Below are 94134 nucleotides of genomic sequence, written 5' to 3'. Positions count from 1 at the left end.
GAAAAGGAATACCCTGATCTTATTCACTGACCGCAGCCTCGCATAATAAGCATTCATCTGTGAAAGTCATTTTGCTGGATACCTTTCGCCCAGAGACGCAACATCTGTGTTAGCGGTATTTGATGAATAAGGCAGGCGTCAAGCTTTATAAGCAATAACCAAAAGGTTTCGCAAGGAGGATAAGACGTTACCTTTGCTAAATTCTCTTACAAATATTTTAGCATCAAGGGGTTCCTTTACGTGTTGAAAAAATAAAATAAGTTTTGTAAACAACGGCGGATTGTTGCTTACAAAACTTATTATACGAGGAGGATAAATAATAAAAAAAATGAGATTGGAATGGGGTGGTTCGATTACAGCAGCTAATAAACGGTGAACCACAATTATATATATAGTCAGTTACTAGAATACAAAAGAGTGCAACTCATGTTGTACTGGGAACAGAGCAGCGCTATATTGTTCTTCCCATTATGATGTAAACGTAACGGCAATAATAAAGAGGAAGCTTGTTGCTTCCTCTTTTTCATTTATACTTTAAGATTTTTTTCTCGTTTAATAATCGCATCCAGGGCTGCCGCTGCTTTTGCAATTACGTATCTACATTTGATATCTTCCCTGCGATAGCGATCTTTTAAAGGATTGCAGTCAATATCACCCATTTGTTTTTGGTAGGTGTCAAATAGTTCTTGTGTTAAAACTTTAATTTTGTTACTTTCGTGTGCCCTATCTTTAACAAATAGGATGCCTAATACCATTATAGCTGCTGTCAGGGTTCCACAGACACTGCCAATGGCCATCCCTCCGCCAAATCCTGATGCCAGTCGCAAGGCCTCAGGAGTCAAACCTAATTGATACACTTCATTAGCACCATATAGTATTTTCTCAGCACAGTTAAGATCTTCTGATTCTCCGTAACCTTGTTCAATCAAAGTACTCAACATACTCATTTCCCTCCAGTGATGTGATTTTAAATAAGATTGAGTGATACGGGATGGGGTATTCCATCCCAGCCATGTTTTTAGATGGCTAAGAATTTCAGTAAAGTATACTTATATTATAAAGAGTATCCTTCCAAAGAGCCAAGATATTTCTTTTTATGTTTGCAGCTTTATAAAAAACAATAAATGTGAGTAGGTATTACAGCAAGGTCAATTTTTCTAATCGCTATTCCTTTTATTTATGTTATAATAATCAAATACTTATCATGTAATATAAGACAATATGATTCGATATGTATCTTGAAAAAAAACAATTAGACTTGTGCAGAAGAAATATGAACATTATTTCTTAATGAAGGGCAGCTTACCACAAAATGTATTGGAGGAAGAGAAATGGATACAAGCAGAGAAAAGGCATGGAGTATTTTAACGCAGCATGTACAAGAAAAAACTTTATTAAATCATTGTTTAGCAGTGGAAGCTGCTATGCGTGCTTATGCTGCTAAATATGGTGAAGACGTAGAGTATTGGGGAGCTGTAGGATTGCTCCATGACGTTGATTTTGAAAAATATCCCGAAGAACATCCAGGAAATGCAGGAAATATGCTAAAGCCTCATGGCTACACAGATGAATTTATCATTGATATAGAATCTCATGCTAGGGACTGGGAACCAGAACGGAGTTTATTGCAAAAGGTGCTGCTTGGAGTAGATGAACTTACCGGTTTTATAATTGCGTGTGCTTTGGTTCGTCCTGATAAAAGTATCGCAAATTTGCAAGTAAAATCCGTTATGAAGAAAATGAAGGATAAAGCTTTTGCTAGAGCAGTTAATCGTGAGACCATTATACAAGGTGCACAAATGCTGGAAGTTGAACTTCAGGAGCACATTGAGTTTGTCGCAGCAGCATTAGCAAAAGATTTGTCCATGGCATAGTAATTAAAGGTTTACCTATTTAAGAAAAGAAGAGGTAAACCTTTAATTACTATAAATGATTAGCAACTACATTTTTATATTTTTGATAATAAGAGAAAGTCGATACAATCCTTCTTTTATTTCAGCTAATGAGGCATAGGAATAGGAGAGACGAAGATGACGGTTAGACAAATAATCGTATATATTTCCAGGATGAATTAAGAGACCTTCATTTAAGGCAAGGTTAAAAAGCTTTTGCATAGAAAGAGGATGGGTTAAGGTTAGCCAGATGTAAAAGCCACCTGTTGGAATTTGCCAAGTTGCTATATCGGTAAAATGAGTTTCCAAGCTCTTATAAGCTGTCTCGCGGCGAATACGCAGCTCCTTTCGGACTTCTTCAAGATGGTATTGGTACATTCCGCTGGCAAACCATTCAGCAGCAGCCCATTGGGATAAGGAACTAGATCCATAATCATTTTGCATTTTCATATCCGCTAACCGCTCAATAACTGGCTCAGGTCCCACAATCCAACCAATTCGTAATCCTGGGCTAAGGGACTTTGAAAGACTGCCAATGTAGAGTACAAGCCCATCTCTTTCAAGGGCCTTTAGCGGCAGAGGTGGTGGAGAATCGAGCCAAAGTTCTCTATAGACATCGTCCTCAATAACGGGCAGCTGCTCTTGCTGGCATAACTGAATAAGGTCTTTACGCCGTTGCTTTGTCATTACGATACCCGTAGGGTTGTGAAAACAAGGAATGGTATATAATAAATTTGCATTTTTATGTTGTTTGTGAAATAGAATGGGATCTAGCTCAATCCCTTGATTATCAAGAGGAATACCAGAAAATTGCATATTCATGGATTGGAACAATTTAAGGGAAAAAAGATAGGAGGGCTTTTCAAGTAAAATAGTAGAGTCTTTTGGCAGTAAGCTTGAACATATGAGCTGCAGAGCTTGCAATGCTCCTGATACAATCATAATAGATGAGGTAGAGGTATTGATTCCAAAAGAACGTAAATAAAGACAGATTTGCTGTCTGAGAAAAAACAATCCTTTTGGTTCTTCATAGCCTAATGAACTAATACGTTCTGTTAAATTTCGCAATACAGATCTCATCATGTCCTTTGGATAAAATTCTGGAGATAATTCGCCAGTACCCAAACGGATCATATTTGGTTTGAACTCTGCCTGATTAATTTCTTGAATGATTTGCAGATTGGGAAGATAAAGTCCCTTATCTAGGTAAGAATTCCAATTCACAGTTGGAGTAGATGCTAATATTGACCAGGTATTATTGGCTACCCATGTGCCGCTTCCTGCTCTCGTTGCTAAGAGTCCGTCGGCAATTAATTCATCTAATGCGATGGTCAGGGTACTGCGATTTACTTGTAGAATATGAGCAAGTCTGCGTTGAGGAGGCAATTTACTATGGACAGGCCATTCGCCAAGAGTGATTTTATTTTTTATATACTCTATGATTTGTCGATATAAGGGCATAGAATCTTTAGGGTTAGGCGCCCAGTCAATCGTTAACATAATGTTCTCCTTAGAGGTTGTTTTTTTGATTATAGCAATTGGTTGGGGTAAAAACAAGCCAATTGGTTGAAGACATCTTAGTATTATTTCTCTATACTGAAGAAAAAGGGTATAGGGAGCGAGATGAATGCAAGCTTTTCTTCATGGAATGATTCTAGCTATGGGGCTCATATTGCCTCTAGGAGTTCAAAATTTATTTGTCTTTACACAAGGAGCAACCCAGTTAACTTTTTTACGCGCACTGCCTGTGGTCATTACTGCTTCCTTATGTGATACGTTATTAATTGTATTGGCGGTTCAGGGTGTTTCGTTATTTATTGCAAGTTTTGCCTGGATTAAGATTCTTTTGCTAATGATTGGGGTTGGCTTTTTGGCATACATGGGCTGGTTGACATGGAATAGTGCAATGGCGGGAAATGATGCTGGTACAGGAAAGGAGCTAGGCGTCAAACAGCAGATTGTCTTTGCTGTTACAGTGTCGTTGCTTAATCCTCATGCTGTGCTTGATACCATTGGGGTTATTGGAACAAGTGCGATTCATTATGCAGGAAATGAAAAAATAGTATTTACTATGGCTTGTATTCTTGTATCTTGGTGTTGGTTTTTTTTTCTGGCTGTTATTGGATGGACTGTGGGAAAGAGAAAGAGCTTCATCCAGCTATTTGGATATATTAATAAGGTATCGGCAATTTTTATGTGGTTATCTGCAGTGTATATGATGTACTATAATGTTTTGTAAAAAAGGATAATCGAAAAGACGAAGAGAAATAAAAAGAAAGAGTAAAATCAGCGTTCATCCCAATAATAGAAAGGTGACAGTACGATGAGATTAATTGCCACAGATTTAGATGGAACATTACTAAACGAGGAACATGAAGTAAGTGAAGAAAATATAAAAGCGATCCGACGTGCGCAAGAGCAGGGGATTGAAGTGATTGTTGCAACAGGCAGGACCTATTTTGATGCAGTTTCAATTTGTAAGAAATTTGGATTGAATACCTATTTGATATCCTATAATGGAGCAGCAATACATGATAAAAGTGGTCAAGAAATATTATCCTTAACAATGGAGCGGGATGATGTGCGATATATGGTAAACTGGTTAGAGGAAAGAGATTGTTATTATGAAGTTTCCACCAATAAGAAAATTTACATTTCTTCTCGTGCGAAAGAAATATTGCATAAAGAAGCGGAGCAGCTAAGAGGTACAGCTTTTGAAGTAGATTCCATTTATTTTGAAGAAATAGTGGAGCAGATCTTTAGTCAAAGCGGAATGACTCCTGTGAAAAACTATGAGGAGGCTATGGATGCCGAGGAAGCACTGTATAAGGTTTTTTGCTTTTCTTTTGATGATAAAAAAAGGAAAATTGCAATTGACAACTTTGCTAGAATGAAACAGTTTTTAATGACGTCATCCATGACGAATAATTTTGAACTGGGGAATAAGGATGCCTCTAAAGGGAATGCATTAAAAAGAGTGGCAAATCGTTTAGGCGTTTCCTTGGATAACGCGATGGCAATTGGGGATAATTACAATGATGTTTCTATGATGGAGATTGTTGGATTTAGTGTAGCTATGGGAACAGCAAAAGAGGATATTAAAAAATTATGCAGTTTTGTGACCTATGGCAATGATAAACACGGTGTTGCCCATGCAATCGAAAAATTTATGTCCATATAAAAGGTGAAATCGTTTTATTTTAGTGGCTTCTGGGAGGTCTTGGTAAGACGGCAAAGGTTGAGTATAACTAACCGTCATTGCTTTGCTGAACGCATGATTATAGCTAATCCTTTGAATGCTTATGTTGTGTATGGTTGTTTTGAGAGTACATTTTTAATCATAGGAGGTTGATTGAATATGAAAAAAGCTCCCGTATTATTTTTAGGTCACGGTTCACCCATGAATATCGTCCTTGAGAATGAGTATACAGCCAGTTTAGCGCAGTTAGGACAGTCTCTTTCTAGACCAAAAGCCATTTTAGTCGTATCAGCTCACTGGCTTACAAAAGGTACCTATATTACAACCAATAAACAACCAGAAACAATTTATGATTTTTATGGTTTTCCTCAAGAATTGTACGATATTCGTTATGCATGTCCAGGGATTACGGAACAGTTGGACGAAGTAGCATCTATATTTGAGAATGCCTCTATTCAATATGATGAACAACGTGGGTTGGATCATGCGGCATGGTCTGTTTTAAAGCATATGTATCCTAAAGCGGATATACCTGTAATGGCAATGAGTCTCGATCAGCAAAAGACACCTCAGGAGCATTATGAATTGGCAAAAAAACTAGCCCCTTTACGAGAGCATGGCATTCTTATCATTGGTAGTGGCAATATCGTACACAATTTACGTTTGATTGATTGGGAGATGGATGCAAAAGCGTTTGACTGGGCTGTATCTTTTGATAATATAGTTAGAGAACATTTAATAGCTGGCAATCATCAGCCGTTGATCGAATATAAAAAGCTGGGTAATGAAGCCATATTGTCCGTACCTACTAATGACCATTATTTACCTTTCTTATATGCTGCAGCATTACAAGAAAGAGACGACAAGCTAGCTTTTTCCTATGAAGGATTTCAGAATGCTTCCATGTCTATGCGCTGCCTTTCGTTTGGAATGTAATCAGAATATAAGAAAGTACTTGTTGAACTGCTCAACAAGTACTTTCTTATATTCACTGCAATTAAAAGATCCATTATAAATCGTTTATATCCAGCTGATAAAGTTGATGGTGTTGGCGGATCAATTTTTCTTGTTCTAAGAACATTTTGTAGTGCTTTTTTGGTGAGAGGCCAAAGGCTTTTTTGAAGGATCTTACAAAGTTGGAATAATCACCAAAGCCGCATTCAATACATGTTGTGGTAATAGACTTGCCTCTTTTAATCAAAGCATTTGCTGCAATTAGTCTTTTCTGTAAAATATAATTATGAATAGTGTAACCTGTTTGTTGTTTAAATTTACGCATTAAATAATATTTGCTTAGAAAAAAAATAGATGCTAGATTGTCCATGGATAAATCTTCTTTCAGATTCGTATTAATATATTCTAATATGCGTCCTATGGTTTCGTCGTATTCAATGTCTAAATACTCAGTATCGACATCAATACCTAAATAGAGTCTGTTTAGATGAACAATATACTGCAGAAATAATGAATTCTTTAATACCTTACTTCCAAAATCGTGACTTTTACAAGAATCTTCTAATTGAGATAGTATCCCTTTTATCCCAATTAGTAGATCAGGAGCTAACCGTAATAAATTTAATTTTTTTTCAGCAGCTAGTTCAAAGCATTTTTGCAAATTGCATTCATTATCACTATGTTGCAATAAAAAGGCAGAATTTACCCAAATGACAATACGTTCATAAGTCTCTTCTTGATCAATCATTGGTTTATGAATTTCATTGTTATTTACTAAGAGAATATCCCAAGGTTTTAATTTGTATGTTTTACCTTCAATTAAGTAGGTTACTTTGCCAGATATAAAAATAATAATTTTGTTGAAATCATGATAATGAAATTCGAACTGGATATTCTTATTATCTTTCAAATGAAAAAATTGAAAATCTTTATCCAAATAACCTCTTTTATAATGTATTTCCTTATTCTCCATATCCATAAAGGGCATCCTTCTTTCTGTATATAGCACTGTGATACTATTGTACAGCATTTTTTACAATATTATGAGCATTTTTAGCAATCATTATAGTAAAAAATATTACTATACTAATAAAAAAGAATAGTTAGGAGCTGAAAAAATGAGAAAGATTAGTGTAGCTTTACTGTTTGGGGGTAAATCAACAGAACATGAAGTTTCTTTGCAGTCCGCCCAAAATGTTATAAATGCAATTGATAAGGAAAAATATGAACTTACTTTAATCGGAATTGATAAGAAGGGGCAATGGTTCTTATGCGATCAAGAGGATTTCTTGATCAATAAGGATAGTCCTAAAGACATTTTATTAAAACACAATGGCGTAGCTGTTGCTTTTCAAATGGGCAAGGAATCAGAACAACTTATCTGTTTTGCAGAAAAAACATTTACGAAAAGTATTGATGTAGTCTTTCCCATTCTACATGGGACATATGGAGAGGATGGCACTGTGCAAGGATTGCTAACTCTAGCCAATATACCTTTTGTAGGACCAAGTCCTTTAGGATCAGGAGTTGGAATGGATAAAGATGTTACCAAACGTCTTCTTAGAGATGCTGGCATTCCTGTGGCAAAGAGTTTAACCTATCAGCAGTGGGAGCAGCCTGAAATAAGCTTTGAAGCTGTGGTGGAGCAGCTAGGAATGCCCGTTTTCGTAAAACCCGCTAGTCTTGGTTCATCAGTGGGAATTAGCAAAGTGAAGCAGCAAAAAGAATTTTTTACTGCAATAAATGAAGCCTTTGCTTTTGATCATAAGATTATAATAGAAGAGTGTATTGAAGGCCAAGAAATCGAATGTGCCATATTGGGCAATGAAAACCCAATTGCATCTGCAGTAGGCGCTATTATTCCCCAACAAGAATTTTATTCTTATGCTGCAAAATATATTGATGATCAAGGAGCCGCGATTCAAATTCCTGCAGATATTCCCAAAGAAGTAGCTGTATTGATTCAAGAATTAGCAATCAAAGCTTTTAGGGTATTGTGCTGTGAAGGGATGGCTCGTGTTGATTTTTTCTTAACAAAAGAAAATAAGGTCTTGATCAATGAAATTAATACGATTCCAGGATTTACGAAAATAAGTATGTATCCTAAATTGTGGGCAATTGGCGGTATTGCATATAATGATCTGATTGATCGTTTAATTCAATTGGCTTTGGATAGAAATGAACAAGATAAAAGGATCAGAAAATCGTATTAATTATATTTTATACTAAAAGCAGTTAGGATAAATAAATCATCCTAACTGCTTTTAGTATAAAGAAGAGTATATTATTTGATGATCATGACTGGCACAGTAGAAGATTGCGATACATTATTACTAATGCTCCCCAGAAAAAACTCGCTAATGCCGCTTAAGCCTCTGGAGCCAATTACAATCAAATCATATGCATTGTTGGATGCTAAAGATAATATGCGTTCAGCTGGATGACCAAATTCTAAACTGGTTTCGAAAGTAGGGTAGCCGCCAATTCGTTCTTTTGCTAATTCGATGATTTTATATCCGGTTGCTTCTACCTCTTGAATGTTAAGTGAAATAAAAGGGATTTCTCCATTGATACCAACTGTTGGTAATGTATAATGAGCTTGAACAACATGAACAATAGTGATGGTACTATTAAACTTTTCTCCTAAAGCAGTGGCGTATTCTAAGGCACGCCAAGCGGCTTCAGAGCCATCAACTGGAACTAAAATTTTATTAAACATCACTACACCCCCATTTATTGTTAAGATAAAAGTGATTCTTAGCTTACCTATAGTGTAGCATAAAGAAGGGAAAAGTGATATGGAAAAGTCCGATAATTTAGTTAAAAGGTAAAATAGAAGATAACAGGGAATATTATAAATTTAGAACATTGAATGAAAGGGTGTGGCCTGTGGAATATGCAGGGCTGATCATTAGTATACTGTCCGTTCTATTAATTCTAACAGGGGTTGTCATGACAATAATAGGGCTGCCTGGTAATGTCTTGATTCTATTAACAGGTCTGGCTTATGGCTATTATGATCAATTTGATAGGGTGGATTATGCTATTTTGGTAGTTGTATTTGGTATTTTTATTATTGGAGAAGTTATTGAATTTGCGGCAGGAATGATTGGTGCAAAAAAAGAAAAAGCATCCAAAAGGGCAATGCTTGCTCCTTTTATCGGTACGATTGTAGGAGGAATATGGGGAACGGCTTTATTGCCGATTATCGGTTCTTTGTTAGGAGCTCTGGTTGGTGCATTTATTGTTACTATACTAGCTGAATATAGTAAGACCAAAGATCTGACACAAGCGAAAAAAGTGGCTAAAAGTATGGCAAAGGGGCAAGTTCTTGGTATAATTATTAAGTCTGCCACTGCTATCAGCATGGCGATTTTATTAATCTATCAGCTGAAATGGCAGTAATTGAATAGGGATCAGTTACTCTTGATGGCTGCCTTTTGCGCTTATAAAAAATTGTCCTTTTGAGTCAATGACTCCGTACATGACATGAGAGGCACTTTTAATATTTCGAGTCGATAATTGTTCTTCTAACCAGGTGTGAGTAAGATTTTGTTTCTTTAAATTTTCTTCGATAATCTCGCCGTCCATAATTAACTCTACGGGAAGTGTAGGGTCCGTGAGATGGATATTCATATCACTTTTAGTTAACGGTTGAAAACCTGATTTTTTGATAATACTCATTTCTCCTGTAGTTTCCAGTATGGCATATTGTACTTCGCTTATATCGACAATATCCTTGCCGCGCAGCAAGGCGTTCAGCTCGTCCAGATCAAAGCGCAACGATTTCATATTTTCTTTGATGATACGGCCATTTTCAATTATAATACTGGGAGAACCTTCAAGCAATGTTCGGAATGAGCGACTCTTCATGGTACAGACTGACACTATGTAAGTAAGAGCCGCAAAAAGTAGTAAATCATAATAATCACTCCATACTTTGTCAGGTTCCGATGAAGCAATAGTAGCAGCTAGCGATCCTATAGTAATACCGCTAACATATTCATAAAGGGTTAGCTGTCCTACTTGGGTCTTGTCGAGCAGGCGGGTAAGAATCAATAAAGTAACAAAAATTAAAGTTGTTTGCCAAGTATCTCGTAAAAGAACATCCCAGTTCATTCGTGTTATCTCCTCTTATTCACCAATTTATGTATTAAGAGATCTATCTGATGATCAAGCCGTTCTAAACTTTCATCTTTTACAAATGGAAGTAAGTTCCTACGGATTAGAAATTTCACCAGAATTAGGTCTTTACTATAGAGTAGACCAATTGTGTTAAATATATTAATTTTTTTAGGAGTGATCATGTTGTTTTCCATTGTTTCCAAATTTCCCAAAGCCTTGTGGATTGTTGCGATTGCTCATGGTGTTACTGATTTATCCTCAGGTGCTTTGCTAGTGGCATTGCCTTTTTTAAAAGCAAAATTTTCTTTAACTTATGCTCAAGTAAGTGCGATTGCCCTTATGCAGAATTTAACATCCTCTGCTAGTCAGCCTTTATTTGGATATTTTAGTGATCGAAATCCCCGTCCTTGGCTTATGCCTGCCGGCTGTTTGCTTTCAGGAGTAGCGATGTTGGCCTCTTTGTGGGCTCCCTACTATTATCTTACATTAGTATTTACGGCAATTGCAGGACTTGGCATGGCAGCATTTCATCCAGAGGCAGCTAAGACTGCCAGTCAATTAAGTGGAAAGGCGAAGGGCAAGGGAGTCAGTTTATTTGCTGTAGGAGGCAATGCAGGATTTGCCGTAGGCTCGTTGCTATTAGCGACACTTTTGTACGGTGGATTTAGTATAAAGGTGCTTCTTTATATTTTGCCTTATGCGTTACTGGGAATTCCTTTGATACAAATGACTCGAAAGTTGATTAGGCCAGAAGGGAAAAAGCCTGGGAGTCTGAAAAGCTTTAGGTCGTCTATCAATTGGCCTTTGTTATCACTACTGGGGATGGTACTGTCAAGATCAACAGTAGCAGCGGGTATTAGCACTTTTGTGCCATTGTATTATGTATCATACTTACATGGCAGTGAGATCTATGCAAGTTCTTTACTAACCGTTTATTTAGCAACAAGCGCGTTTGGCACGTTAATGGGCGGAGCGATGAGTGATCGTTACGGTAGTAAACGCGTAATGATCTATTCGATTTTGCCTATTTCTCTTTTACTCTATTTGTTCCCTATTGCTGGTGATATTGGAGCATTTGTTGTGCTGTCTCTTGCTAGTATATTATTATCTGCTACCTTCACTAGCAGCTTGATCTTAGCCCAAAGAATGATGCCTAATAATGTGGGGATGGCTTCGGGATTAACAATTGGTTTGAGTGTAGGATTAGGTGCAATGGGAGTACTTGCGTTGGGGAAAGTGGCTGATGTTTGGGGAATGCCTTTAATTTTTACAGTATTAGCCTGCTTGCCGATTATTGGCTTTGTATTAACTTTATTTGTGAAAGAACCAGAGGAGGTAGCACCAGGGTTAACCGTTCAGATTAGTAAATAAAATAAACATAATAAATATGAAAGGGGCAAAAGATAATGCCACAATTTCTTATTAAAGGTATGAAAGTTAAAGAGGTACAAAATATCAGCACACAGTTAGTAAATGAACTGGAAGAAATTATTGGTTGCCCACGTGATTATTTTCGAATTGAATGTGTGGATTCTACTGTGATTAAAGATGGCAATATAGTCTCAGGATGTCCTATGGTACAGGTCAATTGGTTTGATAGAGGACAGGAGATTCAAGATAAAGTAGCAGTTTGTATAACGGATAATATTAAGCGAGCTGGGTATGAGCAAGTAGAAATATTTTTTATTCTATTGGAACGAAATAAGTATTATGAAGATGGTCTGCATCTTTGAGATAGATGCGGCTTAAATCCATCTTGCATATCCATATCTCTTTTGTTACTATTAAACTATTCAGACAATTGTAAAAGGCTTTATTATGCAACCTAGTGAAGTTGTAGAATATAATTCAGTAATTAAGGAGGATATAGCATGTATGATATATGCATTATTGGTGCTGGGGTTATAGGGGCTAATATCGCGAGAGAATTAGCAAAATATCAGATACGCATATGTCTTGTAGAAAAAGAAGAAGACGTGAGCTGCGGTGCTTCAAAAGCAAATAGCGGGATTGTCCATGGAGGATATTCTGATGAGCCGGGTACTCTAAAAGCAGAGTTATGCGTAAAAGGAAACCGGATGTATGAAAAGTTAAATCAAGAATTAAATTTTGGTTATCGAGAGACAGGTTCCTTAGTATTGGCTTTCCGCAACGAAGATGTGAAAACATTAGAAAAACTATACCAATATGGCATAAAAAATGGCGTTGGCGGGCTTGCGATTATTGATGGGCAAAAGGTAAGAGAGCTAGAACCTTATGTGAGTAAGGAGGTAAAAGCCGCCCTTTATTGTGGGAATGCAGGTGTAACTTCACCGTACGAATTTGTTATTGCCTTGGCAGAAAATGCGATAACAAACGGGGTTGATTTAAAATTAAACACTGCTGTCGTTGGTATTGAAAAAGTAAATAATTATTTTAACGTAACTACGAATAAAGGTGAAATACAATCCCGATATGTTATTAATGCTGCTGGGATATATTGTGATAAAATTTCCAGTTTAATCGGTATTGATGATTTTCATATCATTCCTCGCAGAGGGCAATATGTCTTATTAGATAAGGAACAGAATTATTTAGCTAATTCTGTAATCTTTCAAGTACCTACTGAGCTGGGAAAAGGAATTTTAGTAACGACGACATATCACGGTAACCTGTTAGTAGGCCCTAATGCAGAAGAGATCAGTGACAAAGACGATGTAGGTACAACGGAAGAAGTACTGGCCAATATAGTGCAAACAGCTAGAATGTCTGTACCTGATTTTGACATGAGACAAGCAATTACATCCTTTGCAGGGAATCGACCTATTTCCGGTAAAAAAGATTGGATTATTGAAGAGAGTCGTATAGCAGGGTTTATTAACTTGATTGGTATTGACTCCCCAGGGCTTACTGCTTCCCCGGCTATTGCGTTAAAAGTCATTGAAATTCTAAAAAACGCTGGATTAGAGCTGAAAGGAAAGAGTGACTTTATAGCATATCGTAAGCCGATTGTTCAAGTAAAAGATAAAAATTTTAAGGGTGATATAAACTCCACAAATCCTGATGAACATATCATCTGTAGATGTGAGCAGGTAACTGAAACTGAGATTGTTGATGCTCTGCATCGTTGCATTAACATTAGATCCATTGATGCGATTAAAAGACGTACAAGAGCAGGCATGGGAAAATGCCAAAGTGGATTCTGCCGTGCGCGGGTAAAGGATATTATTGCTCGTGAACTGCATATTCCCCTTGAAGAAGTGACGCAGCGAGGTAAAGATTCACCTGGTCTTCCAGAAAGAGCGAAACGAGGGCAATATATAAAATTGTAATATGTAGGTCCTCAAGGAAAATGTATAATGTGCTTGGTTATTCTTAAGCACAAAAGTAATGGGTGCAGAAAATGCAGGTTGAGAGGGGGAGTTTTACTCCTTCAGCCTGCACTTTTTGCATCCTTTATTTTAAAATTTATAGGTTTTCTTTATAGCTTTCGCATCTTTGTACTTTTTAAAGATATATAGTATTTTAGCGTATAAAGAATTTTGTTTATAGCAGCAGGATTTATAGGTAAATATAGCTAAATTTAAAAGTCATGCATTTTTTTAAAAAAAAGGAGAAAAATATGAAGATTAATATCACTAAAAAAGAATATCAGCTGCTTTTGGATTTGGTATACCTAAGTGATTGGGTATTACATGCTCATTCAGAGGAAAAAATGGAGGAAAAAAAGCCATATGAAGAATTGGAGCAAAAGATATTAGCATTAGCAAATGAATTTGGCATGGAAAAAATGGTGGAAAAAAACGAAAAATCGGGAGCGTATATTCTTAATAAAAAAATTATGACAAAGAGTCAGATTGTTAAGCATATTGAAAATTTTGAAAATGCAACATTTTGGGAAGAATTAATTGAAAGACTTGCTAGGAGGGATTTCATCAAAAAATATGGTGAAGAAGCCATTTTACAAATGTCTATTAGTGAACGATTTGAAAAAGAAATGTCTTTTCATCAAGAATACCACCAAGAGTTTGATGATTATGGTTTAGATAATTTACAAATTCACAATTTAAAGAAAGAATAAGTGAATAATAGAACTTATAATTTATCAGAAAATTTAGCGAATGTCAATAAAGTTTGCAAAAAAAAATATTTTTTTTTGCATTTATATAGGAATTTTGATTTCAATGTCGAATGATAACTGAGTAGAAAATTGTGGTGAAGTAATTTTTGTATGGAATCATGAATAAAAAATATGAATATTGTATACAAGATTACTTGTCGCATTTAGTAACATAAAGAGAAAGAAGGAGATACTTATGAGAAAAATGAAGACAATGGACGGGAACACTGCTGCAGCTTATATTTCTTATGCCTTTACAGATGTGGCAGCGATTTTTCCAATTACCCCATCTTCACCTATGGCAGAAGCTGTTGATGAATGGTCGGCTCAGGGAAAGAAAAATATTTTTGGACAAACCGTAAAAGTTATGGAAATGCAGTCAGAGGCTGGTGCTGCTGGTGCAGTGCATGGTTCTTTACAAGCAGGTGCTTTGACTACGACTTATACTGCATCTCAAGGTCTCTTGCTAATGATTCCTAACATGTATAAAGTAGCTGGAGAGTTATTGCCGGCTGTTTTCCATGTTAGTGCTAGAGCATTGGCTACCAATGCGCTTAATATATTTGGCGATCATCAGGACGTTATGGCTGCTAGACAAACTGGCTGTGCTTTGCTTGCTGAAAGCAGCGTACAAGAAGTTATGGATTTGGGTGCTGTAGCTCATTTGGCAGCTATAAAAGGTAAAGTTCCTTTCATCAATTTCTTTGATGGATTTAGAACATCTCACGAAATACAAAAAATTGAAACCATTGAGTATGATGAACTCGCAAAATTACTAGACACGGATGCTGTAGATGTTTTCAGAAGAAATGCATTGAATCCTGATCATCCAGTGCTTCGCGGTACAGCGCAAAATCCTGATATTTATTTCCAGGAGAGAGAAGTTTCTAATAAATATTATGATGCGTTACCAGAAATCGTAGAAAATTACATGGCTGAGATTAATAAAATTACTGGCAGAGATTATCATCTCTTCAATTACTATGGCGCACCAGATGCAGATCGAATGATTATTGCTATGGGTTCAGCTTGTGAAGCGATTGAAGAAACCGTAGACTATTTGAATGCAAATGGTGAAAAAGTTGGTTTATTGAATGTTCATTTATACAGACCATTTTCTATTGAACATTTCTTTAAGTATATCCCTGAAACAGTAAAAAAGATTGCTGTTCTTGATAGAACCAAAGAACCTGGTTCTTTGGCTGAGCCTTTATATCTTGACGTAAAGACTGCCTTCTACAATCGTGGAACTCACCCTGTAATTGTAGGCGGAAGATATGGACTTGGCTCAAAAGATGTAGTACCTGCTCATATTGTTGCTGTTTATGAAAATTTGAAAGCTGATGCACCTAAAGATGGATTTACCATCGGTATTGTTGATGATGTAACCTTCAAATCTTTGCCAACTGCTGCAGACGTTGATACAACTCCTGAAGGAACAAAAGCTTGTAAGTTCTGGGGCCTTGGTTCAGATGGTACAGTTGGTGCTAATAAGAGTGCAATCAAAATTATCGGCGATAAAACGGATATGTACGCACAAGCTTATTTTGCATATGATTCTAAAAAATCTGGCGGTATTACAGTTTCCCATCTTAGATTTGGTAAAAAGCCAATTAAATCTCCATATTTAATTAACAAAGCTGATTTTGTAGCTTGTCATAATCAATCTTATGTAGATAAATATGATGTATTAGTTGGACTTAAACCAAATGGCAGCTTCTTGTTAAATTGTATTTGGAATCAAGAAGAATTAGAAACTAAATTGCCAGGCTTTATGAAACGTTATATTGCACAAAATAATATTAACTTCTATACTTTGAACGCTGTAAAAATTGCGCAAGAAATTGGATTAGGCGGCAGAATTAATATGATCATGCAGTCTGCATTCTTTAAAATTGCTCATATTATTCCAGTTGAAGATGCGGTTAAATACTTAAAAGATGCAGTTGTTGGCTCTTATGGTAATAAAGGTCAAAAAGTAATTGACATGAATAATGCTGCTATCGACAAAGGCGTAGAATCTATTGTTAAAGTCACAATTCCAGAAAGCTGGAAAACTGCTGGTGACAGCACAAAAGATGAAGCTCATTTTGCTTGTGCTTGCAGCAATGCAAATCAAAAACAAGTACCTGAATTTATTGAAAAAATCCTTGTACCAATGAATAGACAAGAAGGCGATTCATTACCAGTAAGTGCTTTTACCGGCAGCATGGAAGATGGTACATTCCCTCTAGGGACATCTGCCTTTGAAAAACGTGGTATTGCAATTAATGTTCCTGAATGGCAAATGGATAAATGTATCCAATGTAATCAGTGCGCATTTGTATGTCCGCATGCTGTAATCAGACCTGTCTTAGTGAATGAAGAAGAGATGAAGAACGCACCAGAAGGCTTTACTGCAAAAGCAGCCGTTGGTATAAAAGATTTACAGTTCAGACTTGCTATATCTCCTCTTGATTGTACTGGTTGCGGTAACTGCGCGCAGGTATGTCCTGCAAAAGAAAAAGCATTGATTATGAAACCGTTGGAAACACAATTACATGAAGTGAAATTATGGGATCACCTTGCTAATATTTCACCAAAAGAAAATCCTATGAAAAAGAATACTGTAAAAGGCAGCCAATTTGAACAGCCGTTATTAGAGTTCTCTGGCGCTTGTGCAGGTTGTGGCGAAACTCCTTATGTCAAACTAGTTACTCAATTGTTTGGTGATCGCATGATGGTTGCGAATGCTACAGGTTGTACGTCCATCTGGGGTGGCAGTGCTCCATCAATACCTTACACAACCAATCATGAAGGACATGGTCCGGCATGGGCGAATTCTCTATTCGAAGATAATGCTGAATTCGGTCTTGGCATGCATTTAGGTGTAAAAGCAATAAGAGAAAAATTAGCTGCAACAATTAAAGAAGCTACAGAACTGAATATTAGTGCTGAGTTAAAAGCTGCTTTAGTAGATTGGCAGGAACATAAAGATAGTGGTGAAGCAAGTCGTTCTAGAGCAGATCTTGTGGCTAGCCTTGTAGCTGCAGAAAAAGGCGACAATGCTATATTGAATGAAATTGATAAGAATAAAGATTTCTTGGTGAAAAGATCACAATGGATCTTTGGTGGAGATGGCTGGGCTTATGATATTGGCTACGGCGGTTTGGATCATGTATTGGCATCTGGTGAAGATGTGAATGTTTTAGTACTTGATACTGAAATTTATTCTAATACCGGCGGACAGGCATCCAAATCTACTCCGGCAGCAGCAATTGCTCAATTTGCTGCTAGCGGTAAGACCACGAAGAAGAAAGATCTTGGTATGATGGCCATGAGTTATGGTTATGTATATGTTGCACAAATTGCTATGGGTGCTGATAAAAATCAGACATTAAAAGCAATTGCTGAAGCAGAAGCATATCCAGGCCCATCTCTTATCATAGCGTATGCTCCTTGCATAAGTCATGGTCTGAGAAAAGGCATGGGCTTTAGCCAGCTTGAAATTAAAAATGCTGTAGAATGCGGATATTGGGGAATGTATCGATATAACCCAGTACTGAAAGAAGAAAATAAGAACCCATTCATTCTAGACTCTAAGGAGCCAACAGCTGACTTCCAAGAATTCTTAATGGGTGAAGTACGTTTTGCATCTCTTAAGAAACAATATCCAGAATTAGCTGATGCCTTATTTGCAAAAACTGAAAAAGATGCTAAAGAAAGATTAGCAACTTATAAAAGACTTGCACAATCGTAAGTTGTAAGATCTTAAAAGAGGCATTTGACGGCTCAGTAGTGAGCCGTCAAATGCCTCTTTCTTGTAGTATCAAAATAGTGTATAATAATATCCAATAAATATTGGATATAGGCTTCTTTATTAAGGTTATATAGAAGTATGATACTATTTTAGATTGGGGATATATGCGAATATGGAAATTTTGTACCGCGCAGGAAAGATGGAAGATAGTATGAAAATTGCTGAGGGAATTGATCGTGCTTCTGGTGGAATTATGGAATTTCTCTTTCATGGTCTATTAGGGCAATATTCAAGAACCGAGGTGATGGCAAAATCAATAGAAGAAAAACAAGGTACTGATTCGTATGAAAATGCTATTATTGCAGAGCATCAAGGTAATATCATAGGGATTGTCTATTCCTATTCATCGGATTTTCATGGAATTACTGAAAGCACTAGAAGCTTTTTTCCGAGTGATCGACTTGCAGTTTTAAAAGAGTTTTATAATTCAAAAGTGGAAAATAGCTGGTTCTTAGATTCAATTTATGTAGATGAAGAGTTTCGAGGAACGGGTATTGGCAGTAAACTAATTGCATTAACAAAGCAAAGAGCGAGGGAGAATGGATGTAGCCAATTGAGCCTAATGGTTATGGCTGATAATACTGTTGCTAGAAGAGCTTATGAACGCAATGGCTTTAGAATCGTAAAGCATATTGATATACAGGAAACTCCTTTAATCCCCCATAAAGGCGGAGTATATTTATTAGTTAGTGATATAAATGAAGAGTTATCATTTTAGCATAAGTTTCAGGAAGTTAAATAGATAAAGATTTTGAGGAGAAAAATGTAATGGGTATGAGAAGAAAAGATCGAGAGATGGAGCAGGGAGAAGCTTATGATCTTCTATTTCAAGGTAGCTATGGAATTTTAGCGACTGCAGATTCAGATGGGCAGCCTTATGCGGTACCGCTCAATTATGTAATTAGCAATGGTAATATTTATTTTCATTGTGCCCTTGATGGACATAAGCTAGATAATATTACTTTAAATGCTAAAGTATGTTTTACTGTGGTGGGAAGAACTAGTGTTGTATCAGAGCAGTTTTCTACAGATTACGAAAGCGTGGTTGTATATGGAACTGCCGCTAAAGTAGAAGAACAAGAGGAAAAGAGAAATGTCTTGAGAACTTTTGTACAGAAATATAGTATTAACTTTGTGTCCGAAGGTGACGCGTATATTGAAAAAGCTAAAGATCTAACTGTTGTGTATAAAATAAGAATGGACTATTATACGGGTAAAAAAAGAGGTTACAAAGTGTAAACTTTGGAAAGATAAGCGGCCATTGCAGGCAATACGACTCTAACTATATTTTTGTCACATGCAAAAGGCAATTCCGCACCATGCTTGCGTGGTACGGAATTGCCTTTGAGGGTCTGTCCTACTTAATATAACGGCGTGAGCCGATATAATGTTCAGTGTAGTAAGTCTCATCTAAAGAGCTGATCGTTACTTGTTTTGCTGCTGAACTTGCATGAATAAATTGTTGATTTCCCATATAGAAGCCTACGTGTGATGCTCCTGGCTTATAGGTAGTGAAAAATACTAAATCACCGATTTCTAAATTTTCCTTATCTATTGGGGTACCTTGACTATATTGTTCAGCTGCTGTTCGAGGAAGAGTAATTCCATTTTTCTTCATAACAAGCTGTGTAAAACTGGAACAGTCAAGTCCTGAAGTAGGGGATTCCCCTCCAAAAACATATGGAACGCCCATATAGGTTTTTGCGGTAGCAATAATTGCATCTCCTTTTGCAGAAGCACTGGTTGCGGATTTGCTATCCGTTTCTTGAAGTGGTACGGGCTTGATGTTAACGTTAGGATTTTCAGATATATTGTTTTTTCCTAATAAATTTCCTAATAACATTCCAATTAGAACGTTAAGAAGATTAAAAGAAGAACTACTATTCTTTGGATTTGCAGAGGATGTTTGTGTGAGTGTATTCAAAGGCGAAGCCGCCATAGCAACTGTTGCAGGCATAATCAGTGTGAAGGAAAAAGTGAAAAGGATAAGAAGTATGATAGGCATACGATATTTCTTCATATAAAGACCTCCTAGTCCAATTTCGATTTGTTAGAGCCGTATTTAGAGATTTAATACTCTAAGTTATTAATCAGCTGGTAATGTTACTAACTAGAATAATGATACTAGACAATAAGTGTTATGTAAACAGGAAATATCTACTATTGATTAGGACGGAGAGGTTTTAGAGGTTTACGGATTGTTGGAGGAGATTATTTATAAAATTTAGTTATCAGATAATTCTTGGTAGACTTTGTACTGACGAATGCATTACAATAATAAGATATGAATCCTATTATACATAGTGATTGGGCAAGGAGGAGGAATCAGATTGCGAAAATTTATCCTTGTATATAATCCAATATCAGGTGATGCCAGCTTTAAATTTAAGTTGGATAATGTAATTGAGGCTTTTCAAAAAAAAGATTGTATTATAATTCCTCTTAGAGTTAGTAATGAACAAGAGAGTGATACTTTTATCATGCTGGTGAAAGAGATTGTTGTAGATGGCATTATTGTTTCTGGCGGCGATGGCACTATTCATAGTGTAATTAATAATATGCTCAGACACGAAGTAGATCTTCCTCTAGGTATTATTCCAAGTGGTACATCTAATGATTTTGCAGCATATTTGCAGTTAGATAAAAATATTGATACTTGTGTAGAGACAATTACAAAAGGACAGCGGAAAAGAATTGATGTAGGTCGAGTCAATGATGAATACTTTTTTAATGTTGCCAGTGCCGGATTAATGACATCGGTAGCTCATAATGCAGATAGCATGTTAAAAAACACTCTGGGAAAAATTGCATATTATTTAAAGGGACTTGGAGAATTGCCTAATTTTAAGGCATTAAAAATGCGAATTATTACAGAACAGCAGATTCTTGAAGAAGATATTTTTTTATTTTTGATCATGAATAGTGGTACTGTTGGCGGATTTCCTAATTTGGTACCTCATGCTAAAATTGATGATGGTAAACTGGATGTACTTATTGTAAAAAAATGCAACTTGCCTGAGTTAATGAGTTTATTTATTAGCTTTTTAAAAGGTATTCACTGTAATAGTAGATATGTTACTTGCCTGCAAGCAGAAACGATTTATATAGAATGTGCAGAAGAAGTAGAAAGCGACTTAGATGGAGAATTAGGACCTAAATTGCCTCTTAGTGTTACGATTCTTCCTAGAAAGATTTCCGTGTTCTGTTCCTAGTTGAAAAAAACTAGAGACCTTTTTTCTTCGTTCATCTATGTTCAATTCATTTAAAAGATCCTATTTGCTAAGTTAATTAACAAAAGTATGAATGAAATCGTAAAAAAAGTTCAAAAATGTTAACGGAATATTGACCATTTAGAATATCATATGATATAATCATACAAATGAATAAACTCTTATCGAGAGTGGTCGAGGGACTGGCCCGATGACACCCAGCAACCGGCAGAAATGCAGTGGTGCTAATTCCAGCAGGATGCGAATCCTGACAGATAAGAGGAAGATGGTTGTTCGAAAAAACCTCTTTCCTCGGAAAGAGGTTTTTTAATTTTAAAAATAAAGATTTAGGAGGCATTTATGAGACTAGATTCAAAAATTGTACACATTGGTGTCTGTACAGATGAAAAAACGGGTGCTATAAGCACTCCTGTATATCAATCAGCAACATTTCGCCATCCAGCTCTTGGTGAAAGCACTGGGTTTGATTATACTCGCAGCCAGAACCCTACAAGAAAAGTATTGGAAGAAGGTATTGCTGCATTGGAAAATGGTGCAGTTGGTTTAGCGTTTGCTTCAGGGATGGCTGCAGTTACTGCTATATTAATGTTGTATAAGACAGGAGATCACTTGGTGGTTGTAGAAGACTGCTACGGTGGTACATATCGGGTCATTGATAAAATATTTAGTAATTTTGGTTTAACAGTAAGTTTTGTAGATGGAAGTAATATAGAAGAAGTAGCACAGAGTATCACATCTGCTACTAAAGCAATATTGGTAGAAACACCGACCAATCCGCTAATGAAGATTGTCGATATTCGTGCTATTGTAAAATTAGCTAAAGGAAATGATATTCATGTTATTGTTGATAATACCTTTTTAACACCATATTTCCAACGTCCTTTAGAGTTGGGAGCTGATGTGGTCATTCATAGTGGTAGTAAATATTTAGCGGGCCATAATGACCTGGTCTGCGGACTAGTCGTTGCACGGGATGCTGAATTAGGTGCCTCGATACGTTATATCCAAAATTCAACTGGGGCAATTTTGGGACCTAATGATAGTTGGCTATTGATTCGCAGTATGAAAACCTTGGCATTACGGATGGAAAAGCATAATCAAAATTCGCAAATTATTGCGCAGTGGTTGACTCGCCATTCAAAAGTTGTTAAAGTATATTACCCGGGATTAGCGGATCATCAAGGCAAAGATATACATGATAGTCAAGCATCTGGTTATGGCGGTATGCTGTCTTTCGCGGTTGATAATCCAGAAAGAGTTAAGAAAGTACTGCGTAAAGTACAAATGATTCGTTTTGCCGAAAGCCTTGGTGGGGTAGAATCTCTGATTACGTTACCAGCGGTACAAACTCATGCTGATGTGCCGATTGAGGTTCGAGAACGTTTGGGAATATCTGATTGTTTATTGCGTTTATCCATTGGTATTGAAGACGCCAGTGATATCATTAATGACTTAGAACAAGCATTAGCAGATTAAAACTATGTTATAGAAAAAGTACTAGTCATAGAATCGTTAAGAGATGAATAAGGTGAAAGAAAGAGCATTTGTACCAACTTTTGCATGTCCGAGTAGAAGATGCAAAGGATCTTTTGGCAGATTTAACATTAGCAATGGAGGAGTAAGAGCATGCAAGAAAAAATCTCATTTCCTGCAAAAGCATTGGCCGTAATTGATCAGAGTATACAAAATATTAGTTTTGGTGAGATTGTATTAATCGTTCAGGATGGGCATATCATTCAAATTGAACGTACAGAAAAAATTATTATTTCTAGCCAGAAGAACTTTCGGCAGGAAAAAAAGAATACAGAAGAAATCAACCTTCTTCGCAAGAAAATCTTAGGAGAATTATCCCATTTACAATATGGTCAGTTAGTTGTGAAGATAAAAGATGGTAAAGCTGTCCAAATTGAAAAAACTGAAAAACGACGTTTTCCAGAGGTGGAAGGTGTCTATGGTGATGGTATATAAAAGCAAGTGATATAGGTAACTTTTCACAGGGCAGGGCTTGTGATTCAACGCAATTTTATTATTAAAAATTAAATATTAACTTGACAAATCAGAGTATTTATGATTAAATATAGACATAATATATTGGTTAGCCGATCAGAAAACTGAAGGCTAAGGAATTGTTCTTTTGTGGGACTTCCTTAGCCTTTTTCTTTTCTATCAAAAAAATAAAAAATGGAGGTCGTTTAACATGGCTAAAATTGCAAAACAGTTGACTGAACTTATTGGCAATACGCCGCTGCTGGAACTTACTAAATATAATGGTGAAAAAGGTTTAGCTGCAAAGGTAATTGCGAAATTAGAGTATTTTAATCCGCTCAGCAGTGTAAAGGATCGTATTGGTTATGCTATGATTGCGGATGCAGAAAAACAAGGACTAATTAATAAAGATACAATAATAATTGAACCTACCAGTGGCAACACAGGTATTGCTTTAGCCTTTGTAGCTGCAGCGCGAGGCTATAAATTAGTATTGTGTATGCCTGATACAATGAGTATTGAAAGACGGAATCTGTTAAAAGCTTTAGGTGCTGAATTGGTATTAACTCCGGGAGCAGAAGGGATGAAAGGGGCTATAAGTAAGGCTGAGCAATTGGCTGCTGAAAATAGCAACTCCATTATTTTACAACAGTTTAAAAATCCATCAAATCCGGAAATACATAGACAGACTACTGCCGAAGAAATCTGGAGAGATACAGATGGAGAAGTTGATATTTTCATTTCAGGTGTAGGTACTGGTGGTACAGTAACTGGTGTAGCTGAAGTGCTAAAGAAAAAGAAACCAAGCGTTAAGGTTATTGCAGTTGAACCTTTTGATTCACCTGTTTTATCAGGTGGTAAACCAGGTCCACACAAAATTCAAGGCATTGGTGCTGGATTTGTTCCGGCTGTAATTAACCTTGGTGTTGTTGATGAAATTTTTGGTGTCCATAATGAAGATGCTTTTGCAACTTCCAGAGAACTTGCAAAAACCGAAGGCTTGTTAGTAGGGATTTCAAGTGGTGCAGCCGTTTATGCCGCTGTTCAAATTGCATCACGTCCTGAGAATAAAGGAAAAAATATTGTTGTCTTATTGCCTGATTCAGGAGAGCGTTATTTATCTACAGCGCTTTTTCAGCAAGAGTCCTAAAATAACGCTATTTAGTTTCTAGTTTATTAATGAAAAAATAGTGAATGCCACATTTATTTTAAGTATCCCCAATCTTCTTATAGCTGCTTATTGGGGTACCTTGAAATGAATTGTGGCATTTTATATTAGGTGGAACATAGAATCCAAGAAAAAAATATATGATAGAATTTTCAGTAAAATAAATAGATATAATTTATCGTCATTGTCAGGTATCATTTGTAATGGTATAATTAATTTGAATTAAAAGCAGCTCTGCCTTTTGTCAGCAGAGCTTTGTTTAAGTTAGTGCTTGACCATCATTTCCGTATAGGCAGGAAAGGTGAGTGTACTATGCAAATAATTGATTTACATTGCGATACAATAATGCACTTAATGGATCAACCACATTTAAATTTATATCATAATAACCTAAGCGTAGATATAGAGAAATTGCAATCTGGTAATGCTTTAGCACAATTTTTTGCATTGTATATTGATTTAGCAAAGCAGCAAAATCCGTTGCAATATTGCTTAAGTATGCTTGATGTTTTTCATCGAGAGATGAAGAGTCAACATTCATATATTGCTATAGCACAGAATTATCAAGATTTGCTTTTAAATCAGCAAGCTGGAAAAATTTCGGCCTTTCTTACAATTGAAGAAGGAGGAGCTTTACAAGGACGCTTGGAGAATCTGCGGAATTTCTATCGATTGGGTGTGAGACTTCTCACGTTAACTTGGAATTATCCAAATGAAATTGGTTATCCCAATGTTGATGAGCGGTATGGGAAGCTGGGATTAACGGATTTCGGCAAACAAGTAATTGGTCAAATGAATCAATTAGGTATGATAATTGATGTTTCTCATCTTTCAGATCAAGGTTTTTACGATGTCGCTGCTTTGTCCAATCAACCTTTTGTTGCTTCTCATTCTAATGCGCGTGCAATTAGAGAGCATCGGCGTAATTTGACGGATGATATGATTACTCTGCTGGCGGAAAAAGGGGGAATCATGGGAATCAATTTTTCAGGGAACTTTTTGGCGGGATCAAATTGGAGTAGAGCGGATGATATGGTACGCCATATTAAACATATTGTGAAGATTGGCGGTATTGATGTCGTGGCTTTAGGAACAGATTTTGACGGTATTGAATACCAATTGGAAATTTCCCATCTTGGTAACATTAATAAATTAGTGGATGCACTTATTTCCAATGGATTTACTACAGATGATATCGAAAAGATTTGTTATAAGAATGCAATTAGAATTATTAAAGAATGTTTATGAATTTCGTACTTTGGAGGCAGAAATGAAGCATATTCGTGAAAATATTGGTTTCCATGATTCTCAAAATAAACGACAGCAGATACTTGAGGCAGCTTATGCTGTATTTTCCAGTAAAGGTTATCATAGGGCTACAGTAGATGAAATTATTGCTTTAGCCGATACTGGTAAAGGCACTGTATACAATTATTTTGTCAATAAAGAACAACTTTTTTATACCTTAATTAAAGAATGTAGTATGCCTTTTCAAATCATAATTGAAGGTATTGTTAATTCTTCTGAGCCTCCTTTAGAGAAGGTGGAAACCATAATTAAAGCTTTTTTGGAGTTTTACGTAAAGCATGCCAACTTATGGAGAGTTATGATGCATGAAGTGCGTGGATTTGGTGCAAACGGATCATCAAACTTTACTCAAGAGCAGCTGGAGAAATATCAAACCTGTTTCTGTGAGACGATTGGCATGATTGAGAAGGTTTTATTAGAAGCTCAAAGCAAGGGCTTTATCCGTGAAAGTTGTGATGCAACACGTGCTGCTCATGGTTTGTTTAGTGTTATTGTAACCTTTGTATTTCGCGATTTTGTGGATAAAAATATTGGTGATACGGCACATACTATTGCTGAACTTTTTTTGTACGGTGCTGCTGATAGATAAAAAATAGAAAATATGATTTACGGTTTGATTAAAGAGATTAATGCAATTATAATATAGTAAAAAAGGACTTGACCTAATGGGCCAAGTCCCTTTTATATAGGTTTATACTACTAGCTTTAAGCTTTAATTAAGTTGTTTGGTTATAAAAAAAACAACGGCTAATAAAGGGAAAATAACCAACAGCAACCGATTTCCGCTTTGGACTAAGAGAAATAATAAGCTAATAGCTAATAAAGGAATAACTATCCATATACAGAAGGCGGAAAAGAGATCGCTGATTCTTTCTCTGGCCATAGTGAAAACCTCCTGTTGTGGTATTATCCGTATAATGCCTCAATGCGAAAGCACATTGATTGATGTTATATATATGAAGTTAAGGATTCCACTATCTTGTACATTAGATACATCTCCCTAGCATCTAAGGTTTGCAGATCTTCTTCAGTGCTCAATGGAATCACCCCCATACCTAGTATCATACAATTGCTTAAAAAGTAATTGCTATTTTTGCCTTTAGTATATTACAAAGACAAACATTCTTCAATAGTTTCAAATGTATACTTGAAAAATATGTTGATAGTTTAAATAAATACAACAGACTACAATATTGTTTATTTCTATAGAAAAAGAAGAGTATATAGTAAAAGATCTAAAAGCAGGATTTTCTTTATTTTTGTATAAAATAAGTATAGAAGATAGATGATACAAAAACCTTGGAGGTAAAAATGTTATTTGATAGCCATATGCATACCTGTTTTTCTACCGATTCAAAAATGAAGATGGCTGATGCTGTAGTAAAGGCAGAGGAATTAAATATAGGAATTATTATTACGGAACATATGGATATTGCGTATCCAGAACCGAAGGCTTTTATCTTTGATGTAGAAAAATATTTTTCCCAGTATGCTCAATATCGTAATGAAAAAGTTCTTCTAGGCATAGAAATCGGTATGCGATCAGATTGTTTAGAAGAAAATTGTCGATTAGTAGAGAAGTATCCTTTTGATTATGTTATTGGATCTGTACATGTAATTGATAATATTGACCTATATACTCCAGAATTTTATCAAGGAAGAACTAAACAAGAAGCATATGAACATTATTTTAAAGCGATGAAGCAATGTGTAACTTGTTATGATGGTATCCATAGTTTAGGGCATATTGATTATATTGCCAGATATGCACGCTTTCAAGATCCAGAAGTCTACTATCATGAATTTAGCGATTATATTGATGAGATTTTAACGATTTTAGCCCAGAAAGAAAAGGCTCTAGAGATTAATACTAGGCGTTTGGGGAACAAAGCGGCAGTAGAGACAATAATACCGATCTACAAGCGCTTTTATGAGTTGGGAGGACGTATTGTAACAATTGGATCCGATGCTCATAATGTCAAAGATGTTGGTAGAGAGCTGCTGGCAGGACTAGAGATTGCGGAACGTTCTAACTTGAATGTTGTACATTTCAAAGAAGGAAAACTTCAATTCCATAAATAAGATAGCATCTCCGCAGATCGGAGATGAAAGAATATCCCCTCCATGGTTATGGAGGGGATATTCTTTACCAAGCAGCGACTACAGTACCTTGAAAATGTTCATTTAAAAAATTTTTAATTTCCTGTGTTTGATAAGCTGCAATGATTTTTCCTAGATCTTTATGATTGACATCGTTAGTGCCAGCTACTAAAAGATTTACATAAGGTGAATGTACATCTTCCAATACAAGTGCATCTTTAGTTGGCACCAAGCCAATTTCGGCTGCATAATTGGCATTGATAAGAGTAATATCTACCTTGTCAATAGCAGAAGTGATCTGTGTGGCATCCATTTGTATAAAACTAAGATTCTTAGGATTATCTATAATGTCATCAGGGGTTCTTAAAGAATCCTTTGTTTTTCTGCAAACAATTAGGCCTGTTTTCTCCAATAACAACAAGGCTCGGCTGCCATTCCATAAATCCTTTGGAATGGCAACTTGACTGCCTTCAGGTAACTCGCTAAGATTTTTTATTTTCTTCGTATAGATTCCCATTGGAAATAGAACCGTTTTAGCAATCGGAGTAATTTCGTAGTTGTGATCATCCAGTACTTTATCAAGATAAGGCTGATGCTGAAAGCTATTAAGACTAATTTCTCTGCGGTGTAAAGACTCATTGAGCTTGCCATAATCAGAAAATACAACAATCTGCAGATCAATACCGTCTTTTGCGACGATCGTTTTAACTTGGTTCATAATTACAAAATGGGGACCGGCCGAAACGCCTACTTTTATTGGCCTATATACATAACTCATATGCAACGAACTATGCCATGACAGCAGTGCCGCGATACTTGCCAGTATAAAAAAAGTAGTGACGATTTGCAACCGCTTCCCCATAAAGGATCCCTCCAAGATGATTAGAATGCTGGTATTACAGCACCTTGATATTTTTCGTTAATGAATTTTTTTACTTCGTCAGATGTAAGGGCTTTGGTTAATTTTTGAATTTCAGGGCGATTTTCGTCGCCTTTACGTACGGTCAAAATATTAGCATAAGGAGAATCTTTTGGTTCAAGGAATAGAGCATCCTTAGTTGGTACCAATTTCGCTTCCAATGCATAGTTGGTATTGATGACAGCAATAGTTACATCTTCAAGTACACGAGGAAGTTGAGGAGCTTCTAATTCACTAATTTGAATATTTTTAGAATTTGTTACAATATCACTTACAGTAGCGCTGACGCCTACGCCGTCTTTTAATTTAATAAGTCCTGCTTTTTCTAAGATAGCTAAAGCACGACCGCCATTTGTAGGATCATTAGGGATAGCTACTTTAGCGCCAGATGCCAATTCATTCAAATTCTTAATTTTCTTTGAATAAATTCCCATTGGCTCAATGTGAATGGCAGCAGTGTAGGTTAATGCCAAATTACGTTCTGTTGAGAATTTATTTAAGTAAGGAATATGCTGAAAGAAGTTTGCATCCAATTCTTTTTCGGCTACTGCAATATTTGGTTTTACATAATCGGTAAACTCAACAATTTGTAAGTCAATTCCCTCTTTAGCTAAAATTGGTTTTACTATATTTAAAATTTCCGCATGTGGAACAGGAGTAGCACCAACTTTTAATACAGTAGTTTTTGCAGCAGGAGCAGGCGCTTCTTTTTGACCACAACCACTTACTAATAGTCCTAGAGTAAGAATTCCAAGAAGAACAAGATATAGCTTTTTCATAATGATAACCCTCCTAAGTTTATGTGATGTTTTTATAGATAGCCAATTAGGAAATTAGCTGCTTCTATTTCTTGTTGAGGCGATTCGATATATAGTCACCAGTAGACTGAACAATTTGTACTTGAGCAATTAAAATAACCACTGTAATTAACATGATATCAGCACGAAAACGTTGGTAGCCATAACGAATTGCTAAATCACCTAAACCGCCGCCGCCAATTGCTCCTGCCATTGCTGAGTAGCCAATCAGACTGATAATAGTGAGGGTGAGTCCTAAAACAATCGCAGGTAAGGATTCAGGAATGAGAACTTTTGTAATAATTTCTCTTGGGGAAGCTCCCATCGCTTGGGCTGCTTCGATTACCCCGTAGTCCACTTCTTTAAGAGCTGATTCTACGATACGCGCTACAAAAGGAATGGCAGCAATACTTAATGGTACTATAGCAGCATTTGTTCCAATAGACGTACCTACTAATAATCTGGTAACTGGAATAATTGCTACCATTAAAATTATGAAAGGTGTAGAGCGGGTAGCGTTTACAATTGCACCTAAAATTTGATTGAGAGGAGTATTTTCTAAAATATGACCCCTGTTAGTGGTAACCAATATAATACCTAGGGGTATTCCTATCAATGCAGAAATTAAACTCGAAACAGCAACCATATATGTGGTTTCCCATAGGGACTTAGCCAACAGCACGAGCATTTCTTGCGACATAACCAATCACCTCAATTCCTAATTCACGTGTTTTTAAGTAACTAAGAGCTTGCTGCAAAGAGGCTTGCTCACCTGATAATTCTACAATTAATGTACCGAAAGGTATGGTTTGAATATGATCAATATTTCCGTATAAAATACTCGCATCAATCGAAAAGCGGCGAATCATACTGGAAATAACAGGTTCCTCAGTAGAATGTCCAATAAAAGATAAACGCAATATTAAATTACTATCAGCAGATGGATCCGATGCCAGACTAATCTCTTTGAAAAAGTCAGGAAGGTTATGATTAATGATAGAACTAATAAATTCTTTTGTAGTACTGCATTGAGGTTGGGTGAAAATATCAATTACCCTGCCTTGTTCAATGATCTTACCACCTTCAATAACTGCCACTCGGTTGCAAATTTCTTTAATAACCTGCATTTCATGAGTAATGAGAACAATGGTAAGTTGGAACTTACGATTAATATCCTTTAATAACTCTAAAATTGATTTTGTGGTTTGAGGGTCAAGAGCTGAGGTCGCTTCATCGCACAATAATACTTTAGGGTGATTAGCTAAAGCCCTTGCAATGCCCACACGCTGTTTTTGTCCGCCACTTAATTGCGCTGGATATTGATCCTTTTTATCACTTAACCCTACTAATTCTAGTAAGTGTAATACCTCTTTATCAATTTCTTCTTTACTGCATTTTGCCAATTCTAAGGGAAAAGCTATATTTTGATATACAGTGCGTGACGATAATAAATTGAAATGTTGAAAGATCATACCAATTTTTTTACGCTGTTCTCGGAGTTCTTGCTCATTTAGTGAGGTCAATTCTTGACCATCCACTGTAACAGTACCCTTAGTAGGACTTTCTAACATATTGATACAGCGAACTAACGTGCTTTTACCAGCACCGCTAGTTCCAATAATGCCGAAAATTTCTCCTTGTTCAACTGATAAATTGACGCCTCGTAAGGCATGAATTGTGCCGTTATCACTTTGATATATTTTCTCTATATCTTGCAGGTTAATCAATGGAATATCTCCCTTCCTACTATTGCTGAAATAACAAAAAAACCGCTTCATAAATGAAGCGTGTTATCAAACTGAATTGCGCTTCATCTGCCAGGAATCAATCCTGTGGAGTTGGCACCGTTTCACAAGTGAATGGTTGCCGCAGCTTCATTGGGCCAATCCCTCAACTGCTCTTGATGAAAGATATTAACTTACTAAAATATATATTAGCAGTTCTATAAAATAGTGTCAAGAAAAAAATGACTTTGCAAATAGGAAATCATAATGTTATAATTTCACTAAGTAAAGCTTAAAAGTAATAAAGGATTTAATAGAATGGGGGAAGGAAAAATGCCTACAAATCCCAAATTGAAAGATGATCTGACGGATCAGTTATTTCGTTCTATTTTGTTGTTAGAAAATCAAGAAGAATGCTATCAATTTTTTGAAGATATTTGTACTGTAAGTGAATTAAAATCTCTTGCTCAACGTATGGAAGTTGCTCGTATGCTAAGAGCTGGTCATACGTATGATGACATTGTAGATAAAACAGGAGCTAGTACAGCAACAATCAGCAGGGTAAAGCGTTGTTTGCATTATGGGGCTGATGGATACAAGTTTATGTTAGAAAGGCTAGATGATCAAAAAGATCAGAAGTAAACAGTATGCGAAGTACCGATGTGAAAGTTTAATTTATGCAAGGAGTGTTCTATTTATGAAGCAACATGAATTTGTTCCTCAGGTTCCATATGGAACAAGAGATTTCTTACCGAGAGAAGCTAGTAAAAAACGTGCTGTGGAAGGGGAGCTGGCTCAGCTATTTGCAAATTGGGGATATGATGAAGTTGTTACTCCCACAATTGAATATCTGGAAACGATGACTGTTGGCGTAGGAAATGATATCGATCAGCATATGTTTAAGTTTTTTGATAAAAGTAATCGCATATTGGCACTTCGGCCAGATATGACGACTCCTATGGCTCGTGTGGCGGCTACTCGATTTAAAGATAGCCCAAGTCCAATGAAACTGTTTTATATAACAAATGTATTTCGCTATGAACAAGCTCAGGCTGGTAGACAATGTGAGTTTTATCAGGCGGGAGTGGAAATTATGGGGGCATCAGAGCCGGCTGCTGATGCTGAAGTCATTGCTTTGGCTGTGGAGTCAATGTTAAAATCTGGTTTAAAGAAGTTTCAAATTGGCTTGGGGCAAGTTGATTTTATTAATGGAATCATGGAGCAAAGCGAATTTTCGCTCATACAAAGGCAGCAGATTAAACATGCGATGGTGACTCGGGATTTAGTAGGATTAGGTGAAATACTTGTTAAGAGTAGTCTTAGCCAAAGGGAGCAGACCTTACTAAAACACATTCCATTACTTCATGGCAGAGAAGAAATGCTCAAACAAGCTTATAGTATGGTGGAAAATGATAAAAGTCGTAATGCTTTAGATAACCTAGCAACTATTTATCAACTATTAGAAAACTACGGTGTTTCTCAATATGTGGATTTTGACTTAGGAATCATTCGTGATTTTGAATATTATACGGGGATGGTCTTTGAGGGTTATACGCCAGGGCTTGGATTTCCAATCTGTGGTGGTGGACGATACGATACGATGCTAAATTCATTTGGAATGAATTGTGGAGCTACTGGCTTTGCCTTGGGTATTGAGAGAGTATTATTAGCATTAGAACGCCAAGGAATTGAGAGCACTCAAAGTTGCAAAGATATTTATATTGGATGGAATAAAGAAAATTTAGTAGAAGCAATAAAGCAGGCAGATACTTTGCGTCAGTCAGGTTACAGTGTAGAATTAGCTATCATTCCAGAATCTTGTGCACAAGCAGAAGAAAGTCGAAAGAGTAAAGGCTATGCAAAGTTGGTATATATGGAATAATAGGCGGATGAATCGATGATATTACATAGAATAAAACAAGTGATTGCTGCTCTCAATGCTTCAATTACGCAAAAAGACAAAGTGTTTATTGAACGGTATTTAAGCTCGAGAGCCCAAAGTTTATTTTGGGCAATGAATGTGCCAGATCAGCGTCACGTTTTGAATGTGGCATATACATCTTTGCGTTTAGCAGAGTATCGCAAAGATGTAAATATTGAGCTTCTAATCAAATGTGCTTTGCTTCATGATGTGGGAAAAGTAAAAGGCCATATCAGTACGGCTGATAAAATTATAACTGTAATTGGAGATTATTTCTGCTCCAGTCGATTAAAAAAATGGAGCAGGCAGGGACGAGGGAACAAGTTAGCAAATCTTCGACATGCTTTTTATGTTTATTTTCATCATGCTGCTATCAGTGCCGCTATGTTGAAAGAAATAGGTGAAAGTCCTAAGGTAATTGAAATAATCGCTAAACATCATAAAACTCCAGCGGATGATGATCCACTGGAGTTAACGTTGCTTAGAGAGTCTGACAGCAAGCATTGAAAAACCGTTAATAGCCTTTTATCTTATCAATAATATTTAGCATTTCTTTATTTTGCTGAAACCTGGACAGGTTATCAGCAAAGAGTTTGACAGCCCTGTCCAAGTAGCTTGGTGATAAAGCGGCCACATGGGGAGTAATAATTACATTTGGCATATCCCATAAAGGTGAAGTATCCGAAAGTGGTTCTTCATCAAACACGTCCAAACAAGCACCTTTTATCAATCCTTGATCCAAGGCAGCTATCAAATCGTCTTGTTTAATGATACCACCGCGAGCAATGTTGATAAAATATGCAGATGGTTTCATTACGGAAAATTCGTTAATCGTAAATAAATGCTTTGTTTCTTCTATTAAAGGCAAAGCTGTGACTATAAAATCCGCAAGAGAAAGCAGCTCATGGAGCTTTTCAGGTGGGTATAGCTCATCCACAAATAGCTCCTTGGTCATGGTTTGCTTGCTGGCAATCACTTTCATTCCCATACCCTTTGCTTTTTTAGCAATTTCTCGTCCGATGCTGCCAAGACCTATGATTCCAATCGTCTTGTCGTGAATTTCATCAACGGTTGCTCGTTTCCAATGGTGTTTTGCTTGTTGACGAATAAATACATCTAGACCTCTCGTAAAGGCCAGCATCATAGCAAAAACATGTTCTGAAACCGGAATTCCATGAATTCCTTTTGAATTCGTGATAATCGTGTTGGTATTTTGAATTTCAGGAAAGATCAGACCTTCAACTCCTGCGCTTAAACTATGTATCCATGTTAATTTAGGAGCAGCAAGATAAAGGGGGCGAATGTCCATAGACCCCCAAGGAACTAAAATGTCAATGTCTCGAATATATTCTGCCGCTTCTTCATATTTACATGTCAGAACATTGCTGTTAGGAGCACTACTTTGAATTATTTTCATATGACGGTCTGCTAAGTTATTGATTACAAGAATATTTAAGTTGGGCATAATGTGACACCCCTTTAGGTATATTTTAAAAATGAATCACAGGACCTACAATGTTTCTATTCAAAGGTTAATTTTAGATTCTTATGAGAGAAGATTCTACATACGTATCTAAAATTCCTACATTTATATTGACGAATATTTTCACAAGTGATAATATAGCACTATATTAATGCTTTAAATAACTAAAGTGATTTAGGGGGATCTTCATGACATTGAGTGATATGGAGTATCTTACGATTGCTTTGCCAAAAGGCAAACTATTTTCGCCTTCGGCAGAAATGCTAGCAAAAGTAGGATGTTCAGCAGAAGACCTGAGTGAAAACTCACGTAAATTAGTAATCACGAATGAAAAAGAGAAGTTGCGTTTTATCATTACCAAAACGGCAGATTTGCCAACGTATATTGAATATGGTGCAGCGGATATTGGAATTATCGGCAAGGATGTATTATTGGAAGAAGAAAAGGATTTGTATGAATTATTAGATTTGAAATTTGGCTTATGCCGAATGATGGTGGCAGTACCAGAAGCACTAAAACGAGAAAAATTAAGTGATTATGCACATATGCGAGTAGCTACTAAATACCCTCGCATAGCAGAAAGCTTTTTTCATAGTATGGGCATTCAGATGGAATTTATTAAATTAAATGGTTCTATTGAATTAGCACCTATAGTAGGTTTAGCAGAGATAATTGTCGATTTAGTAGAAACAGGACGTACTTTAAAGGCAAATAACTTACTGGAGGTCGCTACCATTCAACCCGTTACAGCTCGTTTTATTGCTAATAGGGTAAGTTTTAAACTAAAGTTTGACCGTATTAATAGAATTACAGAAGAATTAAGAGCTCTGCTGGAAGGCGTGGTGGCTCCATGAAAATTGTATATGCAGAAGATAGTACGCTAATAGAATTAAACAAACTATTAATAAAGCCGCCTTTTGATCAAGTGATATTAGGAGAAGGTGCGAAGAGTCATATTAAAAAGGTATTCGGCAGTGAACTAACAGCTTCTCAAGTAGTGGACAAAATTATTCATGATGTACGCCAACAAGGAGATGAAGCAGTGCTTCAATATACTCAGGCAATTGATGGTGTCACTTTAAGTGAAGATACATTAGAGGTTACAGAATTAGAGTTTCAAGAGGCTTTGACAAAGGTTGATGAGCAAATACTGGCTGCTATACGACAGGCCATTGAAAATGTTAGATCTTTTCATAGCGAGCAGCTTCCTAAAACATGGCTTACCTATAGGGAATACGGAGCGATGCTGGGACAAAGTTGCATCCCTTTAGAAAGAGTTGGAATGTACGTACCTGGCGGTACTGCTATTTATCCATCATCGGTCATTATGAATGCAGTTCCTGCCGCTGTTGCAGGTGTAAAAGAAATTATAATGGTAGTGCCGCCAAGTAAGGACGGCAGCATTAATCCTAGTATCTTAGTGGCAGCTCGGGAATCGGGTGTGACTAGAGTATTTAAAGTAGGTGGAGCGCAGGCTATTGCTGCCTTAGCCTTTGGTACAGCACAGATTCCTAAAGTTGATAAAATAACTGGACCTGGAAATATCTTTGTTACTTTGGCTAAAAAAGCGGTGTATGGGCATTGTGATATTGATATGCTAGCGGGACCGAGTGAGATTTTAATTGTTGCGGATGAGACAGCAGATCCTTCGTATATTGCGGCTGACATGCTTAGCCAGGCAGAGCACGATGTTTTAGCATCAAGCATTTTAATTACGGACAGCAGTAAGCTTGCGAGTAAAGTAGAGCTAGAACTTCAGCTTCAATTGGGTAAGCTGCCTCGCAAGGAAATTGCTGAGGCATCGCTTGAGAAAAATGGGTTGATAATTATAACGAAAGATAGTATGCAAGCGATCGAATTGGCCAATATTTCAGCACCGGAACATCTAGAGATCATAACAGAGCAGCCTTTCGCCTTGTTGCCTTTTGTAAAAAATGCAGGCGCGGTATTCTTGGGACCTTATTCGCCAGAACCGTTAGGGGATTACTTGGCTGGGCCCAATCATGTATTGCCAACTGGAGGAACAGCTCGTTTTTATTCTGTATTAAATGTAGAAACCTTTATGAAAAGGACTAGTATTATTGCATATAGCAAAAACGCGTTACAGGCAGTGGCGAATCAAGTAATTACATTAGCAGAGGCAGAAGGATTACAGGCTCATGCCAATGCGATCAAAGTGAGGGGAAAAAGTGATGTTTGATTATAGACCAGGATTAGAAACTATAAAATCCTACTCAGTAGAAGAAAAGGAATGGGACAGTAAGCTTGATGCTAATGAAAGTCCTAATAATTTACCTCCTTTAGTGCATGAAAGAGTCATGAACCAGATCGAATATATGGCATTTAACCGTTACCCTGATATCGGAATGTTAGACTTACGAGCATTGATTGCAGAAGCTTTTGCGACCACGATTCAAAATATCGTAATTGGTAATGGATCAAGCGAGATTTTATTGGCTCTATGCCAAACTTTCGGAGGACCAGGCAGGAGCATTGTTTTTCCGGTCCCTTCGTTTTCCATGTATGGTATTTATGCTCAATTAACGGATAGCCAAGCTGTTCCAGTAACATTAAAGGAAGATTTTTCACTATCACCAGAAAAAGTTGTGGAAGCAGCTGAGCAGTCTCAGGCTAAGTTGATTATTTTATGTAATCCCAATAATCCTACTGGTACAATTATTCCACAAGAGGATATTGAATATATTTTAAGAAAAGTGCAATGTCCTGTTGTTGTTGATGAAGCTTATTACGAATTCTATGGTAAATCAGCAATTGGTTTTATGAAAAAGTACGACCATTTAATTGTAGCAAGGACCTTATCAAAAGCCTATGGCTTAGCGGCAATTCGTGTAGGATATATGTTGTCTAATGTCGAGATTGCATCTATGGTAAATAAAGTTATGATGCCTTACCATATAAATACCTTGTCCCTGATTACTGCCCAAGTAGTATATCAAATGCGGGATGAGTTCATGCCAATCATTGGGCAGATAATCGGAGAACGCAAACGCTTAGCAGATTCCCTAGCCGCAATAGCAGGTATTACAGTCTATCCTTCAGAGACTAATTTTATTTTAATAAAGACAGATAAAGCACAACGGTTGAGTGCTTACTTATCTGAAAAAAATATTGGTATTAGAGATTTTAGTACTGCCCCTCTTCTTACCAATTGCATTAGAATTACAGTCGGAACGCCCTTAGAGAATGATAATGTATATAAGACTATTAAAACGTTTATGAATGAGTAATATAAGATATTTTTAAATAATTGGAAAGAGGAGGCCAAATGATGCGTACTGCGACAATGAGGCGGCAAACCGCTGAAACAAATATCTCAACTACATTAAATATTGACGGAACTGGTAAAAGTGAAATCGCAACAGGGATCGGTTTTTTTGACCATATGTTACTGCTGCTTACCAAACATGGCTTTATGGATTTGCAGCTCATTGCGCAAGGAGATTTACAGGTAGATGGACATCATACTGTGGAAGATACAGGAATTGTCTTAGGCCAGGCTCTGACAAAAGCGTTAGGTGATAAAAATGGTATTAAACGATATGGTACTGCTTTTGTACCTATGGATGAAGCCTTAGCAATGGTATCTTTAGATATTAGTGGTCGTCCCTTTCTTGTTTTTGATGTAGCGATACCTTCGGAAAGAATCGGTGATTTTGATAGTGAATTAACAGAAGAATTTTTAAGGGCCTTAACTGTACATGCGGGGCTAACTTTACATGTGCGCCTACTATCAGGTAAAAACTCTCACCACATCGTAGAAGCGATATTTAAGGCGTTGGGCAGGGCTCTTGATGAAGCTGCGTCTATCGATGAGAGAATTGTTGGAGTGATGTCGAGTAAAGGGATGCTATAGGAGGGGTAACTATGATTGCTATTATTGATTATGGTATGGGTAATTTATATAGTGTAGAAAAGGCGCTTGCTAAATTAGGGGCAAAGGCTCAAGTTACCAGCGAGCCGGAGATTGTTACAGCAGCTGATAAAGTAGTATTGCCAGGCGTCGGTGCCTTTGGCGATTGCATGGAGAATCTTAAAGCCTATCACATGATTGATGCTATTCATGAGGTAGTTGCGAAGGGGACTCCTTTTCTTTCTATCTGCCTGGGATTACAAGTTTTGTTTGAAGGCAGTGAAGAAGATCCTGAAGTAAAAGGGTTGGGACTTTTTCCTGGTATGGTACGTAAAATACAGGCTCCTGCGTTAAAAATTCCTCATATGGGGTGGAATAGTATATCTTTTGCTGGTAAGAGTCCATTGTTTGAGAATATACCTCAAGAATCCTATGTATATTTCGTTCACAGCTTTCATGCGGTACCTGAAGATGCAAGTTTGATTACGGCAGTTGCTGATTATGGTGGTTCTGTAACAGCTGCTGTTGGGCGGGACAATATACAGGCAGTACAATTCCATCCAGAAAAATCAGGTAGTATTGGTTTGGCGATGCTGGCTAACTTTAAGGAGATGAAATTATGATTGTTTTTCCAGCAATTGATATTCGAAATGGAAAATGTGTTCGGTTGACAGAGGGACGTTTCGATAAAGAAACTATATTTGCCGATAATCCCTTGGATATGGCGGTTCAATGGGTAAATCAAGGTGCGGAATATCTACATTTGGTTGATTTGGATGGTGCTTTAGCGGGTAGGCCTGTAAATTTAGATGTGATTGCGAATATAATAAAAAATGTAAGGATTCCTGTTCAATTAGGTGGCGGTATACGAAATTTAGACACGATTGCGCAATTTTTGGAAGTTGGGGTAGCACGAGTTATTTTAGGATCAGTCGCCGTTAAACAGCCTGATTTAGTCGCAGCAGCATGTGAGAAGTATGGTGACCGCATCGTCGTGGGAATTGATGCTCGTGGCGGTATGGTTGCTGTAGAAGGTTGGGGCATTACTGGTGGAATTGAAGCGGAACAATTAGCTAGGAAAATGGCCCAAGTCGGTGTAGCAAGAATTATCTATACCGATATCTCTCGGGATGGTACTTTATCAGGTGTGAACATTCCTGGAACGGCAGCTTTAGCAAAATCATCTGGGATTCCAGTCATTGCTTCAGGAGGGGTTCGTGATTTATCAGATATTGAAGAGATAAAGAAAGCAGCAAGTGATGGCATCGAAGGAGTGATTGTCGGTAAGGCCATTTATACAGGAAGTCTAAAACTTGCTGATGCTTTGCGTCTGCTGCGGGGAGAGTGAAATCATGTATACAAAAAGGATAATTCCTTGTCTGGATGTGAAGGATGGGAGAGTCGTTAAAGGTACAAATTTTGTAGGACTCAGGGATGCTGGCGATCCAGTGGAATTGGCGTCTATCTATGATAAAGAACTTGCAGATGAATTAATATTTTTAGATATTACAGCTTCTTATGAGGAAAGAAAGACAATGGTGCAAATGGTAGAGCAAACTGCATCTCAGGTCTTTATTCCATTTACGGTAGGAGGCGGAATTCGAACAGTTGAAGACATTCGTAAAATGCTAAAAGCTGGTGCGGATAAGGTATCTCTCAATACAGCTGCTATCAAGAATCCAGAGTTAATTGCCGAAGGGGCAAAGCGCTTTGGCTGCCAATGCATTGTTCTGGCTGTTGATGCCAGACAAAGAGGCGAAGATGCATGGGAAGTATATATAAATGGAGGACGTACTCCCACCGGACTCGACGTATTAGATTGGGTGAAGCAGGCAACAGCGATGGGAGCAGGAGAAATTCTTTTAACCAGTATGGATAAGGATGGAACGAAAGATGGTTATGATATTAAATTGACAAGAGCTGTTTCGGAAGCAGTTGGCGTACCTGTTATTGCATCAGGGGGGGCAGGAGATATGGTACATTTTTATGATGTACTTACGGCAGGTAAGGCTGACGCCGTATTAGCAGCTTCTGTTTTTCACTTTGGGCAATTTACTGTTGGACAGGTAAAACAATATCTGAAATCAAAAGGTGTGGAGGTACGGTTATGAATACTATAGATCAAATTAAATTTGATAATAATGGTTTAGTTCCGGCGATTATCCAACAGGAACAGACCGGAATTGTTCTTATGCTAGCCTATATGAATAGAGAGTCATTATTAAAAACTGTAGAAACAGGAGTTACTTGGTTTTTTAGTAGGAGTCGCCAAAGTTTATGGCAAAAGGGAGAAACCTCTGGACATGTGCAAAAGGTGCAAGAGATGTATTATGATTGTGACGGGGATACTCTGTTGATCAAAGTAGAGCAAGTCGGGGTTGCATGTCATGAAGGAACATTATCTTGTTTCAGGCGTACAATTGTTCCGCAGAAAGTGGAAGGCGAAACAGCGGTAACGATACCGCCTGTTTACGGACAATCCGTGTCCACTATTTTACACGATTTGTACCATGTAGTGAATGACCGTAAGCGAAATCCACAAGCTGGTTCTTATACCACTTATCTCTTTGATAAAGGCCAGGATAAAATACTAAAGAAAGTAGGAGAAGAGGCAGCTGAAACCATTATTGCTTCAAAAAATAATAGTAAGGAAGAAGTATTATATGAAATGGCAGACCTCTGGTACCATTGTTTAGTGCTTTTAGTGTATCATAATATAAATATCAGTGAACTATTGGAAGAACTGCAAAAAAGAAGAAAATAGAGGTTAGTTTGTAATGGAATAAAACTGTCAGTCCCAATGATTGGCAGTTTTTTATTTTACAAAATAGCAGCTGGAAGGATTTTTTTTAAGGGGTGGTGAAGAATAGAGATAGTATACTTAGAATAATCCATTCATATAAAAGTTAGAGGTGTGATCATGATAAAGCCCATCGGAAATGAATTTATGGTGCAAACTCGCTATAAGAATATGGAGCAGAAAGACTCTGAAAGGATGGTAGCTCAGCCATCATTGCAAAGCGCGTATGATGAAAAAAATAAGATCATTGATTTACCAATGCCAGAAGAAATACCACCGATTACAATCGATTTTATGGCTCTAATCGAACTTAGATCCAGTATCCGTGATTACCAAGATGAACCAATCAGTTTATTGGAACTATCTTATCTATTGTGGTGTACTCAGGGCGTAAAGCAAATATTAGGGAATCAGGCTACTTTGCGAACAGTTCCATCGGCAGGTGCGCGGCATGCTTTTGAGACATATCTACTCATTCATAACGTAGAAGGCATTAAACCAGGTTTATATCGTTTTTTAGCTATTGAGCATAAGTTAATAGAAGTAAATTTGGCAGAGCATGTTTCCGCGGAAATAACAAAAGCATGTTTGGGTCAGAATTTTATTGCTAAAAGTGCAGTAACTTTTCTTTGGGGGGCGCAAGCAAGTCGTATGAAATGGCGCTATGGAGAAAGGGGATATCGTTACTTGCATTTGGATGCAGGACATGTTTGTCAGAACTTATATTTATCGGCACAAGTTGTTGGCTGTGGAGTATGTGCTGTTGCGGCATTTGATGATGAGCAGCTAAATGCTGTTGTTGGACTCGATGGCGAGGAACAATTTATTATCTATATAGCTGCTTTAGGAAAAAGATAGCAGATCTTAGTTAGGTAAAATAAGTAGTAAAAAATATCCAGTGAGAAACAAGGTTTTCTCTCTGGATATTTTAAAATGAGTTTGTTCTTCTTGTTTTTTGCCCGTTAGATTTTTATAATAGAGATATCTTTTAGAAAGTAAGGCGGTGTGTTTTTGTTCTTACATAGGAACTTAAAATTGCAAACTAAGATTATGTTGCTAACATTCGCGGTTGTAGCCATAGCATTGTTAATTACGAATATATTAGTGTCTCAGAATATTGAATTTGATGCACAAAAGGCGACAGCCAGGAAAGCTGCAAGTGTTGCTCACCTTATTGTAAAATCACCTCTTGTAGTTGAAGGTTTAGTAGAAGAAAAGAATATAGAGGCTATGCAGAAATATGCTAATGAGAGTGGCGTTGCAGCTGAAGTTGAATATATAGTGATTTTGGATATGAAGGGAATTCGTAAATCGCATCCTAATTTTGAAAAAATTGGTCAAAAATTTGTTGGTGGAGATGAAGCGGAAGCATTAGCAGGTAAAGAGTATGTTTCAGTGGCTAAAGGAACGTTAGGAGATGCATTAAGGGCATTTGTGCCTGTGTTTACTCCTGAAGGTGAGCAAATAGGAGTAGTAGTGGTTGGTGTCTTAATGGATAATATAAAAATTTTAGAAAAGGAGACACAAAAAGCACTATTTTTAGCAATTGTTATTGGTATGATCATTGGCATTATCGGTGCTTACTTTCTGTCAAAAAATGTTAAAAATATTTTATTCGGTCTTGAACCAGAGGCGATTGCTAATCGACTGGAGGAACGTAATGCTATGCTCCAATCGGTATATGAGGGAATTCTTGCTGTCGATAGTCGAGGAATAATTACATTGGTAAATGCTGAAGCCATACGCATATTAGGCTTGACAGGTAAAGATGATAGCCCGGTAGGGAAATCCATTACAAGCTATGTACAAAATACGAATTTACTAGATGTTATTGACTCTGGTGTAGCGCAAGTAGATCAAGAGCAAGAGTTCCATGGTTCACCTGTTATTGCCAACTGCCTCCCCATGATTGTAAATGGAAAAGTAGTGGGAGCTATATCTACATTTCGGGACAAGACAGAAGTAAAAGATCTTGCAGAGCAGCTTACGGGTGTTCAGGATTATGTAGATGCTCTTAGAGCGAGGGCTCATGAATTTATGAATCAGCTGCATGTTATATTAGGACTAGTCAAATTGAAAAGTTACTCGCAATTAGCAAGTTACATTAATAAAATTGCTTCTGAGCATGAAGAAGAAATTAGTTTTGTTACCAAACGTATTAGAGAACCTCTTCTAGCGGGGTTTATTCTAAGTAAGTTAAGTTTATCAAGGGAAAAAAATGTAATTATGAATTTAGCTGAGGAAACTTATGTGCCTAAGCCTTGGAATAATGAAGTGATTCATGAAATGGTAACGATTATTGGTAATTTAATAGAAAATGCTTTTGATGCAGTGAGTAGTAGTCCTTATAAAGAGATCGAGCTGCATATGTATTATGATAAAGAAACATTATCAATTCACGTAAGTGATACGGGAGAAGGAATATTGCCAGAAGTAAGCAATACTTTGTTTGAAAAAGGCATATCTAGTAAGGATGGAAACCGAGGCTTTGGTCTCCATCTAGTGCAACGCAGTTTAGAACGCCTTAAAGGAACTATTGAATTTGAAAGTAGGCCAGGAGAAGGTACGATATTTATGGTAACTATTCCTTATGCAGTGAAGGAGAAAGAACCCCCATAAATTTGAAAAGATCATTCGAGTTTATCGATATGAGTCTACTTATTTAAGTTAGTTATTGTTTATTAAATATTTATAATGTACAATTATTTGTTTCATTCCATTACAATACACTTATTGGTTTTAAAGTAATTAATGTTTATATATAATCGCATACAAATTAAATTAGTGGAGGTGTATAAATATGCCAAATGAAGCGGTGGTAAAGAAGCCGCATGTTGTAATTATTGGCGCTGGTTTTGGAGGAATTCGCACAGCAAGAGCATTAGCAAAACAAGATGTTAAAATTACTCTGATTGATAAGTATAACTATCATTTATTTCAGCCCTTATTATATCAAGTGGCAACGGCTGGTTTGTCAGTGGATGATATAGCCTACCCTGTCCGAGCCATCTTTAGAGAGCAAAAGAATGTGGACTTTCGCTTAGCGGAGGTATCAGATGTGGATTTTGATAATAAAGTAGTGACTATGAACACCGGCAGCATTGCTTATGATTATCTTATTGTGGCAGTAGGTGGAATGACAAATTATTTTGGAATGAAATCCATGGAGGCCAATGGCTTTGGCATGAAAAACTTAGATGAATCAGTAACAATTCGTAATCATGTACTACGTATGTTTGAACTGGCTGCTCATGAAAAAGATGCGGATAAGCGCCGAGCGCTACTGACCTTTGTGATTGTAGGTGGCGGTCCTACTGGGGTAGAATCAGCTGGTGCTTTATCTGAACTTATTTATCATGTAATGATTCGAGAATATCATCATTTGAATTTTAAAGAAGTACGCATTATGCTGGTTGAAGCTTCTGACAAATTGTTAGCTACTATGCCAGAAGAACTGCGGGAGGTCACTGTAGAAACCCTAATCCGCAAACATGTAGAAGTGCGTATGTGTGTTCAGGTTACCGATTATGATGGAGAAAAAATGAGTCTAAAAGGTGGCGAAGTCATTCCAACCTATACTGTTGTTTGGGCAGCGGGAGTAAAAGCGAATGCTTTGCTGGATACCTTAGACATTGAACAGGCTAGTATGAGACGAGCTATTGTAAATGATTTCTTGCAATTACCAAATCGTCCTGAAGTGTTTGTGATTGGTGATGCAGCTCATTATGTACAAGGAGAACGGCCTTTGCCTATGATAGCACCTGTGGCGATACAACAAGCCGATATTACAGCAAAAAATATACGAAACTTAATTCGTGGCAAAGAGCTTAAGAAGTTCTTGTACAAAGATGTAGGCAATATGGCAACGATTGGTCGCAATGCAGCCGTGGTGCATATGGGGGCATTTAAAACCCATGGATTCATTGCTTGGTCTATATGGTCGTTAGTGCATATTTTACGTCTTATTGATTTCCGCAATCGGGCAGTTGTCTTTGTAAAATGGATGTGGGATTATCTCGTTTATGAAAGAGTAGTACGTATCATCACTCGGCAATAGCAAGCATTCAGAAAATTGCAAGTATACAAATAGAATAGAGTGTATTATAATAAATACACTGTAAGTTATAAGACTTGAACTTTTGCTTAGGGATTGAGGTAAGCATAGGACAAGTCTTTCTGTTTGGATAAGGTCAAATTATATTTTTGTAAAGTAAAAAATGTAATAAGTATTTTCAAAAATGTGATTATGATATTTGAGTTCATGAGAAGATAAGTGTAAATGATAACGTGAGACGTTGTAAAGGGGAATCAGCATGATAAAGGTCTTAATTGTAGAAGATGATCCTATGGTTGCGGAATTGAATCGGCGTTATGTTGAACGGGTAGAAGGCTTTTTATTTTATGGGATCGTAAAAAATGGAGAGGAAGCCTTGGCAGCTCTTAAGGCAAAGAATATTGACTTGGTGTTATTGGATATTTTTATGCCGAACATGAATGGATTAGAGTTATTATCTGCGGTTCGTCAGCAAGAATATAATGTGGATGTTATTGTAGTCTCTGCTGCAAGAGATAATCAAAGTATCCAAATGGCTCTTAGGCATGGCGCAGTTGATTATTTAATAAAACCTTTTGAATTTGACCGAATGCAGGCGGCATTAATTAATTTTAAAAAACGTTTACAGTTCATGCAGGAGGCCTCTAATTTATCGCAAAATCATTTAGATCAGCAGATATTTGCAAGACATTCTCAAATTGAAGGCGAACTGCCTAAAGGATTAGATCGTAATACCATTAAGCGAGTGTGGGAACATATCCTCGAACAAAAGGATGAATTTACGGCTGAAGAGATGGCAAATCATGTAGGGTTGTCACCTGTTTCAATTCGTAAATATCTTAAGTATTTTCAAAGTGTGGAGTTATTGCATGTGGAAATTAGCTACGGTGCTGTAGGAAGGCCTGTATATCGATATCGTTGTAATCGTAACTAATAATGGAAATGGATGTATTGAGAAGGGAGATTTATATATGGCAAAAGTCAAGGATAGAAGAAGCATTTGGCTGGTAATCATTGTTGCTTTAATAATGGTGTCTTTATATGTAACGTTTTTCCATGGTTCTAATCAACAAGATCCTGCCAAACACAATCTTGAAAAGACTGGTGCTGGTGCAGTAGTTGATTTTACAGATGCCACAAAAAAAATACATATTGCTGTTGACTCTGTACTGGCGAAGAAGGGATTTTCTGCAGGAGAGATAAAAGAGCTCACTAAAGAAGTTCCGCGAAAAAATATTGAAGGAAGCATTCGCTGGCATACAAGACAATTATTGATAACAGTCCCGGCAGAAGTATCGGTTGAATCAATAAAAGAGAGTTTTCAATTGGCAGTACATAATGCGGATGGACAAATCTTTTCTTCCCAGCCGGATACTTATCAAGGAGTGGCTGTGGTTCGAATTGACATTGGTTTAAAAGATCAATTAGCAAAAGAAGATGTTACTATCATTAGTGATAGAGTTTATTTGACTCAAGGGAAGCCACTGAATCCAAAAGCTTCAAATAAAATAGATGCAAAATATGATGGAAGCATCAAAGGGAAAATGGCGATTATCATTGATGACTTTGGCTATAATAAGGAATCTATTTCTGCATTTGCTGCGTTGAATCGTCCTATCACATTTGCTGTAATACCATATCGTCCTTTTAGTAATGAGGCTGCAGCTAAAGGGTTAAGTTCAGGTAACCAAGTTATTTTGCATTTGCCGATGGAGCCATTATCGCAAAGTGCACAGTCGGAAGAGCTGACAGTTTCCGTTAATATGAGTGATGAAGAAATTCAAAGCATGGTGAAACAAGCAATTCAATCTGTGCCTGGAATCATTGGGGTTAATAACCATCAAGGTTCAAGAGCTACCGCTGATCGACGAGTGATGAAAGATGTACTTGCTGTCTTGAAGGCAAATCATTTATTTTTTGTTGATAGTCGTACTAATAGCCAATCAATAGCAGCTGAGACTGCCAAGCAAATGGGAATTCAGACGGGCGAAAATCAACTATTCCTTGATAATACAGATGAGGTAAGTGCTGTTAAGGCGAAATTACGAACTGCTTTAGATATGGCAAGCCAGCATGGTACTGTAACTGTTATCGGACATGCTCGGATGAATACTGCGATAGCTGTGAAAGAAATGATCCCGGAAATTGAATCTCAAGGGATACAATTAGTTTTTGTTTCTCAACTTTTGCAGTGAAAATTTCCTGTCAAAAAAACTTGCTAATTTAGAATGATTATGTTATTATTTAGTCAAGCACCATCCTTACAAGTGACTTAGGTAATGCAAAGAGTATTGGAATCCAGGTTCCCAGTCTTGGCAGTCAATTAGTCGGTTTGAGGTAGAGTGTTTTTTGTTTTTAAATTTTTGAAAATGTTCGATGAGATTTTTAAGAGTTACTTTTGGTAGTAAGTTTAATAAAAGAAGTAGTTCGTTCTGAAAGGTTGATATTGCGATTTGTTTTTAAGTGAGACCCAATGTAAGGATGGTTGCTTTTTGAGAGAAGGTTTTTGACCTTCTCTCTTTATTTTTTTTACTGCGCTAAAATAAACCCTTACTAACGAGTATCGCTGAGCTGCACCTTATATATTAAACAAAAAACAGTTTCAATTCACATGAAATTAATGGTACAAAAACAATATGAATGCTTGACAGTTACACCTGATTTCAGGTAATATATATGCAAGCACGATAATGATAATTGGTATCATTTCTTGGAAAGGAGAGTACAATATGAGCAAGGTTCTAAGCGAGTTATTACCGGGAGAAAAAGGAACCGTTAAAAAAGTAACAGGCAATAGTATGATTAAAAGACGTATTATTGATATGGGTGTTGTTGCTGGTGCTGTAATTGAAGTGCAGAAATATGCACCTTTAGGAGATCCGATGGAAGTCAAGGTAAAAGGCTTTAATCTTTCTTTACGAAAAAAAGAAGCGGAAATGATAGAGATGGAAACGGCTTAAGCAAAGGGAGATGTTTAGAATGCCATTGGTATTTGCTCGAATAGGACAAAAATGTATAATTAAAGATTTTTCTTGTTCTTGTGAAATACGTATGCGCATGGTAAACATGGGGCTTTTCCCTGGATGTCCTATAGAAATATTAAATTCTATAAATGGAACCTTATTGCTAAAAGTAGGTAGTGCTAGGGTGATGTTAGAAAAATATTTAGCTCATCAAATTCACGTGAGCTAATATACATATTATAAGTGATAATGAGAATTAATTCTTAATAGTTTAGTGTTTGAAGTGTTGGATTGGAAGGGGCATGAGGATGACAAGAAAAAAAATAACGGCTGCGTTAGTTGGTAATCCGAATTCAGGTAAAACGACGATCTTCAATAATGTAACAGGAGGACGTCAACATGTAGGGAATTATCCTGGTGTTACAGTTGAGAAAAAAGAGGGTTATAAAAACTTAGGTGATAAAGAATTTGCAATTATAGATTTACCAGGAACGTATAGTTTAACCGCATATTCACAAGAAGAGGTTGTAACACGAAATTTTATCGTAAATGATAAACCCGATGTGGTAATTGATATTTTAGATGCATCTAATCTGGAAAGAAATTTGTATTTAACCGTACAACTTTTAGAACTAGAGCATCCTTTATTATTGGCATTAAATATGGTAGATGTAGCTGAAGATTTAGGTGTGAAAATTAATGACTCCAAACTTTCTCAGTGCCTGAATGGTACCCCTGTTGTGCGTACAATCGGTGTGCGCAATGAAGGAACCGATGCAATGCTGCTGGCTGCTGCGGAAGCAAGCGGCAATAAACAAAGCAATGGTTTTAAGCTTGACTATGGAAATGATGTTGAAGAGGCAATTAAAAAATTAGAACCTTTATTAATAACATTACATAATGAAATCAAATTTCCTGTGCGTTGGTTAGCATTGAAATTGTTAGAAAATGATGCGAATATAAAAAAATCGCTTATTAAATTATCAAGTTCTGATTCTGTTGTTAATGAATGTGATAAAATTAGGATTGATTTAAGTCATAAATTAGGTGAAGATGTCGAATTATTTGTTGCCGGTCAGCGTTATCAATTTGTAGGAAAAGTATATCAGCAGATTGCAGATGTTAGAGATGCGCATGCAATAACGACTTCAGATAAAATTGATAAAGTTTTAACAAATCGATTATTTGGGTTACCAATATTTTTTGGTTTAATGTGGGTTGTATTTAATTTAGTATTTACCATTGGTGATATTCCCTCTGGATGGATTGAAGATGCATTTGGCAAGCTGGGCGAACTTATCGGAAGTGTTATGTCGGATGGTCCTTTGAAATCCCTAGTTGTTGATGGTATCATCGGGGGTGTAGGCGGAGTTCTTACCTTTGTACCTGGCATTATATTACTGTTTTTAGCAATATCCATATTAGAAGATACGGGATATATGGCTAGAGCAGCTTTCATTATGGATAGAATGATGCGTAAGTTTGGTTTGCATGGTAAATCCTTTATTCCATTATTGTTGGGATTTGGTTGTAGTGTACCGGCAATTATGGGCTCTAGGATGCTGGAGAACCCTAGAGATCGAATGATTACCATATTAGTTTCTCCTCTTATGAGCTGTAGCGCAAAGTTACCGGTGTATACCGTTTTAATAGCGGCTTTTTTTGATCCAAGTGTAGCTGGTAATGTATTGTTTTCAATTTATATTTTGGGAATCGTATTGCTGATGATTATGGCGAGTATTTATCGCAAAACGTTATTTAAAGGCGAAAGCGAACCGTTCGTTATGGAATTACCGCCATATCGTATACCTACAATTAAAAGTATAGTTCTTCATATGTGGGAACGTAGTTCTTTATATTTGAAAAAAGCTGGGACCATTATTTTAGCAGCTTCTATATTAATGTGGTTTTTGACGAATTATCCTAGTGAGGTAGAGTATAGTAAAGATTATGATGCTTTAACAGTACAAGCTGAAGAAACTTATACGCAGCAAGTTAGGGAAGATGTATTAGCACCGCTAAATATTGAAGATGTTGAGCAAAATGAGCAACTTACAGCTTTGGTTAGTGAAATTCAAGATGTTAATACAGAATTTGACGAAGCTACAGCAGAATTAGAAGAAGATAGTGCAGAGTATGCAGAACTTGATGCTGCGAAAACAGAAAAATTACAATTAATTGAAACAGAAAATCCAGAGTTATATGCCAGTGCAGCAAAGTATGTTGAACTTACTAGTGGTTTAGAAGAAGAAAAGACCCATTTGGAAAATGAAAAAACGGGAGAAAAGCTTGAACGAAGTTATTCCGGACAATTGGGTAAATTTGTTGAACCTGCCATACGGCCTCTTGGTTTTGACTGGCGAGTTGGTGTGAGCCTCGTTGCTGGAGTCACAGCCAAAGAAGTAGTCTTGAGTACAATGGGAACCATTTATAGTCTAGGAGAGACAGATGAAAATTCTAAATCATTAAAACATGCACTAGCACAAGATCCTAATTTAAACCCGCTAGTTGCTTATAGTCTAATGGTGTTTGTTTTAATATATTCCCCGTGTTTAGCTGCTCTTGCAGTAATGAAAAGAGAAACTAATTCATGGAAATGGCCAGCATTCAGCTTGCTCTATGGGACAGCTTTGGCTTGGGTGGTAACATTTATCGTATACCAAGGTGGTAAATTACTAGGTTTTGGTAGTTAGGTTAATAATTTGTATTGGTTTGTTGGTTTGCACTAGCCCTATTAGTGCAAACCCAAACCTTATCAATATTAGTTTTAGCAATGCTAAAAGGGAGGGGTTGAAATGGAAAATCTGATACTATATACTATTGGTGCAGCGGCTTTAGGTTATTTTGCCTTAACAGTGTGGAAAAAAGTGACTGGAAAAGGAGGATCATGTTGTAGTTCAGAGAATTGTAATGAGTGTGGATGTACTGATAAGAAAGATGATGATAAATAAGTAAATGGATGAAGATAGCTTTTGGCTAACTTTATTTTTTAAATAATTAATGAGAATGATAATCAATAACAAATAGCGAATAATAAAAAAATGGAGAGGGGATTTTAATATGTCTATTGTTGTAATTGGAGCAGATTACTTGGGGATTATTGAAAAAAATCTGTATTCGTTAGGAGTCACTAAATTGACGCATATCGATGGAAGGCGAGTATCAAATCAAAATAAAATCAGCATCCCTAAGAAAACCCAGTTTGTATTAGTTTTAACTGATTATGTGAATCACAATACTGCGAAAATGGTAAAAGCGGTTGCAAAAGCACAAGATGTACCACTAGTATTTGCCAAACGTTCTTGGGGATCCGTTGAAGAAAAGCTAGTTTCTGCAGGTGTCATGAATTAATCAGCATTATTATTTTTACAAGGTGGTATAGATATGTGTTGGAAAGAATTTTTGCAAGTTCAAGGTAGTAAGAATGATGCTGATTTTTTCTTTAAGTGGTTAGCGGTGGAATTAGCCCCGACAATTTACGGTGAAAAACCAAGTACATTGCTTAATCTAATAGATTCCTCCAAAATGTTTATGAAGACAATATGGCTTCAATATGGTGAAGCATTATTAGCAAATGGTAATGTGAAGTGGCTGGTACTTAAAGATGAGCCCCATAGCATGAAAATACTTTTTTATCGTGTAGATTTATTAAACAGCTATGTTAATGATGAAGAAAATCGACGCTTTTTAGAAGGATTCGGTTATCATACAAGCATGAGTTTAGAAGATCTTCTGCTATATTTTAAAGGACGTTTTCAATTGATGTGCCCTCATGAAATGGGAATTTTATTGGGAATACCTTTAAAAGATGTTATGGGGTTTATGGGCATGGGAAAAGAAGACCATACCTGCCAGGGGATGTGGAAAGTGTATGGTGATCCTGAAACTTCACTGGGTATCATGCAGCGGATGGAAGAGATGAAAAGCCAAGTTGCTGGCTGGATGATGCAAGGTTACAATGTGATGGATGTATTGTGTGGTCCTTGTTCTCAAACTGCTTAAATCTCTTTCTCATTTTCTGACTTAATATAATATGTATAGTAAGGGGAGTTTTGCTATAAAAATTTTTATCTTTACATTATAGTAAGAATAAAGTTATAATCTGTAAGTCGATATTAGAACTTTATTCTTACTATAATTGAGGTTTATACGGAATAATGATGATGCTATGTGAAAAGAAATCAGCCATGAAAGCTGGTTTTTTATTAGTTTTAGTCTTTTTAGGTTTATTATTTGCACATGTTGTAGGAGTCAGCCGGCTGACTCCTGAATCGATCCGTAATCTAATAGTGTCTTTTGGCTGGTGGGGGCCTATCATCTATATTTTTATGTATAGTATCAGACCACTGTTGTTGTTTCCTGCCATAATTCTAACATTAGCTGGTGGCTTGGCTTTTGGTCCTTGGTGGGGGACTTTTTATGTTGTAGTAGGTGGAGTGATGGGGGCAAGTTTGTGCTTTCTGCTAGCTCGCTTATTAGGGCGTGAAAAAATGCAAAAATACCTAAGTAAATTTTCTCATTTACAAATGTTTGAAGATAAAATGGCAGCTAGTGGTTTTCGTACTATGCTATTTATGCGAATCGTACCTATTTTTCCTTATGATCCCGTCAGTTACTTAGCTGGTTTATCCAAAATTTGCTTTCGCGACTATGTCTTGGCAACTACTCTTGGGATGATTCCAGGAGCTTTTGCTTACAATGTTTTAGGTTATTCACTTTTGGATATATTTTCTACCACTTTTTTATTTGGAATTGTTTTAGTGGCATTTGTTTTTCTTACACCGCTGGCCTATCATTTATTTAATAAAAATAGAAGGATTTGACTACTCGGCAAACCCTTCTATTTTTTATTTAGTAACTTGCTATTCAATTATCAATAAATAGGGTAAAATATAAGGTGGAAAAATTGTAGCAATATAAGAAATAGCACTGGAGGACTAATCATGACAGAACTTTCTAAACCGACTTATGTTGTAGGGCATCGCAATCCTGACACCGATTCCATATGCTCGGCAATTGGCTATGCTTATTTTCAGCAAGTTAGAGGAGTCAATGCTGTAGCAGCCAGAGTTGGAAAAATAAATAGCGAAACAAAGTATGTTTTGGAAACGCTAGGCTTTGCTCCACCGGAATTGATTACGGATTTATATCCAAGGGTCAAAGATATTATGCAATCTGAAGTTGTAACGGCGGGACCTAAAGATACATTGCGTGATTTAGGGCGTATTATGAGACAGTTAAAGGTCAAATCAGTGCCTGTCGTTGATGAAAAACGTTTTATGATGGGCGTTGTAACCGTAGGTGATTTAGCGAACTTATATTTTGATGAATTACAAATGCAGGATTTAAGCCAAGCAGGTGTAGATTTTACCGGTGTACTAAAGGCGTTAGAAGGTACATTAATTTGCGGAGATAACTTAGAACGCAAAGTTGCAGGTAGAGTACATATTGCAGCGGGAAGTCACAGTTTAATACAAAAATTTGTTAGTGCCAATGATATTGTATTAGTAGGGGATCGTAAAAATGCACAATTAACCTGCTTAGATTGTAGTATCTCTTGTCTGGTGGTTACAGGAAATGTTAAAGTCGATGAGGAAGTAATTCAAAAAGCAACTGGACTAGGTATTATGGTTATTGCATCGGCTCATGATACCTATACTTGCGCTCGTTTAATCAACCAAAGTATTCCCTTAGAAATGGTTATGCGTAAAGAAGTAATTTCCTTTAAACCTACAGACTTAGTTACTGATATCAAGAAAATAGTTGCTGATACAAATTATCGGGTGTATCCAGTTGTAGAAAATGGAAAGTTAGTCGGAGCAATTCATCGTGACAAATTGATTGTGCAGGAGCGTACTAAGGTAATTCTTGTAGATCATAATGAAAGCGGACAGGCCGTTGAAGGAATCGAGGAAGCACAAATCATTGAAATCATTGACCATCATCGTTTAGGAGGCTTACAAACGAGTGAACCAATCTTTATTCGGCATGAGCCTGTTGGCTGCACAGCTACGATTGTTGCGAATATGTTCTGGCATCGTAATATAACCATACCGTCCAATTTTGCAGGCTTATTACTAGCGGCTATTTTATCTGATACGGTTCTATTTAAATCACCAACATGTACTGAGAAGGATCAGCGAACTGCTAAGCAATTAGCTGCGCTTGCGCAATTAGATGTTCACGAATTTGGAATGAGCATATTAAAAGCAGGAGCTAGCATCAAAGGTATGTCAACTGCTGATATTATTGCCAATGATATCAAGGAATTTCAAATTGGCGATTATCGTATGACGATTGGACAAATATCTGTTATGGATGCGGAGGAAGTTCTATCCATAAAAAAAGAACTGCAACAAAGTATGGAAGTACTGCGGCAGAAGGAAAACTATGATATGGTTTTATTAATGGTCACAGATATATTGAGTGAAGGTACTCATTTGGTGTATAGCGGGCAGCCAGTTGGTTTACTAAAGCAAGCATTTGGCAGTGAGGGTAAAGATCAAGTTCTGTATCTTCCAGGTGTTATGTCGCGAAAGAAGCAGATTATTCCCCCTATGTCTGAAGCAGCAAGAATATAGATCAATGGTTTGGTTATAAATAGATTATAAAAGAGCTTAAAATGTTCTTTATAATCTATTTTTTTTGGATTAACAGGAACTATTGTACTTTTGCCGAATTAATTAAGGTTATTAGAATCTTAAAAGTTGTGTTATTACGGAGGAAACTATGCAAAAAATTATCGCTGGCTTAAATCCCATGCAAAGGGAAGCAGTTTTACATACCAATGGACCACTACTCATTATGGCGGGTGCAGGATCTGGTAAAACCAAAGTATTAACTTGTCGTATTGCCTATCTTTTGGAACAAGGTGTAGCACCTTATAATATTTTAGCTATTACCTTTACAAATAAAGCTGCTGCAGAAATGAAAGAGCGCGTGCATATGATGGTTGGTGCTCAATCTAAAGATATTTGGCTTAGTACATTTCATGCGTTTTGTGCAAAATTTTTACGTATAGAAATTGGCGGCATGGCTGGTTATAAAAGCAACTTTGTAATTTATGACACATCCGATACCCAGTCTCTCGTTAAGAGCTGCTTAAAACAATTAAATCTGGATGATAAGCAATTTCAGCCAAGCAGCGTTCTAGCTGCCATATCCAATGCTAAAAATGCTTTGCAAGATGAACAGCAGTTTGCATCCTTATCCAGTAATTTTCACGAACAAAAAATAGCAGAGATTTATCAGTTATATCAACAGAAATTACGTGCTAACAATGCATTGGATTTTGATGATCTGCTTATGCTGTCGGTGAGACTTTTACAGAATAATGAAGAGGTTTTAGCAAAATACCAACGTAAATTTCACTATATTATGATTGATGAATATCAAGATACAAACAGAGCCCAATATCTGTTGGCAGGTATGCTGGCGGATAAGCATCGTAATCTTTGTGTTGTAGGTGATGCAGATCAGAGTATCTATGGCTGGCGGGGAGCGGATATTCGAAATATTTTAGATTTTGAAAAAGATTATCCAGAAGCCAAGATGATTACCTTAGAGCAAAATTATCGTTCAACACAAGTGATTTTAGATGCTGCTAATGCTGTAATTGAGCACAATAGTTCTCGTAAGCCGAAGGAATTATGGACGCAAAATCCTCAAGGTGAGTTGATTACTCACTATCTAGCTCACCATGAAAAGGATGAAGCGCAATTCATTGGGGATACTATTACTAAGTTGAATACAGTGTATCGTACATCTTATGGTGACGTAGCAATACTATATCGTACCAACACTCAATCTAGAGCGATTGAAGAAGCTTTCATGCAGGCTGGTATTCCTTATGTGATTGTAGGCGGCTTAAAATTCTATGACCGTAAGGAAATCAAAGATATCTTAGCTTATTTGCGTGTTATTTTTAATCCGGCAGATAGTGTCAGTCTTTTGCGAATTATCAACGTACCCAGAAGGGGATTAGGAGATACTACGATTAGCCGCTTAACTGCTTATGCGGCAGAGAATAATATGACTTTATTTGATGTAGTGAGTAACCCTGAATTGGTACCAGGTCTTACGGCAAGAGCAAAAGCTCCGTTAGAGTTTTTAGCAGAATTGATTTTTAACTTAATGTCTCAAGTACATTCTTTGTCTGTTGTAGAATTAGTTAATAAAGTAATGCATGACTCTGGTTATGTTGATGAATTGCAAAAGAGTACAGATCTGCAAGATGAAAATCGCCTAGACAACTTAAAAGAGTTTTTAAGTGTTGCGAAGGAATTTGCCAAGGGTGACGGGGAAGAAACCTTAGAACGGTTCTTAGAGCAGGTTGCTTTGGTTGCTGACATTGATAACGCAGAAATATCAGAAGCCCGTGTTACACTTATGACGCTGCATTCTGCAAAAGGATTGGAATTTCCAGTTGTTTTTATGGCTGGCATGGAAGAAGGGCTTTTCCCTCATTCACGCACATTAATGAACGAAGAAGAAATTGAAGAAGAACGGCGCATTTGCTATGTTGGTATTACAAGAGCCCGCCGCAAATTATACATGACTAATGCCCGCATGCGCACTATTTATGGCAGGACGCAAATGTTTCCTTTATCCCGGTTCTTGAGTGAAATTCCGAGTGCCATGGTGGAAAAATATTCAGGCAGGCAAAACCATTATGGTTTTGCTAGTAATGGAAGTAAGGCGACCATCAATCCGCCTGCTTCGACCTCTTCCGTTGTGCAAAGTCCCCTGCGAGCTCCTATTATAAAAGCTCATCCTCAAAAAGAGCAAAGCAGTGGTGCTTGGAAAGTCGCTGACAAGGCTCAGCATACAAAGTGGGGAGTTGGTACTGTAATTGAGGTGAAGGGGAGCGGAGACAGCCAGGAACTTAAAATTGCGTTTCCTGGTCTTGGCATCAAACTTGTCGTTGCGAATATGGCACCGATTACCAAAGTGTAATAGAAAAAATGATAAGCAGTAGGCTGTTTGTTAAAGCAATTATACTTTAAGACAATACAAGAAAGCTGCAGTTTATGCTGCAGTTTATGCTGCAGCTTTCCTGATTCTAATTTGGGAGTGATCAAAGCCGTGGAAAAAAAGCTAGATGATCTACAGGAAATTCAAAACAAAATCATCCAGTTGCGTGAACAACTCCATTATCATAACTATCGTTACTATGTTCTTGATGATCCTGAAATGGAGGACCTGAAATTTGATTTGTTAATGCGCAGTTTAATTGAGCTGGAATCATCCTGTCCCCAGTTGATCACGGCGGATTCTCCTACCCAGCGAGTGGGTGGCATGGTTGCAGGTGGTTTTAAACGTGTAAATCACGCTACCCCCATGCGCAGTTTAGGAAACTGCTTTTCTGCAGATGAATTACTAGCTTTTCATAATCGAGTGCAAAGTGGTCTGGGAGAAGAGCAGGATATTGAATATGTAGTAGAACTAAAGATTGATGGATTAGCAATTAATCTAACCTATGAAAATGGTCATTTAGTGAGTGGTGTTACCCGGGGTGATGGTGCCCAGGGAGAAGATGTGACTACGAATATACGAACCATTAAATCAATACCCTTAATTCTGCGTGGTGATCATGGAGAGATTCCTTCTTTTCTAGAAGTACGTGGTGAAATATATATGCCTAGTAAGGAGTTTGGACGATTAAATCAGGAAAGGGAAGAAGCAGGAGAAGCATTACTAGCCAATCCGCGTAATGCTGCTGCAGGATCCTTGCGCCAGCTTGACCCTAAGGTGACAGCAAATCGAGCCTTAGACGTCTTTGTCTACGGCATTGGTACTTATACAGGGATTGAATTAACTACACATGGACAAGTGCTAGGATATCTCAATCAATTAGGACTAAAAACCAACCCTCATTATAAGATCTTTCATCAGATTGAAGATGTGATTGCCTACTGTACGGGTTTTGCTGAAAAGCGTCATAAACTTCCTTACGAGATCGACGGGATGGTCATAAAGGTAAATGATTTAAGCAGTCAACAAATCTTAGGTTATACAGCGAAAGATCCGAGATGGGCAATTGCTTATAAATTTCCTGCGGAACAAGCGATTACTGTGGTAGAAGATATTTTTGTTGGGCTTGGCCGGACGGGGGTTTTGACGCCAACAGCAATTCTTCGCCCTGTAAGAGTAGCCGGTTCCACCGTTAGCCGAGCGACCTTACATAATCAGGATTATATAGAAGAAAAAGATATTCGTATTGGAGATACGGTAATTATTCATAAGGCAGGAGAAGTCATTCCGAAAGTTGTTGCAGTAGTAATGGAAAAACGCACTGGAGGGGAGATCCCTTTTGTTATGCCAGAGGAATGTCCTGAATGCAAAGGCAAAGTAATAAGGCAAGAGGGGGAGTCTGCTCACAAGTGTACAAACCCCCACTGTCCTGCACTTTTTCGCGAAGGCTTGATTCATTTTGTATCTCGTGATGCAATGAATATTGATGGCTTGGGCCCAGCAGTATTAAATGCCTTAGTGGATACTGGCCTTGTTAAAGATGTGGCAGATTTGTATCAATTAGAAATGGAACAAGTCCTTACAGTACCCCGAATGGGTAAAAAGTCAGCAGAAAATCTGCTGACTGCGATTGAAAATAGCAAACAGGCAGGATTGTCCAGGTTATTATTTGCTTTAGGCATTCGTCACGTTGGTGTAAAAGCTGCCGGGATCGTAGCACAGCATTATGGTAATATGGAGGATATAAAGCAAGCCTCAGTAGAAGAGCTGCTGGAACTGGATGAAGTCGGCAATAAAATTGCAGAAAGCATCGTTGCATATTTTGCTGCTGAAGAGAATTTGGAACTGGTTGCTAGGCTTGAAACTGCTGGCTTAAACATGATTGAAGAAAAACAAACAATTACGGAAAATCAGCTTTTTTCAGGGAAAACGTTTGTATTAACAGGAACCTTAGAAAAAATGAGTCGCAATCAGGCAGCTGAGATGATTCAAAAATTAGGTGGTAAAGTATCCGGCTCAGTTAGTAAAAAAACGAACTATGTGGTTGCTGGTGCAGATGCAGGCAGTAAGCTTGATAAGGCTCAGCAATTAGGGGTAGAAGTGCTAGAGGAAGAAGATTTTCTAAGAATGGTTGGGAATGTTGAATAATTTAAAAATAGTGAAAAGGAATATTAGGACTTATTGGAGAATTGCATTAGAATAAAAGTACGTAAATTGTTCTAATGATTTTTCAAGTGAAAAGGAGTCAAAGAATATGCCTATAAAAATCCCCAATAATTTGCCAGCTGTAAATATTCTTGAGAAAGAAAATATTTTTACAATGGATGAAGATCGTGCCTATGCGCAAGATATACGTCCACTTCGAATATTACTATTAAATTTGATGCCGACGAAAATTGTTACAGAGACACAATTACTCCGGTTATTGGGGAATTCACCCCTGCAGGTAGAATTTGATTTCATCTACACAGCAACCTATGAACCTAAAAATACACCTCATGAACATCTCGTTAAATTCTATGAAACTTTTGCTGACGTAAAAGATCGTAAGTATGATGGCATGATCATCACTGGCGCGCCAGTGGAAAAAATGCCTTATGAGGAAGTTGTCTATTGGAGTGAGTTGTGTGAAATTATGGATTGGAGTAGAAAGAATGTCTACTCTACCTTACATATTTGCTGGGGCGCTCAAGCTGCTTTGTATCATTATTATGGTATTCCTAAACATGACTTACCTCAAAAATTATTTGGTGTGTTTCCTCACACAGTAAATATGAAAGAAAAAATGTTATTTCGGGGCTTTGATGAAGTGTTTTATGTTCCTCATTCCAGGCATACCGACATCAAAAGAGAAGATGTGGAGAAAGTGCCCCAATTATCTATCCTGTCTGAGTCAGAAGAGGCGGGGGTTTATGCAATCATCGATAAAACTTACCGACATTTATTTATTACGGGTCATGCTGAATATGATGCATTAACTCTTAAAACAGAATATGATCGTGATGTTGCAGAAGGGTTGCCGATTAACATTCCAGCCAATTATTATCCCAATGATGATCCTGAAAAAACACCAATTGTGCGTTGGCGCAGTGCAGCCAATTTACTGTTTTCCAATTGGCTTAATTATTATGTGTATCAAGGAACTCCTTTTGACCTGAATCGCTTAAGTGAAGATGAATTGCGTGGTATTGATGGGGATGGTATTTAACTAAATCTTTTCTACATATTTAAAAAACTAGAGGCTAAATTCCATTCATAATGGAATTTAGCCTCTAGTTTTTAGTATGAGTTATTTAAGGTATGACTACTATCGTATTATTATTTAATAATCGTTATTGTACCTTCTTTGCGCGGGGCAGGAGTTGGTATCTCGCCAGCATTGTAGCCAAATGCTCCGGAAGCAACGATTGTATAGCCCTCAGGAATACCTAATTCTTTATTTAAGGATCGTCCTTCCTCAATATCAAACAAAGAGCGTAGAGAGTGAATCCAAACAGATCCGATATCCAAAGCATGGGCAGTGAGAAATAAATTTCCTAATGCAAGACTGCCGTTATGTTGTGGAGCAATGGCTTTTTCATCACCAGAAACAATAATTAATGTTGGTGCATGGTAAAAGGGACTAAAATTTTCAGCTTTGGCTCGTTCTGCAAAATCTGGGTTTCCTGAATTTAAAAAGATTGTCCGAATGACTTCGTTGATTTTGCCTAACAAAGCCTTGTTTTGTATTACAGTAAAATGCCAGGATTGTTCATTTCGGGCACTGGGAGCAAATTGGCCTGCTTCGAGAATTACCGCTAATTCACTGTCCTTAATCTGCTCTTGTTTGAAGCTTCTAATGCTCCTGCGCTGCAAGATTACCTTTACAATTTCACTCATGTTGTTGTCCTCCTACTGTTTTTATATTAACAAGTTACATAGCAAATCTCTTTAAGATATGCAGCTTGTTTAATATGAATTTTTGTTGCGGAACTCCAATTCCATTTATCCTGGCTAGGATGAAGATAGATACAGGCAAGTACTTAAGGGCGTCGAGTCGTAAAGATTCGAAAAACGTTAATACTTCAGGACGCAGAGAACCATAAAAAACACCAAGAAACTTATAGATTTTAGCAAAAAGCAGAAGGCTAAGTATATTGTTGAAACAATATACTTAGCCTTCTGCTTTTTGCGATCAGCTATGTAAAATAGGATATTTCTCTATTTGAAAAAGTAATTGAGCTAATACTACTACAGACAAATTCTGCTGTCAAGATCCATTAAGAAAATGCAATGATATAATTGTATTGCCATTGACAACGTAATTTATACGTGCTAATATCATGTTAAATAAAGATAAATGTATCTTATAGCGTGATTAAAGCAAGCTGATTAGCAAAAAGCTGAAGGCCTGGCAGAGTTATTTCTGTGCAGGCTTTTTATTATTTCCATGCAAGGTTGCCAAAATGGCAGTATGTAAATAGTATATAGTGACCGATCAGTAGGAAACTGAAGGCAAGAATTGATTCTAGATGTGTAGAATCAGTTTTTGCCTTTTTGTTTTTAGTATGTCAGGTAAAAGATGAAATGAGGTGCGAGAAATGGCTATTTTGAGTCTTCGTGATGAAATGACACCGAAGGAACGTTTGGAAGCAGTATTGAATGGAAGACCCTATGATCGGGTGCCTTGTGGAGTAGTGATTCATAATCAGGCGGGGAAAGTGGCAGGAATTCCTCATTGGGAATGCTATTTTTCAAGCGAGAAAACAGCGCAGACTCAAATTGCCGCTCACAATATATTGGGTGCTGAAGCAGTGGCAGCTGGGCCAGGTTTGCCGGGAATTGCTGAGGCAGTAGGCAGTATCGTGTATTATCCGAAAGAGGAGAACAGTCCTTATATTATGGAAGTGGCGGTGAAGCAGCCAGCAGATTTGGATCAACTGAAAATCCCCAATCCGTGGCTCGATGGGAGGCTGCCCATACATTTAGGGGCTTTACAAATTCTGGTTGACCGTCTGGGTGATTTTGTTCCGGTGACTAGTAATGTAGCCGGCCCCTTTACTACAGCAGCTAATATAAGAGGAACAGAGGATTTTTTGCGGGAGCTATATCGGAATCCAGAATTTGCCCATCGGCTATTGCAGTTTTCGTTAGAGAGTACAATTGCCTATGTGAAAGAGGTTGCTAAGCTGGGAGCTAAAGTAAGTATCGCTGACCCCACGGCTTCACCGACACTAATCAGTCCAAAACAATTTCGTGAGTTTGCTTTTCCCTATTTACGAGAGCTTGTAGCGATGATTAGACAATTAACTGGCAGTGCTCCTTCTCTGCATATTTGCGGCAATACTACGAAGATCTGGCAAGATATGGTCGCCACTGGTGCCGGTATATTGAGCTTGGACGATACGATTGATTTGGCTGCTGCCAAAAAGGCAGTTGGTGAAGAGGTTACCCTGTTTGGTAATGTCAAACCGACAGCAACCATGTATCTGGGAACTCCAAAAGATGTACGGCAGGATGCTAAAGAGTGTTTGGCTAAAGGTTACGATAATCCCAAAGGTTATATATTGTCTTTAGGGTGCGGGTTGCCGATGGGGGCTCCAGTGGAAAATATACAGGCTCTATTTCAGGCAGCCCGGGAATTTGGCAGATACCCTCTACGATTAAGCAATTTTAGCTGAAAAATATAAATAGAATGTGTAAGCAAAGGAGAAGGATAGTATGGCAAATAATAAAGAAGAATTACTCAAACAGTTAGCTGATGCTGTGGTAGACATGGATGAAGAAAAAGCAGTAGAGTTAGCCCAAATTATCGTAGCGGAAGGTATTGATGCCTATGAAGCGATTGAAAAAGGGCTTTCTGCTGGTATGGAAGTGGCAGGACGGCTGTTTGAAGAGGAAGAATATTTTATTCCTGAATTGCTAATGTGTTCGGATGCTATGTATGCCGGACTTGGAGTTCTAAAACCTCATCTTAAAGCGAAAGAAGGAGCTGCAGAGGAAAAAGTTAAAGTTGTTATTGGCGTTATTGAAGGTGATACTCACGATATTGGTAAAAATCTGGTGAAAATTTTATTAGAAACCTCCGGTTATGAGATCATTGATCTCGGGCGGGATATTTCACCACAGAAATTTATTGATGCAGCGAAAGAACAGGATGCTAAAATTATTGCTATTTCCACGCTAATGACAACAACGATGGATGGGCTGGCGGAAGTAATCCGCTTACTGCGCCAACAAGATATTAGGGAGCAGTTTAAAGTCATGGTCGGTGGTGCGCCTGTCTCACAAGCTTTTGCTGATAAAATCGGTGCAGATAGTTACGCCGTGAATGCAGCAACAGCCGTACGTTTGGCCCGGCAGCTGACGGACGGTGTGGCCTGATGGTGACAGAGCAAGAAGAGGGTGATTTGAATGAGCAATTTTACACCAAAGGAACGTTTATTGAAAGTATTGCATAAAGAAAAGACAGATAGACCGCCGATCATTTGCCCTGGTGGCATGATGAATGCGGCTATTGTGGACGTTATGAACCGAGGCGGCCATGTTCTGCCTATCGCTCATAGTGATGATAAATTAATGGCTGAATTGGCTGTCGATGTTTTTACTAACACTGGTTTTGAAAATTTAGGTATTCCCTTTTGTATGACTGTTGAGCCTGAGGTACTGGGCAGCGATGTTGATTATGGCAGCATGAAGTGTGAGCCTAAAATTACGCAAGAAGTTTTTTCATCGTCATCGGCTGTAGATTTCCACGAATTTGCTGTTATGCTCCAAACAGGACGGGTTAATACGGTAATGCAGGCGACCTATAATGTGGCGAGGCGATTTCCTGATATTCCGGTCATTGGCAATCTGACCGGACCGGTCAGTACAGCGGCTTCTATTGTTGATCCCATGATTTTTTTGAAGGATTTACGCCGCAATCAGCTAGCTGCCCATAAAGTAATGGAATATGTAAGTGACTTTTTAATTGCTTATGCTGCATTAATGATTGACAATGGTGCGGATGTTATCTCCATTGCTGATCCGACAGCTACTGGAGAAATCTTAGGACCTCGCATGTTCTGTGAATATCCTCTGGTATATATCAACAAGATTGTTGAGGCGATTCATTCTCAAGGCGTACCTGTCATTGTACATATTTGCGGAAATATAAATGCGGTAAAACATGCTTTACCAGAATTGAAGGCTGATGCCATTAGTACGGACGCCATGGTGAATTTGCGGAAGCTCAAAGAGGAGTTTCCCAAGTTGATTACCATGGGGAATGTTAGCACCTATTTGCTAGAGATGGCGACTCCGGAGAAAGTAGTCAATAACACTAGGCATTTACTGCGAGAAGGCATTGATATTATTGCACCAGCTTGCGGTTTGAGCACCTCAACCCCTTTGGATAATATAAAAGCGATGTCTGGTGCTGTGAAGGAGAAATGAAGTATGCCGGTAGTGCATTTTAAGAGCAATGATAAAGAAGTAGACGTAATAGCTGGGACAACAGTACTGGCAGCGGCACGTATGGCGGGGGTTATGATTGATTCACCTTGCAACGGGAATGGAACCTGCGGTAAATGCAAGGTGAAAATAACTGGCGATTTTGCCAATAAAATCGCAGTAAAAGGGAATTGCGGACTTTCTGATATAGAAAATTCTCAGGGAATTGTCTTGGCTTGCTGTACAGATGTGCAGGATGATGTAGAAGTAGAACCCCTAGAGCGGCTTGACAATGAAAGCCTGCAAATTGTAAGTAATGGACAGAACCTTGTGGTGGAATTAGCAAGCCCTATCCACAAAGAATATGACAATCAAACCGATAAGACAAAAGTAATGGCAGGCAAGATTCTATTAGGGACAGAGGAGGGAAATACGGCTAAAGAAAATTATGGAGCAGTGGTGGATATTGGAACAACTACGGTGGTGCTCGCTTTGTTTGATATTCACTCCGGTCAGGAGCTTGCTACAGTATCCGCTTTGAATCCTCAGAGCCGTTATGCCCAGGATGTTCTTTCCCGCATAAAATATGCATCCACTCCCGAGGGACTGGATACGATGTATTTTGCTTTGATCAATGAATTAAATCACCTGCTGATTGAAGCTGCGGATCGGGCAGGAATTAATCGTCACCATGTCTATGAAATCGTGTTTAGCGGCAATACCTGCATGCTGCATCTGGCGACTCGAGTGAACCCCGCCAGCCTAGGGAAGTACCCTTATTTGCCAGCGTTATATGGACATGAGCAGGTTCATGCTGCTGACCATGGTCTGCAAGCTTCTCCTTTGGCTGGCATTTATCTGCCGCCTATTATTTCAGCCTATGTAGGACCAGATATTACTTCCGGTATTTTGGCAGCCCAACTTACGGAGCTTGCTGGCATCAGCCTTTTTATTGATATTGGTACCAATGGTGAAATGGTACTGAGTAAAGACGGTAGTCTGTCTGTTACATCTACGGCGGCTGGTCCGGCTTTTGAGGGAATGAATATTGCCTGTGGTATGCGGGCAGCGGCTGGTGCGATTGAAGCTTTTACCATTACTGATGAAGGACTGAAAATGAACACAATTGGTGATGGGGAGGCAATTGGAATATGCGGCAGCGGTCTTATTGATATTGTAGGTGAACTCGTTGCCCATGACATAATTGGTAAGAATGGCAAGCTTAAGGATGGTAATCTACCAGAGCACTTGGCGGAGCATTTGGTCAAACGCGAGGAGAAAACCGTATTTTCATTAGGCGAAAATGTCTATCTTTTGCAAAAGGATATTCGGCAGGTTCAACTGGCCAAAGGGGCTATTCGAGCTGGTATTGAAGCTTTGTTAACGAGTCAGGGTGTGGCAGGACAAGAGGTTGATCGTGTATTTATTGCTGGTTCTTTTGGTTATCATCTCAATCCTGATAGTTTGATTCATATCGGGCTTTTGCCTCAAAGTTTCCGCAATAAAATTCAATTTTTAGGCAATACTTCGAAATCTGGTGGGCAGGCGTTTTTATTGAATCAATTCGTCAGAGGCAAGATGGCCGAAGCGGTGAAAGAGATTCATGTGATTGAGCTGGCAACAGTGGATCACTTCGATCGCTTATTTGCTAAATGTTTGGAATTTAGTTCGGTATAACTCAATTGTATAGAATGAGTTTGCTTTCTTATAAAATGAATTAGTATAAGGAGCGCAGCATGGAGTTGATCGTATGACGATAAAAATTATTGCCTGTGAAGTTATGAAAGAAGAATTAGTAAGAGCAGCATCAGGTTGTGATATTGATTTCGAGTTTATTTCCATGGGATTGCATCTGCATCCAGAAAAACTAGGTGAAGAGCTGCAACATCTTCTTAATGGTTTATCAGGGTATTCTAGAGTGATCCTAGCCTTTGGATTATGCGGTGGAGCAGCTAGGAATTTGAAAGCTGCTGGCTTTCAGTTGACAATACCCAAAGTGCATGATTGTATTCCCCTGCTTTTAGGTTCCACAGCATCTTATGAAACATTTCGTTCAGAAGAGAAAGGCACTTTGTATTTGTCAGGCGGCTGGATGAATGGTGAACGAGCCATATTATCAGAATATGATCGCATTTATCAAAAATATGGCGAAAGAAAAGCGATCGCTGTTTTTAGCAGAATGTATAGCAGCTATCGACGGGTACTATTTATCCGAACAGGCAGTGAGAGAGAAACATTTTTTTTGCAAAGATCACATCAGATAGCAGAGTTGCTGGGATTAACCCATCAGATCATAGAGGGGGAGATCTCTTTTATTGAAAAGATTGTAAAAGGACCTTGGGATACGAAGGATTTTATTACGGTTCCTTCTGGGGAATCCATCGATGAGTGGGCATTTTATGAAGGGAAATTGGAAATGTGAATGAGTTCAACGATATCCATAATAAGAATATCTCCCTATGATGAAATCGCAGCTAACATTGTTTGAAAGCAGCATATTAGTGATAGCAAACACCTGAAACCTTGTTACAGAAGGAGTTAGGTGCTTTTTGTTGACCTTTTTCATGATTATACAATAATAATCAGTAGGTAAGAGGTTAAAGAACCCTTATGCTAAATAATTCTATAGTAATAATGTTTGCAAGGAATTGCATATCTATAATATAGATTTCATCTATTCGAAAGCCTCTAAGAAATTGTTTCTAAATATCTTTTACTACTGCAGGATAGTCTCTCGGAAAGTGCCATTTAAGACGGAAAGATGAGCACATAACTAAGGCTTCAACCTGCTACTTAACCCACACTTTATGCTCATTTGCTAGTTTACGGCTATATATGGTTTTTCTCCGAGAGTACGCTTGTAAATTAAGGGGAGGGGCAATTTTATGAAAAGTTTTGACTTTGCAAGTCTTATACAACAAGACCGGGAAGCAAAGACGCATCGACAGTTTGATGGTGTGCTTCTTGATTATCTGGCAATCATTAAGGAAAATCCTAAGGTCGTCATGCTGTCGCATCAACGCATGTATGATTTGCTGATTGCTGCTGGCGTAGAAATAGTAAAAACGGAAGAGCATCCTCGTTTAAAACGAATTTATGGCAATGATTTATTAAAGCGCTACACATATTTTAAAAATGATTTTTATGGCATCGATAAGACACTGATGAAAATTATGCGTTATTTTCATTCTGCAGCGATGAAAGGAGAAGAATCTAGGCAAGTTCTTTATTTTGTTGGGCCTGTCGGTGCGGGCAAGTCTTCTATAATGGAAGCTTTGAAACGAATGCTGGAAATGAGCCATTCTATTTATATCATAAAAGATTGTCCAATGCGGGAAGAGCCGCTTCACTTGATTCCGAAACACCTTCGTCCCAAATTTGAAGAGCTGTTAGGTGTAAAAATTGAAGGTGATCTTTGCCCTGTCTGCCGCTATCGTTTAAAAAATGAATACCATGGTGAGTTTGAACGCTTTCCTGTAGAAAATGCAGAATTTTCCATTCGGTCCCGTAAAGGGATAGGTACAGTACCTCCAGTTGACCCCAATAATCAAGATACTTCCGTGTTGATTGGGTCTGTTGATATTTCTAAAATGGATTTATATCCTGAAGATGATCCTAGAGTATTGTCATTAAACGGAGCTTTCAATGTAGGAAATCGGGGATTGGTTGAGTTTATTGAAGTCTTTAAGAATGATGTGGAATATTTGCATACGATGATTACTGCGACTCAAGAAAAGTCCATACCGTCGCCAGGCAAGGGCTCTATGATTTATTTTGATGGCATCATTTTAGCTCACTCGAATGAAGCGGAATGGAATAAATTTAAATCTGATCATACGAATGAAGCGATTTTAGACAGAATTGTTAAAGTGGAAGTTCCCTATTGCCTGGAGCTGGATGAAGAAGTAAAGATTTATCAGAAAATTTTAAGAAGCAGCAGTTTTGATGCTCATATTGCACCTCATACGATTGAAATGGCATCCATGTTTGCCATTTTAACTCGATTGAGCCCGTCAGCCAAAGTAGACCCATTAACAAAATTGAAACTATATAATGGCGAGGAAATCGTGGAAAAAGGTTCTACGAAGAAAATCGATATTTTTGAGCTCAGGGATGAAGCGCAGCGAGAAGGTATGACGGGAATTTCAACTCGCTTCATTATGAAGGCTGTAGATGTTGCCCTATCGGAATCAGAAAATAATTGTATTAACCCAATTAGTATTTTAGATACGTTAACGAAGGCAGTAAAAGAATTGGCCATTGCTGAAGACGATAAAAAACGATATTTAGTTTTTTTACAAGATACCATTAAAAAAGAGTATCATAAGATTTTAGAGAAAGAAATTACGCGAGCCTTTATACATGGATATAGTGAACAGGCGGAAAGCTTATTTAATAACTATTTGGATCATGCGGAGGCTTTCGCTAATTCAACTAAGATAAAAGATAAGAATACGGGCGAAGAGCTGGAACCTGATCTTAAGTTTCTTCAGTCAATCGAAGAACAGGTTGGTATCTATAGTACTGCGGCACCTGGTTTTCGTCAGGACGTGACTGCTTATATGTTCTCCGTCTTGCGTAATGGCGGCAAAATTGATTACCAGTGCTATGAACCCTTAAAGGAAGCCATTGAAAAGAAGTTAACGGTAGCCGTTAAAGAAATTTCACGTATCATTACGAAGGCGAGAGTACGGGATAAAGAACAAGATACCAAATATAATGTTATGGGTGAGGAATTAAAGGCGAATGGTTATTGTGACCATTGTTGTAATGTCATCTTGAAATATGCGGCCAATAATCTTTGGAAGGACTAAGGGGTTGGTAGGAGGGAGATGACAAGTAGTGGCTATCTTTAAGGATGGAAATACGAATAGTTCAGATCGTTCGGCATGGGACCGCAAAAGACATCGTCAACTAGTGGAAGAAAGCATAAAAAAGAATTTAGGTGATATTATTGCCGAGGAAAGTATTATTGGGCAAAGTAAGGATAAAAAAATAAAAATTCCCATCAGAGGAATTAAAGAATATCAATTCATTTACGGAAAGAATGCCGGTGGCACAGGTTCTGGGGAAGGGCAGGAAGCAAAGGGGCAGGTTATTGGCAAGACGAATGGTCAGCCAGGGCAGCAGCCAGGACAGGGGCAAGCTGGTAATAATCCCGGTGAAGATGTTTACGAGACAGAAATAACCATAGAGGAACTTACTAGTTATCTTTTTGATGATTTACAATTACCGGATATGGAAAGGAAAAAGTTCGCGCAAATCGAGTCAGAACGCAAATTTAAGCGCTCAAGCTTTCAGCGCAAAGGGATTCCACCCCATTTAAATAAGAAAAGAACGTTGTCAGAAAAAATTAAACGTCAAAAAATGGCGCAGCGGGATAAATGTGATAGTGAGGAAAACGAATCTCCGGAACGTATACCTTTTCATGAAAATGACTTGCGCTATTGCCGCATAAAAGAAGATACCCGCAGGCATTCCAATGCGGTAGTAATTTGCATCATGGATACATCTGGATCGATGGATCAAACCAAGAAATATTTAGCGCGCAGTTTTTATTTTTTGCTGTACCAATTTGTGCGCTGGAAGTATGAACATGTTGAGGTAGCATTTATCGCTCATACGACCACGGCTCAAGAAGTGAATGAACAAGAGTTCTTCCATCGAGGCGAGACTGGAGGAACCTATATCAGCAGTGGGTATGAAAAAGCGTTAGAAATTATTGAACAGCGTTACAATCCAGCCATCTGGAATATTTATATCTTTCACTGTTCAGATGGTGATAATTGGGGTGAAGATAATGCTAAAGCTGTTGCTTTAGTAAATCAGCTTTGTACGATCAGCAATTTATTTGGGTATGGAGAAATAACAACCAGTAGCATGTATGGGAGTGCTATTAGCAAAGAATATGAAAAACAAATACACTTGGAGAATTTTATTATGGTTATGATGGGAGATAAAACAGATATTTGGCCGGCATTTAAGAAGATCTTAGATACGGAATCCGGAGGTAACAGCTGATGGCAGCCTATAGCTTAGATGAATTAGAATATTGGAATGATAAAATTGAAAAGTTAGTATGGGATGCAGGATTAGATTGTTATGAACAGCATTTTGAAATATGCAGTTATGAAGATATGTTGTGTTATGAGGCATACGTAGGTATGCCTTCCCATTATCCTCACTGGAGCTTTGGTAAGGCCTATGAAAGGCAAAAAACATTTTATAAATACAACCTTGTTGGATTACCTTATGAAATGGTGATTAACTCCGATCCTTGCATTGCTTATTTAATGCGGGATAATACCTTGCTCATTCATATTTTGACCATGGCCCACGTATACGGGCATAATGATTTTTTTAAGAATAATCGTTTATTTAAACGGGATACAAGGGCAAATCTGGAGATGGAAATGTTTAAGGCTCATGCGAACCGTGTCAGAGAATATATACAAGATCCCAGCATCGGTCCGGATAAGGTAGAGCGTATTTTGGATGCCGCACACGGACTTAAATTTCAAACGTGCAGGCATGGCGAAAGAAAGAAAATTTCTGAGGAAGAGGAAGGAACCGTTCCAGAACGGCTAAAAGATGATTTATTAGCTTTTCTGGCGGAGAAAGGAAAGCTGGCTGAATGGGAACGTGATTTAATTCATATCGTACGGGAAGAGACCATGTACTTCATTCCCCAATTGGAAACTAAGATTATGAATGAAGGATGGGCCAGCTACTGGCACTATCAAATTTTAAATCAGCTTGAGCTGCCACAGGGACTTCACTTGGAATTTTTACAACGCCATCATTTGGTGATACGGCCTCATCAAGGTCAGATTAATCCTTATTTTCTGGGCTTTAAGATGTTTGAATATTTGGATCAGCAGCCTGGGGGGCGAGAGAAGATTATGGCCATACGGTCTGAGGATCGGGATCAGTCTTTTATACGCCGTTATTTAAACCAGGAGTTGTGTGAGAAACTGCATTTGTTCTCTTATAGTGTGCAAGGCGATGATATCGTTGTAACAGAAGTTGCAAATGAAGAAGGCTGGAAAACCGTACGAGATAATTTGGCTAATGCAGTTGGATTAGGGAGTATACCAATTATTAGACCTGTAGGGGTGGAAGATGGTACCTTACTATTAGAGCATGTTTGTGATCACCGAGAATTGGAATTAAACTATGCCCAGGAAACCGTCAAATATATTGTTGATCTTTGGGGCGGAAAAGTCAATTTGCGAGTCAAGATCGATCATAATCCTAAAATCATTAGTTGTAGTGAAGGCAAAATAGTGAATATACATGATTGAGAAAGATAAAGATTGCTGCAACGCCCGATCTGCGCTGCAGCAATCTTTATCTGTAAGTGAAAAATATAATCCTCGCATCTTCGTGACTTAAAATGTTTTATTTTTGAATTTCTCTTAAACATGGTATAATATAGTTTATTATGAAATTTCCTAACAATACTAAGTTTGGATGGTGAGATTGTGAAGATTACATGTAAAGATGTAGCAAATGTTGCTTTATTGTCACGACTGGAGTTTTCCGAGAGTGAGCTTGAAACATTTACTGGACAAATGGACGCTATTTTAGAATATGCAGATGTTTTAAATAAGCTAAATGTTGATAATGTACAGCCTACTGCTCATGTGTTGCCGCTAAAAAATGTAATGCGGGCAGATGAAACAAAGCCATCGCTGTCTAGGGAATTAGCGTTGTCAAATGCACCTGAACAGGAAGATGGTTATTTTAAAGTTCCCAAGATCATGGAAGGATAAGGAGGATAAGCATGGAGTTATTTAAACATACAGCAAGTCAGTTGCATGAAAAAATAATAGAAAAAGAAATATCCGCTGTAGAATTAACAAAGGCTGTGCTAGGGCGGGTTGATTCTGTCGATAAAGATGTACAAGCCTACATTACCCGAACGAGTGAGACTGCTTTGGCTCAGGCTCAGGCAGTGGATAGTAAAATTCAGCGCGGTGAGAAGGTTTCTGTGCTTGCTGGTATTCCAGGAGCTTTGAAAGATAATATATGCACTAAAGGAATAAAAACAACTTGTGCTTCAAAGATACTAGCAACTTTTGTGCCTCCCTATGATGCAACCGTTGCTGAGAAATTGGCAGCAGAAGACGCTGTTATTGTTGGTAAAGCTAACATGGATGAGTTTGCTATGGGCGGTTCTACAGAAAACTCAGGATTTTTTCCTACTCATAATCCTTGGAATCTGGAAACTGTTCCAGGTGGTTCCAGTGGTGGTTCTGCGGCCGCGGTTGCAGCAGGAGAAGCAATTTGGGCGTTGGGGTCAGATACAGGTGGTTCGATCCGTCAGCCAGCAGCCTATTGTGGTGTAGTTGGACTAAAGCCTACTTATGGTCGTGTATCTCGTTACGGCCTGGTGGCATATGCTTCTTCTCTTGACCAAATTGGACCAATTACCCGTGATGTTACGGACAGTGCTCACGTGATGAATATCATTTCCGGTTATGATGCCAAAGATTCGACTTCGATTAATACTGGAGTGCCTGATTATACAAAATCATTGGTAAATAATATTAAAGGTTTGAAAATTGGTCTTCCAAAAGAGTATTTTGTTGCTGGGATGGATACTGAAGTAGAAAGAGCCATTAATAAAGCTATTGAACAATTAGTAGCCTTAGGTGCGGAATATAAAGAAATATCTATGCCGCATACGGAATATGCTTTATCAGCTTACTATATGATTGCTCCGGCTGAGGCAAGTTCTAATTTGGCTCGTTATGATGGCGTGAGTTTTGGTCATCGAGTAGAAGGCAATGATATTATTGATATGTATAAGAAAACTCGCAGTGAAGCCTTTGGCGCAGAAGTAAAACGACGTATAATGCTTGGTACATATGCGCTAAGTTCTGGTTACTATGATGCCTATTACTTAAAAGCCTTGAAAGTTCGCACTTTGGTTAAACAGGATTTTGACAAGGCGTTTGAGCAAGTGGACGTATTGATTACACCGACGGCACCTACGACTGCTTTTAAATTGGGTGAAAAGACGAATGATCCTCTTGCTATGTACTTGCAGGATGTGTGTACAATTCCTGTAAACTTGTCTGGAGTACCGGCTATTTCCATTCCATGCGGTTTTGCTGCTGGCATGCCTATCGGTATGCAAATCATCGGCAAACCTCTGGGAGAGGAAACGATCATTCGTGCTGCCTATACATTTGAGCAGAATAATGATTACCACAAGGGGTTTGCAACCCTAGGGGAGGTTTAATCGATGGATTATGAAATAGTAATAGGATTAGAAATTCATACAGAGTTAAAGACCAATTCAAAGATTTTCTGTGGCTGCAGTACAAAATTTGGCTCAGAGCAAAACACCAATGTTTGCCCGGTATGTTTGGGACTCCCTGGGGTTTTGCCTGTTATTAATGAAAAGGTTGTAGAATTTGCTGTGAAGGCAGGATTGGCTCTTAATTGTGAAATCTTGCCGTTTAGTAAGTTCGATCGTAAGAATTATTATTATCCTGATTTGCCGAAAAACTTCCAAACCTCTCAATATGACTTACCCATTGCTGTAAATGGGCATTTAGATATTGAGGTAAATGGAGAAACCAAACGTATTAATATTACTCGTATACATATGGAAGAAGATGCTGGAAAACTAGTGCATTCAGGTGCTACGATCAGCAGTTCGGATTCTGCATTAGTCGATTATAATCGTACAGGAGTACCATTATTAGAGATTGTTTCTGAACCAGATATTCGCTCCGCTGAAGAAGCCAGAGCGTATTTGGAAAAAGTAAAGGCTATTTTGGAATACTTAGACGTATCGGACTGCAAAATGGAAGAAGGCAGTTTGCGCTGCGATGCCAATATTTCCCTGCGCCCACATGGACAAGCTGCCCTTGGTACAAAAGCGGAAATTAAAAATCTCAATTCTTTCCGTTCTGTACAGCGTGGTATAGAGTATGAAGTGATTCGTCAGGAAGATATACTTGACGAGGGGGGAAGAGTGATCCAAGAGACACGTACTTGGGATGAAAATAAAGGGATCACTGCTTCTATGCGTAGTAAAGAGCAGGCCCATGATTATCGGTACCTGCCAGAGCCTGATTTGGTGCCAATTGTGGTTGACCCAGCTAGAGTGGCCGAAATTCGTGCCAATTTGCCAGAACTGCCTGATGCTCGCAGGCAGCGCCTAATGAATGATCACGGATTATCAGAATATGATGCTGGCATTATCACGTCTAGTAAAGCAGTTGCTGATTATTTTGATCAAAGTGTGCAAAATAATGGAGATGCAAAAGTAGTAGCCAATTGGTTAATGGGAGAAGTATCTAAACATTTAAATAGTGAAGGCATAACAATTTTGGACTGCCCTGTTTCACCGAAGCAATTGACAGAACTGCTTGCTTTAATTGAAAAGGGTATAATTTCTAATAAAATAGCCAAGGCCGTATTTGAAGAAATGTGGACCAGCCGCAAAGATGCAGAAGTGATTGTCAAAGAAAAAGGACTGGTGCAAATTTCTGATAGCAGTGAGATTGTTGCCATTGTAGAAAGTGTAATCGCAGCAAACCCTCAATCTGTAGCTGATTTTAAAGCGGGTAAAGACAAGGCCATAGGATTCTTAGTCGGACAAATTATGAAGCAAACAAAGGGACGAGCGAATCCGGATATGGTAAATACATTACTGCGTGAAAGATTATAATGTCATAGAGTGAAAAATAGCTTTTCTGCCGATACCAAGGCAGGGAAGCTATTTTTTGTTTAAAAATTTCCAAGCATGAAAGATGATTTGGACGTGCATAATGGTATTGATATGTCTTTCTAATTTAAGAGGTAGTATTATGCTAGAAAACAGAGTACCTTGGAATCTCAAGGATGTTTTTTCAATTCATGTATTGCGACTACTGGTAGGTTTATTCTTAGTACGAATTTTATATCCGATGATTTTTGTGGCGACACCTTTTGTCATAGAAGTGACTGACCGTTTGGTGGTATTAGCGCTAGTTTGTTTAGTAGTCCGAAGGCATAATGGCAACTTCAAAGCGCTAGGACTAACCTTTCAGCATTTTAACAGAAATTTATTCTATGGAATCGTTGTTGGTTTTATATTGCTAGGCTTGAGCATTTTTAGTGAAAGAATATATACAACAGTTCTTTTTCTCACACCTAGTCAGCATCCTTTAGTTGCCCAAGTTGAAAAAGCCATTTCATGGCGTGATTTAGCCTCTCCTTTATTCCTAGCTGGGGCATTAGCACCTTTGACAGAAGAAATACTATATCGATTGTTTACGTTTTTACCCATGAAAGATAAATGGGGATTTTGGGGAGGGGCGATTGCAAGTTCCTTTATTTTCGCACTTATGCATTTTAATTTGTATTGGCTTAGTGAGATGATTCTGGTTGGAGTGGGCTTGTCCTATCTTTACTATAAGACCGGCTCGCTTGTTAGTTCAATTGCTGCCCATTCGGTGCTGAATACATCTAAAGTTATTATGTTGTTTTTAGGGATATCATTTGTATAAAAGGAGATGAAGGTATGCCAAAATGTCAAAACTGTGGTAATATAAAAAGTTTCGGTGCAAGTCAGATTCCTCCCGCAGGTATGTATGCGAATGGTCCTCTATCAGGTATAATCGGAGAATTTAAAACGGATCGTGAACTGATGTGGGTCCATAGTTCTGGTGCTACAAAGTCCATGATTAATGCTGCATGCCACGAACCTCAGAAATTTTTTGACATATGTGTACAATGTGGTTATCAATCTGTTTTGTGGAATGAAGAAAACGAGTAACCTGCTCGAAGATGAAAGACAAAATTGAGAATGTAAAAGGGGTTTTTATGGAAATAGTCGAAGTATATCTTTAAAATGTAGAAAAAGGGAGCAGATATGATGACCAAATATCCTGAGCTGCCAGTAAATAAACTTCGTTTTACTTGTGATGAAAATTTGTTTCATTTTGAAACTACAGCGAGTATATCTCCTCTTGATGTAATGATTGGACAAAAACGTGCTGTTAAAGCGGTAGAATTTGGTTTGTTTGCAAAAAATCAAGGATATAACATCTTTATCTCTGGTCTGGTGGGAACAGGAAAAATCACTTATGCGAAAGCGGCTGTTGCTAAAGTTGCTAAAGAACAGGAACGTCCAGGAGACTGGTGTTATGTGAATAATTTTAAAAATAGCAGTCAACCTATCGCATTATTATTGCCAGCAGGCATGGGTCATGTATTTTGTCAGGATATAGAAGATTTAATCGAAGATATTAAGACTGAAGTTGGAAAGGTTTTTAGCAGCGATGATTATGAAAGTGCTAAAAATAATACCATAAAATCATTTCAAGAAAGACGTACGCTGATCATTGACTCTTTTAATGAAAAGGCCAGTGAGAATGGAATACTGCCACAATGGTCAACGACTGGTTTTGTTGGCATGCCTATGAAGGATGGAAAGACGCTAACGCCTGAGGAGTTTCAAAGTCTAGAAAAAGAAGAAAGAGAAGCTACTGAGAAAAAAATATTAGCTGTTCATGAAAAAGCCATGGAAGTGGTAAGGCGCATGCAGGAACTGGAAAGAGAAATGCGGGAAGAAATCCGGAAATTGGATGGTAAGGTAGGTTTGTTTGCTGCTGGCAGCATGATTGATGAAATACGGCAAAAATACCAAGATTATAGCGCTGTCGTAGAATATTTAGAAGCTGTAAAAGATGATGTTGTAAAAAACATTAATGATTTTAAGAACAACAGTGATGATGATCATAGTAATCCTCTTGCCTTTTTAAAAAAGAACACTCAAGAGTCTATTCGAGATAAGTATAAGGTTAATTTATTAGTGGATAATCGTGAGTTAAAAGGTGCTCCGGTCATTGTAGAAGCTAACCCTACCTATTATAATTTAGTGGGCAGGGTAGAATATGAAACACGTATGGGTATGGTAAGCACCGACTTTACTATGATTAAGGCAGGAGCCTTGCATAAGGCCAATGGAGGTTACCTTATTTTGAATGTACGGGATGTTTTAACAAACATCGGTGCATGGGAAGCGTTGAAACGGATTTTGAAAACACAAAAATTATATGTAGAAAATCTGAGTGAACAATATGGGATGATGGCGATGGCTTCATTAAAACCTCAGCCTGTTCCCGTTAATGTAAAAGTAGTTTTAATTGGTAACCCCTATTTATATTATTTAATGTACAACTATGACGAGGATTTTTGTAAATTATTTAAAATCCATGCTGATTTTGACACGCAAATGGATAGCAATTTAGATAATGTACAAAAAATGGCTAAGTTTATCAGTTCCGCAATTGAGACTAAAAAATTAAAGCATTTTGATCGTTCTGCAGTAGCTAGAGTGGTAGAATATTCTTGTCGATTAGCAGGCAGTCAGAAAAAATTAACCACTCGCTTTAGTGAAGTGGTAAAAATATTATGTGAAGCAGATATTTGGGCTACCATGAATCAGAATGATATTGTCACAGGAGAACATGTCAAGCAAGCGATAGAAGAAAAAAAATATCGCAGCAATAAATATGAAGAACACTTGCAGGAAATGATTGCTGATGGTAAACTCATGATTGATACGCAGGATAAAAAAATTGGGCAAGTGAACGGTTTAGCTGTTATGGCAGTTGGAGAGTATATGTTTGGAAAACCTTCTCGTATCACTGCTAATACTTATATGGGAAAGAGCGGTATTGTAAATATTGAGCGCGAAACCAAGATGAGCGGTACAAGTCATACTAAAGGTGTACTGATTTTAAGTGGCTATATAGGACAAAAATATGCACAAAAATATCCTTTGGTTCTTACGGCAAGTTTAACTTTTGAGCAACTTTACGGCGGCATTGATGGCGATAGTGCTTCTAGTACAGAGCTGTATGCGTTATTGTCTAGTTTAGCAAGTGTTCCGATTAAACAATCGATTGCTGTTACAGGGTCGGTTAATCAAAAAGGTGAAGTCCAGCCCATTGGAGGGGTAACAGAGAAGATTGAAGGATTTTTTAGCATTTGTAAAATGAAAGGCTTGACAGGTGAGCAGGGGGTTATGATTCCGTACCAGAATATAGATGAATTAGTACTCAATGATGAAGTCATTGAAGCAGTGAAACAGGGGCAATTTCACATATACGCGGTGAAGACAATTGACGAAGGCATAGAATTATTAACGGATGTACCAGCTGGTGAATGCCGTGTAGATGGAACTTATCCACCTGGCAGTATTCATTATTTAGTAGCTCAAAAGTTGAAAGAATATACCGATAGCTTTATTACATTAAGTAAAGCTGCAGCTGATACAAAACATTAATGATGTCTTATTGATAGGGTGCCTTACTCGGCACTCTTTATTTCTGGATAAAAAACTTGCTAAATACTCTTGATGTAATGGAAAGGTGAATTAAGATGGTAAAAGAAGAAAAACCGATTGTAAAAAATAATACATATGTCTTGGATATTGTTAGTTTGGGACATAGTGGAGAAGGTGTAGGAAAATATGAAGGGTTTACTGTTTTTGTACCTCATGGTTTACCGGGTGAACGGGTAGAAGTTACAATTACAGAAGTGAAAAAAAGTTATGCAAAAGGCAAGTTAAAAGCAATTTTAGAACCGATAGCTGCGCGCTGTCAGCCGCGCTGCACTATTTATTATGACTGCGGTGGCTGTCAATTGCAGCACATTGCTTATAATGAACAACTTATTTTGAAAAGGCAAACTGTGATTGATGCAGTGACTCGCATTGGAAAAATAAATGATGTAATTATTCATCCTACGATAGGAGCTGAAGATTCTTGGTATTATCGAAACAAAATGCAGTTTCCCATTGGTTCAGTCAACGGAAAGGTTGCAGTAGGCTGCTTTGCACAAGGCACTCATAACATAATTAATACGGAGCACTGTTTTATTCAGCATGAGGCTAATAATCTAGTTGCTCAAGCTTTGCAAGAGATTGTAACAGAGCTTGGCATTAGTACTTACGATGAACGTACGGGTCGGGGCATTATGCGTCATGTATTAGGGCGAGTAGGTACAGCTACTGATGAAGTTATGGTAGTTTTAGTAACAGCAACAGCTGATTTGCCTCACAAAGAGCGTATCATTGCCCACTTGCGTCAAAGAGTGCCCAAGTTGGTTAGTGTCATGCAAAATATAAATAGCAATAAGACGAATGTTATATTAGGAAATCAGACGAAAACCTTGTGGGGAGAAAGTTATATTACAGATACATTAGGCGAATTTACTTTTCATATCTCAGCTCGATCCTTCTTTCAAGTCAACACGAAGCAGGCAGAAGTGCTGTACAATAAAGCTGTAGAATATGCGGGGCTTTCTGGAGAAGAAATAGTAATTGACGCCTACTGCGGTACTGGAACCATTACATTGTTTTTAGCGCGTCATGCCAAAAAAGTATATGGAATCGAAATTGTTGCACCTGCTATTCGTGATGCTCAGCATAATGCGCAGATGAATCAAGTTTCCAATGTAGAATTTAGTGTTGGAGATGCGGTAGATAGCATGCCCAAAATGTTTAAAGAAGGTATCCGTCCGCAAGTCATTGTCGTTGATCCTCCCAGAGCAGGATGCGATAAACTAGTATTGGAGACCTTTGCAGCTATGCAAGCTGAGCGTATCGTGTACGTATCTTGCAATCCATCCTCTTTAGCTAGAGATTTAGCCTTATTAGAAGAGTTGGGATATAAAACCAAAGAAATTCAGCCGATTGACATGTTTTCTCATACATATCATGTGGAGTGTGTAGCGTTGATACAGCGCCGTACCTGCTAAAAAACCTCTTGAAATTTGTTGCTTTTACGACCATTTCAAGCTTGTAGAAAGTGTGGAAATGCGAATATTTTAGATGGAAATAGACGTTCAATGTTTGTGTTGGACGTCTATTTTTTTACTTAAAACAGAGGTTTCAAGCGGAAGCCAAAATACTAAAAGAACAATCTGAAAGAAAACAAATTCAATAAAGCAAGTCATAATGTAAGTATGGCGTTGACAAAGTTAAGGGATAAAAGTCCTTGGCTTCACCAATTTGATGGTATCGACTGAATTTAAAAGGTAGTTCTTTTAATTTGAATATTATAGTTTTGGAGTTTTCTATATAGGGTAGGCCTAGATATTCCTAGTATATCGGCTGATTTTTTGATGTTAAAATTTGAGCTTTCTAAGACTGAACGGATTTTGGCTTCCTCAGATAGTAGATTAAGCGAATTGTTTGTGGCACTGGAAAAAGTTGAATTTCTTGTATCATATTCTCTACTTTCCAGAAATTTTTGCAGGATATCTTCAGTAATGGTAGTTTTTCCTGTTGTTATCACAAGCCTCTCGATAAAGTGGTTGAGCTCGCGGACATTGCCTGGCCATGCATATTGCGTTAGATAGAAGTATGCGTCTGTAGTAAGCTCAATTTGCTTCTGATAAGTACGATTGTACAACTTGATAAAATGGTGGGCAAGGTATTCAACATCACCGCTTCTATCGCGCAAAGGTGGCAAATTTAGAACAAGTACTTTTAAACGATAAAATAAGTCTTGTCGAAAGTTCCCTTTATGGATTAGTTCTTCGAGATCTTTGTTGGATGCGGCAATGATGCGGACATCAATAGGGATATACTTGTTATCACCCAAGCGCATGATTTGTCTTTCTTGAAGGACACGCAACAATCTGGATTGTCCGTATTGGTCCATTTCGGAAATTTCATCCAAAAATAAAGTACCTCGATGGGCCATTTCAAACAATCCCTGTTTACCTTTTTTTGTAGCGCCGGTAAAGGCTCCTTCTACATAACCGAATAATTCGCTTTCCAGTAAATTTGGCGGCAAGGCTGCACAATTTACAGCAATAAAGGGGGCAGAGCTTCGTGAACTTAGGTTATGAATACTTTGGGCAAATAATTCTTTACCAGTACCTGAATTGCCGATGATTAAAGTAGTAACATCTACTTTGGAGATTTCGCTGGCAATTCTTTTAACTTCAGCTATCTGAGGAGAAATGCCAATAATATCTTGTAAATTATACTTAGCTATGAATTTTCGTGCTAATACTTCATTACGGATTTTAGCTTCGGCTTCTTGAATGCGGCTAATATCCTGAAAAGTAACAAAAGCGCCGATAGGTACGGAATCAACAATGATTGGTCCAATATTTACACTTATCCAGCGATGAGCTTGCTGTAGTACGTAGTCTTGAATTTGCTGACCTTCTGAAAGGCAGCTGTCAATGTTAGGCAAATTGAGAATGGCATCTAGCTCTCGTCCGATCATGTCTTTAGCGGAGCAATTTAACAATCGTTCGGCTGCTCGATTCAATATCAAGATTTTTTTGTCCTGACTGATACTGATAATACCTTCCATGGAATAGTCAATTAAGGCTTTGAATTTTTCAGCATTTTCTTTTTCTATTTGGCGTCCTTGGGCAATTTTTTGCGCTTCTAGCAAGGCTGTTTTTATCGCATGGTCTCCCGAATGAATCATTACAGTTTGTAAACCTTTTTGTTGAGCAAGCATGACGGTCTTATTACCGCCAAGGATGATATCGTAATGTAATTGCGATACCTTTTTAACCATTATGGAGATATCTTCATTTGTCTCTAGGCGATAAATTGTCAAGTCAATATTCAATATTTTTGCAAGCATTTCTACATCCGCAACCATATTATCAAAAGCAATAAAGGCAACTTTAGGGCTAGAAAGCCCAGTCTTGATTTTTGCTTCCTGAAATACATATGCCAAATCTTGGCCGGTAAAAACAACTTCTACAACTGGGATTTTTATATTTGCATCAATGATTAATTGTGCCAATCCACCTCTAGCGATAATAACATCTGTGTCTTGTGACTGCAGGTGATGGGCTAATGCAGTGGCATTTGACAACTGGCAGAAGTTGAGATGTACTTTATCCTCCAAGCCAAGGTCGGACGTACTTACTTTTACTTGTTCTAAAAAAGTTTGATCGGAAGTAATGAAAGCAATTTTGGACATGGTTATCACCTCGTGACTCTAGAGTCAAATTATCTATTTACTAGAAAATAGGTAGTTTCTTGATATTGCAATTGTAACATAAATGAATTACAACTGTAATGCAGAAATATTTACAGTTGTAATATTTCTGCGCAATAAATTCAGTAAAATCAATGTTTTCGGATTTGGCATGAAATTTGCTATATAAATAAACAGGAGGTGATAAATATTGAAAAAAGTTTCCTATAAACAAGTGATGGAACAATACCCTCAGACTATGGGAAAAGAGGCAGATACCTTAGTAGATAAAGAACTACAGAAATCGGGTATAAAGCTAGTGGTGCTTGATGACGATCCAACGGGAATCCAAACTGTTCATGGAGTTTCTGTCTATACTGATTGGACAGAAAAGAGTATTTTAGAGGGATTTCTAGAAGAACGGCGGATGTTTTTTATCCTGACAAACTCGCGGGCTATGACATCCGAGCAATCTGCAAAAGTTCATGTTGAAATTGCAAAGAATATTGTTAGTGCTGCAAAAGCAACTGGAAAAGGCTATATGATTATTAGCAGAGGGGATTCCACTTTACGCGGGCATTATCCTCTTGAAACAAATGTGCTAAAACGTATCATTGAGAAGCAAGAACACAGCATAATCAATGGTGAGATCATCTGTCCATTTTTACCGGAAGGGGGCAGGTATACTGTTGACAATATTCATTATGTTATGGAAAATGAATTTTTGATTCCTGCTGCCGATACAGAATTTGCAGAAGACAAGACGTTTGGATATGTAAATTCACATATGGGAATGTGGGTAGAGGAAAAGACACAGGGTGAATATACTGCTGATTCTTTGACGTATATATCGCTTGATGAACTGCGAAGTCGATCTGTTGAGAATATCTGTGAAAAGCTGATGCAGGTAGAGCGCTTTTCAAAAGTAATTGTAAATGCGTTAGATTATTATGATTTAAAGATATTTACAGCTGCGTTATACAAAGCAATTCGTCAAGGAAAGCGATTTATGATAAGGTCTGCGGCCAGTATTGTAAAAGTTCTTGGTGGTATAGAAGATCGCCCACTTCTTAGCCGAGATGAACTGGTCGATAGGGAAAATTCAAATGGTGGTATTATTCTTGTGGGTTCCCATGTGAAAAAGACAACTATGCAATTAGCTAAGTTGAAAGAATGTCCGAATATCAAGTTCATTGAATTCGATGTCCATTTAGTGCTTGATGATGTTCTTTTTAAGGTCGAAGTACAGCGAGTAATCACTGAAACAGAAGATGCTATTGCCTCTGGTTGCACTGTCACAGTTTTTACCCGTCGCGAAAGGTTGGATTTGAATACAGGCAACAAAGAAGACGAACTGCAGATAGCTGGAAAAATTTCAAATGCAGTAACAAGTATTGTAACTAATCTTAAAGTTAGGCCTAATTTTATTATTGCTAAAGGTGGAATCACGTCCAGTGATGTAGGAACCAAGGGCTTAAATGTAAAAAAAGCACTTGTTTATGGGCAAATCTTGCCAGGTATCCCCGTATGGCTTACTGGCGAAGAAAGTAAGTTTCCTAATATGCCATATGTAATATTTCCTGGAAACGTTGGAAGTGAAACAGCTCTAAAAGTAGCTGTAGAAAAAACGCAAAAATAATTATACTGCATAAAAGGAGGATTTTGTTATGAGGATTGTTGAGAGAGAAGACATTTACAAAAATATGCTGCCAGGGAGAATTATTGCTGGTGCGGTAGGTAAAAACTCGGCTATTAGCAGTGAAAAAATGACCGTTTCTTTTGCTACATATTCGGAGGAAAGTGGTCCTATGGAACCACATAATCATGCCGAGGAAACAGTTGTAGTTCTCGATTGCCGGAATGGATGGGTGAGAAGAGGACCTTCAAAAGATAATTTAAATGAAAAACATTTATTAAAAGAAGGCACAGTTATGTATTTTGATGAACTTGAATGGCATGTTTTTGAATATGGAGAAGACGGCTATATTGATGCGCTTTGCATTTATGGCCAGGTAGACAATATTCGACCTGAAGATATTAAATCCCAAAAATAAGAATGAGGAGAGAATACACATGAAAAAGAAGATTATTGGTGTGATTCCGCCGATTATTACACCGGTGGATGAAAATGAAAATGTAGATGAAAAAGGATTGCGTAAACTTGTCCGCAGATGTATTGATACAGGTATTCATGGCATTTTTGTTGCAGGATCCAATGGGGAGACCATGGCGCTTACCCAGAAAGAGAGAAATCGGGCGATTCAAATTACACTAGATGAAGCTAAGGAACAAGTGCCCGTAATTTGCGGTGTTATGGATGCGAGTACCCGACGTGTCATTGAAAATATTAAGGAATTAGAGCAAATGGGCGGTAAGGTTGCAGTTGTAACCCCAGTTTTCTATGCGCGGCATGCAACTCAGGATGAGACGGTTCGTCACTTTGAAGAAATTGCCCGCCAGACAGAAATTGATTTGATGATATATAATATTCCACCATTCACTGGACAGACTCTTACTCCTCAAACAATTTTTAAAATCGCTAAAATAGACAAGGTTATTGGCTATAAGGATACAACAGGGCGCTTCCCAGATTTCCTCCAATGCCTAGAACACTTTAAAGGTACGGACTTTGTCTTACATCAGGGGGCAACCAATCTTGCGGCAGCAAGTCTTCTACTAGGTGCGGATGGCTATATTCCTTCCATGGCACCGTTATATCCTAAACCGTTCATTAAGCTTTTTGAATATGGTCAAAAAGGTGATATTCAAAAAACCAAATTCTATGATCATATTGTTAGTCTGACATCGGCAATCTGGCCAATGGCTAAAAGTCAGACAGCTTCGACTAAATATGCGCTTAGCAAATTAGGGTTTGACCATCGGGTTGTTCAGCCTTCCGAATCAATTACGAATGAGCAGATGAAAGCAATTGACAAAAAAATGGCGGAGATTGAAAAATATCTGGCAGAAAATGATTTGCTTAATTAAAGACGCAGGTAAGTAGTATTGAAACTCACACAAAAAGGAGGATGTAGGATGGCAAAGACTGTATTAATGTCACATGCTTTATATGAAACAGGAATGGAATTATTATATAAGAATGCCAATGTTATCGTTGCCAATAATAGTGATATGAGCACTATTATTAATGATCTAAAAAAAGCAGATGGATTAATTCTGCGTGTCGGCAGAATTACACGTGAGATTATGGAACAGTGTCCAAATCTTAAAGTGATTGCGCGCCCGGGTGTTGGTGTAGATAATGTGGATCTGCAAGCAGCCACAGAACTTGGCATACCTGTTGTCATTGCGCCAGGAACAAACAAAAGATCCGTTGCGGAACATGCCGTTGGGATGGCATATGCGATAACAAAAAATATTGTGGAAAGCCATAAGGAAACATCTGAGGGCAATTTTAATATACGGAATAAATATATGGCTATTGAATTGGAGCAACACCATGTAGGCATTGTAGGATTTGGCAGTATCGGTAAAGAAACTGCTAAAATATTCTCCAATAATGAAATGCATGTGCATGTGTATGACCCTTTTATATCACAAGAAGTAGTGGAAAAAGAGCATCATTACATATATCATGCTGAATTGGCAGATTTACTCAGTGCTTGTGATGTAATATCACTGCATATGCCTTCTCTTCCTGAAACACAAGGGATGTTCAATGCCGAGCGATTTGCCCAAATGAAAGATGGCATATTTATAGTTAATTGTGCACGTGGTGACATTATTGTTGAAGAAGCATTTTATGAGGCATTGAAAAGTGGTAAAGTAGCTGGTGCGGCTGTTGATGTTCTGTGTTCAGAACCGATGGACATAAATAGCAAGCTTTTTACTCTGCCTAATTTTATTGCTACGCCACATATGGCAGCGCTTACTAAGGAAAGCGCTGACCGTACTGCACGATTGACTGTGGAAGGTACCTTGGCTGTTTTGCGAGGAGAAAAGTGGGATAAGGTGGTCAATCCAGAAGTGTATCAGCATAAGCGCTGGCAATAACTAAAAAAGATATAGAATATTCCCTTTTAATGATGCTGGTTTAGATTTCAGTATCATTAAAAAGGGAATTAAGTCAAAGATAAATTAGTTTATATCATGTATGTTAATGGAAATAGTAAAAATTTTCGAAATAGTAATTTTGTTTTAAAATATAAAATTAAGATAAATGAGGGAGATGAAAGCAATGAATAATCATGCGAAAATTCCAAATAAAAGATGGATACATATTATACCGGCAACTATTATATTGTATATTATGACATTTATGGATCGTATGAATATAAGTTTTGCAATCGCCGGGGGGATGCGAGAAGAATTAGGTTTAAGTATGACGATTGCCGGCCTGGCGGCAGGGCTTTTTTTTATTGGTTATATGTTCTTGCAAATTCCAGGAGGTTATATAGCAGAGAACAAAAGCGCGAAAAAGTTTATAACATACACTATTCTTGGCTGGGGTACACTGACAGTTATCAATGGATTTGTTACGAAAGAATGGGAATTGCTTGTAATTCGTTTTTTGTTAGGCTTTGTAGAGGGTGGGGTTTATCCTGCGATTCTTGTTATCTTGGGCAATTGGTTTCCTGCTAATGAAATTGGCAGAGCCAATGCAATGTTTATGACAAGTACTTCACTTGCAGCTATTATCACAAATCCCATTTCTGGTTGGATTGTCGAAAATTATCATTGGCAATGGTTGTTTATTGTAGAAGGCATCTTATCTTTACTTTTGATTTGTATTTGGCTGCCATTAATTGAAGATACACCGGAAAAAGCGAAATGGCTGTCAAACGAAGAAAGAGAATATTTAGTATCTACCTTGAAAAAGGAGAAAGAGTCAGCGTTAGAAGAAATGAAACGAAACCATATTAAAGTGTCTTATAAAGAGCTTCTTTGCAATAAAAACATGTGGCTGCTCATCTTGATATTCAATTGTGGTATGATAGGCGCTTACGGATTTAATCTTTGGCTGCCGACAATTTTGAAGAGCCTTACCAAGACAGGTATGACACAAGTCGGATTTTTAAGTACTTTGCCTTATATCACCTCTATTGTTGGTTTATATGTTATTGGGTATTTTTCTGACAAAACTCAAAATCGCAGGTTCTTTACGGCATTTCCGCTAGCGTTTTTTGGTATAGGTTTGTGGCTATCAGCTATATTTTCTGATAATACTTGGCTGTCCTTTGGTATTATGGTTATTACTGGATTAGCTATCAAATCAATGCCGTCTTCATTCTGGACAATGGTTCCAATGTTATTCCCGCCGGGATCTATTGGCGCTATTAGAGGCTTTATTAATGCACTTGGCAATATAGGAAGCTTTATTGGGCCATATATGGTTGGTTCGGTAACAAGCGCTTATGGCATAAAATATGGTTTGTACAGTCTAGTTGGGGCATTGTTGCTGGGCGCTGTTTTAACACAGTTTTTACCAGCTAAAACTGCAGGAAAATAACACGTCAATTTTAATACAAGAAAAATTAAGTATTGTAATATAAGTACGGTAAGTAGCTAAAAAGATGTTGAATTTTATTATTAAGCAGGTGATGTTATGTTGGTTGATTTAAATAAAATGTTAGAGCATGCAGTGAAAAATAATTGCGCAATTGGCTCTTTTAACGTGTATAATTTGGAATCCATTCAGGCAGTTGTAAAAGCTGCGCAAGCAGTTGGCCAGCCAGCAATTATTTCCTTTGGTGAATCTTATATACAACATGCGTCGCTTGATGTGATTGCTGCAATTGTAAAAAAATATTGTATTGATACTGAGATACCTTTTGTTTTGCATCTGGATCATAGCAAACATTTTGAAACAATTGTAAGAGCGATTAGCGCTGGATTTACATCGGTAATGTACGATGGCTCCTCTTTGCCATTAAATGAAAATATTGAAAAAACCAGATATGTGGTGCAGATTGCTCATGTGGCTGGTGTAAGTGTTGAAGGTGAACTGGGTTATATGAATAACGAAGATGGATCGGCGTCGCCAGGACTTTCTTTAGAAAAAGGATATACAAAACCGGAAGATGCTAAAAAATATGCAGAAGCCTCCGGCATTGATGCATTGGCAATTGCTATAGGCAATGCACATGGTATTTATAAAGGCATACCAGAGCTTGATTTTAAACGTTTAGCTGAGATTTCTTCAGTCGTAGATATTCCTTTGGTATTGCATGGCAGCTCGGGTATTCCCATACCCGAGCTGCAAAAAGCTATTGCCTTAGGAATTCGAAAAATAAATATCAATACAGAGATATCGACACAGGCGATTAAGACGGCTCGTCAATTTTTAGATAAAAATAAACAAGAGAATCTTCGTTTTGAAACCTTAGCGAAAAGCGCTGAACAAACAATGAGTAAGGTTATAAAAGATTATATAAGCATATTAAATTAACAAAAAATATAAAAGTGGGAGATTTTGACTTAATTGTGAGTTGGGATGTAACTTGTTTGAGTTTTATCTACTTTTATAGGTAACATTTGTTAAAAAAAGATACCTTTTGACCAAGTGGTATAAGGGTCTTGCGGCGTAATAAAGTTCGCAAAGAAACTTAAAAAATGGAGGAATGCAATGAAAAGCATTCAGACAAAGTTAATTGCTTCGATTCTTACTTTTTTTCTTATCTCTCTAATGGCTCTTGGTGGTTTAAATTATTGGAAGGCCAGAGAAATTATTACCAATGGTGTCAAAGACGATATGCAACGTCTAGCCCAAGATAATGGTGAATTTGTAAGTCTTTGGTTGGAATCTTACAAGCAGGAATTGTTAATGCTGGCTGTTGCACCTGTTTTTCAAAGTGGGAATAAGGAAGATATGATACCTTATCTTGCGCAGGCACTAAATAAAAACAAGGAATACGATGGGATTGCTTATCATAGTGATGACGGTCTATTTATAAATGGAAGAGGACTTAAAGGAAACAATGCCGATAGGCCATACTTCCAGAACGCTATGAAAGGTCGTATCACTGTATTTGGACCGCATACATCCCGGATGACTGGAAGAACAATAGTGACAATTGGTGTTCCGGTTAAGCAGGGCGAAAAAATAGTCGGTGTGATTACGGGGTCTATTGATATTACGTCTCTTATAGACAGGATTTCCCAAATAACTGTAGGCCAGACGGGGCATGCATTTATTGTGCAGCGCGATGGTTTAATTATTATGCATCCGGATAAAGATATAGCGATGAAAGTTAATCCACTAGAGAATTTTAATGCAGATTCAACTTTTAAAGAGGTAGTTGAGAAAATCGTTAATACGGAAAAAGGGGAACTGTCTTTACAGATACAAGGTATTGCAAGATCTTACGCATTTGCATGTATCCCGAATACAAATTGGAGCATGGTTGTTACGGTGCCTCAAGATGAGGTTACCAGCCAAGTTTCTGCCCTTACTACAATTACTCTTTTTACTATTGTTATTGTCTTAGCAACTGCCGCATCATTTATAGTTTTGTTTTCCAGAAGGATAGCAAAACCAATACAGGTTCTTGAATGTGCAGCTACACAAATTGCAGACGGAAATATTTCATTGTCCAATTTCAATATTAAATCTAATGACGAAATTGGCCGTCTCAGTCATTCATTTGAAATTATGACAGCAAATCTTCGTAAACTGGTTCATCAAATAGCAGGTGCGACTGCGCATGTATCCGCTGCCTCTCAGCAGCTTACGGCTAATTCAGAACAGTCTGCTCAAGCTTCAAACCTTATTGTTGTATCAACGACAGACGTAGCCGCAAGGGCCAATGATCAGGTTGCAGCAGCCACGGGTGCACTCATTGTTGTTGAGCAAATGGCAGACAGCCTCCAAAGTATTGCTGCAAAGGCAAATCAAGTATCTGTTAGGTCCAACCAGGCTGCAGAAAAGGCTAAGGTTGGAGGCAAGGTCGTTAATGAAGCGATTATACAGATGAAACGAATCGAAAAAACTGTTGTAGAATCAGCTGATGTTGTAAAAGCATTAGGCGAGCGTTCTAAGGAAATTGGCCAAATTGTTGATACTATATCTGGTATTGCCGGACAAACCAATCTATTGGCGCTGAATGCAGCTATTGAGGCAGCAAGAGCTGGTGAGCAGGGACGAGGCTTTGCGGTTGTAGCAGATGAAGTTCGGAAGTTAGCCGAACAATCTCAGGAATCTGCCAAAAAGATAGCTGAGCTCATTAATCATACGCAAAAAGAAGCAGATAAAGCGGTTTCAGCTATGGGCAGTGGTACGCATGAAGTCAAAAATGGAGCGGAGGTTGTTTTTGCTGCGGGAACGGCTTTTTGTGAAATTGTAGAACTGGTAACTAAAGTATGTGAACAAATAAACGATATTTCTGTAAACATGCAGCAGACAGCTTCTAGTAGCCAATACATTGTCCAAGAAGTACTGAAAATTAGCAATCTTGGTAAAAAATCTGCTGATGAAGCAGGAAATGTTTCAGTAGCTGCCGAAAAACAATTAGCGTCCATGGAAGAAATTGCATCGTCAAGTCTAGCTTTAGCAAAGTTGTCAGAAGAATTACAGGAAGTTGTGTCTAAATTTCAAGTATAATTCAATTCCAAAATCCTTTAAAAACGAGCGGCTTAGGGTCGCTCGCTTTATATTGTCGCTAGCACTTTGCTGAGGCGAATTTTTAGTACTTAAGCACATACAAATGAGATAGTACTCAATGCAATTTTCTCTAATGAATTTTATCACCTCATGTATAAAATAAAGTTTGTTTATACATAATGATAAATAAGAGTGATTTTCTTTGTTGTCTAAAAAAATACTGACTGCTTGAAATAAGCAGTCAGTATTTTTTTGCTATGTAAGCAATAATTTGGAGATGTTGCTATATCATATTCATTCTATCGCTATTTGTGTAAGAAAATAAAAAAATAGCTCTCCTTAGGAGAGCCAAAAAAAAATGGGAGAGAAGAAGTGTTAAAAACGACAAGAGAGGTCGTCAATAAAAGTATGTCCAGGTAAACCAGATTCTATACGTTAGTAATTAATAACAATATCTAACGATGTCAAGCTAGTAGTGTAGATAATTATCTAAGCTTGCACCTAATAGAGCCCGAACGGATAAATTTTAATGATTTCTCTATTTATAATCGCATTTTTGATAAAAATACACTAATTAATCTACAAAAACCAATTAGAAAGGATAATATTGCCTGCTATTGGATAAGATAGAAGTATATTCCGAATCATCAGACAATAAAGGGAGAGGGTTATCATAAATAAGAACACTGATTTTACTACTCCAATGTTCAGTAATGACAAATCTTCAGCAATTGTTGTATCTAATGGTGGATTTTTTTTCTTAAATTTCAAAACAAAACAAGGTAAAATTATTGGGCAGACAAAGAGTGAGGCAATGGAACAGTTAAGCAATATGGATAAGGTTGATGATTTTCCGCATTTCTAAAGATTTTAGGATTTTTGCTAAAAAACGTTGCAAAAAATAATGTATTGTAATAATATTAGGAACCATGTCTAAAGAGAAAAAACTCTAAGATATGGTTTTCTTTTGATATAATTAAACTATCTAGATGAATTATATCTTTTATATGATACCACCAAAAAAGGAAACAATAATTGCAAGTAGTATCCATATATATATTACTGTTGCAAGAATCATTTTCCAAGGTGTTTTAGAACGGAAGCCTGGTAGATACCTCCAATTAGGTATTGGACCTTCAACCTCTAGATCCATTTTATAGCCGCAATGAGGGCAATGTGAAAAATTAAATCGTGTACTTGTACCGCAATTTGGACACTTCATATTAACACTCCTCGTCTTTTGGTTTTGTAAGCACAGTTAATTGTTTGGTTACATAGTATGTAGTAAAAAATATTTGAGGTGTTGAGCGTGACTTTAGAGGATTCAGTCATGGTATCAGCTATGATAGTAGTTTTAGTTTCAAGTATGGATTTAATTATATCCTCTGACATGCCTTTAAATACATCAATGATGGTTTCCAGCATGGAATTGCTTAAGGTTTCAGGGATAATAATTGGTGCCAGGTTTCTCACAAAATAATAAGAATAGTAGTCGTCTATCTTTAAGTTTAAGGAAGGCGGCTATTATTTATTTTCGTCATAGTTTCGTCATAGTTTTTTTGTAATATAAAAGTAAGTAATCAGACAACTGGTATTTCATGATGATTATATTTATCTATAAGTAAGGAGATGGTACTGTGATTTTAGGTGATTGGTTATTTAACATAGTCCATATTATATTAACAGCAGGCTTAGTGTTATATCTTTATAGTCTTAGCGAATTATCAGATAAATAATTTATCCTTTTATAAGGATTGTGGATATTTTTGTAAACCGAATATATTTGATATATGATCTTTCAGAGCCCGCTGTGCTAAACATTTTAATAAAAAATAACACAAAAGTACATGTGTGTTTATATAGCAAACATTAAAATAAAAATGTGCAATAATCATATGGAAATGTGTTTGAATTGTAACAATTATCTTGTATAATATATTTAACAATATATTTGATTATGATAAGGTGCGAAGAGGTGACTTATGACTCATAAAAATAAAGAATTTGAATGGAAAAATAATCCAATTGTGGTTTTTGCAGGAGTGTTGGCAGTATATACTGCTGGCAACTCAATTATTACATTGTTTAGTTAGTACAAATAAGCAAATTTTTAAATTTCGTGGTCGTCTATCTGGAAAGGTAGGCGATTTTTTTATTTTACCCTGTAGCATTTAAAGTAGTAGCTGAAAAAAATATATTTTAAGATAATCTTGACGAAGAATGTTAGCTCGATAATACAAAGTGTTCAGAAAATTTTTATTGCAGAAATAAGTACTGGTAAGGACTTAATTAATATATTCAATTAGTAAAGAAAGTACTTTTTTCAAGTAATATAAACTTTGTGAGAGTAATTTGTAATAAGTGTTGACATAGAGTGTCGTATCGTGTTAATATGAGCAAGTCGTTAAAAACGATAGCGAAACAATAAAAAAAGTATTGACACTTTTTGTTGAAAATGATATACTTTAAAAGTTGTCGCAAAAGTGATAACGGTCTTGTGAAAAACATGTGTTCCTTGAAAACTAAACAATGTAAGTAAGGTTAAAATAAGCCAGATGTGCGGTACTCGTTTTGGAGTACAAAACAGTTGGTTCATGTAAATGAACTAACACAAACAATTTGTTTTTTTTAAAGAGCCATCAAGGTTCTTCATAAATAACTTTTATGGAGAGTTTGATCCTGGCTCAGGACGAACGCTGGCGGCGTGCCTAACACATGCAAGTCGAACGGTCTGGTATTCAACACTGAATATTTAGCGGTGTAGCCAAGCGTCAAGCGCGAAAGAAGAGAGCGCTTCACGCATTTAACAAGTGGCAACACAAAAGCT

General features: G+C 37.6%; 85 protein-coding genes, 1 rRNA gene and 2 riboswitches. Of the genes, 71 read left to right on the top strand and 15 right to left on the bottom strand.

Annotation, left to right across the window (positions count from 1 at the left end; translation table 11 throughout):
• Positions 1 to 527: 527 nt before the first annotated feature.
• Positions 528 to 941: a C-GCAxxG-C-C family (seleno)protein gene (locus BMZ99_RS11625; protein ID WP_090937039.1), complete on the bottom strand. Its 414-nt coding sequence runs from the start codon at positions 939 to 941 to the stop codon at positions 528 to 530.
• 390 nt (positions 942 to 1331) lie between these two features.
• On the opposite strand from BMZ99_RS11625, the gene BMZ99_RS11620 reads away from it, so the two are divergent.
• Entirely contained in the window at positions 1332 to 1874 is a 543-nt protein-coding gene (locus BMZ99_RS11620) for an HDIG domain-containing metalloprotein (RefSeq protein WP_090937038.1), read from the top strand.
• Positions 1875 to 1940: 66 nt separating this feature from the next.
• Here the strand turns inward: BMZ99_RS11620 and BMZ99_RS11615 are convergent, their stop codons facing one another.
• Complete coding sequence (locus BMZ99_RS11615) at positions 1941 to 3392, bottom strand: aminotransferase-like domain-containing protein (RefSeq protein WP_090937037.1); 1452 nt, start codon at positions 3390 to 3392, stop codon at positions 1941 to 1943.
• Positions 3393 to 3519: 127 nt separating this feature from the next.
• Here BMZ99_RS11615 and BMZ99_RS11610 point away from each other — a divergent pair, with 127 nt between their 5' ends.
• The 3 genes from BMZ99_RS11610 (at position 3520) to ygiD (ending at position 6027) form a co-directional block, all read left to right on the top strand.
• Entirely contained in the window at positions 3520 to 4131 is a 612-nt protein-coding gene (locus BMZ99_RS11610) for a LysE/ArgO family amino acid transporter (RefSeq protein ID WP_090937035.1), read from the top strand.
• 84 nt (positions 4132 to 4215) lie between these two features.
• A complete protein-coding gene (locus tag BMZ99_RS11605) occupies positions 4216 to 5073 on the top strand; it encodes a Cof-type HAD-IIB family hydrolase (protein ID WP_090937033.1) in 858 nt (285 codons plus the stop codon).
• 177 nt (positions 5074 to 5250) lie between these two features.
• A complete protein-coding gene (gene ygiD / locus BMZ99_RS11600) occupies positions 5251 to 6027 on the top strand; it encodes a 4,5-DOPA-extradiol-dioxygenase (protein WP_090937031.1) in 777 nt (258 codons plus the stop codon).
• A 73-nt stretch (positions 6028 to 6100) separates the two neighbouring features.
• Here the strand turns inward: ygiD and BMZ99_RS11595 are convergent, their stop codons facing one another.
• Positions 6101 to 7024 carry an AraC family transcriptional regulator gene (locus BMZ99_RS11595; protein ID WP_090937029.1) on the bottom strand — a complete coding sequence of 308 codons (924 nt, stop codon included), beginning with the start codon at positions 7022 to 7024 and terminating at the stop codon, positions 6101 to 6103.
• A 139-nt stretch (positions 7025 to 7163) separates the two neighbouring features.
• Here BMZ99_RS11595 and ddlA point away from each other — a divergent pair, with 139 nt between their 5' ends.
• Positions 7164 to 8258 carry a D-alanine--D-alanine ligase gene (ddlA, locus tag BMZ99_RS11590; protein ID WP_090937027.1) on the top strand — a complete coding sequence of 365 codons (1095 nt, stop codon included), beginning with the start codon at positions 7164 to 7166 and terminating at the stop codon, positions 8256 to 8258.
• 71 nt (positions 8259 to 8329) lie between these two features.
• Here ddlA and BMZ99_RS11585 read toward each other — a convergent pair whose 3' ends face one another.
• Positions 8330 to 8764, bottom strand: a complete 435-nt coding sequence (locus BMZ99_RS11585) for a universal stress protein (protein ID WP_090937025.1) — start codon at positions 8762 to 8764, stop codon at positions 8330 to 8332.
• A gap of 149 nt (positions 8765 to 8913) precedes the next feature.
• Between BMZ99_RS11585 and BMZ99_RS11580 the strand changes: the two genes are divergently transcribed.
• The gene (locus BMZ99_RS11580; RefSeq protein WP_245754936.1) at positions 8914 to 9450 is read left to right on the top strand and encodes a DUF456 domain-containing protein; all 537 of its coding nucleotides are present in this window, start codon (positions 8914 to 8916) and stop codon (positions 9448 to 9450) included.
• Positions 9451 to 9465: 15 nt separating this feature from the next.
• Here the strand turns inward: BMZ99_RS11580 and BMZ99_RS11575 are convergent, their stop codons facing one another.
• Positions 9466 to 10164, bottom strand: coding sequence for a DUF421 domain-containing protein (locus tag BMZ99_RS11575; RefSeq protein WP_090937021.1), 699 nt, complete (start codon positions 10162 to 10164; stop codon positions 9466 to 9468).
• Between the two features lie 189 nt (positions 10165 to 10353).
• Between BMZ99_RS11575 and BMZ99_RS11565 the strand changes: the two genes are divergently transcribed.
• The 7 genes from BMZ99_RS11565 to BMZ99_RS11535 all read left to right on the top strand — a co-directional run bounded on the left by BMZ99_RS11565 (position 10354) and on the right by BMZ99_RS11535 (position 19307).
• Positions 10354 to 11541 (top strand): MFS transporter, encoded by a 1188-nt coding sequence (locus tag BMZ99_RS11565; RefSeq protein WP_090937017.1) that lies wholly within the window; start codon positions 10354 to 10356, stop codon positions 11539 to 11541.
• 35 nt (positions 11542 to 11576) lie between these two features.
• On the top strand, positions 11577 to 11903 hold the full coding sequence (locus tag BMZ99_RS11560) for a DUF1904 family protein (RefSeq protein ID WP_090937015.1): 327 nt from the start codon (positions 11577 to 11579) through the stop codon (positions 11901 to 11903).
• A 138-nt stretch (positions 11904 to 12041) separates the two neighbouring features.
• Complete coding sequence (locus BMZ99_RS11555; protein WP_090937013.1) at positions 12042 to 13481, top strand: NAD(P)/FAD-dependent oxidoreductase; 1440 nt, start codon at positions 12042 to 12044, stop codon at positions 13479 to 13481.
• Positions 13482 to 13771: 290 nt separating this feature from the next.
• Positions 13772 to 14230, top strand: a complete 459-nt coding sequence (locus BMZ99_RS27015; RefSeq protein WP_090937011.1) for a hypothetical protein — start codon at positions 13772 to 13774, stop codon at positions 14228 to 14230.
• Between the two features lie 235 nt (positions 14231 to 14465).
• On the top strand, positions 14466 to 18008 hold the full coding sequence (gene nifJ / locus BMZ99_RS11545) for a pyruvate:ferredoxin (flavodoxin) oxidoreductase (RefSeq protein ID WP_090937009.1): 3543 nt from the start codon (positions 14466 to 14468) through the stop codon (positions 18006 to 18008).
• 172 nt (positions 18009 to 18180) lie between these two features.
• The gene (locus BMZ99_RS11540) at positions 18181 to 18786 is read left to right on the top strand and encodes a GNAT family N-acetyltransferase (protein WP_090937006.1); all 606 of its coding nucleotides are present in this window, start codon (positions 18181 to 18183) and stop codon (positions 18784 to 18786) included.
• 50 nt (positions 18787 to 18836) lie between these two features.
• Positions 18837 to 19307: a pyridoxamine 5'-phosphate oxidase family protein gene (locus tag BMZ99_RS11535; RefSeq protein ID WP_090937003.1), complete on the top strand. Its 471-nt coding sequence runs from the start codon at positions 18837 to 18839 to the stop codon at positions 19305 to 19307.
• Between the two features lie 118 nt (positions 19308 to 19425).
• Here BMZ99_RS11535 and BMZ99_RS11530 read toward each other — a convergent pair whose 3' ends face one another.
• Positions 19426 to 20088 (bottom strand): C40 family peptidase, encoded by a 663-nt coding sequence (locus tag BMZ99_RS11530; protein WP_090937001.1) that lies wholly within the window; start codon positions 20086 to 20088, stop codon positions 19426 to 19428.
• 310 nt (positions 20089 to 20398) lie between these two features.
• Here BMZ99_RS11530 and BMZ99_RS11525 point away from each other — a divergent pair, with 310 nt between their 5' ends.
• The 6 genes from BMZ99_RS11525 (at position 20399) to BMZ99_RS11500 (ending at position 26349) form a co-directional block, all read left to right on the top strand.
• Positions 20399 to 21280 carry a diacylglycerol/lipid kinase family protein gene (locus tag BMZ99_RS11525; RefSeq protein ID WP_090936998.1) on the top strand — a complete coding sequence of 294 codons (882 nt, stop codon included), beginning with the start codon at positions 20399 to 20401 and terminating at the stop codon, positions 21278 to 21280.
• Between the two features lie 176 nt (positions 21281 to 21456).
• A riboswitch (SAM riboswitch) is annotated at positions 21457 to 21559 on the top strand.
• A 78-nt stretch (positions 21560 to 21637) separates the two neighbouring features.
• Positions 21638 to 22774 (top strand): trans-sulfuration enzyme family protein, encoded by a 1137-nt coding sequence (locus BMZ99_RS11520; RefSeq protein WP_090936995.1) that lies wholly within the window; start codon positions 21638 to 21640, stop codon positions 22772 to 22774.
• Positions 22775 to 22924: 150 nt separating this feature from the next.
• Positions 22925 to 23266 carry a YezD family protein gene (locus BMZ99_RS11515; RefSeq protein WP_090936992.1) on the top strand — a complete coding sequence of 114 codons (342 nt, stop codon included), beginning with the start codon at positions 22925 to 22927 and terminating at the stop codon, positions 23264 to 23266.
• A 229-nt stretch (positions 23267 to 23495) separates the two neighbouring features.
• Positions 23496 to 24434, top strand: a complete 939-nt coding sequence (cysK, locus tag BMZ99_RS11510) for a cysteine synthase A (RefSeq protein ID WP_090936989.1) — start codon at positions 23496 to 23498, stop codon at positions 24432 to 24434.
• A 330-nt stretch (positions 24435 to 24764) separates the two neighbouring features.
• A complete protein-coding gene (locus BMZ99_RS11505) occupies positions 24765 to 25700 on the top strand; it encodes a dipeptidase (protein ID WP_090936985.1) in 936 nt (311 codons plus the stop codon).
• Between the two features lie 22 nt (positions 25701 to 25722).
• Positions 25723 to 26349 carry a TetR/AcrR family transcriptional regulator gene (locus BMZ99_RS11500; RefSeq protein ID WP_090937047.1) on the top strand — a complete coding sequence of 209 codons (627 nt, stop codon included), beginning with the start codon at positions 25723 to 25725 and terminating at the stop codon, positions 26347 to 26349.
• Between the two features lie 123 nt (positions 26350 to 26472).
• Here the strand turns inward: BMZ99_RS11500 and BMZ99_RS26320 are convergent, their stop codons facing one another.
• Positions 26473 to 26643 (bottom strand): hypothetical protein, encoded by a 171-nt coding sequence (locus BMZ99_RS26320; RefSeq protein WP_175490534.1) that lies wholly within the window; start codon positions 26641 to 26643, stop codon positions 26473 to 26475.
• A 428-nt stretch (positions 26644 to 27071) separates the two neighbouring features.
• On the opposite strand from BMZ99_RS26320, the gene BMZ99_RS11495 reads away from it, so the two are divergent.
• Positions 27072 to 27842: a histidinol phosphate phosphatase gene (locus tag BMZ99_RS11495; protein WP_090936982.1), complete on the top strand. Its 771-nt coding sequence runs from the start codon at positions 27072 to 27074 to the stop codon at positions 27840 to 27842.
• A gap of 64 nt (positions 27843 to 27906) precedes the next feature.
• Here the strand turns inward: BMZ99_RS11495 and BMZ99_RS11490 are convergent, their stop codons facing one another.
• The 4 genes from BMZ99_RS11490 to BMZ99_RS11475 all read right to left on the bottom strand — a co-directional run bounded on the left by BMZ99_RS11490 (position 27907) and on the right by BMZ99_RS11475 (position 31303).
• A complete protein-coding gene (locus BMZ99_RS11490; RefSeq protein WP_090936979.1) occupies positions 27907 to 28722 on the bottom strand; it encodes a MetQ/NlpA family ABC transporter substrate-binding protein in 816 nt (271 codons plus the stop codon).
• Positions 28723 to 28742: 20 nt separating this feature from the next.
• Positions 28743 to 29558 (bottom strand): MetQ/NlpA family ABC transporter substrate-binding protein, encoded by an 816-nt coding sequence (locus BMZ99_RS11485; protein WP_090936976.1) that lies wholly within the window; start codon positions 29556 to 29558, stop codon positions 28743 to 28745.
• A 64-nt stretch (positions 29559 to 29622) separates the two neighbouring features.
• Entirely contained in the window at positions 29623 to 30276 is a 654-nt protein-coding gene (locus BMZ99_RS11480) for a methionine ABC transporter permease (protein ID WP_090936973.1), read from the bottom strand.
• A complete protein-coding gene (locus BMZ99_RS11475) occupies positions 30245 to 31303 on the bottom strand; it encodes a methionine ABC transporter ATP-binding protein (RefSeq protein ID WP_090936970.1) in 1059 nt (352 codons plus the stop codon). The genes BMZ99_RS11480 and BMZ99_RS11475 overlap by 32 nt, the downstream gene beginning before the upstream one ends.
• A gap of 80 nt (positions 31304 to 31383) precedes the next feature.
• A riboswitch (SAM riboswitch) is annotated at positions 31384 to 31486 on the bottom strand.
• A gap of 147 nt (positions 31487 to 31633) precedes the next feature.
• Between BMZ99_RS11475 and BMZ99_RS11470 the strand changes: the two genes are divergently transcribed.
• From BMZ99_RS11470 to BMZ99_RS11460, 3 genes are read left to right on the top strand one after another with little or no spacing between them, the layout of a single operon-like run.
• The gene (locus BMZ99_RS11470) at positions 31634 to 31942 is read left to right on the top strand and encodes a YerC/YecD family TrpR-related protein (RefSeq protein ID WP_090937045.1); all 309 of its coding nucleotides are present in this window, start codon (positions 31634 to 31636) and stop codon (positions 31940 to 31942) included.
• Positions 31943 to 31997: 55 nt separating this feature from the next.
• Positions 31998 to 33182 (top strand): ATP phosphoribosyltransferase regulatory subunit, encoded by a 1185-nt coding sequence (gene hisZ, locus BMZ99_RS11465; RefSeq protein WP_090936966.1) that lies wholly within the window; start codon positions 31998 to 32000, stop codon positions 33180 to 33182.
• A gap of 15 nt (positions 33183 to 33197) precedes the next feature.
• Complete coding sequence (locus BMZ99_RS11460) at positions 33198 to 33728, top strand: HDIG domain-containing metalloprotein (RefSeq protein ID WP_245754933.1); 531 nt, start codon at positions 33198 to 33200, stop codon at positions 33726 to 33728.
• A 7-nt stretch (positions 33729 to 33735) separates the two neighbouring features.
• Here BMZ99_RS11460 and BMZ99_RS11455 read toward each other — a convergent pair whose 3' ends face one another.
• Complete coding sequence (locus tag BMZ99_RS11455; RefSeq protein ID WP_090936963.1) at positions 33736 to 34686, bottom strand: D-2-hydroxyacid dehydrogenase; 951 nt, start codon at positions 34684 to 34686, stop codon at positions 33736 to 33738.
• Between the two features lie 206 nt (positions 34687 to 34892).
• Between BMZ99_RS11455 and hisG the strand changes: the two genes are divergently transcribed.
• From hisG to metA, 24 genes are all read left to right on the top strand, one after another.
• Entirely contained in the window at positions 34893 to 35558 is a 666-nt protein-coding gene (gene hisG / locus BMZ99_RS11450) for an ATP phosphoribosyltransferase (protein WP_090936960.1), read from the top strand.
• Complete coding sequence (gene hisD, locus BMZ99_RS11445; protein ID WP_090936956.1) at positions 35555 to 36904, top strand: histidinol dehydrogenase; 1350 nt, start codon at positions 35555 to 35557, stop codon at positions 36902 to 36904. Before hisG ends, hisD begins: the two co-directional genes overlap by 4 nt.
• Positions 36894 to 37952, top strand: a complete 1059-nt coding sequence (gene hisC / locus BMZ99_RS11440) for a histidinol-phosphate transaminase (protein ID WP_090936953.1) — start codon at positions 36894 to 36896, stop codon at positions 37950 to 37952. Before hisD ends, hisC begins: the two co-directional genes overlap by 11 nt.
• A gap of 38 nt (positions 37953 to 37990) precedes the next feature.
• On the top strand, positions 37991 to 38578 hold the full coding sequence (gene hisB, locus BMZ99_RS11435; protein WP_090936950.1) for an imidazoleglycerol-phosphate dehydratase HisB: 588 nt from the start codon (positions 37991 to 37993) through the stop codon (positions 38576 to 38578).
• 11 nt (positions 38579 to 38589) lie between these two features.
• On the top strand, positions 38590 to 39198 hold the full coding sequence (gene hisH, locus BMZ99_RS11430; RefSeq protein WP_090936947.1) for an imidazole glycerol phosphate synthase subunit HisH: 609 nt from the start codon (positions 38590 to 38592) through the stop codon (positions 39196 to 39198).
• Entirely contained in the window at positions 39195 to 39923 is a 729-nt protein-coding gene (hisA, locus tag BMZ99_RS11425) for a 1-(5-phosphoribosyl)-5-[(5-phosphoribosylamino)methylideneamino]imidazole-4-carboxamide isomerase (RefSeq protein ID WP_090936944.1), read from the top strand. The genes hisH and hisA overlap by 4 nt, the downstream gene beginning before the upstream one ends.
• A gap of 4 nt (positions 39924 to 39927) precedes the next feature.
• Entirely contained in the window at positions 39928 to 40686 is a 759-nt protein-coding gene (gene hisF, locus BMZ99_RS11420) for an imidazole glycerol phosphate synthase subunit HisF (protein ID WP_090936941.1), read from the top strand.
• Positions 40683 to 41339 (top strand): bifunctional phosphoribosyl-AMP cyclohydrolase/phosphoribosyl-ATP diphosphatase HisIE, encoded by a 657-nt coding sequence (gene hisIE, locus BMZ99_RS11415; RefSeq protein WP_090936939.1) that lies wholly within the window; start codon positions 40683 to 40685, stop codon positions 41337 to 41339. Before hisF ends, hisIE begins: the two co-directional genes overlap by 4 nt.
• 156 nt (positions 41340 to 41495) lie before the next feature.
• Positions 41496 to 42233, top strand: a complete 738-nt coding sequence (locus BMZ99_RS11410) for a SagB/ThcOx family dehydrogenase (protein WP_090936937.1) — start codon at positions 41496 to 41498, stop codon at positions 42231 to 42233.
• Between the two features lie 147 nt (positions 42234 to 42380).
• A complete protein-coding gene (dcuS, locus tag BMZ99_RS11405) occupies positions 42381 to 43994 on the top strand; it encodes a DcuS/MalK family sensor histidine kinase (protein WP_281246787.1) in 1614 nt (537 codons plus the stop codon).
• A 181-nt stretch (positions 43995 to 44175) separates the two neighbouring features.
• Positions 44176 to 45432, top strand: coding sequence for an NAD(P)/FAD-dependent oxidoreductase (locus BMZ99_RS11400; RefSeq protein WP_090936931.1), 1257 nt, complete (start codon positions 44176 to 44178; stop codon positions 45430 to 45432).
• A gap of 256 nt (positions 45433 to 45688) precedes the next feature.
• The gene (locus BMZ99_RS11395) at positions 45689 to 46363 is read left to right on the top strand and encodes a response regulator (protein ID WP_090936927.1); all 675 of its coding nucleotides are present in this window, start codon (positions 45689 to 45691) and stop codon (positions 46361 to 46363) included.
• Positions 46364 to 46400: 37 nt separating this feature from the next.
• On the top strand, positions 46401 to 47624 hold the full coding sequence (locus BMZ99_RS11390) for a divergent polysaccharide deacetylase family protein (RefSeq protein WP_090936922.1): 1224 nt from the start codon (positions 46401 to 46403) through the stop codon (positions 47622 to 47624).
• A gap of 534 nt (positions 47625 to 48158) precedes the next feature.
• Positions 48159 to 48389, top strand: a complete 231-nt coding sequence (locus BMZ99_RS11385) for a FeoA family protein (protein WP_090936919.1) — start codon at positions 48159 to 48161, stop codon at positions 48387 to 48389.
• Positions 48390 to 48408: 19 nt separating this feature from the next.
• Positions 48409 to 48621 (top strand): FeoA family protein, encoded by a 213-nt coding sequence (locus BMZ99_RS11380; protein ID WP_090936916.1) that lies wholly within the window; start codon positions 48409 to 48411, stop codon positions 48619 to 48621.
• A 79-nt stretch (positions 48622 to 48700) separates the two neighbouring features.
• Positions 48701 to 51085, top strand: coding sequence for a ferrous iron transport protein B (gene feoB, locus BMZ99_RS11375; RefSeq protein WP_090936913.1), 2385 nt, complete (start codon positions 48701 to 48703; stop codon positions 51083 to 51085).
• A gap of 102 nt (positions 51086 to 51187) precedes the next feature.
• The gene (locus BMZ99_RS26315; protein WP_175490533.1) at positions 51188 to 51343 is read left to right on the top strand and encodes a hypothetical protein; all 156 of its coding nucleotides are present in this window, start codon (positions 51188 to 51190) and stop codon (positions 51341 to 51343) included.
• 109 nt (positions 51344 to 51452) lie between these two features.
• On the top strand, positions 51453 to 51743 hold the full coding sequence (locus tag BMZ99_RS11370; protein WP_007931788.1) for a DUF2325 domain-containing protein: 291 nt from the start codon (positions 51453 to 51455) through the stop codon (positions 51741 to 51743).
• Between the two features lie 33 nt (positions 51744 to 51776).
• Positions 51777 to 52394 carry a DUF3793 family protein gene (locus BMZ99_RS11365; RefSeq protein WP_090936911.1) on the top strand — a complete coding sequence of 206 codons (618 nt, stop codon included), beginning with the start codon at positions 51777 to 51779 and terminating at the stop codon, positions 52392 to 52394.
• 185 nt (positions 52395 to 52579) lie between these two features.
• Positions 52580 to 53215 (top strand): TVP38/TMEM64 family protein, encoded by a 636-nt coding sequence (locus BMZ99_RS11360; protein ID WP_245754931.1) that lies wholly within the window; start codon positions 52580 to 52582, stop codon positions 53213 to 53215.
• Between the two features lie 120 nt (positions 53216 to 53335).
• Positions 53336 to 54973 carry a putative manganese-dependent inorganic diphosphatase gene (locus tag BMZ99_RS11355; RefSeq protein ID WP_090936905.1) on the top strand — a complete coding sequence of 546 codons (1638 nt, stop codon included), beginning with the start codon at positions 53336 to 53338 and terminating at the stop codon, positions 54971 to 54973.
• 148 nt (positions 54974 to 55121) lie between these two features.
• A complete protein-coding gene (pcrA, locus tag BMZ99_RS11350; RefSeq protein WP_090936903.1) occupies positions 55122 to 57347 on the top strand; it encodes a DNA helicase PcrA in 2226 nt (741 codons plus the stop codon).
• A gap of 129 nt (positions 57348 to 57476) precedes the next feature.
• The gene (ligA, locus tag BMZ99_RS11345) at positions 57477 to 59513 is read left to right on the top strand and encodes an NAD-dependent DNA ligase LigA (RefSeq protein ID WP_090936900.1); all 2037 of its coding nucleotides are present in this window, start codon (positions 57477 to 57479) and stop codon (positions 59511 to 59513) included.
• A 106-nt stretch (positions 59514 to 59619) separates the two neighbouring features.
• On the top strand, positions 59620 to 60573 hold the full coding sequence (metA, locus tag BMZ99_RS11340) for a homoserine O-acetyltransferase MetA (protein ID WP_090936897.1): 954 nt from the start codon (positions 59620 to 59622) through the stop codon (positions 60571 to 60573).
• Between the two features lie 110 nt (positions 60574 to 60683).
• Here metA and BMZ99_RS11335 read toward each other — a convergent pair whose 3' ends face one another.
• Positions 60684 to 61244: a nitroreductase family protein gene (locus tag BMZ99_RS11335; RefSeq protein ID WP_090936894.1), complete on the bottom strand. Its 561-nt coding sequence runs from the start codon at positions 61242 to 61244 to the stop codon at positions 60684 to 60686.
• Positions 61245 to 61945: 701 nt separating this feature from the next.
• Between BMZ99_RS11335 and BMZ99_RS11330 the strand changes: the two genes are divergently transcribed.
• The 15 genes from BMZ99_RS11330 to rlmD all read left to right on the top strand — a co-directional run bounded on the left by BMZ99_RS11330 (position 61946) and on the right by rlmD (position 80549).
• A complete protein-coding gene (locus tag BMZ99_RS11330; protein ID WP_090936892.1) occupies positions 61946 to 63025 on the top strand; it encodes a uroporphyrinogen decarboxylase family protein in 1080 nt (359 codons plus the stop codon).
• A gap of 40 nt (positions 63026 to 63065) precedes the next feature.
• Positions 63066 to 63728 (top strand): corrinoid protein, encoded by a 663-nt coding sequence (locus tag BMZ99_RS11325; RefSeq protein ID WP_090936889.1) that lies wholly within the window; start codon positions 63066 to 63068, stop codon positions 63726 to 63728.
• Positions 63729 to 63758: 30 nt separating this feature from the next.
• Positions 63759 to 64781 carry a uroporphyrinogen decarboxylase family protein gene (locus BMZ99_RS11320; RefSeq protein ID WP_090936886.1) on the top strand — a complete coding sequence of 341 codons (1023 nt, stop codon included), beginning with the start codon at positions 63759 to 63761 and terminating at the stop codon, positions 64779 to 64781.
• 3 nt (positions 64782 to 64784) lie between these two features.
• The gene (locus tag BMZ99_RS11315; protein ID WP_090936883.1) at positions 64785 to 66455 is read left to right on the top strand and encodes an ASKHA domain-containing protein; all 1671 of its coding nucleotides are present in this window, start codon (positions 64785 to 64787) and stop codon (positions 66453 to 66455) included.
• Positions 66456 to 66528: 73 nt separating this feature from the next.
• Positions 66529 to 67200, top strand: coding sequence for a DUF1638 domain-containing protein (locus BMZ99_RS11310; RefSeq protein WP_090936880.1), 672 nt, complete (start codon positions 66529 to 66531; stop codon positions 67198 to 67200).
• A gap of 463 nt (positions 67201 to 67663) precedes the next feature.
• Positions 67664 to 69592 carry a PrkA family serine protein kinase gene (locus BMZ99_RS11305; RefSeq protein ID WP_090936877.1) on the top strand — a complete coding sequence of 643 codons (1929 nt, stop codon included), beginning with the start codon at positions 67664 to 67666 and terminating at the stop codon, positions 69590 to 69592.
• Between the two features lie 28 nt (positions 69593 to 69620).
• Positions 69621 to 70799 (top strand): sporulation protein YhbH, encoded by a 1179-nt coding sequence (gene yhbH / locus BMZ99_RS11300; RefSeq protein WP_090936874.1) that lies wholly within the window; start codon positions 69621 to 69623, stop codon positions 70797 to 70799.
• Entirely contained in the window at positions 70799 to 72082 is a 1284-nt protein-coding gene (locus tag BMZ99_RS11295) for a SpoVR family protein (RefSeq protein WP_090936871.1), read from the top strand. Before yhbH ends, BMZ99_RS11295 begins: the two co-directional genes overlap by 1 nt.
• A 180-nt stretch (positions 72083 to 72262) precedes the next feature.
• Complete coding sequence (gene gatC, locus BMZ99_RS11290; RefSeq protein ID WP_090936867.1) at positions 72263 to 72553, top strand: Asp-tRNA(Asn)/Glu-tRNA(Gln) amidotransferase subunit GatC; 291 nt, start codon at positions 72263 to 72265, stop codon at positions 72551 to 72553.
• An 11-nt stretch (positions 72554 to 72564) separates the two neighbouring features.
• Complete coding sequence (gene gatA / locus BMZ99_RS11285; RefSeq protein WP_090936864.1) at positions 72565 to 74028, top strand: Asp-tRNA(Asn)/Glu-tRNA(Gln) amidotransferase subunit GatA; 1464 nt, start codon at positions 72565 to 72567, stop codon at positions 74026 to 74028.
• A 3-nt stretch (positions 74029 to 74031) separates the two neighbouring features.
• Positions 74032 to 75468: an Asp-tRNA(Asn)/Glu-tRNA(Gln) amidotransferase subunit GatB gene (gene gatB, locus BMZ99_RS11280; RefSeq protein ID WP_090936862.1), complete on the top strand. Its 1437-nt coding sequence runs from the start codon at positions 74032 to 74034 to the stop codon at positions 75466 to 75468.
• A 139-nt stretch (positions 75469 to 75607) separates the two neighbouring features.
• Positions 75608 to 76288 (top strand): CPBP family intramembrane glutamic endopeptidase, encoded by a 681-nt coding sequence (locus tag BMZ99_RS11275; RefSeq protein WP_090936859.1) that lies wholly within the window; start codon positions 75608 to 75610, stop codon positions 76286 to 76288.
• Between the two features lie 14 nt (positions 76289 to 76302).
• A complete protein-coding gene (locus BMZ99_RS11270) occupies positions 76303 to 76557 on the top strand; it encodes a hypothetical protein (protein WP_090936856.1) in 255 nt (84 codons plus the stop codon).
• A 96-nt stretch (positions 76558 to 76653) separates the two neighbouring features.
• Positions 76654 to 79074 carry a Lon protease family protein gene (locus BMZ99_RS11265; RefSeq protein WP_090936854.1) on the top strand — a complete coding sequence of 807 codons (2421 nt, stop codon included), beginning with the start codon at positions 76654 to 76656 and terminating at the stop codon, positions 79072 to 79074.
• Positions 79075 to 79169: 95 nt separating this feature from the next.
• Positions 79170 to 80549 carry a 23S rRNA (uracil(1939)-C(5))-methyltransferase RlmD gene (gene rlmD / locus BMZ99_RS11260; protein WP_090936851.1) on the top strand — a complete coding sequence of 460 codons (1380 nt, stop codon included), beginning with the start codon at positions 79170 to 79172 and terminating at the stop codon, positions 80547 to 80549.
• Between the two features lie 272 nt (positions 80550 to 80821).
• Here the strand turns inward: rlmD and BMZ99_RS11255 are convergent, their stop codons facing one another.
• The gene (locus tag BMZ99_RS11255; RefSeq protein WP_090936848.1) at positions 80822 to 82750 is read right to left on the bottom strand and encodes a sigma 54-interacting transcriptional regulator; all 1929 of its coding nucleotides are present in this window, start codon (positions 82748 to 82750) and stop codon (positions 80822 to 80824) included.
• A 208-nt stretch (positions 82751 to 82958) separates the two neighbouring features.
• Between BMZ99_RS11255 and BMZ99_RS11250 the strand changes: the two genes are divergently transcribed.
• The 8 genes from BMZ99_RS11250 (at position 82959) to BMZ99_RS26310 (ending at position 92172) form a co-directional block, all read left to right on the top strand.
• The gene (locus BMZ99_RS11250) at positions 82959 to 84386 is read left to right on the top strand and encodes a four-carbon acid sugar kinase family protein (protein WP_217645082.1); all 1428 of its coding nucleotides are present in this window, start codon (positions 82959 to 82961) and stop codon (positions 84384 to 84386) included.
• 28 nt (positions 84387 to 84414) lie between these two features.
• On the top strand, positions 84415 to 84801 hold the full coding sequence (locus tag BMZ99_RS11245) for a hypothetical protein (RefSeq protein ID WP_090936846.1): 387 nt from the start codon (positions 84415 to 84417) through the stop codon (positions 84799 to 84801).
• Positions 84802 to 84820: 19 nt separating this feature from the next.
• Positions 84821 to 85735: a dihydrodipicolinate synthase family protein gene (locus BMZ99_RS11240; protein ID WP_090936843.1), complete on the top strand. Its 915-nt coding sequence runs from the start codon at positions 84821 to 84823 to the stop codon at positions 85733 to 85735.
• Positions 85736 to 85783: 48 nt separating this feature from the next.
• Entirely contained in the window at positions 85784 to 86761 is a 978-nt protein-coding gene (locus tag BMZ99_RS11235; protein ID WP_090936840.1) for a hydroxyacid dehydrogenase, read from the top strand.
• A gap of 184 nt (positions 86762 to 86945) precedes the next feature.
• Positions 86946 to 88217: an MFS transporter gene (locus BMZ99_RS11230; protein ID WP_217645081.1), complete on the top strand. Its 1272-nt coding sequence runs from the start codon at positions 86946 to 86948 to the stop codon at positions 88215 to 88217.
• A 96-nt stretch (positions 88218 to 88313) separates the two neighbouring features.
• Positions 88314 to 89156: a class II fructose-bisphosphate aldolase gene (locus BMZ99_RS11225; RefSeq protein WP_090936834.1), complete on the top strand. Its 843-nt coding sequence runs from the start codon at positions 88314 to 88316 to the stop codon at positions 89154 to 89156.
• Between the two features lie 177 nt (positions 89157 to 89333).
• Positions 89334 to 91307, top strand: a complete 1974-nt coding sequence (locus BMZ99_RS11220) for a methyl-accepting chemotaxis protein (RefSeq protein WP_090936831.1) — start codon at positions 89334 to 89336, stop codon at positions 91305 to 91307.
• A gap of 703 nt (positions 91308 to 92010) precedes the next feature.
• Positions 92011 to 92172, top strand: coding sequence for a hypothetical protein (locus BMZ99_RS26310; RefSeq protein ID WP_175490532.1), 162 nt, complete (start codon positions 92011 to 92013; stop codon positions 92170 to 92172).
• A gap of 138 nt (positions 92173 to 92310) precedes the next feature.
• On the opposite strand, the gene BMZ99_RS11215 is transcribed toward BMZ99_RS26310, so the two are convergent.
• Positions 92311 to 92529, bottom strand: coding sequence for a hypothetical protein (locus BMZ99_RS11215; protein ID WP_090936828.1), 219 nt, complete (start codon positions 92527 to 92529; stop codon positions 92311 to 92313).
• A 1439-nt stretch (positions 92530 to 93968) separates the two neighbouring features.
• On the opposite strand from BMZ99_RS11215, the gene BMZ99_RS11210 reads away from it, so the two are divergent.
• A 16S ribosomal RNA gene (locus BMZ99_RS11210) occupies positions 93969 to 94134 on the top strand; the annotation flags it as partial.

This window comes from Pelosinus propionicus DSM 13327, assembly GCF_900114615.1.
Classification (GTDB): domain Bacteria; phylum Bacillota; class Negativicutes; order DSM-13327; family DSM-13327; genus Pelosinus; species Pelosinus propionicus.
Note: the sequence above shows the minus strand (reverse complement) of the source record. Positions and strands in the feature narration are given on the sequence as shown.

Excerpts from the sequence above, each read along its gene's own strand:
- BMZ99_RS11625 (WP_090937039.1), bottom strand. The coding sequence starts at position 941 with ATGTTGAGTACTTTGATTGAACAAGGTTACGGAGAATCAGAAGATCTT.
- BMZ99_RS11620 (WP_090937038.1), top strand. The coding sequence starts at position 1,332 with ATGGATACAAGCAGAGAAAAGGCATGGAGTATTTTAACGCAGCATGTA.
- BMZ99_RS11615 (WP_090937037.1), bottom strand. The coding sequence starts at position 3,392 with ATGTTAACGATTGACTGGGCGCCTAACCCTAAAGATTCTATGCCCTTA.
- BMZ99_RS11610 (WP_090937035.1), top strand. The coding sequence starts at position 3,520 with ATGCAAGCTTTTCTTCATGGAATGATTCTAGCTATGGGGCTCATATTG.
- BMZ99_RS11605 (WP_090937033.1), top strand. The coding sequence starts at position 4,216 with ATGAGATTAATTGCCACAGATTTAGATGGAACATTACTAAACGAGGAA.
- ygiD (WP_090937031.1), top strand. The coding sequence starts at position 5,251 with ATGAAAAAAGCTCCCGTATTATTTTTAGGTCACGGTTCACCCATGAAT.
- BMZ99_RS11595 (WP_090937029.1), bottom strand. The coding sequence starts at position 7,024 with ATGGATATGGAGAATAAGGAAATACATTATAAAAGAGGTTATTTGGAT.
- ddlA (WP_090937027.1), top strand. The coding sequence starts at position 7,164 with ATGAGAAAGATTAGTGTAGCTTTACTGTTTGGGGGTAAATCAACAGAA.
- BMZ99_RS11585 (WP_090937025.1), bottom strand. The coding sequence starts at position 8,764 with ATGTTTAATAAAATTTTAGTTCCAGTTGATGGCTCTGAAGCCGCTTGG.
- BMZ99_RS11575 (WP_090937021.1), bottom strand. The coding sequence starts at position 10,164 with ATGAACTGGGATGTTCTTTTACGAGATACTTGGCAAACAACTTTAATT.
- BMZ99_RS11560 (WP_090937015.1), top strand. The coding sequence starts at position 11,577 with ATGCCACAATTTCTTATTAAAGGTATGAAAGTTAAAGAGGTACAAAAT.
- BMZ99_RS11555 (WP_090937013.1), top strand. The coding sequence starts at position 12,042 with ATGTATGATATATGCATTATTGGTGCTGGGGTTATAGGGGCTAATATC.
- BMZ99_RS27015 (WP_090937011.1), top strand. The coding sequence starts at position 13,772 with ATGAAGATTAATATCACTAAAAAAGAATATCAGCTGCTTTTGGATTTG.
- nifJ (WP_090937009.1), top strand. The coding sequence starts at position 14,466 with ATGAGAAAAATGAAGACAATGGACGGGAACACTGCTGCAGCTTATATT.
- BMZ99_RS11540 (WP_090937006.1), top strand. The coding sequence starts at position 18,181 with ATGGAAATTTTGTACCGCGCAGGAAAGATGGAAGATAGTATGAAAATT.
- BMZ99_RS11535 (WP_090937003.1), top strand. The coding sequence starts at position 18,837 with ATGGGTATGAGAAGAAAAGATCGAGAGATGGAGCAGGGAGAAGCTTAT.
- BMZ99_RS11530 (WP_090937001.1), bottom strand. The coding sequence starts at position 20,088 with ATGAAGAAATATCGTATGCCTATCATACTTCTTATCCTTTTCACTTTT.
- BMZ99_RS11520 (WP_090936995.1), top strand. The coding sequence starts at position 21,638 with ATGAGACTAGATTCAAAAATTGTACACATTGGTGTCTGTACAGATGAA.
- BMZ99_RS11515 (WP_090936992.1), top strand. The coding sequence starts at position 22,925 with ATGCAAGAAAAAATCTCATTTCCTGCAAAAGCATTGGCCGTAATTGAT.
- cysK (WP_090936989.1), top strand. The coding sequence starts at position 23,496 with ATGGCTAAAATTGCAAAACAGTTGACTGAACTTATTGGCAATACGCCG.
- BMZ99_RS11505 (WP_090936985.1), top strand. The coding sequence starts at position 24,765 with ATGCAAATAATTGATTTACATTGCGATACAATAATGCACTTAATGGAT.
- BMZ99_RS11500 (WP_090937047.1), top strand. The coding sequence starts at position 25,723 with ATGAAGCATATTCGTGAAAATATTGGTTTCCATGATTCTCAAAATAAA.
- BMZ99_RS26320 (WP_175490534.1), bottom strand. The coding sequence starts at position 26,643 with ATGGCCAGAGAAAGAATCAGCGATCTCTTTTCCGCCTTCTGTATATGG.
- BMZ99_RS11495 (WP_090936982.1), top strand. The coding sequence starts at position 27,072 with ATGTTATTTGATAGCCATATGCATACCTGTTTTTCTACCGATTCAAAA.
- BMZ99_RS11490 (WP_090936979.1), bottom strand. The coding sequence starts at position 28,722 with ATGGGGAAGCGGTTGCAAATCGTCACTACTTTTTTTATACTGGCAAGT.
- BMZ99_RS11485 (WP_090936976.1), bottom strand. The coding sequence starts at position 29,558 with ATGAAAAAGCTATATCTTGTTCTTCTTGGAATTCTTACTCTAGGACTA.
- BMZ99_RS11480 (WP_090936973.1), bottom strand. The coding sequence starts at position 30,276 with ATGTCGCAAGAAATGCTCGTGCTGTTGGCTAAGTCCCTATGGGAAACC.
- BMZ99_RS11470 (WP_090937045.1), top strand. The coding sequence starts at position 31,634 with ATGCCTACAAATCCCAAATTGAAAGATGATCTGACGGATCAGTTATTT.
- hisZ (WP_090936966.1), top strand. The coding sequence starts at position 31,998 with ATGAAGCAACATGAATTTGTTCCTCAGGTTCCATATGGAACAAGAGAT.
- BMZ99_RS11460 (WP_245754933.1), top strand. The coding sequence starts at position 33,198 with ATGATATTACATAGAATAAAACAAGTGATTGCTGCTCTCAATGCTTCA.
- BMZ99_RS11455 (WP_090936963.1), bottom strand. The coding sequence starts at position 34,686 with ATGCCCAACTTAAATATTCTTGTAATCAATAACTTAGCAGACCGTCAT.
- hisG (WP_090936960.1), top strand. The coding sequence starts at position 34,893 with ATGACATTGAGTGATATGGAGTATCTTACGATTGCTTTGCCAAAAGGC.
- hisD (WP_090936956.1), top strand. The coding sequence starts at position 35,555 with ATGAAAATTGTATATGCAGAAGATAGTACGCTAATAGAATTAAACAAA.
- hisB (WP_090936950.1), top strand. The coding sequence starts at position 37,991 with ATGATGCGTACTGCGACAATGAGGCGGCAAACCGCTGAAACAAATATC.
- hisH (WP_090936947.1), top strand. The coding sequence starts at position 38,590 with ATGATTGCTATTATTGATTATGGTATGGGTAATTTATATAGTGTAGAA.
- hisA (WP_090936944.1), top strand. The coding sequence starts at position 39,195 with ATGATTGTTTTTCCAGCAATTGATATTCGAAATGGAAAATGTGTTCGG.
- hisF (WP_090936941.1), top strand. The coding sequence starts at position 39,928 with ATGTATACAAAAAGGATAATTCCTTGTCTGGATGTGAAGGATGGGAGA.
- hisIE (WP_090936939.1), top strand. The coding sequence starts at position 40,683 with ATGAATACTATAGATCAAATTAAATTTGATAATAATGGTTTAGTTCCG.
- BMZ99_RS11410 (WP_090936937.1), top strand. The coding sequence starts at position 41,496 with ATGATAAAGCCCATCGGAAATGAATTTATGGTGCAAACTCGCTATAAG.
- BMZ99_RS11400 (WP_090936931.1), top strand. The coding sequence starts at position 44,176 with ATGCCAAATGAAGCGGTGGTAAAGAAGCCGCATGTTGTAATTATTGGC.
- BMZ99_RS11395 (WP_090936927.1), top strand. The coding sequence starts at position 45,689 with ATGATAAAGGTCTTAATTGTAGAAGATGATCCTATGGTTGCGGAATTG.
- BMZ99_RS11390 (WP_090936922.1), top strand. The coding sequence starts at position 46,401 with ATGGCAAAAGTCAAGGATAGAAGAAGCATTTGGCTGGTAATCATTGTT.
- BMZ99_RS11385 (WP_090936919.1), top strand. The coding sequence starts at position 48,159 with ATGAGCAAGGTTCTAAGCGAGTTATTACCGGGAGAAAAAGGAACCGTT.
- BMZ99_RS11380 (WP_090936916.1), top strand. The coding sequence starts at position 48,409 with ATGCCATTGGTATTTGCTCGAATAGGACAAAAATGTATAATTAAAGAT.
- feoB (WP_090936913.1), top strand. The coding sequence starts at position 48,701 with ATGACAAGAAAAAAAATAACGGCTGCGTTAGTTGGTAATCCGAATTCA.
- BMZ99_RS26315 (WP_175490533.1), top strand. The coding sequence starts at position 51,188 with ATGGAAAATCTGATACTATATACTATTGGTGCAGCGGCTTTAGGTTAT.
- BMZ99_RS11370 (WP_007931788.1), top strand. The coding sequence starts at position 51,453 with ATGTCTATTGTTGTAATTGGAGCAGATTACTTGGGGATTATTGAAAAA.
- BMZ99_RS11365 (WP_090936911.1), top strand. The coding sequence starts at position 51,777 with ATGTGTTGGAAAGAATTTTTGCAAGTTCAAGGTAGTAAGAATGATGCT.
- BMZ99_RS11360 (WP_245754931.1), top strand. The coding sequence starts at position 52,580 with ATGAAAGCTGGTTTTTTATTAGTTTTAGTCTTTTTAGGTTTATTATTT.
- BMZ99_RS11355 (WP_090936905.1), top strand. The coding sequence starts at position 53,336 with ATGACAGAACTTTCTAAACCGACTTATGTTGTAGGGCATCGCAATCCT.
- pcrA (WP_090936903.1), top strand. The coding sequence starts at position 55,122 with ATGCAAAAAATTATCGCTGGCTTAAATCCCATGCAAAGGGAAGCAGTT.
- metA (WP_090936897.1), top strand. The coding sequence starts at position 59,620 with ATGCCTATAAAAATCCCCAATAATTTGCCAGCTGTAAATATTCTTGAG.
- BMZ99_RS11335 (WP_090936894.1), bottom strand. The coding sequence starts at position 61,244 with ATGAGTGAAATTGTAAAGGTAATCTTGCAGCGCAGGAGCATTAGAAGC.
- BMZ99_RS11330 (WP_090936892.1), top strand. The coding sequence starts at position 61,946 with ATGGCTATTTTGAGTCTTCGTGATGAAATGACACCGAAGGAACGTTTG.
- BMZ99_RS11325 (WP_090936889.1), top strand. The coding sequence starts at position 63,066 with ATGGCAAATAATAAAGAAGAATTACTCAAACAGTTAGCTGATGCTGTG.
- BMZ99_RS11320 (WP_090936886.1), top strand. The coding sequence starts at position 63,759 with ATGAGCAATTTTACACCAAAGGAACGTTTATTGAAAGTATTGCATAAA.
- BMZ99_RS11315 (WP_090936883.1), top strand. The coding sequence starts at position 64,785 with ATGCCGGTAGTGCATTTTAAGAGCAATGATAAAGAAGTAGACGTAATA.
- BMZ99_RS11310 (WP_090936880.1), top strand. The coding sequence starts at position 66,529 with ATGACGATAAAAATTATTGCCTGTGAAGTTATGAAAGAAGAATTAGTA.
- BMZ99_RS11305 (WP_090936877.1), top strand. The coding sequence starts at position 67,664 with ATGAAAAGTTTTGACTTTGCAAGTCTTATACAACAAGACCGGGAAGCA.
- BMZ99_RS11295 (WP_090936871.1), top strand. The coding sequence starts at position 70,799 with ATGGCAGCCTATAGCTTAGATGAATTAGAATATTGGAATGATAAAATT.
- gatA (WP_090936864.1), top strand. The coding sequence starts at position 72,565 with ATGGAGTTATTTAAACATACAGCAAGTCAGTTGCATGAAAAAATAATA.
- gatB (WP_090936862.1), top strand. The coding sequence starts at position 74,032 with ATGGATTATGAAATAGTAATAGGATTAGAAATTCATACAGAGTTAAAG.
- BMZ99_RS11275 (WP_090936859.1), top strand. The coding sequence starts at position 75,608 with ATGCTAGAAAACAGAGTACCTTGGAATCTCAAGGATGTTTTTTCAATT.
- BMZ99_RS11270 (WP_090936856.1), top strand. The coding sequence starts at position 76,303 with ATGCCAAAATGTCAAAACTGTGGTAATATAAAAAGTTTCGGTGCAAGT.
- BMZ99_RS11265 (WP_090936854.1), top strand. The coding sequence starts at position 76,654 with ATGATGACCAAATATCCTGAGCTGCCAGTAAATAAACTTCGTTTTACT.
- rlmD (WP_090936851.1), top strand. The coding sequence starts at position 79,170 with ATGGTAAAAGAAGAAAAACCGATTGTAAAAAATAATACATATGTCTTG.
- BMZ99_RS11255 (WP_090936848.1), bottom strand. The coding sequence starts at position 82,750 with ATGTCCAAAATTGCTTTCATTACTTCCGATCAAACTTTTTTAGAACAA.
- BMZ99_RS11245 (WP_090936846.1), top strand. The coding sequence starts at position 84,415 with ATGAGGATTGTTGAGAGAGAAGACATTTACAAAAATATGCTGCCAGGG.
- BMZ99_RS11240 (WP_090936843.1), top strand. The coding sequence starts at position 84,821 with ATGAAAAAGAAGATTATTGGTGTGATTCCGCCGATTATTACACCGGTG.
- BMZ99_RS11235 (WP_090936840.1), top strand. The coding sequence starts at position 85,784 with ATGGCAAAGACTGTATTAATGTCACATGCTTTATATGAAACAGGAATG.
- BMZ99_RS11230 (WP_217645081.1), top strand. The coding sequence starts at position 86,946 with ATGAATAATCATGCGAAAATTCCAAATAAAAGATGGATACATATTATA.
- BMZ99_RS11225 (WP_090936834.1), top strand. The coding sequence starts at position 88,314 with ATGTTGGTTGATTTAAATAAAATGTTAGAGCATGCAGTGAAAAATAAT.
- BMZ99_RS11220 (WP_090936831.1), top strand. The coding sequence starts at position 89,334 with ATGAAAAGCATTCAGACAAAGTTAATTGCTTCGATTCTTACTTTTTTT.
- BMZ99_RS26310 (WP_175490532.1), top strand. The coding sequence starts at position 92,011 with ATGTTCAGTAATGACAAATCTTCAGCAATTGTTGTATCTAATGGTGGA.
- BMZ99_RS11215 (WP_090936828.1), bottom strand. The coding sequence starts at position 92,529 with ATGAAGTGTCCAAATTGCGGTACAAGTACACGATTTAATTTTTCACAT.